The organism is Fannyhessea sp. C0108B2 (assembly GCF_056583915.1).
Window position 1 is genome coordinate 1 of the sequence record NZ_JBWPJQ010000008.1, and the last position, 103,300, is coordinate 103,300.

Genomic DNA, 103,300 nt, shown 5'->3' on the forward strand with positions numbered 1-103,300 from the left:
TAAGTTTAAAAACATAATCGTATTTCATACAAAACCCCTTTCACTGGTTTTGTCCAGTAAAAGGGGTACATATCATCGAGTGAGTCAGCGTGGACTTATTTTTTACTCTATTACAAAAGTTGCATGTTAAAGCATTACTCTTACAACCTGCAAAAAAGTGCATACACTATTTATCTTTAGAACCTTTAAGAGAAGGATAAAATGTTGCGCTGCTAAAGACATCTTTAATGGTCTTTCCATTAATAAAGCCAAGCATAAGAAATTCATCTACGGTTGCAACCAATTCGCTACAATCAACAAAGTGATTTTTTGCATTTCTAAGGCTTGTATCTTGCGCACGCCATGCTTCGTAATTTGCATCGGTCAAATAGTAAACATCGTTATCTACCTTCATATATACCGAATGGTGCGTATGCAGATAATCGGCCAGCTGGTCATAATTGATGTCGAGTACCTCATCAGATTTCTTACCCATGATGCATCCTTTCTCATGGTTTACTAATACTTTTATTGTATCGTGCAACAAGCAAAAAACTATGAGATTTAGGCAAGCGAACATATTCTTGTGGTAAGCGTAAGGATAAGATGTATTTATTTATTTCGTTTGAGTCGAGATGTGCTTGTATATATATGCCCTAAGTTCTTCTACACTTGAACACAAAGGATTTGCTCCCAGTTGTATAAGCTCGTCTTTATCTCTAAAGCCCCAGCTGACGCTTGCACACCTACAATGCGCGTTGCGTGCAGTTTGTATATCAACTTCGGAATCACCTACATACAAACAGCGCTGAGGCGTTGTATTAAGCTTGGCCATCATTGCAAACACATGATCTGCCGCCGGTTTTAACGGGTATGCATCACTAGCTCCTGCGTATGCATCAAAGCAGCTAGCAAAATGAGTATCTACCAGCGCACGCACATCGCAATCAGGCTTATTAGAAAGCACGCCAAGTTTAACATGAGCTTGCTTTAAGTGTCTTAACAGCGAAATTATCCCTTCATATGGAGAAGTTTTTTCTGCATGATGTGTGGCATAATATGCACAAAACGTATCAAATGCTTTTGTATAAAGCTCGGGCTTGGTACCATCACCCACACACTGCTTCATGAGGTTGCGTGCTCCATTGCCTAGATATGCGCGAACTTGACTTGTTGAGCACGGCGTGCATCCGTTGGTAACAAGTGCATAATTAACCGCTGCAGCTAAATCATGAAGTGTATCTAGAATAGTGCCATCCATATCAAAGATAACAGCATTGATTGGGGCGTCATCGCAAGTGGTAGTGTCTCTTTGAAGTGCTGCATCTAAAGCAGATTCTTGTGCATGGCATGTGCTATCAGATGGAAGCGAATTGTTTGTGTGCATTATTGTAGGCGCGTCCGAAAGTGATGAATTGCAAGAATAAGCAAAACGCATACGTAAACTCCTTATGTGCAAAAATTAAGCTGTAAAGAGTATACGTCTACCTGTATGCATGTGACATAAGATGCTTAAATCGTCCATCTTTTATATCTTGATGGGGTATTATTCAACACATCCGCCTTACGCGGAACCCATTGATAATTGCTATAACGGTTTCACCAGAGACTTATGTCACATCAGTCCCACCCGTAGGCGCATAGCCTATTGATAATGCAGCGATTCCACAGGATCAAGCATGGCAGCGCGTCTTGCAGGATAAAAACCAAATATAATACCTATGCATACACAAATTCCCACCGCTAAGGCAACAGATTTTGCATCAATAGCCGCGTTGACATGCATTTGCATAAACATCGAAACCAGTACAGCTAAGCCTTGTGCACATAAAAATCCTAAGAGCATGCCAATAATGCCGCCAGTAACGCACAGGCAAACCGATTCAAGGAGGAATTGTTTGGTGATGTCATGGCGTTTGGCGCCTAAAGCCTTTCTTAAGCCAATTTCGCGAATACGCTCTGACACATTGGTAAGCATCATGTTCATAATACCAATACCACCGACGAGCAAAGATATACCTGCTATACAGCCTACCATCATCTGAAAACCACTCATAAAGCTGTTAAACCCTTTTGTTGCGCCTTCAACCGATTGAACAGCAAAGTTAGGAATTTTGTTAGGTGCATCTTTATCGCTTTTGTAGTTAAAACGAGAAGAAATCCATTCCTTGGTGCGTTTTTCCGTTTCTTCAACTTTATTTTTATCGTCAACAACACCTAAAAGTTCCGTACACGACATCGAGTGACTCATGCGCATCTGAAGCGTTTTAAGCGGTGTAAAGAGTTGGACAGTTTTTCCTGCAAACCCAAGGGATGGCATGTTTGCACTTTCTGCAATTCCAACAATGGTATAGGGACGTCCTTTTAAGCGTATTGTTTTTCCAATTGCCTGTTCACACAATGATTTTTCTTCTTGTGCCGAAAGCGAAGGGGTAGAGGAGTTTCCTTTAGGCTTACTATCTGCTTCCTGTACTTCTTGCTTGGTTGCCGACGCGCTTATTTTTGAGTGAATGATGCCTTCGGAGTTAAGCTCAAAAAGCTCCTTTACACTTGTTTTATCAAGCATAATAACATCTGAGCCTTCCGCATATTGTGAATTAGCAAAGCTACTTCCTGCAATAATCTCAATACCTTGAGCAGACAAGTATCCTTTACTAATGCCAGTAACTTGGGCATTGACGACACCTGAGCTCACAGAAATAGTATCAGATGCCATTGCAACTCCCATAAAATCGCGATATGTGGGAATGTCGCCTTTAATCTTTGCAATATCGGCTTCTGACCAGCTATCCTTATCTTGATACATAGTAACGTAGATTAATTTACTGCGCTCAAGTCCAAGTGAGGACGATAAGGCATTTTGAATACCACCAATAAGGGAAGTCATAGATATAACTGCGGTAATTCCAATTACAATTCCTAAAATGGTAAGAATTGAGCGTCCTTTATTAGCTTTGAGCGCTTCCCAGGTTTCAAAACATAAATCACGTACGTTCATGTTAGGCCTCTTCCGTGGCGTGTACTTTTCAAAACAGCTTGTTTTTCTTCTTCATCGCTTAAAAGATGTCCGTCACGAATGTGAACACAACGATCTGCCCACGTTGCAACTTCGGGATCGTGTGTAATAAGGATAATTGTTTTTCCTTGGTTTTTGAGCTGTTTGAACGTATTAAGCACCATTTCACTTGTTGCGGAGTCAAGGTTGCCCGTTGGTTCATCGGCAAGAATAACAGCTGGATTGTTTACCAATGCTCGTGCGATTGCAACACGTTGCATTTGGCCACCCGATAGCTCATTTGACTTGTGATTGTAATACGTTGCAGGTAATCCAACCGATTCTAAGCACCTGCACGCTCGTTCAAAACGTAAGTGTGCTGGATATTTTGAATAGACTAAGGGCAACGTTACGTTTTTAAGTACCGTGGCACGTGGTAACAAGTTGAATGACTGAAAAACAAAACCCAAGCGCTTTGCTCTAATAGTTACCAGTTCGTCGTCAGAAAGTGTGGCAATATCTATTCCTTCAAGAAAATAGCTTCCTTGAGTAGGTGTATCAAGACAGCCAAGAATATTCATAAGCGTTGATTTACCCGAACCCGAAGGCCCCATAATACATAGAAATTCACCTTGTTCTACACAAAGAGAAACCCCTTTAAGCGCATGAACACTTCCTGCTTTTGATTCATAGACGCGATGAATATTTTTTATATCCACAACAGCACTCATACCTATCCTTCCTAATTTTGTGAGGAGGAGTCGTCTGAGCTTGCATTGCGTTTGAGGCTTGTGCCTTCAGCTACACCTTCGATTGCTGTTTGTGAGCCACTCCGTGCAATTACGTTTACAGCATGCTTGGTAAAACTCTTTGCATTGCCATCGTGATTGTCGTCTAAAACATATACATACGATGTTCCGTCTTCTTCAACGATGCAGGAAGTTGGTACTACAAGAGCGTTTTTTACCTCTTGGGTAACAATTTCTACGTCGGCAGTCATACCGCATTTGATTGATTCATGAGGCTTGTCAATAAGAACATCAACTGCATAATTTGCCATAGTATTGGTTGTGGCACCAATTTGACTTGATGCTACCGCAGCATTTTCCGCTGTACTTGCTATATTTTCTACCACAGCATCACAGGTAACACCAGGCAACGCGCTGAACGTTACTTTTGCTTGCTGTCCAGGTTTTATTGCAGAAATATCAATTTCGCTGACGCTAAGACGAACGCGCATCTTTGAAAGATCGGCAATTTGGATGAGTATGCCATTTTCGGGGTTTTGCCCAATGCTTCCTGCCATACCTGCAGTAAGTGAACCAACCGCCGCTCCTCGTTTTGCGTTCATGGTGATAACGTTACCGTCGCATGGGGCTACAACCGTGCGTTTGTTTGCTTTTTCGCGCGCGTCATCAACGGCTGACTGTGCTTGATCGGCGGCTAATTTTGCCTGATCAATAGCACTTTGAGCAGAGGCTACACTTTCGTAAACGGTATCTGGATCTGGAAGTGCTTTTTGGACTTCTGCACTAGGTGCACTGTTGTATTCATTGAGTGCTTTACGATAGCTAGCGTAAGCTCGTGAATACGCATCTCGTGCACTTTTTACCTGCTTCTTTGCAACATTAAGCTGGTTTTGTGCAGTTTGCACCGCTTTATCAAGTGTATCGTTTTTGATAGTAAATAGTACGTCACCTTTTTTTACGTTGGCTCCTTGGTTTACGCGGACTTCATCAATAATGCCATCGACCTCTGGAGTAACTACGGTATTAGAAACAGGCTCTGCCGTACCCGAAGTTTTTATGGTACTGGTAAAATCGTGCTTTTCTACCGTTGCGAGAGGTGCGTCTTGCGCTGAATTGCGAGACTTTGAAAGAAATGATCCTACAACACCTGCAATAATGAACAAAACACATATACCCAGAATAGACAAACCGATGATTTTATTTTTACGGCGCTTTTTCTTGCGCAACTCCATGATGGCGTTAAGTGCTTGATTGGCATCTGCTTCGTCTTTTTTTAGAGTTGACATATTTTGAACAGGTACTTGGTTATTTTGAGGGAGGGGAGGCACTGTATTGGTGTTTTTCTTAAACATGACTCATCCTTTGTAGGGGTTTGCTTATAGCAGTATTGTACCAAAACATTTGTTTGTCTATGGAGTTCTTTTCTTACATTTTTGTAAGATTTCTTTAAGACATGCAGCTAAAGCATATACGCGATATACAGCCCAAGTTTTTACGTGGATTGTACAGCTCAAGTGTACTTGTGCAACCCTTGGGCACTACAGCGTATCGTGTGAGCCCTTGGGCACTGCAGCGTGTTCTGCAGTCCTTGAGTATCGCCACGCGGCGCGTGCCTAGATAATTTAGATTATTAAAGGAATATGAGCAATAAGCATGTACACTCAAACATTTTGTTATATTCTTTTTAAGTTATACAGCTCAGAGTCATAACTAAAACCATGTTTGCAAGCGTTTTAGTCACAGCTACACTGAGCCATGTAAACACTGGGTTTTCAGTTTGGATTACAAACGTACAAAGAGGTGGGGTATGGCGTTTTCTATGCATACGCATACATGCGGTGAACTTCGTGCACACGATGTTGGCAGCACGGTTACGTTAACTGGTTGGGTATGGCATCGTCGTAATCTTGGCGGCTTAATTTTTATTGATCTTCGAGATCGAAGCGGCTATACACAAATTGCATGTGACCCTAACTTTAAAGACGGCGTTGCTTTTAATACCGCGCAAGACATAAGACCCGAATGGCCTGTTTTGGTTTCGGGAACTGTTCGTCTGCGTCCCGAAGGTCAAGCAAATACTTCTATGCCAACAGGCGAAGTAGAGGTATTGGTTGATACTATTGAAGTTCTTAATACGTCACAAACACCTCCCTTTCAGATCGAAGATAAAATAGACTTATCTGAGGATATGAGTCTTACCTATCGCTACTTGGACATTCGTCGTCCACGTGTGCTCAACAATCTTAAATTACGTAGCAACTTTGCCCATGCGTTGCGTCAGGCGTTTCACGAACATGATTTTATCGAAGTTGAAACACCTGCGCTCTTTAAGTCAACTCCAGAAGGTGCGCGCGATTTTTTGGTTCCTTCACGTGTTCGCGCAGGTCATTTTTATGCATTGCCACAATCTCCTCAGCTGCTTAAAGAATTGCTGATGGTTGGTGGTGTTGAGCGTTACTATCAAATTGTAAAATGCTTTAGAGACGAAGACTTTAGAGCCGATAGACAGCCCGAGTTTACGCAAGTAGACGTAGAGATGAGTTTTGTAACTCAAGAAAATATACTTGATATGGCAGAGGCAATCTTGTCTAAGGCGTTCACGCAGGTAGGCGTAAAATTCCCTCAGCATCTTGAGCGCATGCAATACTGGGATGCTATGGATACCTACGGTTGCGATAAGCCTGATACGCGCTTTGGCATGAAAATGCACAATGTTACCAAACTGGTTGAGCACAGTGCATTTAAAGTATTTTCGCAAGCAGCTCAACATGGTCAACGTGTTGTAGGTATGTGCGCTAAAACCGCTGGTAACTGGGGTAGATCTCGCATTGATAAGTTGGCTGATGTGGCAAAGAAAAACGGCGCTGCAGGCCTTGTGTGGATAGCGTTGCACGACGATGGCTCAATTAAAAGCCCTATTGCTAAGTTTTTACAAGAGGACGAAATTCACGCGCTTTGCGCCGAAATGGAAGCACAACCTGGAGATTTGCTGCTCTTTATTGTTGATAAACGCCTTGTAGCCGACCAAGCAATGGGTGCTTTGCGTCTTCATTTGGCTGATGAGCTGTCTATTAAGCGATGTGGTCACAGCTTCTTATGGGTGGTAAATTTCCCGCTTTTCCATTGGGATCCCGAGCGTAATGCCTATGCATCTGAGCACCAGCCGTTTACACTACCTCGCGCAGAAGATATGGATAAGCTTTCAGTTGATCCATTGTCGGTTGGTTCATACACGTATGACTTTGTTATGGACGGATATGAAGCAGGCGGTGGCGGTATGCGTATTCACGATGCCGAGCTTCAAATGCGCATTCTTAAAATGCTTGGCTTTACCGAGGAACGCGCTCGTGCGCAGTTTGGCTTCTTACTGGATGCTCTTACTTTTGGCGCGCCTCCCATGGGTGGTTTTGCGTTAGGCCTTGATAGAATTTGTATGCTTTTAGCAGGTGCAGATTCAATTAGGGATGTGATTGCTTTTCCAAAATCTACGTCCGCGTCTGATCTTATGAGCGCGGCACCGTCTGTCGTAAGTACGCAACAATTGAGCGATTTACACTTACGTGTAGTGGAAGATGACAAGTAAATATAAACTGTATACATAAATACGGTGTATGCATAATTGTTAACTCTGGCATACTTTACGATGATTTTAACCTCGTAAAGTATGCCTTTTTAGGTATATACATATTGTATATTCAGCTATGATTCAGCGATATAAAAAAATTATATAAGCGCCATTCAAATAAGAAAGTTAACTATGTATCCTATTCTTTTCGGGTAAAATTCTTTCATCTTGGTAAAGGCTTGCCTGTTAGCAGGCATGAGTAGGAGATGAATATGAAACACTTGAAGAGAAAAGCCCTTGTTGCCTCAAACGTAGGTAGAGCTGCTGTTGCAACTGGACTGTCGCTTTCCATGTTGGCAGGTAGCCTTGTTACATTACCTGCGGTTTCTTTTGCTGCCGATGCGCCTCAGAGCGAATTTTCAAAGTATGCTGCACTTGTTAAAAAGTATGCTGCAAGTAAAGACCTGAGTCCCGAGCAACAGAACCAGCTTAAGCGTGAGGTAAACGCCGCGAAAGATGACTATAAAGAATCTCTTAAAAGTCCTTTCAAAAAATATGCTGAAGCAGTTCAAGAGTATGCAAATAGTGGTAAGCTCAATAAAGATCAACAGCAAGCATTAAAAAATCATGTTCAACAGACAAAAAAGTCTTGGGATGTTGCAAAATCAGGGGATAATACACCTGCTAACCCAGGTGATAATACACCTGTAAACCCCTCTGCGAGCGCTGCAAACTCAGGTGATACTACACCTGCAAACCCCTCGGCTATTCAACGCTATGCACAATTGCTTCAAAAGATTAATTCAGGTACGTTATCTGCAGAAGAATTAAAATCAGCCAAGGCAGAGGCTAACGAACTTTACAACGATGTTGTTAAACACTCTCATAAGTTAAGTGCTATTCAACGTTATGCGCAACTGCTTGAAAAGATTAATTCGGGTACGTTATCTGCAGAAGAGTTAAAATCTGCCAAGGCAGAGGCTAACAAACTTTATAAGGAGATTATACAAGGTTCTCACAACGACAAACCAGAAAACGAAGATCATAAAGACACTGATGAACAGCCATCCGACACCAATAAGGATAATGGCAAGCAGGGAGACAAACAAAAGGGAACTCCTAAAACATCTGATCCGTTTGGTATTTCTGGCCTTTTAGGCAGTGTTGCTGGTTTAGCGACACTTGGAGCGGGATTTGTAGCTCGTAAACGCTTTTAAGTAATCTTGCACATTTAGGTATATAGTGCGATTATAAAAGCTCTCCTTTCGTAAAGAAAAGAGAGCTTTTTTGCACAAGCACACGCTTTCAGCATGTATATTCATCGGGTGCTTTCAACACGTATGTTCCAATAATGCTATGCACGCAATTGCTTGAGTTTAGTGCTGCCGTGTTGCATCCAATGTCCTTTATAGTAATACAGCGCAAAGAACGCTGCGGTAGCAACCCACGAGACGGGATATCCAACCAGTATCGTTTCAAGGGTGGGATGGATCGGCATAAGAATCATAATCCATGCAACACGAAGAATACAGGTACCAATGATAGTTATAATCATTGGGCCCATGCTTTCGCCCGAACCACGTATGGTTCCCGAAAAAATATCCATAATGGTGTAAAAAATAGAAAATGGCGTATTAAACATTAAAATCATCAGCGTAATTGCAATTACCGTTTCGTCGCTTACAAATACGCGCGCAAATGGATGCGCAAATATCATAACAATAACAGTAAAGCTACCTATGATAATAAGTGCAAGTACCATGGCAGTATAGAGTCCACGCTGCATGCGTTTGTAATTACGCGCTCCAAAGTTTTGAGCTGCAAATGTAGTAACAGATGATCCAATTGCCTCTGAAAGCATCCATACAAAGCACGTCATACGGCATGAAAGACCCCAAGCGGCAATTGCATGCGGCCCAAACATGTTAACGCTACTTTGTACAATAATATTAGAAAAGCCAAACATAGAGCCTTGTATGGCAAGGGGAAAACCACATTTAAGCATTTTAGTTGCAATGGCAGGATCGATAGTAATATCACGAATTACCAGAGCCCAACACCCATCGGTGTGTGTTAATTTATATAACGTTAAAGCAGAACCCCAGATAAGCGAGATAAGCGTTGCAAAACCACAACCAAGCGTTCCTAGACCAAAACCTGCTACAAAGAGTATATCTAACAGGGCGTTTACAACGCAGGTTGATGCTACGATGATTGACGGAGTTTTTGTATCACCAACTGCACGTTGAAGCGCGCTTCCAATGTTATAAATAATAGAAAAAATCATCGACGCCATAAATATATGCACAAAGTTTAAGGTATCGCCAATAATTTCTTGAGGTGTATCCATCATTTCGAGGATGGTTTGTGCAAATATGGTTCCTATAACCGAAAAAACAATACCGCATACAACGGCAAGACCCATGGCAGTATGTACACCGTCATGGACACGCTTGTAATCTTTTGCACCAAAATATTGGCTTACGATAACACCACAGCCAACTCCTAATCCAAGCGAAAAGCTAATTACAAGGTCACAGAGGGCACCGCACGATTGAAGCGCAGCAAATGCATTAGTCCCTGCAAATTTACCTACAACCCAAGCGTTGCATAGCAGCTGCAATTGCTGAAAAAAGGAGCTTAAAAAAACAGGGTAACATAAGGTGATAAGCTGTTTCCAGATAACGCCTGTGGTTGTATCAAGAGAGCCGTTGTTAGTAAGTTTTTTATCTGATGTATCTTGAGTTGTGCGCAGCGTAGACATATTATCTGCAGCTACTAAGCCTTGTTCTGCCTGCAAAGAAGAAGCGTTTTTATCGTGCGTAGTGCATGCTTGTTTAGATACATCTTTAGTTTGAGGATGAGCGGATATAGTATCAGGGTTGCAGACAGACCGCGCGCTATGAATCATCGTATGCACGCGGGCAATAAAATTGAATTTACAGATATGTTTACCCATCCGATTTTGTAACCGCTTTCCTTTATTTGTTTTGATATTTTAGACATTAAACGTTCAGTATATAACCGCTGTTGGTATGTATATATCAACAGTTTGAGAATAACGTTTATATCACATAATCACGATGGCATATGCATACAAGATGTACATGTTATAGGAATAAACACTATGAAAAAGCTCCCCATGTACATGTGTTTGGTTACAAGCATCAAATACATAGAGAGCTCATTTGTTATAAATTGCTATTTTATACGTAGAATAACATGGAGTTATAGCTTGGAACAGGCCACATGCTGCTATCACAGATGCATTCCATGCTGTCAACGGCATTTCTGAGCGTCTTCATGCGCGGAATGATTTCGTCACGATATGCGTCATCGTGCGCCTTGGGGTCTGTAATGGCATGAGCACGTTTATTTGCCGCTTCGAGATCTTTACATGCCGCGTCAATGCTGGCGATACCATCGGTAAGAACTTGTACCGTTTGTTTAGTTGCAACGTCGGTAATGCCGATGTGCTCTTTTGTTTCAACTCCTTGTGCAAGCTTGCTAGAATATGAATACAGCGCAGGTAGATACATGGTTTTAACCATATAAACCATGGTGTTTACCTCGATATTCATAAGCTTTGCATACTGTTCTGCTTGCGCAACATAGCGAGCGCGCTGCTCTTTTGCTGTTAAAACATTAAATTTCTCAAAGAATTGTAAATTCTTGGGTTCAATCATGCATGGCAGAGCATCAGGCGTTGTCTTGTTGTTGGGAAGTCCACGACGTTTGGCTTCTTGTTCCCAATCGCTCGAATAACCGTTACCTTCAAAGAGAATTCTTTCGTGTGCTTTAAGAGTTTTTGTAACCCATGCCATGGCCGACTCAACAAATTTGTCAGAGCTTACATGTTCAAGATCGTCAGCAAATTTTGAGCATTGCTCGGCAACAGCCGTATTAAGAACTACATTTGAATCAGAAAGGTTTTGTTGCGAGCCACACATACGGAATTCAAATTTATTACCCGTAAAGGCAAAGGGGCTGGTACGGTTACGGTCTGTGTTATCGCGAAGCAAGTTAGGAAGAGCCGGAACTCCTAAGTCTACTTCTTCACCGCCATGAGCGCTTACATGTTTACCATTGATAAGTGCTTGAACAATTGGGGAGAGCTCATCTCCTAAAAAGACCGATACAATTGCAGGTGGAGCTTCGTGGCCACCTAAACGGTGGTCGTTACCACAAGAAGCAACAGACGCGCGCAAAAGATCGGCATGTTCGTCTACTGCTGCAATTAAGCAGGTAAGAAATACCAAAAATTGAAGATTTTCATCGGGTTCATCGCCGGGCTCAAGGAGATTTTCTCCATCCGCGGCAAGTGACCAGTTGTCATGTTTACCAGAGCCATTCACATAATCAAATGGTTTTTCGTGCTCAAGGCAGGCAAGACCATGATGAGTTGCCATAAGCTTAAGTTTTTCCATAGTGAGCAGGTTGTTATCAATTGCTAATGAACCTTGCTCATAAATAGGCGCCATTTCATGCTGGCATGGTGCCACCTCGTTATGTTTGGTGCGCATAGGAATGCCAAGTTTCCAAAGCTCATCATCAACTTGCTTCATAAACGCATTAACGCTGGGGCGAATTGCACCAAAGTAGTGCTCTTCCAACTCTTGGCCTTTAGCTGGCTCACAGCCAAAAAGCGTTCTACCAGTAAGAATTAAATCGGGACGAGCTTTGTAATCTTGTTCGCTCACCAAGAAATATTCTTGTTCTGGTCCACAATTGGTGACAACGCGTTTTGGAGTTCTGCCAAAAAGCTTAAGAACACGTTTTGCTTGTTGTTCTACAACAACTTCTGAACGAAGCAAAGGCGTTTTCTTATCCAATGCTTCACCTGTATACGAGATGAAAGCAGTTGGTATGCAAAGTACCTCATCTTTAATAAAAGCAGGACTCATGGGATCCCATACGGTATATCCGCGTGCTTCAAAGGTTGCACGAAGCCCACCTGACGGAAAAGACGAGCCGTCGGTTTCGCCTTGAACCAGCTCTTTACCCGAAAATGCCATCAAAATAGTGGTATCGCCTTTAGGCGTTAAAAAGCTGTCGTGCTTTTCAGATGTTATACCAGTAAGTGGTTGAAACCAGTGTGTAAAGTGCGTTGCACCCTTTTCAAGAGCCCACTCTTTCATAGCGTGAGCAATATCATTTGCAATATCAAGATCAATGGGTTTACCTTCATCAATTACGCGACGAAGTGCTTTATAGGTTGGCTTGGGGAGCCTATCCTGCATGTCTGCATCGGTAAATACTAAACTTCCGTATTCTTGCGACACTTTATCTTTTGCCATCGTTCACCTTTCTAAACTTTGTGTTTTTCTAGGTATACCATGCGTTAGCCTCTATGTTTTACCTGTGTATACGTTGATATACACAAGGCGTTGGCAACACAACTATTGTGAAACATGTTTTTGGTTATATTGCATGAGAATTTTATTTTACACATTCATGAAAATGAGCTGTCCTTTCGATTTATTATGTTTATAGAAATGAAATATAAACTGTACGCTTGAGTCACGTACAATAGGTACATAAAGTTATAAGGAGTATCTATGAGTAACGTATTACATGCTAATTCAAACGCTGATTCAAATTCTAATTCTTCTGAAAAAAATGGCACTCAACCTGCCGAAAATACGGTTATGCAAGATCTTTCTCAGGCGTTTGACGACCATAATAAAACATCATGTGCGCCCACGTCTGCTCCGAAACCTAGAGAAGGCTTACCCTCGCGTTATACCAAAACGATTGCTGTTATAGATGGTAATTCCCTTATGCATCGTGCTTTTCACGCAATTATGCAGCCTATGAGTGCCCCCGATGGTCGATCAACTAATGCCTTACTTGGTTTTTTTAACATGCTCATTAAGCTTGTCCGCTCGTTTTCGCCCGATGGCATAATCTGCGCGTTTGATAAAGGAAAACCACAGGTTCGCATTGACATGTTGCCTCAATATAAAGCACAACGTCCGCCCATGGATCCGTCTTTGCACGAGCAATTTCCTATGGTAAAAGATTTGCTGCGCGCGCTCCAAATACCTGTAGTTGAACTTCAGGGTTGGGAAGGCGACGATATTTTAGGCACGCTTGCACATCAAGGTGAACTTCAGGGTTACTCGATGCTTTTGTTTACTGGTGATCGTGATATATATCAGCTTGCAACAGAGCACGTAAGTGTGGTGTCTACTAAAAAAGGCGTATCTGACGTTCGTGTTATGACGCCTGAGGATGTAGATGATCTCTATCACGGCATAACGCCTAATTTGGTTCCAGATTTTTACGGCCTTAAAGGCGATACATCAGATAATATACCTGGAGTTCCCGGCATTGGTCCTAAGCGTGCAGCTGCGTTGATTGTCGAATACGGCTCGCTTGAAGGCGTTATTGCTCATGCCGATCAAGTTAGCGGTAAAATGGGCGAAAATCTTCGTAACCATATCGATGATGCGCGTCTTTCCAAGCGCGTTGCTACCATTCGTCGCGACGCCCCTATAACAGTTGATTTGTGTGCTGCCGCGTTTCCAACCTTTGATCCAGCAGAAGTTGCACGTGCATTTTGCGCGCTTGGATTTACCAATCTTGTTCCCAAGCTTTTGAGGTTTTTGCCATCGTTGAACGGCGCGGATATAAAAGGTATTATTCATGACGCAGCAACGGCTGCCAAACGCAATTCTGCAGTGTTACCTGCGAGCGCGCAGCATACGACTGTGTCCGCAGATTCGCTCACGTCGTCTGCGCGGGCGCATTCAACACAAGCTACGCCCTTGGACAGTCTGGTAGATCGCGTGCAAACAGTGCACGCTTCAGAAGAGGAACAAACGCAATCTGAAGTTAATACGTATGCACCTGATTATTCTGCTCTTTTTCCTGCATGTGTGCAAACGCAAGCACACGCATTTATCAAGCGCGTTGTCTCATGCGGTACATGGGTTGCCTGTGCTTATGAGCCTGCCTCTATGAAGAGCGCTCAGACGAACGTCCAGCCTAGTTTTGATACGCTTTTAGACACACACACCTTATGGGTAACTGATGGAACTACGCTTGCACAGTTTAGCGGTACAGATGTATCAAGCGTTTTGAAAACACTTGTGAAGTCAGGTCACGTTATAGCTCTTAACTGTAAAGCGCTTCTTCATGTTCTCTATCCGCCCGTGAGTAGCGAGCCTGCTTCTTTGGAGCTTTCAGATATTTCAATTGCCACGTTGTTTGATGTGGGTTTGGCTGCATACTTGCTAAATTCCGATGCTAACGATTATTCCTGGCAAACTCTATGCAGTGCGTATCTTCCAACATTTGTGTATCCCGATACCACAGACGATACAGACGAACCTAATGAATATGCGCTCGAAGCAATTGCGGTGCGTGCTTTGTACCCTGTATTGCGCGAGCTGCTTCATAAGGATGGCTCTGACGATTTATTCTACGAGCTTGAATTACCACTCATTCCAGTTTTGCTTCATATGGAGCGTAACGGTATTTATTGCGATAAGCACCTGCTTGCCGAGCAATCGCGCGCCCTTTCGCATGAGCTTAATGCAATGTCTTTGGAGCTTCGACGTTTAGCGCAGCAAGACTTTAACATTGATTCTCCCATGCAGCTCAGTCATGTATTATTCGATGTGTGGGGTCTTCCAACTAAAGGGCTTAAAAAAACCAGACGTGGATATTATTCAACCAACGCTCAAACGCTTGCAAGCTTAAGCATGGCCGATGAGCGCGTTCAACTCATCCTTGATTATCGCGAGCGCATGAAGATTAAGAACACCTATTTGGATGCTTTGGTACATGATATTCGCAGTGACGGGCGTATCCATTCAACGTTTAATCAGACAATTGCTGCAACTGGTAGGCTTTCAAGTTCCGATCCTAATCTTCAAAACATTCCAACGCGATCTTCATTGGGTCATCGTGTGCGTAAAGCGTTTGTCCTTCCTGAAAATCATCTGTTTTTAGCATGCGATTACTCGCAAATTGAATTGCGTTTGTTAGCGCACTTGTCCAAGGACGAGCACTTAATTCATGCATTTCAATCGGGTGCAGATTTTCATGCAGCTACTGCCGCACGCATTTTTCATGTGTCGCCCGATGAGGTAACGCCGGCGTTGCGTAGCCGTGCCAAGGCGGTAAATTTTGGTATTGTGTACGGTCAGCAGGCATTTGGTTTGGCAACATCGCTTAAGATTTCGCGTAAAGAAGCGCAAGAAATGATCGATAGATATTTTGAGGCATATCCAGGTGTCAGAAAGTTTTTGGATGAAAGTGTTCAGTTTGCGCGCGAACATTCATATGTTCCAACAATGTATGGCAGAAAGCGCCATATAGCTCAAATTGATTCACGTAATTTTCAGCTGCGTTCGTTTGCCGAGCGTACCGCAATGAATCATCCGATGCAGGGAAGTGCTGCAGATATTATTAAACTCGCTATGATAGAAGTTGAAAAACAGTTTGCACAGCTTGGCCTTGCATCAAAATTGATCTTGCAAATCCACGACGAACTCGATTTTGAGGTTGTGCCCGAAGAGCTCGAGCGTGTGAGTAGTGTTGTTAAACGTGCAATGGAAGGCGTTGTTACCTTACGTGTTCCACTTATTGCAGAAATTTCGTATGCCGATAACTGGGCAGATGCAAAATAGGGGAGATTCGTGGAAAACTCAAGTTCCATAAAGGCAAAAGCTATGGAAGCAGCCCGTGCCAATTCCGCAAAACCGCAGGTCATTATTTGGACCGATGGTTCTTCACGTGGGAATCCAGGTCCTGGCGGCTATGGTGCAGTCATGCTATTTTACGATCGCGCAGGTCGCGAACATAAACGCGAGCTTTCTTGTGGTTATAGACAAACTACCAATAACCGCATGGAGCTCCTTGCTCCCATCACTGCACTCGAAGAACTTAAATTTCCCTGTAAGGTTGAATTGCACAGCGATTCGCAATATGTAATTAATGCCTTTCAGCAGCATTGGATAGATGGTTGGCAAAAGCGTGGATGGAAAACTGCCAACAAGCAGCCTGTCAAAAACGTTGATTTATGGAAACGCCTTCTACATGCTATGCAACCTCATGAAATGAGTTTTGTGTGGGTTAAAGGACATGCAGGTACCGAGCTTAATGAGCGCTGCGACGAACTGGCAACTTCGGCAGCAGATGGCGATATATCGCAATTACAGGTTGACGAAGGCTTTGAAGCTCTATCGTAATTTTTATGTGATAGTTATGCTTAAAGGTGAATTTATTTTTCGCTAAAAAGGCAAGTTTTTCTCTAGTGTGCTTATCTATGAGACGAATCAATTAAAACGGGCAACCGTAGCGGTTGCCCGTTTGTTCATGTAACGTATGTCTTTAAGAAACGCAGTTTACACAAGTTACATCATTTGCGCTTGTACAGCAGTTATTGCAACAACGCCCACGATATCATCAGCGCTGCAGCCGCGAGATAAATCGTTAACAGGGGCGGCAATTCCTTGGAGAAGTGGGCCATATGCTTCGGCTTTTGCAAAACGCTGTACCAGTTTGTATCCAATATTACCCGATGCTAAATCAGGGAAAATCAAAATATTTGCCTGACCAGCAACTTTTGAGTTGGGAGCCTTAGATTGTGCAACACTTGGAACAAGGGCTGCGTCAAGCTGCATCTCACCGTCTACCAGAAGATCTGGTTCTTTTTCTTGAGCAAGTTTTGTTGCTTCTATAACTTTTGCGGCACAATCTCCGCCAGCAGAGCCTTTGGTTGAGTAGCACAGCATTGCTACTTTTGCTTCGTCGTTCATAAAGCTTTTCCATGATTTTGCAGATGAAAGGGCAATTTCAGAAAGCTGATCGGCATCCGGGTTAATATTGAGACCTGAGTCGGCAAACAGAACAACACCGTCCTCACCAAATTCGGGACAAGAAGTACACATCATAAAGAATGCAGAAACAAGTTTGGTTCCAGGAGCGGTTTTTAAAATTTGTAAAGCTGGACGCAGGGTATTTGCGGTTGAATGACAAGCACCTGATACCAGGCCATCCGCGTCGTTACACTTAACCATCATAGTGGCAAAGTAGGTTGGATCGTCCATCTGTTTGCGAGCGTTTTCTATGGTCATACCTTTATTTTTTCTGAGCTCATAAAACGCTTGAGCATATGCTTCGTGCTTTGGTGCGCAATGTGGATCAATAACACTTACACCGTCGAGCTTAATTTCGTCTGGATTTCCCAAAACAATAAGATCTGCAAGATTTTCGGTGACTATCTTCTTTGCGGCCTCTTGGGTACGCGGATCCTCTCCTTCGGGTAATACGATTGTTTTTTTATGAGCCTGTGCTCTTTGCTTAATAGTTTGTAAAAACGAACTCATAGTGCTCCTTTAGTAATCTTCAAGCATGTTATGCTCATATGGTGTGCAGTTTTTGTTTTCCTGTATGTATGCCAGTAAAAGTAAGCTTGCGATTTTTATGTGCAACTCTGACGTACAACGAACACACGGCAGCTACAATCACAAGGTATGTTAGGTGATACACCAAGGATAAACATTACATAATGGCATGCGTAAAATATGGTAAAACATTACACAAATCCATTATGTGATGCTCATTATAAAGCTCCATGCTAAAATGAGATAAGTAAAAAAGAAAATTGTTATTTCGCGTTCTTTAGACGGTTTGGTTTGCGCGCTAAGCGTTATCTGCCGTAGATATATATATGATGAGTATGTTTGGTCGTTATCTTTTTAGCTACGTATGTATGCTGGTTGCATGCACTATGTAGTACGCACTATGTTTGCGCCTGAAGATTGAAAGGATGTTGGCTTATGAATTTACAATCGGGCTTACCTCAAGATTTTGATGCGTCTTCCTATGACGTGTTAATTGTTGGAGCAGGTTTTGCGGGAGCTGTATGCGCCCGTCGTTTTGCAGAAGCTTGTGGTTGGCGCGTGGCCGTTATCGAGCGAAGAGATCATATTGCAGGTAATGCATATGATTGTAAGGACGACGCAGGTATTCTTATCCATAAGTACGGCCCACATATCTATCACACCAATTCTGAGCGTGTGGACAGCTTCTTGTCACGCTTTACCGAATGGACAGCGTACCAGCACAAAGTTCTTGCAAATGTACACGGTAAATTTATGCCTGTACCGTTTAACCATGCATCTCTTAAAGTTGCATTTGGCGATGCGCGCGGTGAGGAACTTTATCAAAAGCTTGTAGCAACATTTGGAAAAGACAAAAAGGTTCCTATTATGGAACTGCGTAAACGCGGTGATGAGGATCTTCACGAAGTTGCAGACTACATCTACGAAAACGTGTTTCTGCATTATACGATGAAGCAGTGGGGCAAAACTCCTGATCAAATTGATCCGTCTGTTATGGGACGTGTACCCGTATTTATTGGTGATGATGATCGCTACTTTCCTTTGGCAGCACATCAGGGTATGCCTGCTCAAGGCTATACGCCTTTGTTTGAGAGTATGCTCGATCACGATCTGATCAATGTGTTTGTAGATGTTGACGCTTTAGATCTTATGCATGTTTGCGATAACGAAATTTATGTTCAAGATAAGCCTTATGCAGGTGAGGTTATTTATACTGGTGCTTTAGACGAGCTGTTTAATTTGGATTTAGGTCCTTTGCCTTATAGAACAGTTGATATGAAGTTTGAAACACTTGATATGGATGAATTCCAGCCTGCAACAACCGTTAATTATACTGTGAGCGAAGACTTTACGCGCATTACCGAGTTTAAGCGCATGACTGGTCAAAAACTTGCAGGTAAAACAACGATTCTTAAAGAGTATCCCAAGGCATATGAACCATTGTCTGGCCAGACACCCTACTATGTAATCAACGAGCCTCAAAATATCGAGCTGTATAAACGTTACCGCGCGCGTGTAGATTCCATCATTAACTTCCATGTTGTGGGTCGTTTAGCTCAGTATCGTTATTTTGATATGGATGGCGTGGTTTCATCTGCGTTAGAGCTTTCTGACAAAATGATTGAACATCGTTCGTAAACGGTGACGAATTCTGTTAGTTAGTGTATGATTTATGACATGTGCGCTAAGGTTGATGCGTACATGAGGTTCATAATCCATTAAACATACTAGGTCTAGGCCAATAAAAGAGAAAGAGCTGTTATCTTATGCAAAAAACGTTAAGCTTTGGTATTCCTTGCTATAACTCTGCAGAATACATGAATCACTGTATATCTTCTATTCTTGAAGGTTCTGATTATGCAGATGATATTCAGGTTATTGTTGTTGATGACGGATCTACTAAAGATAACACCTTTGAAATTGCGTGCGATTGGCAAAAAAAGTACCCCAATCTTGTAAAGGCTGTTCATCAAGAAAATGGTGGCCACGGCATGGCGGTGCTTAAAGGCCTTGAGCAGGCAGATGGTGTGTATTATAAAGTAGTGGATTCTGACGACTGGCTTGATGCTGACGCGTTGAAAAAGCTCTTAAACTTACTTCGTTCATTTATTACCAATAACATTCGTGTTGATTTGGTTATTAGCAATTATGTGTATGAACATGTAGAAGACGACACCTTTAACACTATAAATTATGCAGGTGTTTTACCCAAAGATCGTATTTTCTCGTGGGATGAAATTGGAAGATTTAATCTTACTCAGTACCTTCTTATGCACTCTTTGTGCTATCGTCGCGATGTTTTGCAAGACGGCGGTTTACCTATGCCTGCTCACACCTTCTATGTTGATAACATTTATGCATATGTACCACTTCCACGTTGTAAAACACTGTATTATCTTGACGTTGATTTGTATCGCTATTTTATTGGTCGCGATGATCAATCGGTTAACGAAAAAGTTTTGGCGTCGCGCATTGATCACCAACAACGTGTTGCTGACGTTATGATCCATGCGTATCATTTATACGATGATATTTCTTGTCAGCGTCTTCGTGCGTATATGCTTGATCATCTGACCATTGTTATGGCTGTTTTGTCGGTGTTTTCAAGGATTTCAGATCATCCAGACGCCATGGAAGAGTTGCAGCGCACTTGGCGTGAGTTTAAGGAATTTGACGAGCGTATGTATCGTCATGCACGCCATGGTTTGGTTGGAACATTTACTAATCTTCCAACATCTGCTGGTGGAAAAGTAACGCTTGGTATATATCGTATTGCTCAAAAATTGGTTAAGTTTAACTAAAGAACGTATTTGTTATTAACGCAGCTGTATATGTGTGTATGCATTACTGTTATACACGGCTTGTACAGCTGCTTTTTCACTTTATCCATTTTGCGTTTTAAGGCAGCTTGACACCAAGTTGTCGTAAGCATCTTACAACGCGCGCGAGAGGCAGACCAACAACGGTGTAATAATCACCTTCTATACGTTCAACAAGCGCGGCTCCTAATCCCTGTATTCCATAAGCTCCTGCTTTGTCGCGTGGCTCGCCCGTTTGGATGTATGCGTTTATTTCTTTGTTGCTTAGTGCATAAAACCAAACATGTGTTGTTGATACAAATGCAGTTTCTTTTCCCTGGTATAAAATAGACACGGCAGTTGATACGTTGTGCATACCGCCCGACAGTAAACGCAGCTTATAAGCTGCATCGTTATCGTCATGTGGCTTGCCTAATATCTTACCCGTTTGCGTCCATACAATGGTATCAGCAGCAAGTACACATGTTGAGGTGTCTGTACAAGGACATGCATGTGCCTTCATATGCGCTAAACGCTGTACCAGATCAAGTGGCTGTTCGTTTGGGTATGCATGCTCGTCACAACTTGAGGGAATAATCTTTGGATATATTCCCACTTGATTGAGGAGCTCTTTTCTACGTGGTGACGCGGACGCTAAAATCATTTAAACCTCATTAAGATCAAAAATGTTAATTTCAACATTATTTTACGCTAAACTTTTAAACAAGAGATGACTATAATAATTTTTTGATTGCGTAGATAACTTCGTGAAAGGAAGCAAATTATGACATCTCGTCAATCAAAAAACCCTTGGAATTACAAATTAAATACAGCATGTTTGGTGCTTATTCCTGCAGCTATTGGTATTAATTATGTTGCAAAGCTCTTTGCAAGCGTCTTAAAACTACCGCTTTGGTTAGGAACGCTTGGTACGTGTATTTCGGCATGTCTTGCAGGACCTATTGTAGGTGGTATTGCGGGATTTTTAACAAACATCATTTACGGCTTAACGATTGATCCAGTTTCTACAGTTTATAGTATTACCGCAGCTGCTATTGGCGTAAGCGTAGGCATTGCTGCACATCTTAAATTCCTTGATACCTGGCAGCACATTCTTATTACCAGTCTTATTGTTGCTATGATTGCCGTTATTATTTCTACGCCACTTAATATGATTTATTGGGGTGGAACAACTGGTAATGTTTGGGGAGATGCTGTTTTTGCCGCAATGGGCTCAAAAGGCTTTTTTGCTTCATTTGTAGATGAGCTTGTGGTTGATATTCCTGATAAAATTGTTGTGTTGTTTATAGCGGTAGGAATTTATAAGGTTTTGCCTAAAGGACTTATCGCGTTGTATCAGGTGCATGACGAGCAATTTGATGATTAGTATGAGGTTATCTCTTGTCAAGTAGTCTATACAGTAGTCTACGCTTTACGCCTTGCTTGGAATAGGACGTTATGAAAAGCATTAGTCTGTTTGAAGATAAACACTCGTTTCTTAATGGCTTATGTCCTAAGACTAAGCTTGCGTATGTAGCATGCGCATTGGGCGTACCTTTTTTAGTTGGAGGTATGCCCATGTACCTGCTCTTTATTATCGCAAGTCTTATTTTGCTTGCAACGTCGCACGTGTTGGATAAAACCAAAATTGTTATCAAAGTTACTGGTTTTATAATTCTAACCATTTTTATTGTTCAAACTTTTTTTCGATCGGGCGATTATACTGTGTTGTTTACGCTTGGTCCTTTGGTAGCGCGTAAAGAAGGATTTGAATTTGCACTGGGTATTGTACTGAATATTTTTAATATATCCTGCGCGTTTTGTGTCCTTACGCTTACCACTAAACCTTCTGACATGATGCAAGAGCTGGTTAAAGCAGGCCTCTCACCAAAACTTGGATACGTTTTTGTGTCACTGTTTCAGATAATTCCGCAGATGACCGAGCGAACATCTACGATTATTGATGCACAACGCAGTCGTGGTCTTCAAACGCAAGGATCGCTCGTCACCAGATTTAAGGCGTTTATTCCACTGTTAACACCTATTATCATATCGTCTTTTATGGGTACTGGCGAGCGTACCATAGCGTTAGAAGTGCGCGGTTTTTCGTGCCCAAACAAAAAGACCTTTATCAGTCCATTTGTACCTCATGCATATGACAAGTTTTGTTTGGGTACATGCATTCTTTTGCTGGTTGCGGCAGCCGTATATGCGCTTTTACACAGTATGGGGTATGTAGTATGGTAGCTATTCGTATTCAACATCTTAAATATCGCTATCCTTATACAAAAACGCCAGCACTTAATGACATTTCTTGTGAGATTAACCGTGGTGAATTTATTGGCGTTATTGGTGCTAATGGCGCAGGTAAATCCACGTTTTCTCAGGCACTTTTAGGTTTGGTTCCCAATTTGTATCATGGTGCTTATGCTGGTTCGGTTGAAGTTGAAGGCTTAAATGTTCAAACTACGCCCATTGATGTGTTATGCAAAAAAGTAGGTTTGGTTTTTCAAAATCCATTTAATCAAATTACAGGCTCAAAACTCAGTGTTTATGAGGAAATCGCCTTTGGATTAGAAAACATGGGAGTGCCTCTGGAACAAATGCGGCGCCGTGTTGAACATGTGATGGACTTGCTTGATATTTCCTCGCTTGCCAATCGGTATCCTTATGATCTGTCTGGTGGTCAAATGCAACGCATGGCTTTGGCAGGCGTTTTAGTTATGCAGCCTAACATCATTGTGCTTGACGAGCCAACGTCTCAACTTGATCCAAAAGGTTCCGAAGAAGTATTTAAGGCTGTTGAAGCGCTCAAAGCTCAAGGTAAAACTATTATTATGGTTGAACATACCATAGAAAAAATTGCACAGTATAGCGATCGTGTTATGCTTTTTCACGCGGGTAACCTTATTGCATTTGATTCTCCACGTAAAATTTTTTCGCGCGACGATCTTTCCCAGTATGACGTAGAGGCACCTGTCTACACTCAGATTTGCAAGCAGCTTTCATTGTGCGAATCGGACGGTTTGTATCCCGTAACATTTGAACGCGCATATCAGCTTTTGCAACGCAATCAAAAGGGGAATACGCAATGAGCCAAAATATAACAGATAATGCGCAAGCACAGCCCGTGCTTGAAATGCGTGATGTTTCGTTTTCCCACGTTGCAAAACAAGAAGTGTGCAAGCATTTACACCTGTCATTTGCGCCTGGTGCGTGCGCGCTTATCGGTCAAAATGGCGCTGGTAAAACAACTATTCTAAAGCTGCTACGCGGCCTTTTGGTTCCCCAATCAGGAAGCGTTTGCTATAAAGGCAAAGACATTTCACAACGCAGCGTTGCTAAACTAGCAGGAGATATTGGTTTTGTCTTTCAAAATCCTGATGATCAAATTTTTGAATCAAGCGTCTTGCGCGAAGTTATGTTTGGGCTTATGCGTTTGGGTATTTCTGAGGCTTCTGCACAAACGCAAGCGCGAAAAAGCTTAGAGCTTGTAGGGCTTGCCGATAAAGCTGATGTTAATCCGTATGATTTAGGGCTTTGTGCGCGAAAACTTGTGTGTTTGGCGTCTATTTTAGCCATGGATCCATCGGTTGTTCTTTTAGATGAGCCAACAATTGCGCAGGATAGTAATGGTAAAAAGCGTCTTGTATCAATTATTAAGCAGCTCGTTTTGCAAAATAAAACAGTTATAGCGGTTCTTCACGACATGAATTTTGTTGCGCAGGTGTTTGATCGCGTGGTAGTTATAGACGATGGTCACCCCATTTTTGATGGTTCGCCGCGTGATGTTTTTGCGCGTAAAGACGTGCTTTCTTGGGCAAGTCTTGATCAGCCGCCTGTTGTTAAGTTGTGCGAAGCACTTGGTTATTCAAAAACACTGCTTACTGCAGATGAATTTATAGCAAGCTATTTAAAGATCTAAATTTTAAGATAGGATGTTAAAACATTACTTCATTTCATGCCATGTGTTCGAGCATATACTGAATAAAGGCAGAACTAGAGGATTGTCGCGGTTCCTCTAGTTCTGCACAAGAACAATCTCAAAAAAACTAGGAATTTGCTTCTTCTTGTTTTTGTTTTGTTTGTTCGCGAATACGGAAGAATATCATAAGACCAGCAACTATAAAAGCACCAATAAACATGTCAACCACGTACCAAAGTTTTCCATCTGTTACTGCAGGTAGCGCAGCCAAACCGCCAAATGCAACAATGTTGGTTATATTGTGCATCATTCCTAGTGCGCCCGCCACAGCTGTTCCGATACAAATTGATGGCATAACGTGTTTAAAATCTTTTACTGCAAATGGTATTGCTCCTTCGGTAATTCCTGCCATCGAAAGGAAGAATGCTGATATACCCATTTTGCGTTCTTCTTCGCTAAACAGACGAGCGGCAATAAAAGTTGCAAGTGCAAGTCCTAAAGGTGGTACAGCGCAGCATAAACGGAATGCACCGTTTGGCGCAAAAGAACCTACGTCCATTAACGCAAGGGTAAAACCAGTTGCAGCTTTAGATGCGGGGCCACCCATATCGATTGCAGCCATGATACCAATCGCAATACCAAGAGCACCTGCGCCATAAGCATTCATACCGTTTAAAATAGCTTTAAGCAGTTCGGTAAGTTGGACTAAAGGATAAGCAAGAACATATGCATAAAACGAGCCGATAACCAGTGCTGTAACGGTAGGCATAATCATAAGTGGCATAACAGTCATAACTGGAGCAGGAAGCTTCCATGTTTTCATCCATTTAGTAAAATAGCCTACAATGATACCTACAATCATTGCGCCGATGAAGCCCGTTTGATATTTTGCGTCGCCAATAGGATTGTTAACTACAAAACCTAAGATAAGTCCAGGTGCCAGTGCCGGTTTTCCAGCAATTGCATAGGCAATATAACCACACAACACGGGTACCATCATAGCAAAGCCTGACGTACCGATAGTTAGAACAATTCTAAAAAATTCGTTACTAGCAACTATTCCGTGATCGGTAACTGTTCCTGTACCAATTGCAATAGCAAAGAGGAAACCTCCGCCGATAATAACTGGCAAAAAGTATGAAATGCCAGTGTTGAGAGCTTTAAATAAATCAGCTCCAAATTTTTTTAATGAAAATTGTTTAACCATAAAACACCTCTTTTTTGGCATTAGCTCATTACGTTTTTGATAAAGATATGCGATAAATTAAGTGGTCTATACAGATAACATGCTAATTCACAAGCTTAAGGGCTGCATCAAAAATATCTGTAATATGTGCGATAACGTCATTAGTTCCACATTCATAAGTAGGAATATCATCGAACCTGTCCATATTCTCAACGCCAATATCAGCTGCTACAATAAGTAATTGTGCATCTTCCAGGTCTTCGGATTCAATTTCATTTTCGATGCCCATCATGCCTTGTGTTTCCACTTTAACATCAAAGCCACGACGCTTTGCCTCTTGGATAATAGCGTCTTGTGCCATATATGTATGTGCAACACCTGCTGTACAAGCAGTAATTCCAAGAATTTTCATATGACCTCCTTTACAACAAGATACGGTATATGTATCTTTACATTCTTATATGCTCGAATACAGGATGATTCAGAGCACAGTTTCATTACATCCGAGCCGCAGATAGAAACGTTTAACCTCTTATCGCACGACTGTTATGTAAACCTTATGTACAAAATAATAAGAAGTGATAATTTTTTAAGGTTCGAAAGGCGTACGTTTTTTCGTGAGTGGGAGGGAGTATTCGGTGAGTGGTTTTTTTGAAATAAATTTTAGAAAAATTTTGGAGTTCTATAATGACCCATTTTCTTGTGTGTATTGTTGCTTACTACATATTTCAGTCAGAAGTTATTTTGGCGTGCAGCCAAAAAGCAAGAATGTTCCAGCATACACAGAGATCATAATCGCACATAGGGGAATGATAAGGCAGAATGCAATAAATATACGGTCATTTATAGATGTGGTACTCGTACGTGCATGGGTCCTTTTACGCGAGCTTCCAAATCCTCGTGCTTGCATTGCTTTTGCTAAGGTAACCGATCTTCTGATCGATAGAACAAAAAGTGTAAATGCTTGTGGAAAGAATGCTTTAACAGGACTTTTATCACCAATTCCTCGCGAACGACGGGCTGCACATAAAGTCGTCCAGTCTTCTTGCAGTACGCCCAATAAGCGCATCCCTGCAAGCCCTCCATATACAAAACGATCAGGTAAATGAACAAGTTGCGTTCAAGCATCGGCCAATGCTGTTGCGTTGATACTTATAACCGTAACAATGGATGGAACGCCTATTGCAAGAATACGGATTGCAGTTGCAAATGCAAGCGAACTTGAAAGATCGCTGATATGAATAAAGCCCCAATCAAACCAAATTGCACCTCCACTTTTACCATAAAGCCACACTGCTAATGCAGAACTAGGTGCACCTATCCAAACTGGCCAAGAGAGTTTTATTACTTTACAAGGTTTTATGTTGATACAGGCGCATGCAATAAAGTCAAGTATAAGCGCACAAGTTGCAGATACCCAGTCCAGAGTAAAAAGTAAAGGGATTGCAAAAATGAGCGCACCAAACATGCGAGTTGCAGGATTAAGCGAGGCAAGAAAAGGAGAAACGCTTGAGGTTGGTATTTCTTCGGTGCGTTCGTTGACGTTAGTTACCTGTATGCACTGCGGAATACGCGACTTCTTTTGTGTTAATAGAATTGTGTGTGCATGCAATTTTTTGATTAAGGGTCTGTCGTGTGTTACAACTACAATGCATATTCCTTGTGCTCTGAGTTTCTTAAGCAATTTTACAATTTCTGTCCAGCACTTATAAATATGAACATATTACTTACGTGGCTTTGAGTATTTTTTGAGCCCGCATAAGCTTGTTAAGAAGCCTAATAGCCAATTCATTTGCATTAACACTTGTGCTTTCGTATGCGTAGAAGGAAACGTTAACTTGTGCTTTCGTATGCGTAGATGGAAACGTTAATTTGCGCTTCCGTATGCGTAGATGGAAACGTTACATTTGTAATATCTTTAAACTGTTCAAAACAAATTTAACGTCTAACTTTGGTGCATTCTTGCAGGTCATATGTGTCACAAATGTGTATGGGAGGGGGAACGATTCATACGCGGTAAGCGGTATAAGTTCAGCGGTAAGCGGTATAAAAAATATTTCCAACTCAATTAAGACCTCGACCACGTACACTATAGGTAACACTTTGGAAACGTTTCCAAAATATTAGATGCCCTTGGGCGAGAGGAGTTGTGCGACATGCTCAATCGTAGGAATTTCATTAAAGCTGGCCTTGGTTTAAGCGCTGGTATGCTCGTTCCGTTTGCTGCTGGTTGCCAGGACGACAAAGCTGGTGGCAAAAAAGGTGAAGGAAAAGGTCACGTTTACTACCTTAACTTTAAGCCAGAGTCAGATGAGCAATGGAAAGAAATTGCTGACATTTATAAAGAAGAAACTGGTGTTGAGGTTACCGTTAAAACGGCTGCTGCTGGTCAATATGCTTCTACCTTAAAATCTGAAATGGGTAAAAGCGAAATGCCTACGCTTTTCCAAACTAATGGTCCTGTAGGTTTAGCTGGCTCCATTGATTATTGTGCCGACTTGGACGACTCAGAAATCGTTAAGAACTGCACCAGCGATGCATTCAAGCTTAAAGGTGACGACGGCAAGATTAAGGGTATCGCTTATGTAATTGAGAGCTACGGCATCATTTACAACAAGAAACTTCTTAAGCAGTCTGGTCACAGTGCAGACGAAATTACCGATTTTGCGAGCTTCAAGAAGGTTGTTGAAGATATTACAAAGCGTAAAGGCGAGCTTGGCTTCAGCGCATTTAATGCACCTGGTATGGATAAATCTTCCGATTGGCGTTTTAAGACTCACCTTGCAAACCTTCCTATTTACTATGAATACAAGAAGGACAATATCCAATCTACCAAGGCTATTAAAGGTACCTACCTTGATAACTATCGTAAGATTTGGGATCTCTACATTAATAACTCAACTACCGATCCTACACTTCTTACTACCAAGACCGCTGACGACTGCACCAATGAGTTTGTAACTGGAAAAGCAGTATTTTATCAAAATGGTACTTGGGAATATGAAAAGATCCAAGACCTCGGTGATGAGAACTTGGGCATGCTTCCAATTTACATTGGCGTAGATGGCGAAAAGAATCAAGGTCTTTGCACTGGTTCTGAGAACTACTGGTGTGTTAACAAGAAGGCTAAGCCAGAAGATGTTCAAGCAACTCTTGACTTTATTAATTGGTGCACCAACTCTGATAAGGGTGTTAAGTGCCTTTGCGGTGGTAAGGAAGCTCTTCCTTCTGGTGCTAATGGTTGTGGCTTTACGATTCCATTCAAGAAGAATCTTGAAAGCGCCAACCCACTTGTTAACATTGCTAACAAGTATGTTGCAGATGGTAAAACTCCTGTTGACTGGTGCTTTGCAACAATGCCTTCTGAAGAGTGGAAGAACGGCGTAGGTTCTGCATTGGTAGCATATGCTGCAGATCAAACAGATGCTAAATGGGGCGACGTTGTTAAGGCATTTGTTGAAGGTTGGAAGTCCGAGGCTGAAAAGGCTAAGAAATAAAAAGTCCTTAAAGCTCGCAAATGTGGCATGTATCACAATGTTGTGATAGATATGTAAGGTTTCGCGGAGGACATCTTACTTTGTTCTCCGCGTTTATTACATGTAAGGGAGGTTTGTTAGCATGGAAAAGTCTATAAAGAAGTACTGGCTTATTTTTTTGGTCCCAACCCTTGCTTCTTTTGCTATTGGTTTTGTTTTTCCGTTTATTATGGGTTTGGTTCTTTCCTTTACCCACTTTACAACTGTAACCGATGCAACTTTTAATGGCTTTGAAAACTATATTGACGCTTTTAGTGATAATTTATTTCAACATGCGTTTTGGTATACGGCAGCGTTTGCGGTTGTCTCGGTCATTGTAATTAATGTTGTTGCATTTGCGATTGCTATGGCGTTAACAGGAAAACTTAAAGGAACCAATATTTTCCGTACGTCATTTTTTATGCCTAACCTAATCGGTGGTATCGTTTTGGGTTACATTTGGCAACTTATCTTTAATGGTATTTTGCAGCAATATCAGCAAACAATCAGCCTAAATGAATGGTATGGTTTTGTTGGACTTGTCATTTTGGTTTCTTGGCAACAAATTGGTTATATGATGATCATTTACGTTGCTGGTTTGCAATCGATTCCAACCGATGTTTTGGAAGCTGCACAAATTGACGGCGCCAATGCATGGCAACGTTTATGGAATGTAACTATTCCAATGATGATGCCTTCTATTACCATTTGCTTGTTCTTATCATTAACAGGCGGATTCAAACTCTTTGATCAAAACCTCTCTCTTACTGCAGGTGAACCGGCTCATATGTCCGAGATGCTTGCACTTAACATTTTTGATACGTTCTATGGCAGAACAGGTTGGGAAGGCGTCGGCCAAGCTAAAGCCGTTGTATTCTTCTTCCTTGTTACTATTTTGGGTCTTATTCAGCTCCAAATTACTCGCAAGAGGGAGGTGCAACAATAATGAAAGAAAGAAAAAGACTTTTATCTATTATAGGAACTGTTGTCTTTTCAATTTTCAGTATCGCTTGGCTTATCCCTATCGTAATTATTGTAATGAACTCGTTTAAGAAAAAGAGTTTTATTCAATCCATTCCTTTTGATTGGGTTAATGCTGATACCTTTGCAAAGTTTGCAAATTATACAGCCGCATTAAGGAAGTACCACTTACTTGATGCAGTGGGTTGGACTATCTTGATAACTGTTGGTTCGGTAATTGTTATCCTGGTATGCACCTCTATGTGCGCTTGGTACATTACACGCGTTAAGAGCAAAGTAAGCAAGCTTATCTATTTGCTTTGCGTATTTTCAATGGTTGTACCTTTCCAGATGGTTATGTTTACACTTTCCTTTACTGCAGACCGTCTTCACCTTAATACTCCTTGGGGCATCATTATTGTTTACCTTGGATTTGGTGCTGGACTTGCAGTGTTTATGTTCTGTGGTTTTGTAAAATCTATTCCAGTTGAGATCGAAGAAGCAGCACTTATCGACGGTGCAAGTCCGCTTCGCGCGTTCTTTACTATTGTATTGCCTATTATGAAACCAACCTACATTTCTGTTGGTATTCTTGAAACCATGTGGATTTGGAACGACTTCCTGCTTCCATATTTGGTTTTGGACACCAACAAATACAAGACCATTTCTATTGTTATCCAGTTTATGAAGGGTAGCTATGGTCGTGTAGACATGGGTGCCATTATGGCGGCTCTTGTATTGGCTGTTATTCCTGTTATTGTCTTCTATCTTGCATGCCAGAAGTACATTATCAAAGGTGTTGCAGCTGGTGCTGTTAAGGGTTAGTTTTTATGAATATCAAGGATATTGCGCGAATTTCGGGCTATAGCGTTGGAACAGTTTCGCGTGTACTTAACAGTAGTTCTAATGTGAGTCAAAAGGCTCACGACCAGATCATGGATGTGGTAGAGAAATATCAATTTGAGCCTAATGCTAACGCACGAAGTCTCAAACGCATTGAAACACATTCCATTGCCGTTATGGTTAAAGGTCGCTACAATCCGTTATTCGCCAATATTCTTGAAAAGCTTCATACCTATTTGGATATGCACGGTGAAAATGTATACGTTGCATATTTGGATGAGGACGAAAACGAAGTACAATTTGCGCTTCGTTATCAAACTGCGCATAATCCGCGCGGCATAGTTTTTCTTGGTGGAGAGCTTGAGTACTTTAAGCGTGATTTTTCAAGAATTGTTTGTCCTTGTGTTTTAATCACCAATTCTACGCAGTCTTTGCCTTTTGATAATTTGTCCTGTGTTTTAACTAATGACGGACAAGCGTCTGCTGATATTGTAGATGTCCTCATTAAGGCGCATCATACCAAGATTGCTGTTATTGGGGGTAACCTTTCTCAGGGACAAATTAGTTTAAGGAGGCTCTCGGGAGCTATCAGAAGATGTGCGCAATCACAGATTCCTTTTGATATGAGCCTTCAGTACGAGCCCTGTCATTTTTCAATGCAGGAAGGTTACGATGCTCTTATGCGTCTTTTAAGACGCGTTCCTGATACAACGGCTATTTATGCCTTAGGTGATGTTATAGCTATTGGAGTTATGAGAGCTCTGCGCGATATTGGAAAGTCTGTTCCTGAAGATATTTCGCTTGTTGGTTTTGACGGTATTGAATCTGCTCAATTTTGTATTCCACGCCTTACAACAGTCAGACAGGATACAACACGTTTAGCTGAAAGGGGAGCGTCGATTTTGCTTTCTATGATTGAAGGTACTTCTCGGGGGAATCTGTGCGAGATTGTTGCTCATACTGTGTTAAAAGGTGAAACTGTTAAGGATCTGTCTGAATCACATAACTAGCGTTATCATAGACACTTGTTTTGTTGTTGAGAGTTTGTTTGAAAGGAGAGAAGTCTTTATGCGTTCTGCAGGAATTTTACTTCCTATAACTGCTTTGCCTTCTCCTTATGGTGTGGGTACGATGGGCCAATCTGCTCGTGAGTTTATTGACTTTTTGCATGATTCGTCACAAACGTATTGGCAAGTTCTTCCCATTGGACCTACGAGTTTTGGTGATTCACCTTATCAAAGTTTTTCCACCTTTGCTGGAAATCCTTATCTTATTGATTTAGATACGCTCATTGCTGAAGGACTTTTGTCTCAACGTGATGTGAAGGCTGTAAATTGGGGTAGTGACGCCCAAAAGGTTGATTACGGTCTTTTGTATAAAAATCGTTTCAATGTTTTACGCAAAGCCGTTAATAAATTATGGGAAGACCATACTTTTGAGGTTTCGCAATTTTGTAAGCTTGAACATTCATGGTTAGATGACTATGCACTTTACATGTCCTTAAAGGATGCAAATGGTTCCAAGCCTTGGACTTCATGGCCAAAAGATGTGCGCCTGCGTGAACCCCAAGCTTTAGAGCAAGCGCGCAAAACCTTATCTTCTGATATTAAATTTTGGCAAGGTGTCCAGTATTTCTTCTATAAACAATGGGATGAGCTTCACTCGTATGCTCATGATAATGGTGTACAGATTATTGGAGACTTACCTATCTATGTTGCTGCAGACAGTGTTGATACGTGGTCACATCCCGATCAATTCCAACTTGATGAGCTTCGTCTTCCCACTGAGGTAGCAGGATGTCCACCTGATGGTTTTTCTGCAACTGGTCAGCTTTGGGGTAATCCTTTGTTTAACTGGGATGTTATGAAAAAAGATGGGTATTCATGGTGGCTCACTAGAATATCTGCACAATTTAGACTTTTTGATGTTTTACGTATAGATCATTTTCGTGGATTTGATTCTTATTATGCAATTCCTTATGGTGCTCAGGATGCATCCGGTGGTAGATGGCGTAAAGGACCAGGTATTGCGTTCTTTAATGAGCTTAATAAGAAGCTTGGCAAGCGCAATATTATTGCCGAAGACTTGGGATTTCTTACGCCTTCGGTTATTAAACTCCTTAAAGATTCTACCTATCCTGGCATGAAAGTACTTGAATTTGGCTTTGATAGCCGCGATTCTGGTGGTAGAACGTATCAGCCGCATAATTATCCAAAAAATTGCGTTGCCTACGTTGGAACGCATGATAATAGTACGGCACTTGGTTGGTTTGAAAGTGTGGATAAAAAAGACGCTGATTATGCGCGTAAATATTTGCATATAGCAGACGGCGAAAGTGTTGCATGGGCTGCTATGCGTGGTATTTGGTCATCTGTTGCTAACACCGCAATTGTGCAAATGCAAGATGTTTTGGAGCTTGATGATTCTGCGCGTATTAATGTTCCTTCTACCTTGGGTTCTAACTGGACATGGCGCTATCGTGCTGGAGATCTTTCTGAGAAACTTGCAAAGCGCCTCAAAGATCAAATGTTCTTGTATGAGCGTTTAAGCCAAGTTGATATACAAGCACTCGAAGAAGCCGAGGCTGCTCGTAAGGCTCGTGAGGCTAAGAAAACGTTAAAAGATTCGCCAGTATCTAAATCATCACAAGCTGTTTTAGATACTAGTGATGACTCTAAAAAACAATGTAAGTGTGGATGTAAGGGCAAAAAGTAGGTTATGAACATCGGTTTATACATATGAAGGAGCATAAAGCTAGCTTTGCTCGTGTTTGCATGTTTTATGTCTTTCTAACCAGTGTGTAGTCGATGAAATAATTATAGGAGGTTGTAGTAGATGAACTTTGAAGATAGAGTTCGCGAATTTTTAAGTCAACATAATGTGGCTCCTGAGGCTGCAACTGGCGAACAGCTTATGCAAGCATTGACAAGCGCACTTCGCCAAATGCAGTTTGATGCGCCAAAAACTCAAGGTAAGCGTAAACTTTATTACTTTTCTGCTGAGTTTTTGGTAGGTCGTCTGCTTCGTGCCAATCTTATTAATTTAGGTTTGGTAGATAGAACAGAAGCTCTTCTTCAAAGTTGGGGAACTACCTTGGCTGAGGTTGAGGATTGTGAGCCTGAACCCTCTTTAGGTAACGGTGGTTTGGGTCGTCTTGCGGCTTGTTTTATGGATTCAATTGCTTCTCTTGGATTGCCTGGAGATGGTGTTGGTCTTAATTACCACTATGGATTATTCCGTCAAGATCTTTCTCAAGGCTATCAGCTTGAAGAGCCTAATCCCTGGATTGAACGTGAGTCTTGGCTTTGTTCTACTCCATTTACCTTTGATGTTCCTTTTGCATTTGGTAATTTACGCGCCAAGCTTTTTGACATTGAAGTACCTGGTTATAAAAATGGCGTGGTAAATCGTCTGCATCTGTTTGATGTCGAAAATCCAGCGCCTGCACCCGAGCATGGTATTTCGTTTAACAAGAATGATATTGAGCACTGTCTCACCTCATTTTTGTATCCTGACGACTCTGATGAGGCTGGACGTCTTCTGCGTGTATATCAGGAATATTTCATGGTTTGCGCAGGTGCTCAACTTATTCTTCATGAGATGGACGAGGCAGGTCATCCACTTGATCAGCTTGATAAGTTTGTAGCTGTCCACATTAACGATACGCATCCTTCTATGGTTATCCCCGAGCTTATTCGTCAGCTTGTAGCACGTGGTGTTTCGGTTGATAGGGCTGTGGAGATTGTAGAAAATACTTGCGCATATACCAATCACACTATTTTGGCAGAAGCGCTCGAAACATGGCCAATTGACTTCATTTCTCGTGTGGCACCTCAGCTTGTACCTATTATTCAAGACCTTGATCGTCGTGCGCGTCTTCGTACACAAAACGAAAAGCTTGCTATTTTGGACAAGAATAATGTTGTTCACATGGCTCATATGGATGTTCATTTTTGTTGCAAAGTTAACGGAGTCGCTGCACTTCACACCAAGATTTTGGAAGAGTCAGAAATGCACGGCTTCTACCAGCTTTATCCCGATAAGTTTAACAATAAGACCAATGGTATAACTTTTAGACGTTGGCTTATGGGATGTAACCCCGATCTTGCTAATCTTATTACTCAAACTATTGGTGATGCCTGGATTAAGGATGCTTCACAGTTAGAGCACCTTCTTGATCATGTTAACGATGAAAACCTTCTTAACGCGCTTGATGCTATTAAGACTACAAATAAAAAACGTCTTGCTGCATGGCTTGAGAAAAAAGAAGGCGTTCAAATTGATACCAACGCTGTTTTTGATGTTCAGATTAAACGTCTTCATCAGTACAAGCGTCAGCAAATGAATGCTTTGTATGCTATTTGGAAGTACCTTGATATTAAAAATGGACGCATTCCTTCTCGTCCGTTGGTAATGTTTTTTGCCGCAAAAGCTGCGCCTGCATATATTCTTGCAAAGGATATTATCCATGTGTTGCTTTGCCTTTCAAAACTCATTGCAAATGATCCTGCTGTTTCTCCTTGGCTTAAGATTGTTGTTATCGAAAACTATAATGTAACAGTTGCCGAGCATCTTATTCCCGCAGCTAATATCTCTGAGCAGATTTCGCTTGCTTCTAAAGAGGCCAGTGGTACTGGTAATATGAAGATGATGGCAAATGGTGCGCTTACCTTGGGTACGCAAGATGGAGCCAATGTAGAAATCGTAAATCTTGTTGGCAAAGAGAACGCGTATGAGTTTGGTCGCACCTCAGAAGAGGTTATTAAGCTTTACGCAACAAATGGTTATCATCCTACCGATTTCTGGAAGGGAAGCGATATTGAGCGTTTGATCGACTTTATCGTTTCGCCTGAGATGCTTGCAATTGGTAAGTCGGAGAGCTTAACGCGTGTTTACAAGGATCTTTTGTCGCACGACTGGTTTATGACCTTGCTTGATATCGAGGATTACATCAAGACCAAGGAAAAATGTCTTGCCGACTTTGAAGATCGTCATGCATGGATTAAGAAAACGCTTATTAATATTGCTCATGCAGGGTTCTTCTCATCTGACAGAACTATTGCAGAGTACAATCGTGACATTTGGCATTTAGTTTAGTGTTCACGTACTTCGTGCTACACTTAAATGCAGGTAAATGAGGGGATAATGGCGTAAGCCGAACATGTAAGGTGTGTTGATAGAAAGGATTGATCATGGCAGAGGTAAAGCTTCAGCATATCGAGAAAATTTATCCTAATACCGAGAAACATAAAGGTGCTAAAAAGCAAAAACATAACCTCAAAGTAACAGACGAGGGTGTTGTAGCGGTAGAGGATTTTAATCTTGACATTGCCGATAAAGAATTCATCGTACTGGTAGGACCTTCTGGTTGTGGTAAATCCACTACCTTACGTATGGTTGCTGGTTTGGAAGAAATTACGCGCGGAGATTTGCTCATTGGCGGTAAGCGCATGAATGATATTCCTCCTCGTGAACGTGATATTGCTATGGTTTTCCAAAACTACGCTCTTTATCCTCACATGACTGTACGCGCTAACATGGAATATCCTTTAAAGCTTCGTAAGATGGATCCGGCAAAAATTAAAGAGCGCGTAGATCAAGCTGCCGAGATTTTGGGCATTACCGAGTATCTTGACCGCAAACCAAAAGCCCTTTCTGGTGGTCAGCGTCAACGTGTTGCTATTGGTCGTGCTATTGTTCGTGAGCCTAAAGTTTTGCTGATGGACGAGCCACTGTCAAACTTGGACGCAAAGCTTAGAAACCAAATGCGTGCTGAGATCATTAAATTACGCCAGCGTATCGACACAACCTTTATTTATGTTACGCACGACCAAACCGAGGCTATGACGCTTGGTGACCGTATTGTAATTATGAAAGATGGTATGGTTCAACAAGTTGGTGCTCCTCAAGAGGTATTTGACCATCCTGCAAACCTTTTTGTAGCAGGCTTTATTGGTGTTCCTCAGATGAACTTCTATGATGCTCACTTAGATCTTGATGACGAAGGCAAGTATGTTGTTGACCTTGCTGGTCATAAAGTTGTTTGCTCACCTGATAAGCAAGAAAATCTTAAGAAGCACAACGTTAAGCCTCAAGATATTACACTGGGCGTTCGTCCTGAGCATATCGGTCTCTATGGTGAGGGCAGCGATATGATTGAAGGAAAGATCGAAGTTACTGAGCCTATGGGTTCAACGGTACATCTTCATGTTAAGGCTTGTGGATCTGATACCATTATCATTGCGCAAACTGCAAAGCTTGAAGGCGAGAATCCTGCGAGCTTACCAATTGGTAGCCCCATTCAGTTCACCTTTGGTGGCAACGTTATGCACTTGTTTAGCAAAGAAACCCAAAAGAACTTGGAATTTGGCGCATAATTGTTCTGGAATTAGCGCATAAACCTTTTGAGTTTAGCGCATAATCCTTTTTATGAACACTTGTTTACCCACGGTGTATTTGGTATGCACCGTGGGTTTTAATGTAAAAGCTTTTGTATTTTGCAGCTTTTGCAACAAAAGTTTCAACGAGTTATTTTAGTGTATTCGCTTTCATGTATATAAAATTATATGTTATAAGTTCCAGCGCGCGCTCGCTTTTTGTTTAGTATTTTCTATGTTCTACCATTATATAGAGACTTAAATCACTTTTATTTTTACTTCGCGTGTATCCTAAATTTTGGGTGTACTTTTATTTGTATCATGCTATATTTAATGTATACAATCATTTTAATAAATATTTTTGTAAGAACGCATGAGTAGGCATAGCGAAAAGGGGAGTATGCGATGGAACGTTTAGAATTTTCTGCACGTTGCAACTGTATTGGATTTGACGCATATGTTCTTGCGAAGCAGATGTCACTTTCGGTTGACAAAACGCGCCCCTGGTTTGATATGAATTGGAATGCTGAGGTTCCCGCGACTGCTGTCTTCACGCTTACTAAAGCGGAACAAATTCATTTTCAGGTTATTAAATCTGCGCTTGCCATTATTCACGAAAAAACAAGCGGTCTTGCTGCTGGTAAAACCATTAAGTTGCCGTATTGGGCAAATCAGAGAAAATACGACAACCTACACACTGATAATACCGCCTCTTGTGATTATCGTGTTGCGAATGCTCGTTTGGTTGCACTTGCACAGATTTTATCTCAAGAAGGTTTTAGCATTCAGTGGGTTCAGCCACAAGAGCCAGGTGCATATGTTATTTCGGACGATTCACTGCTTGCTAACCTTGACCTTTAATCATTAATTTCTGGCTTTAGACATATCTTTACCGCGCTCTTTATGTGTTTTACCAGGTATTTTAATAGCTTTCATTGCCAGGCTACATACTCATAGCTCTAGGTGATTCTTTCTCATTCTTCACATGTAGAAATTGTATAGTTTTGTTAATCGGTGAACGGTTGATTTTTTCGGTAAATACATGTGAAAATAGATTTGCATATGGATACTACTATGTTTGCGCTCACAACGCTCTTGGCTTGTGTTATGGGAACAAATATAGACCCTATCTATATGCATATCGTGCTTGTTTCTAAAAAATATTACCTTTATGGTTTGATCTCTATAAAGGCAATGCTTTATGAGCTTTGGGACATCTAGGATTTGTATATTCCTCTATTGAAACAAGCGACACAACAAGGGAAAGGAATTCACTTCGTGATTAGTTTCCAACAATTTCTAGGGATGCTTCAGGTTAACCCCTTTTTAGCAATTGTTGTTGTACTTGTTTTGGGAACAATTTTTGTTAATGGAGCAACGGATGCGGCAAACGCTATCGCAGAGCCTATTGGCACGCGTTCGATTAGCGTTAATGCCGCTATTTTTATGAGCGTCATCTGCAACTTTGTTGGTTTGGTGCTCATGAGTTTTATTTCCACTGCAGTTGCCGATACGATGAGCGGTATGGTTAATTTTGGTGGGGATACTCACGCTGCTTTAATTGCTTTAGCAGCAGCAACTGTTGGTATTGTTGCTTGGGGTGTAGGCGCCTGGGTTTTTGGTATTCCAACGTCTGAATCTCACGCTTTAATTGCTGGTCTTACAGGTGCGGCGCTGGCAGTCTCAGGAGATTTAAGCGGCGTCAATATGGGGGAGTGGATGAAAGTAGTCTACGGCCTCATTTTTTCTTCAATTGCAGGTTATGCTGCTGGTTGGGTTGTTGTAAAGATTATTCGCAATGCGTGTCGCAATGTGGATCGCAGACGTGCTGATGATATATTTGGACGTCTACAGGTTATTGGTGCAGCAGGCGTAGCTCTGATGCATGGTGCACAGGATGGCCAAAAGTTTATGTCTACAGCAATGCTGGCAATTGCGCTATCGGCAGGCATGCAAGCTAGTGATCTCAATGGCTTTCCTTTATGGATTGAAGTATTGTGCGCTTTGACTATGGCTGTAGGTACAGCAGTAGGCGGCAAACGCATTATTAAAAAAGTTGGCATGGAAATGGTACAGATGGAAAAGTACCAAGGTTTTGCCTCTTCGGTGTCTGCTACCGTGTCTTTATTTGTTGCAACGCTTACCGGTCTTCCCGTTTCTACAACGCATGCAAAAACCGCAGCTATTATGGGTGCTGGTGCAGCTAAAGACGTGCGTAGCGTTAATTGGGCTGTTGCAAAAGAAATGGTTTATACCTGGGTATTTACATTCCCTGGTTGCGGTATTATTGGGTTTGTTCTGGCAAAGCTGTTTTTGCTCGTTTTTTAGTATCAAATGGGTAGCTGCTAGTACGGTGATTTGAAGCTACCTGTGTTCAACTTTTAGAAAACACTGTGTATTGTATGCGTGTTATTGCATGCATGAAAGACAATCAAAGGAGTACTCATATGGGACGCATTAAAAAAGAAGACATTTTTTACACGCTTTTTAAAGACTTTGCTAAAGATATTACGAAGGCTGCCGAGGATTATGCAAAACTACTGCATGATTACCCTTCAACAGTTAATTTGATTCCTATTATGAAATTGCACGAGGTTCACTGCGATGAGCATGTAAAAAAGATTATGGAAGAGCTTTATTCTTCGTTTATTACACCTTTTGATCGTAATGATATTTCTGACCTTGCGCTTCGTTTGGACGATATTGTAGACTCAATGGAAGGTGTTGCAATTCGTCTTGAGCTTTTTAATACATCAGGAACAAGAACGGAAGCCACGCAGCTTGCTGATTTAACACTTTGTGCAGCTAAGGAAATCGAAAAGATGATTTCTTGCCTGCCCGACTATAAGAAAGATAAACAAGCTTTAACACATTCTATTGAGGTTGGTCATATAGAAGACGAAGGCGATACGGTGTATGAGAGCGCTTTGTATCGTCTGTTCCACGACGAAGATCTTCCTGATGCGCGCCGTGGACATGTTGTTTCTTGGCTTCGTCTTTTTGATCGTATGGAAAACACACTTAATGCATGTGATAGAGCTGCTGGTGTGGTAAGAAACGTTATTATGAAGAGCGCGTAATTGCATGTAAGCATCTGTGCTTTTTAGAGCATATAAAGAATCCTAATAATCGTTTAGAATTTACACCTACATAAGTTCCATAAAGCTCTTATGCTTTATGGAACTTTTTGTCCTAGCGCCCCATATGCTGGTGTTTAGACACTTGTGTACGGGCGTAGATGCTAACGTCTATGCAGGTGTCTTAGCAGACGCAGATGTCACGCGCGTTTGCGCGGGCGCAGGAGTACCAGCGCGACATTGCTTCAAGGTTACTTTCTTATTAATTATCTCGAACAATCTCGGATTGTTGTTCATAGATGATACAATACCCATCAAGTTTTATAGAGCTTCAAGCGTGTAAACCGTTCCAAGCGTGCAAAGCTTTTTGGTTGAAATGTAAGAAAAGCTTTCCATGCACGCAATGTTTTCACGTACGACCGCCGTTTGTACCAAGCTCATTCATAGCGTATAGTTCCTGTAGACTTTTGGAGACGAGGTAGACTATGAACTCACTCATTGCACTTACCGATGCTATAGATTCGTACATGTACTCGTATCTTTTAGTATTTCTTTTGATTTTGTCTGGGGTGTATTTTTCGATTCGTACGCGTTTTGTACAGTTTAGATTGCTTGGCGATATGTTTTCTGTGCTGCTGGAAAAGCGCCACGTCGACGGTCAAGAGGCGGTATCATCCTTTCAAGCGCTTATGGTCTCCACAGCGTCTCGCGTGGGTACGGGAAATATTGCAGGCGTTGCTACAGCCATTGCCACAGGTGGTCCAGGCGCTGTATTTTGGATGTGGATCATGTCGTGCATTGGCGCTGCGTCTGCGTTCATCGAGTCTACGTTAGCGCAGGTATGGAAAGTGCGCGGAGACGAAGGAGAGTTTCGCGGAGGTCCTGCGTACTACATTAGTCAAGGGCTTGGAATTCACTGGCTTGGCGTTATTTTTGCAATTTCGCTTATCCTTTGTTTTGCCGTAGGGTTTAACGGGCTTCAGGCATACAATTTGAGCTCGTCTTTTGAGTACTTCATTCCCCAATTTAGGGAATCCCACGCTGATTTTGCTATCGCAACATTACTTACGGTTACGACAGCGATGATTATTTTTGGTGGAGGCAGACGCATTGGTATGTTGTCTTCCATTATTGTGCCACTTATGGCGCTTGTGTACCTGGGCTTTGCCGTTGTCTTGACGGTGCTTCGTTTTAGCGATTTGCCGCGCGTCTTTTCGCTTATTTTTGCGTCGGCGTTCGATTGGCAATCGATTTTTGGTGGGTTCATGGGGTCAACCGTTGTTATTGGCATTAAGCGTGGTCTTTTTTCGAACGAAGCGGGTATGGGGTCAGCGCCAAATGCTGCAGCAGCGGCTTCGGTATCGCATCCCGCAAAGCAAGGTCTCGCGCAAACCCTTTCGGTTTTTATCGATACAATTGCAATTTGTACCTGCAGTGCTATGATCATTCTTCTCTTTTATGTCAGCGGATCGCCAGAGAAACTCAATGGTATGCCGCTTGTGCAGGCAGCCGTCAAAGCAGCAGTAGGAGAAGTAGGCATTTATGTGATAACCTTCGCGATTGTCGCGTTTGCCTTCTCGAGTATAATTGGTAATTATTTCTACGCGGAAAGCAACATCAAGTTCATCAAAAACAATAGAGTTGTGCTCTTTCTCTTCCGCATTCTTTGTTGTATTGCTGTGTTTATGGGTGCACAGTCGAGTTTTGATCTCGCGTGGAACGTCTCGGACATTCTCATGGGCATCGAAGCTATGATCAATATCATCGCAATTCTCCTTTTGGGTAAATGGGCTATAGCGGTACTTGTGGACTACCAAGAGCAAAAGAAAAAAGGACTCGATCCGGTATTTGTGGCGAGTGATATTCCTGGTTTGCCTGCATGTGAGTGTTGGAATGCACCGCGCGAAAAACTTGAGTATATGGAGCATGCTCAAGCAAAAGAAGCATACAAACAGCTTTCCGATGAATTGCTTCGCGATTAACAAAGGTCTCGTGCAAAACATTGTGCGCATGTGCCCGCTTGCAGTAACAGACGGCAAGCATAAAATCGTGAAAAATAAGCCCACGGTGTCTCGGATGAGTCGGCGTGGGCATTATTAATTTTTACGGTACTGTCGCTTGTGCTGCAGTCCACACAAATGGTTTGGACTACCTATGCAAGCTCTGTTGGCCATACACAATCGTCGGGCATAGTAGCAGATCCGTCGGCAATATCAGAGGGAATTGAGCTATCCGATTTCATGAGCTCTTGGATACTTACGATTTTAAAGCCATCCGCAATAAGTTTATCCAAAATTTGAGGAAGTGCCTCTAAATCTTGGTCGCGCTTTCCGCCACCGTCGTGCATTAAGACCACGCTACCAGGAGTAACATGTTTTAACGCGCCATCAATAATTTTATTAACTCCAGGTTGTTTCCAGTCAAGGGTATCTTGGGTCCATAAGATCTCAGATGACACAATTCCTTGACTATCAAGCCATGTTTGCGTGGTGAAGTCACCGTATGGTGGTCTAAACATCGTAGTTTTGATGCCAGTTGCCTCTGAGAGCGAATCTTTAACCTTACTGAGCTCCTCGCGCAACTGATCGGGCTTTTTCTTTGACAGTTGTGGATGCGTATAGCTGTGGCCTGCAATATAGTGACCTTCGTCCAGTACCTTCTTAGGTTGCTCTTTCATGTTGTCAACGTTTTGACCGATGTTAAAGAAGGTAGTTTTAATGCCCCTATCAGACAAAATCTTAAGGTATCGATCGGTATAAATACTTGGGCCGTCATCAAACGTAACAGAAATGAGCTTTTCTCCGTTATCGGGTTTAATATTTTGACCGTGGATGACGCAATTTTGTACTTCTTGAATAACATCACCATCTGCCGTGATGCCAGATTCTTTACCAGTTCGGATTTCTTTTTTACCAACTTTGCCCCACTGAGCAACATAGCGCACCGTTGCCCACGCTACACCTGTTGTTGCAAGCTTAGGTTGAGTTTCTTGAATTTGAACGTCGTAGTCTTCCATGCGATTGTTACCGTTGGCAAAGTTTACATGCTCACCACCAGCAGCGCGCCAATTGGCAAATTCTTTTTCGTCAAGATCGTTGTCATCGATAGAAACACTGTAGGGATAGCCCTGCGCATCTTGCAAAACACTACCGTCAACTGCAATGTAATTACCCGGATCAACTGATAGGCCTGCTTGCTTATAGAGATCGTCAAGCGTTGCACCTGGTCGAACAGATATCTTTTGGTCATTAACATAGACGTCAACTTTACGTTGCAACCAGGCAAATAAGCCAGCTCCAACAGCAGCAGTACCAATACATCCCCAGATAAAGCGCCTTCTGGTTACGGGAGTTTTTTTGTATGCCTGTGCGGCATAAGCAGCACTTGGTTCTACCAGCTCGGTAAGTACACCGCGATCGCTGTCAACAGAGCTTCTTTTGTAGTGACTCATTACATCGAGCGGCGCTTCAACATGATTAGAAAAAGAGCCAAAGGTGGTCTGTGTATCCTGACCACTATAAGATGCTGGTTCACTGCTATTATCTCCTACATCTGTAGGCTTTTCATGAATTACATCTTGTTGATTAGCTTGCTGCTGCAACTCTTTTTGTTCTTCTTGTTTGACAAAAGATGCTGCATGACGAGGGTGTGAATGTTTACTCTGCATACGTTTTCCAATGGACATTTTTACACACTTCTTACAATATTGTTCCAAACACTATAGTATCTAAAAGGTACTATAGTAAGTTAGATAGAGGTTATTTACCTCTTATATAACTATCTGTAAGTTTACCCTGTATTGATATATGGAATAGGAGTTTATATAAAATGCATAAGAAAAATTTGGATTGGTCGGCGCTTACATTTTCATACAAACCCTGCGATTATAGTTATGTATCAAACTATAAAGACGGAGCATGGGACGAGGGTTGTCTTACAACTCAGCACAGTCTTACTATCTCGGAATGTGCTGGTATTTTTCATTATTGTCAAGAGGTTTTTGAAGGGCTTAAAGCATATTCAACAAAGGATGGTCGCGTTGTTTGCTTTAGACCCGATCAAAATGCACAACGCATGAGTGATTCCGCAAAGCGTCTGTGCATGCCTTCATTTCCCCAGGAGCGTTTTGTAGCTGCAGTTGAAGAAGTTGTTCGTGCAAATGCTGATTGGATTCCACCTTTTGGATCGGGAGCTACGCTTTATATTCGTCCATTTATGATTGCAACCGGTGACGTTATAGGTGTTAAGCCTGCAGATGAATATCAATTCCGTATTTTAGTAACGCCAGTAGGCCCCTACTATCAAGGTGGTGTTAAGCCAGTTCGCGTACGCGTGCCAAAATATGATCGTGCAGCACCGCATGGTACCGGAAACATTAAAGCAGGTCTTAACTATGCTATGAGCATGTATCCATCAGTTGAGGCTCATAGCTTAGGTTTTGCCGATAACATGTACCTTGATCCTCAAACACATACCTTTGTAGAGGAGTCAGGTGGCGCAAACTTCCTGTTTGTTGATGCACAAGGGCATCTTATTGTTCCTCAATCGGCAACTGACTCTATTTTGCCTTCTATTACACGTAGATCGTTGGTTGATGTTGCAGAAAAACTTCTTAACATTACTGTTGAGGAGCGTCCGGTGCGTTTTGACGAAGTTCACAATTTTGTTGAGTGCGGTATGTGTGGTACAGCAGCTGTTATATCACCTGTTGGTGAAGTGCAAAATGGTGACGAAACCATCGTATTTGGCGCAGGCATGAAAGAAGTTGGACCTGTTATGAAGCTTCTTCGTAAAACGCTTACCGACATTCAGTCATCAGAGCGTGAAGATACCTTTGGTTGGGTTCACGAAATTACTCTTGAGGTATAATAAGGAACGTTATAGTTAGTCCATATACTGATGGTAAAAGGATGATGATTGTGGCACAAAGGATTCAAGGAACAGAGGATTTGTACGGCGACAACATGCGTGCATGGAACTTTGCACTTACCTGTGCGGCTGAGCTTTTTAATACACATGCATTTGACATGATAGAAACTCCTGCGCTTGAGCAAGTTGATACATTTGTTCATGGTATTGGCGAATCTTCAGACGTTGTGCGTAAAGAAATGTTCAGAGTTTTTTCTGGCGCTTTGTTAGAAAACCTTTTAAGCTCTCAATCTGAACAACATCTTAAACCTAAGCAGCGTATGGCACTTCGTCCCGAAGGAACCGCAGGCGTTGTGCGTGCTGTGGTTGAACACAATCTTATTCCACAAGGTGCTTCTCCGCTTAAAGTTTGGTATGGTGAAGCAATGTTTCGTGGCGAGCGTCCTCAAAAAGGCCGTCTTCGTCAGTTTCATCAAATAGGTTGCGAATGGTTGGGCGCCGATGATCCATGTGCTGATGCCGAGTGCATTATGATGCTTATGGAATTTTACACGCGCATGGGTTTTGAGCCCAACCAGCTTGTTTTACATATCAACTCTATGGGCGATCAAGCTTGTAGACCAGCTTACCGTGAATCTGTTCGTGCTTTTATTAATGATCACCAAGACCAGATGTGCCCAGATTGTCTTGAGCGCGCAACTATCAATCCATTGCGTGCGTTTGATTGTAAAAATGAGCATTGTCATGAAATTATGTCTGATGCTCCTCTTGCAAAAGATAATCTATGCGCTGAGTGTAAAACTCATTATGAACGTGTTAAAGCGTTTCTTGATGAGGCACATGTTGCCTACGTTGAAGATCCCACACTTGTCCGTGGACTTGACTATTACACACGCACTGTTTTTGAAATTGAATGTCCGCAAGCACATGTTGGTTCCATTGGTGGCGGCGGTCGCTATGATGGACTTGTTGAGCTCGAAGGAGGCCGTCCTACCTGCGGTTTGGGTTGGGCGCTTGGCTTTGAGCGCATGATTTTGGCACTACAAACATTTGGCACACAGCCATGGAAAACTGCCCCTGCTTGTGTGTATGTTGCCTTTACTTCTGACGCCGAGCGCATGTATGCGTTTAACGTTTGTGCGCAACTGCGAAAAGCAGGCATTCGTACCGAATCCAATTATCAAGGGCGTTCTCTTAAGAGTCAGTTTAAGCAAGCCGATAAATTAGGTGCTCGTTTATGTGTAGTCATCGGTGAGCATGAAACTCAAAATCAATCGGTTACGGTGCGCGATATGCAAACGCATGAGCAAACAGAAATTCAATTAACTAATCTTGTTTCCCAGCTTACGGCAAAACTCTAACGAGTGCGCTTGCTGCAATATGTGCGTGTTGAATGGCTATGCATTACCTAATGCATAGCCTAAGTAAGCTACCATAAATATTGCCACGACTGTTATGAGCGCCGAGTAGACAAGCGCCATAACTGTTATTGCAAAGTATATGGTCTTCCATACGATAGTTAAGATGCGCTGTCGTGCATTCACTGGTTTATGAGCTTGTGTATCGTCTTTTTGAGCTAGGTTTTGATAAACTTTGATTCCTATCGAAATTGCAAGCAAGATATACGCAACACAGTTAACGCCAATAATAACATAGAGTACGTCGAATGTTGGTAGAGCTAGTGAAAACGGTAAAAATTTAAAAGAGATTACTGCAAGCATAAAGATAAGAGATAGAGCATGTGAGACTTGCGATACGCGTGTAAGATTTTTCATCTCTGACCTTTCTATGTCTTTTGATACACATACAGTATACTATAGCTAAATTGTTACATGAGAGGAGCGGCTATGAGACACCATAGTGCCTGTACCACCATTTTAGTAGGGAAGAAAGCTTCTATTGACGGTTCAACCATGATCGCGCGTAACGATGATACATTTAGACCCATTACGCCGCAAAAGTTTATTATTGAACCCGCGCGCACAAACGACAAAGGAAAAATCTTAAAGTCTTGGCTTAATAAATTTAGCATGGAGCTTCCTGCTGATGCCGATAGAGTTCCTGCAGTTCCTAATGTTGATTATAAAAAGTGCGGTTATTACGATGAAAGCGGAATCAACCAGCATAATGTTTGCATGTCATGTACCGAGTCTACCTATGGCAATTCTCTAACGCTTGCATTTGATCCTCTTGTTCGTGATGGTTTAGATGAAGACTGCATGCAAACCGCCGTGCTTCCCTATATCACATCGGCTCGTCACGGTGTTGAATATTTAGGTTCGCTCATAAAAAGGTATGGTAGTCCTGCAGGTAATTCTGTGTTATTCAGCGATAAAGATGATATCTGGTACATGGAAATTGTAACTGGTCATCATTGGGTTGCGCAGCGTATTCCCGATGATTGCTATGCTGTTGCTCCTAACTGTGTTTCTATTGAATGCGTTGATTTTGACGACCCTGACAACTTTATGTACAGCGAAGGTATTCGCGAATTTGTGGATACGCACCGTCTTAATCCTGACCGTAGCTTTTGGAACGTCCGTCATATTTTTGGTACCGCAACCGATGAGGACAGGCATTACAATACCTCTCGTTCGTGGTATGTTCAAAAATATTTCAATCCCGAGCGTGCCCAAGATCCTGAAGATTTTAATCTTCCGTTTATTTCTCGCGCGCAAAAGCTTATTACGCGTGAGGACATTCAATTTTTGCTGGGATCGCATTATCAAAACACTCCCTACGATCCACTAGGTCATGGCGCTGATGCTGATAAACATAAGTTTCGTCCCATTGGCCTTAACAGAACTCAAAATGCTCATATCTTGCAGATTAGAAACGACGTTGCAGGGGACAGAGCAGCAATTATGTGGCTTTGTATTGGAGGACCTACCTTTACACCGTTTATTCCATTTTTCACTAATATGAATGATACTGACGCTTCGTATAAAAACACGAGCATGACGTATAATGCGCGTGACGCATGGTGGTATTACAAATCGCTTGCCGCGCTTGTAGAGAGTCACTATGCTCACTTTGCGTTGCCAAATGCCGCGTATCTTGATGAGCTTAATCGTTGGTACCGTGCGCGTGTTGAAGAAATTATTGAGCAAAGCCGTGATCTTACGGGTGACGAGTTAACAGCGTTTTTGACAAAAGAGAATCAAAAGACTGTTGCGCATACGCGAAAAGAATCCGAAAAGCACATGGGCGAGTTGTACACTCAGGCCATTTTGCTGTCGAAGCTTACATTTAAGATGGATGCTAATTTATAGTTTGGCGTTACAAAAGGCATAACGACCATAGGGGAGTAAGGTTACTCTTGTATGGAGTGTTCAGTAGGGGATTAAAGGGAAACAGCCTGAAAACCTTTACGCGAGAATATAAGAAAGCCTACCTGGTGCACATTGCATTAAGTAGGCTTTCCTTGTTTTTGGTAATTACAGTGGTGCTTGCTAAGCACCCTACTTAAGACATTTTTATTTAAAACTTCTCAGATAACGGCACCCAGTGCTCGTCTGCCATATCTTCAGCAAACACCGTATTGTTAATGTAAAGGTCTCCATCTTTATCGCGTACAAAGCCCCAGTTTATGTCCTTATCATCTGCATACTGCTTGAACGCATTAAACTTATTTTCAATCTGTCGGTCAATATTTTTATCTTGACCACGTGCCTCACCACCCTTAGTTTCTATGACCCACACACTGCCGTCTTTCTTTTTAACAATGTAGTCGGCATAAAAGAGCCACTGATGTTGCAAGCCGTCAATATAGACAATGGAAAAATACTGCTGTCCCGCATCACCGTTTTTGTATACCCATTCAACATCTGCACGCGTCTCACAATATTTTTCAAACAGCATTTCAGAAGTAGAACGCACCAAACTTGTTGCATATCCTGACGTGTAGTCGTGATAGCTATTTTTGAGATATTCAACTTCGTGTTTAACACCTGCATCGTATTTGAAAAAGTCTTGCTCGGGAATATGAAATGTTGAGGTTTTTGGCTGTAGAACAAGCTCTCGCTGGACCATCATATCTGCCGTTACTTCTCTAAAATCTTCTTTGAGCTTATGAGTGTTGTTAATAACAAAGGCATAAAAATCAGTTGTAGGAAGACCAATTAGCTTCATATTCGTATTTCTTCCCTTACGGAACAAACGTTCCAATATAACCTTTGTTTTGGGCGTTGACATCGATATAGAGTTTTTTATGGCATCTACGCTATGTAAAAGCTCGATGCCGGGTTTATGAGTGTCTATACGCTTTCTGGTTGTATAAAATGACGTGGCATCTACTACCATATCTGTAAGAACATATCTACCATGCATCACATTTTTTACCAGCTCATGCGTAAAAATATAGCCGCCTGCCTCTAAACGTTCCTCATTTTCTTGCTTATTGTTGGTAAGCTTGTACTTTTTAATTAAGTGCTCAGCAATCTTGTGAAAAACTTCGCGCTCGCCTAATCCGTTAAAGTCCAGGTTGCGCATCTGTTTTTCTAGCGTGAATGTTTTGCACTCATTTTTGAGGAACAGGCGACGCGTCTCATACGCTTTATCCATTGTGGACAAAAGTCCTGCCTTGTACTTCTCATCAAAGGTGTAGACGTAGCAAAAATCAAGCAGGTCGTCGTCGTAGTGATGCGCTTCAGGCATACGGCGAATGCGTCCAATAGTTTGAATCTCGAACGACTCGCTCATGCCTTCGCGCAGCTTTACCAAAATCTTGGCGCGTGGACAATCCCATCCCGTAGATATTGCCTGTTTCATAAGTAAAAAGACAGGTATTCCCGTATTTGCAGTAAGATCGTCTGGAAGATCTTTTTTGTTTTCACTCATCCATTTGCTGACCATACCATTGTCATAGGTATAGCCCATCTCTTGTAGCTTTTCTTCTACTGCTTCTACGGTTTCGGGTTTTCCATTGGGAAACTGTATTAACACAAGGGGGCGAATGATTTTTCCTCGTTCCTTGTAGCGTGCCCATATTTCTTTACGTTTGGTGTCAGCTAATTCAAGCAGCGTTTCGTAGTCTTCACCGATGAGCAAATTGCTTGTGATACCCTCATTTACATAAAGGGCTTTTGTGATAAGTCCCGCTTCAATAACATCGAGCTCGTCAATTTCAAAAAACTCATATCGTTTGTTTTCAACAGCCGTTGCACTTACACGAACGATATGCTGTGCTGCAAACGCATCGATAATTGTCTTAGCTTTCGCCGTATTATTCGAATGTTCCTCGTCGATAATAACAATAAACTCTATGCCTGTACGGTGCGCCTCGGCAATACAATCAAAGAGGTTTTTACGCTCGCTATCGCGAATTGCGGTATTGCCATTTTTGGTTACAAGCTCCCAATTGATAAACGTAGTGCTCTCTTCTGAAAAACCGCTGGTAAGTGCATCAAAAAGGTTCTGCGTTTTCCTACTCGGAGAAAGTTTCCTCATTTTCTCGCGACTTTGCTCTTCAAGGTTGCCTTTACCGGGACATAACCAAATAAATGCAGTGTGCTTATCTACGTTGCTCAAATAGTTATCAATGTAGTCAATAAGGATAATCGTTTTACCCGAGCCGGTAGGCGCCTTCATAAGAATAGTTTGTTTAGCATCATCACGAGCGGTTAAGTCAATAAGCTTTGTAACCGCCTTTTCCTGAAACGCAAAAAGATTTATCGTAAGTCCTGGATTTACCATGCCTCGCCTACCTCCTTTAGTTCATATTCAAAGTAGTAGTCGGGGATAACGTGGATTTCTGCGCCTGCAAAGCGCACTTGTTGTTCGGTTGTAAGAAGCACCTCGCGCGATACATACATTGCGCGTACGCCCTCATAGCTTGACCAGTTTTTAGCTAGCGCGTCTGCCTCTTCGTCGCTAAGCACAATAAGATAGTGTTTGTTATCCAGCGTAATACCGTTTTCAAGCTCTACCATTTCTTTGATGTGAGAAAGGAGTTCTTCACTCACATCATCTGTATCTTTGGGAATAAAGTCAGTCTTGAAATATTTGAGGTTTGCAGGAATGCCTTCTACATTAACAAGCTCATTGCCATTTTTCTTCTCCTTTACATAACTGTAACCATGAATAACACGTTTGATACGTTCATAGGTAACATCTTCACATATGTTGTTCTCATTATTAGTGCAGAGAATAAACTTACGATTACCACCATCTTCCATGTTAAGTTCAAGAACAGCTTGAGCAGTAGTACCACTGCCTGCGAAGAAGTCGAGGATGGTAGGATTCTTGCCTACATAGATAGATAGCAGGTATTCTATCATGCTCAAGTTCTTAGGATTGCTAAAAGTAGCATCTCTTCCCATCACAGCTGAAAGAGTATTCGTGCCATCGTTTGTAGAGTATTCGATAATACTTCTTGAATTTCTTTCTGCAATAGAGGAATAGAACAAGCTTCCAGAAATGTTTTCAACAGATTCTTCAGGAACGAAAGTTCGTTTTTTTACTGTATAACGACCTGCTTTTCCTGTTATTACAATATTGTCAGATTCTGCATTAAATTTTTCTAAAGACCACGTCCAGCATCCCAATTTACCACGCACTTTTGGAGGTATAATGGCAACATAACCATCATTCAGTAAGTCGGAGCTGTGTTTGTATATTATGTTTTCATCATTAGATTCTTTAACAAGAGAAATGTCGTAGTCAGATACTGCTTTTTTAACCCCAGTAGATGGATTAAAATACACAGTGTATCCAAGGTTTGGACGAGCACTTAATACGCCACCCTCACCACGTGTAGTTATAGAATCATTGACATAGTAGTATCTGCCATTTTCCTCGTATACTGGTCGTAACTTTTTTTCCTTTCGTACTAATGTTGGCAACACTTTGGTTCCGTTTATAAATCTAGACTTCTTCCTATATGTGACTATGTACTCATGATTCTTTTGTATGTCCAACGTATCATTTTTTGCATTAAGTTTATTTTGAATAATAATACCTAAAAAGTTATCCATACCAAAAATTTCATCACATAACAACTTAAGCTGTGCAATTTCATTATCATCAATCGAAATGAAAAGAACGCCCTCATCAGAAAGCAGTCGCTTTGCTATCTCTAGTCGCTCATTCATAAAAGATAGCCATTTACTATGCCGGTAGGCATCGTCTTCACCAATTCTATAATCATCATAGATAAATTCCTTGCTTTTAGTATTGTATGGTGGGTCGATATAGATTACATCAATCTTTTCTGCATGTGTTTTCTCAAGCAACTTCAAGCTGTGCAGGTTGTCACCTTCAAGCAAAAAGTTATAGGCGTTTTCGTCAGTCGCTTTAATTTCACGCTCTTGTACTTCGCTAAACACAGGAATATTGTCCTGCATCATTATGTCAACTTGTTCTTCGTGCTTTTCCCACACAAGACCGTATTTTTTTGAGTTAAGCTCAGTTTCAATCTCATCAAGCGCCTGGAGCGTTTCATCATTGTCTTGATGTTCAGCTTTGATTTTATTTAAGAATGCCAGCATACGCTCGCGCTTTTGTTGTGATAAGTTTGCCATTACTTTTCATCCTCCGCAACAAATTCCAAAATATCGTCGTGCGTGCAGTGTAGAACCTTGCAGATACTTTCAACTTTTTCTAGTGATATATATTGTCCCGTGCGTAGTTTTGTAATAATGTTGGCGGAAATATTGCTCATTCTCATTAAATCCTGATTGGAAATATCTTCTTCAATCATACGATGTAAGAGTTTTTTATAACTAACAGCCATAGTTTCCTCCTTATTTCTTAATTAATAGTATCACGATTCTGTGAATATCTCGACGATATAAATAACCAATTGCACCAGAATATAAAAATTTCCTTTGCCATTTATTCAGATTAAATTCCTAAAGAGGTGCTTTATGGTCAAAAAGTTTTCTGAATCCTAATGCAAGTCGTCCAAGTGGCAACCTTTTTGCAGACACCACGATAAACCCCGTACATAGTATTTATGTTTCTGATGCGTTACTAATTGTATTTCATGTACACCTTTGTAAAAATACATGGTATTACTGTAATAACAAATTTCGAATTCCTTCGCCTCAAGGGTGGGGCGTTTTCAAAGTGTTAGTGATTTCGGATTTGTGGCGAAGCGTTTCGCAATACCTTTTAAGGTATTGCGTAACATGTTCGCAAATGTGTATGATAGTACAAGTTCTTAAAAACTTGGTGCTGCACTATAACCTAAAGGAGGTTGCCATGCTTGCTCAAACTGCGCTTACGTGTGTTGCGTCTGCTTCTAACAATTCTTCTGTACAGGCATGGTGGTGGCAATCTTTAGCTATGTGTTAATTACTCTGAAGTATTGCTAATTTTTGTTTAAGGCTTTCGGAGTAATTCTGAAAGTCTTTTTTATTTACATTTCTTTATACGTTTTTTATCAAATATATCTATGCTCTAAGCATGTTGATATCCACGAAAGGACTTATTATGTCATACGAACAAGCTCAAGAATTAAACACTCAAAACACTCAAAACACTCAAAACACTGTCAATCCTTTTGAAGAAATTACGAGCGATGTGTCACAAAACGCAACACCTCATCACGCACTTTCAATTTCGTCGCTTATTTTAACCGCTGTGCTTTTAGCTGCGGGTTGTATTTTGGATTTAACGGTAGCAAAGTCTTTGGCAATTACGGGAATTCAGCCCGAATTTGTTATTGCCTCGTTTTGCTTAAGTATTTTATTGCTTAAACCTAATGTAGTTCAGGGCATTATTATTGGCGCACTTGCTGCAACGCTTATTCAGCTCAATACGTCAATTCCTGGTCTTGAGTATGCATGCGATATTCCTGCCTCTGCTTGCATGACGCTTATGACACTTGCCTATACCCATATGTTCAACCATATTAGTGCTTCAAAGCTCGATCCATTTCCCTTTATTTTAACGTTTGTCACCACACTTATTTCTGGCGGTATCTTTGCAACCGTTGCAACCCTTGTATTCTTGCACCTCGAACTTGGTGCCGCTTTGGTAATGGCTCCTATTGTGGTGGGAACTGCTTTTGCAAATGGACTTGTGGTTGCCTTGCTGTATCAGCCTCTTAAATTGGTTTTGCACAAATAACGTCCAAGCTAAGTTCCTATGCGCAACAATCATGCGTGAGTATCTTGGTAAAAATTGCTATACTGACAAAATAGCAGCAAACACAAGCGCCTACGGTGAAGTATGCTTGGAATACAAGTTAAACTGCCTAAACGTTTTCATGGACTATAAGGGAAAGGGCATATGCGCGAAGATAAATCTATACCACGTGATGATGTTAAGCAAGATTTGCCTCATGCTTCACAGCTTATGCCACTTATCTCTTTTAAGCATGTAAGCTTTGCGTATGCAACGCAGCAGCAACCTCAAGCCGATTTTGCGCGCGCAGATGCTCATACAAAATCACATGGAAGCGTTTCCGCGGCTCGCTTGTCTCAGAGCCAAGTTTGTGCGCTTAAAGACATAAATACTTCTATTTATGAAGGTGAATTTGTAGGAATTATCGGCTCTACTGGAGCTGGTAAAACAACATTGGCTTCACTGATGACAGGAGCTATACCTCATCATTTTGCTGGAACATTAAGCGGTAGCGTTACGATTTACGCAAAAGAATCTCGAACACTATCGCTTACTCAAATTGCACGATATATTGCCTCGGTTATCCAAGATATTGATGCTCAAATGGTTGCTGGCAATGTTGAAGATGAGCTTTTGTTTGGCCTCGAAAATTTTGGTATTGCGCACGATGAAATTTATCCACGGATGGATGAGGCTTTGCGAGCGGTAGGCATTTTAGACTTAAAATATCGTGATATAGACACGCTTTCGGGCGGACAAAAACAAAAAGTTGCTATTGCTGCAATTTTGGCTCTGCGTCCGCGCGTTATGATTTTAGATGAGCCAACGTGTGCGCTTGACCCAGTTTCTTCCGAAATGATTTTTTCAATTCTTTGTGACTTAAATGCAACATACGGAATTACCATAGTGGTCATTGAGCAAAAAGTTGCACTTTTGTGCACGTATTGCCGTCGTCTGCTGGTATTGTCGCAAGGGGAGCTCTGCTTAGATGCGCCTATTGATGAGGCACTCAAGCAACGCGAACTTTTGGATTCGGTAGGAATTAACTATCCGCGTACTACGCGCTTAATTCAAACGCTTCGCGCGCGCGGTTTGAATGATTCAAGCACGTCGCACCAAATAATGCCGGTAAGCGTTGCCGATACCGTGCAGGTACTAGACGATATGCTTTCGTATGCGCCTTTGCACTCATTTGTGCACGATATGCATCAACCGCTTTCAGACGATATTATTGCGCGTGTACATGCATCTTCTTCACAACCCACATGTCCATCGCAGCAGGAACAAGATCGCCCAAAGACCTTGGCTTTTGAACATGTTTCGTTTTCGTACGCTGGTGCTCAAGAAACGCTAAGTGATATCTCGTTTTCACTATATCCTGGAGAGCTTGTTGCGCTTGTGGGACAAAATGGAGCAGGTAAGACAACTATTACCAAGCTCATAAATGGTCTATTGCGTCCGCGTGCTGGAACAATTTCTTTGTGCGGTACCTCCACACAAAACATGCCCGTGAGCACGCGCGCACGTTTTGTTTCTACGCTTTTTCAAAACCCCGATTATCAGCTTTCAAAACCCAGTGTTCGAGAAGAAGTTGCGTTTAGCTGTTTGTTAGTAGGAATCGATAAAGATAAAGCTTACGCTCGTGCCGATAAGGTAATTGATGAGTTAAATCTTGATCCTTCTGCCAGCCCTTTTATGCTTTCGCGCGGTCAGCGTCAGATGGTGGCGCTTGCAGCAACTATGGTAACCCGTCCGCAATTATTGCTTTTGGACGAACCAACTTGTGGTCTTGATTTTGTTGAGTGCCAGCGTGTAATGGAACATGTTATACGTTTGCAGCAAACGGGCTGTGCCGTTCTTATGGTATGTCATGACATGGAAGTTGTAGCCGATTACGCTACACGTCTTATGGTTATAAGCAAGGGGAAACTTCTTGCAACAGGGGATATGCAAAGTATCTTTTCTCAAGAGTCTCTTTGTGCCCAAGCTGCAATTTCTCCTTCTCAGCTGGCAAGTGTGGCACATGGCTTAGTAAACAAGTCATGGACGGTTTGCACCAACTGTTATACGCAAGAGTCGCTGTTAGAAGCATGTGCTCTCAAACACACGCGCGCTTAAGGAGTGTAGTATGAATACGATTCTTTCTTATCACGAAGGTAAAACGCTTCTTCATCGTGCAAATCCACTTTCAAAACTTGTTTTAGCAATGAGTGTAGTTATAGCCGCGTTTATTACTTCGGATTGTCGCGCACTTGTGGTGCTTGCACTTCTTATTGTGCTTACGATGTATTCAGCGCATATTTTATCAGCACTGCGCTCGTTGCTCAAAGCTATTTTGATTTTATCCTGTGTTATGTTTTGCCTTCAAAGCATGCTGAATCAAGGGGGGACACATCTGTTTTTATGGATAACAGATGCAGGACTTATAAGTGCATTGCGCGCGGCGCTTAGGCTCTTTTGTTTTGCATTGCCGCTGGTAAGTATGCTTTCGGTTACCAAATTAAATGATCTTGCTAATGCCTGTGTTGCTTATCTGCATATTCCTTATTGCTATGCATTTACTATTACAACTGCTATTCGTTTTGTTCCTATCTTTGCATACGAAATGACGCAAATTAGCGAAGCTCAAATGGCGCGTGGCGTTCAATTTGATACACCCAATCCGTATAAGAAACTCAAGCTTATGATGCCGCTTATTATTCCGCTTTTGGTTTCATCGGTTCGTAAGGCCGATATGTGTGCGTTAGCGGCAGAACAGAGGGGTTTTTATCTTCGCACAGCACAGAGTTCATATAAAACATATCCGTTCTTACCTCAAGATGGTGTACTTTTTCTCGTTTCTTTTATGTTAATTGCCGCTGCCTGCGCTTTTTCGTTACTATAAAAAGGATGTTACTTTTTAAGGAGGGCGTATGGCAACCAATACTTTTACCGATTTGTGCCACATCTTTGTTAAAGGCGGAGATGGCGGCGCAGGTTGTATGTCGTTTCGTAGAGAAGCATACGTCCCTAAAGGCGGCCCCGATGGTGGTGATGGAGGAGAGGGCGGAAGCATTATACTTCGTGCAAAGACGTCGGTTTCTTCTTTAGTTGCCTTTAGGTTTAAACATCATTTTAGAGCCGAGCGTGGAACACACGGTCAAGGCGCTCGTAAACATGGAAAAGATGGAGAGTCTCTTATTTTAGATGTGCCAGTTGGTACCGTGGTAAGAGAGCTTGATTCAAAAACTATGAAGCCACTCTATACGCTGGCAGATCTTACCGTTGACGGACAAGAGGTTGTTGTTGCACAAGGAGGACATGGGGGCCGCGGTAATATTCACTTTGTGACATCTGTTCGACGTTCTCCTGCTTTTGCCGAGAAAGGCGAGCCTGCACAAGAACATTGGATTGAACTCGAAATGAAAGTTATGGCCGATGCTGCGCTGGTTGGTATGCCCTCGGTTGGAAAAAGTTCGCTCATTGCGCGCCTAAGTGCGGCGCGTCCTAAAATTGCTGATTATCCGTTTACTACGCTTGTTCCAAATTTAGGAATGGTTCGCGCTGCTTCAGGCTATTCTTTTGTTGTGGCCGATGTTCCCGGTTTAATCGAAGGCGCAAGTGAAGGAAAAGGCCTTGGTCATCAGTTTTTACGTCATATAGAACGCAGCGCGCTCATTTTGCACGTTGTGGATATAACTGGCGGTCTTGAGGGTCGCGATCCCGTTATGGATTATCACACCATTAATCACGAACTAGAAGCTTATGCTCCCGAGCTAAGCCAGCGCCCACAAATTGTGCTTGCAAATAAATGCGACATGCCCTACAACGCTCAAGCTCTTGAAGAACTTAAACGTCTCGCTCTTGCCGCAGGCCATAGCTTTATCGAAGTTTCAGCTCTTACAGGAAAAGGTATCGAAACACTTAAAAATGTTTGCGCTTCGCAGGTGTATGAATTACGAAAAGAGCTTCATGCTCAAACATTAAAAGACGCCGAACGCACACAAATTGAAACTCAAAAGGTTCGCTACGAGCTTACACGACGTGAGAATATGGTTCATATAACGCAAGAATCAACAGGTATTTGGCGTGTGAGCGGAACTCGTGTTGAGCGTATGGTTGTTCAAACTGATTGGGAAAATGATGAAGCTGTTGTGTACCTACAACATCGTTTTGATCGAATTGGTCTTGAAGAACGTCTGATGAAACATGGTGCAAAGCCTGGCGATGAAATACGTATCCTTGGGTATTCATTTACCTTTGAAGGAGCAGATACACTCACAGGTGAGGTAGATGATATGTCTGGTGATGCTACCTCTCTAGATACGACGTTGGTTGTTGAAGAAGATGATTCAAGTTTGGATGATGCATCTGCCTCAACTGCAGCTGATACGTCTGTCGTTTCGCCTGATGTACCCTCTGCATAATTTTAGTATGTTGCACGTACGTAATAAGGATATCTCATAAAGGAGCGTTGATTTTGCAGGATATCTTTGAAGTCTCAGATATTTATGTCATAAAAATAGGTTCATCTACCTTGGTCGATGCAACAGGCGAGGTGGATACTGCATATATCCAAAAACTTGCCGATGATATCGCGGCGTTTAAGGCGGCAGGTAATCATGTAATTGTGGTTTCATCTGGTGCAGTTGCTGCAGGTATGAAGCGTTTGCATATGTCGGTGCGCCCAAGCGATATCCCTTCCCTTCAAGCTTGCGCAGCGGCTGGTCAGGCACTCTTAACCGAGGCATATGCACAAGCACTTGGTGCTCATGACATAAGTGTTGGACAAGTTTTACTTACCCGTCATGATGTGTGTAGTAGAGAAACGTATCTTAACGCTCGAACTACCATAGGAACGCTGTTGCATTTAGGCGCAGTGCCTGTGGTAAACGAAAACGACACCGTTTCGGTTGCCGAATTTACGTTTGGAGATAATGACACCCTTGGTGCAATTGTTGCTACGTTGGTTCATGCTGATGCCTATATTATTTATACCGATGTCGATGGTTTATACACCGCAAATCCTGCAACTGATTCTCAAGCGCGCCATATAGATACGGTTCATAAAATAACTCCCGAGCTTATGGCTTGCGCTACGGGTTCGGTGTCAGGCGTTGGTACCGGTGGAATGTCTACTAAGCTTTATGCCGCACGCGCAGCTCTGGCGGCAGGTATTACTACCATTATTTGCAACGGTCATCACACCTATTCACTTGACGATATCGTTCAAAATCGTGTTTCTCAAACGCGCTTTGTTCCTGAATCTACGCATACCCCCGAAAATGCTCGTAAGCTCTGGATAGGCATTGCTGAAATTCCGCAAGGAAGCGTTACGGTTGATGCAGGAGCAAAACAAGCGCTCATCAAAGAGGGTGCATCGCTTTTGCCAGTTGGTATACGCGAAGTTAAAGGCACATTTCATGCAGGCGATGTTATTAGCGTGCGTGATGAACATTCTTCGTTGATTGCTCGCGGCATAAGCAAGTATTCTTCCGACGATCTTTGTGTTTCAAAAGGCTTAAAACTTGATGTTATTGCACGTTTTATGCCCCAAAAAGCAAATATTCCTGTAATACATAAAGATGAGCTCTTGCTGTTTTAATTCTACTCGTGTAAAACATCTATAAACTAATGATAAACCTGCTTAAAGTTGGAAATGAGGTCACCATGTCAGAGGCACTTGATAAAGCTCGTTTGGCGCATACTGCGTCCATGAGCATGCGACAAGCTTCTTTGAGCCAAAGAAATCATGCACTTACTATGTGCGCAAAGCTCATTGGAAGTTCTTCCGATGAAATTTTACGTGCTAATTCTAAAGATCTTGAGCGCGCACACGACTGCAATCTTCCTCAACCTTTGATAGATCGTTTGCTTTTAACGCCCGAGCGCTTAGAAGCAATGCAAAGTTCGCTTCTTCAAATTGCGGCTCAAAGTGATCCACTTGGTCAAATTCGTAGTGGTCATACCCTTGAAAACGGAATACAAATGCAACAGATAACGGTTCCTTTAGGGGTAGTTGCCATCATTTATGAAGCGCGTCCAAATGTAACGGTTGATGCTTTTGCGCTTTGTTTAAAAAGCGGAAATGCATGTATTCTCAAAGGCGGATCTGCCGCTCGCGAATCGTGCAGTATACTCGCGCGCCTATGTCAACAAGCGCTTGCTCAAGCAGGGCTTCCTCAAGATGCAGTTCAATATATAGAAAGTACCGATCACAGCGAAACAGAAAAACTTATGGGCGCACGCGGGCTTATTGATGTTCTTATTCCTCGTGGAAGCGCGCGCCTTATACAATCTGTGGTTCGTCATGCACAAGTTCCAACCATAGAAACTGGGGTAGGGAATTGTCATGTATATCTTCATAAGTCACTTTCTAGCAAAGAAGACATTTCAAAAGCTGTTTCGGTGGTTGTTAATGCAAAAACTTCACGTCCTGGTGTTTGTAATGCAGCAGAATCGCTTTTGGTTGATACATGTGCTGCGCCCGAGCTTTTACCGCCAGTGTTGCGTGCGCTTGACGCGCGCGGCGTAGAGCTTGTAGGAGATGCATGTGCCATGCACATTGCACATGAATGTAACATAGCTATGCAGCTTGCAGATGAGCAAGATTGGGCAACGGAATATCTTGATCTTAAAATGAGTGTACATTGTGTTGCCGATATTGATGAAGCAATTGAGCACATTAACCGTTATGGAACTGGTCATTCTGAAGCGATTCTTGCACAAGATTACAAAGCTTGTCAAAAATTCTTAACGTTGGTTGATGCGGCTGCGGTCTATGCAAATGCGTCTACGCGCTTTACCGATGGTGGCGAGTTTGGATTAGGCGGAGAAATTGGCATTTCTACGCAAAAGTTGCATGCACGAGGCCCCTTTGCTGCAGCTGCACTTACCACTACCAAATATATTTTACGCGGACAAGGACAAATTCGATGAATTCTGCAGAAGAAAGCTCAGCTCAACATTCTATGCCGCCTGATGATAAGAGCGTTCGTTCTCTGCATGAACAACGTGTTGCAGCTCGTTGTAGCTATCCTGCTTCTTTAGATAAACTCACGCCCTCAGAAATTGCCTATCTTAATGCCGAGCACGCAGTGTGCGATTTACCTGAGCTTGGGCAAGATAGAGATAAAACGTATCGATTAGGCATTATGGGCGGTACGTTTGATCCCATTCACCATGGCCATCTTGTTGCAGCCGAAACGGCATATGATGAGCTGAATTTGGATCTTGTCCTTTTTATGCCTTGTGGGTCTCCAGCGTTTAAGCAAAACCGTCATGTTGCAACGGCAGAAGATCGCTATGCCATGGCAATTCTTGCCACTGCTGATAATCCTCATTTTTTGGTTTCTCGCTTTGAGATCAATCGTGCAGGTATTACCTATACCGCCGATACGCTGCGTTTGCTTCGCGCTTTTTACCCTGATAATGTAGAATTCTTTTTCATTACGGGTGCAGATGCTATTGCAAATATTATTTATTGGCATGATGCGCATAAAATTTCTTCATCATGTCACTTTGTTGCTGCAACGCGCCCTGGTTACGATCTACGCAGCGCACAGCGTCGCATAGAGGCATCAAATCTTCACTTAGACATACGCTATTTAGAAGTTCCGGCGCTCTCAATTTCATCAAGCTACCTGCGCGAACGCGTGCAACATCAACGCTCACTGAGGTATCTTACGCCTGATACAGTTACGGGTTATATTCATAAACATCTTTTGTACGGGGCGAATATTCGCGTGTATAAGCATATGGATTCTGATAAAGATTTATAAACTTTAGATTACGTTATAACTTTTATCTTCTTTATGTTGGCGTACATGCTATCATGTACATAAGGCGATGATAAGGACGCGTCTTTTGCTCACTTGCCTTTTAGAGAGTAACGGTAGCTGGAATGTTATAGGCAACGCAATAAGATATCACCTTTGAGCTGTGGTTCAAACAAAACTTTAAACGCATATATCAAGTTTAAAGTTTTTAGTAGATGCCACCGTACATGACAGACGACACATGTCAACCGAGTAAAGCGGAGTAAGATTTCTGCTCGCTGGGTGGTTTAAGCGAAGTGCTTGTAACGCTTACAATGCGTGTTATCTACGCTTCGTCCCAGCAAGGAGGGACGGGCGTTTTTTTTATGCCGTGTGTACGGTTAAAACGTTCGATACGACATGAAAGGATTTTCACGTGGCTAACGAATATAAGAGCTCTATGAATTTACCAAAGACCTCTTTTGCTATGCGTGCGGGCCTTGCACAAAACGAGCCAAAACGTCTTAAAATGTGGGAAGAAAATCATGTATACGAGCTTTTGCAAGCTCAAAATGAAGGTCATGATAAGTTTGTGCTTCATGATGGACCTCCCTATGCAAATGGTCCTATTCATTTGGGTCATGCACTTAATAAAATCTCAAAGGATATTATCAATCGTTACTGGTCGATGCGCGGATATCAAACGCCGTTTATTCCTGGTTGGGATTGCCATGGTCAACCTATTGAGCATAAAGTTGAACAAATGCTTGGAACGCAAAAGTTTAACCAACTCTCAACTGCTAAAATTCGTGAGCTTTGTCGTAAAATGGCCGTTGAACAAGTTGATACCCAGCGTCAGGGATTTAAGCGTTTGGGCGTTTTGGCAAAGTGGAATGATCCTTATTTAACCTATACGCACGACTACGACGCCACCGATATTGAGATTTTCAAAAAAATCTACGACAAAGGATCAATTTATCGCGGTAGAAAGCCTGTTCACTGGTGTATGTATTGTCACACCGCATTGTCAGAAGCCGAAATTGAATATGGTGATGAGATTTCACCTGCTATCTTTGTTCGTTTTGCAATGACGAGCGTTCCGGCAGGCCTTGAAGCTTATGCCGATAATCTATGGGTAGATATTTGGACAACCACTCCGTGGACGCTTCCAGCAGATGACTGTGTTATCTTGCATCCCGAAGCCACCTATGTTGGTGTTTTGGTTGACGGTCGCTGTGAGCTTATGGCTGAGGCTCTTGTCAAAAAATGTTGCGATAAATTTGGTTATGATTCCTATGAGTTGGCACGTGATGCCCAAGGAAATACCTGGCGTGCAACGGGTACTCAATTGCAGGGTAATACCTATCTTTTGCCAATTTTTGGCGAGCAAGGTGAAACTGGTGTATTTATTTACGCAGACTATGTAACCCTTGATGATGGTACCGGTGTTGTTCACTCGGCTCCTGGACACGGTGTGGACGACTATATTGCAGGTTGTAAGTTTGGCGTGCCCGTTGTTATGCCAGTAGATGATAACGGCTGCTTTTATGAAGGAACTGGATTGGGTACGGGAGGTCCTTTCTCGGGCATGAACGTAAACGATGCTAATCCTTGTGTTATTGATTGGCTTACTAAGCGTCATACCCTTATTCTTCACGAAGATATATCACACTCGTATCCTCACTGTTGGCGTTGTAAAAAGCCCGTTATCTTTAGGGCAACTGATCAGTGGTTTGTTTCAATGGACCAAACTAACTTACGTAACCAAGCAACTCAAGAACTTGCCCATGTTACCTTTTATCCTGCTCATGCCGCTCGTCGTATTGGTACCATGGTTGAAGGTCGACCCGATTGGTGTATTTCTCGTCAGCGCAACTGGGGTGTTCCAATTCCTGCATTTACCTGCAAGGATTGTGGTGAGCTTGTACTTAATGACGCTACGCTTGATAAAACAATCGAACTCTTTAAAAACTGTGGCTCAGATGCCTGGTTTACGCAAGAACCGCAAGACTACTTAGGTGATGCGTGCGTATGTCCCGCGTGTGAATCTCACAACCTTCAAGCAAATAAAGACATTTTGGACGTATGGTGGGATTCAGGAGTTTCTCATACGGCCGTTTGTAAACATCGCCCAGAGCTGCAATTCCCAGCAGATATGTATTTGGAGGGCTCAGATCAGCACCGTGGTTGGTTTATGAGCTCACTTATGACTTCTGTTGGTGCCTATGGAATAGCTCCTTATAAATCTGTTGTTTCTCAAGGATTTACCTTAGATGGACAGGGTAGAAAGATGTCCAAGAGCTTGGGTAATGTTATTGATCCAAACAAAGTGTGTGCTACGCAAGGTGCTGATATCATTCGTTTGTGGGTTGCCTCTGTTGATACTTCTGTTGATGTGTCGTGCGACGAAGAGATATTAAGCCATGTTGGCAATGCTTATCGTCATTTCCGCAATACCTTTAGATTCTTGTTAGGTGAGCTTGAGGATCAGTTTGATCTTGCAACAGATGGCTTGGCATTTGATGATCTTTGTGATTATGATAAATGCGTGCTCACGCGTATGTGCGAAGTTCACAATCAAGTTACCCAAGCGTATCAAGATTATAAGTTTAATCAGGTGTATCGTACGCTTTATGATTACGTAGTAACCGAGTTGTCTCAGGGCTATCTCAACGCTACAAAAGATCGTGTGTATTGTGGTGCAACTACTGGTCTTGAGCGCAGAAGTGCGCTTACAACATGGTCGTATCTTCTTGCCATGCTTGTTCGTGATTTGCAACCTATTTTGGTATTTACCTGCGATGAAGTTCTTGAGCATATGCCCCAATCGCTTCGCGAAGGAAAGACCTTTGCAGCACTTCTTTCGTGGTTTAGCGTTCCTGTTGATGAAAAACATATGGCAACATATCTTCCTGCATACAAAGCACTTGTTCAAATCCGTAACTCATTTACCAAGGCATACGAGCGTGCGCGTGAGGATACATCGTTTGACGAAAACACAACGCAAGCAACACTTGCTCGTATTTCGCTTACGTCTGAGATGAAAAAAGCGCTCGAAGTAGTGCCTCATTTGGATGTTGCAGAGGCTTTGGTGTGCTCTGCAGTTGAGCTTTCTGATGGCGAAGATTTGAGCTGTAGCGTTGTTCAGGCAACGGGTTCAAAATGTCCGCGTTGTTGGAATTGGCGTCATCTTGAATCTGATGGCTTGTGTTCTCGTTGTAGTGAGGTTATGGGTAACTTATAAACGCCTTGTGCAATCTGCGATTTTTGAGGTAATTTGTAAAATATATGCGCTCAATTTGTACGTTTAAGTTGAGCGCAGCGTGTTTTTGATGATAAAGAGAGGATTCGTGTATGACAAAACAGAGCTCAAAACAACAGGGCCTGAGTTTGCCTTGTTTGCTAACTCTGTTTATATGTGCATGTGTGCTTGTGGGCATTGATCAACTAAGTAAATGTATCGTAAGAGATCGGTTACCTCTTTTTGCAAAGCGTCCTTTCCTAGAAGGAATTATTGAGTTCTATCACGTAGAAAATAGTGGCGCCGCCTTTAGTTTTGCCGAAGGCGCGCTTCCGTTTTTTGTTATATGTGCGCTTGTGGCGCTGTGTGCTATTTTTTACTATCTTATACGTAAATGCACCAATCTTTTTCTTGGGTGTACGTTAATGCTTATCGCTTCGGGTGCTTTAGGTAATTTAATAGACAGGCTCATATATCACACCGTATGCGATTTTTTTGCAACACAGTTTATCTCGTTTCCTATTTTTAATATTGCCGACATATATGTAACGCTTGGTGCATGTGGCGTCTTTGTTTATTCTTATGTTGTCTCTCGAAATCAGGCGCAAGATGAGTGAAACGCATATTCAACTTTTAGTTACACCTCAATACGATCGCATGCGGCTTGATGCTTTTTTGTCAACGTGTTCAGAATTAGGCGCACGTAATGCGTGTGCACACCTTATTGAACAGGGAAAAGTTGAAATTAATGATACACTTGCGTTGTCTAAATCCGAGCGTGTGCGCTTAGGTGATCGCATCTGTGTAGCTCAAGAAGTAGAAAATACCTTGTCATCTCATATCATGCCTAATGCATCCATCCCTTTGGATATTCGTTATGAAGATGATTATCTGTTAGTTATTTCAAAGCAAACGGGTTTGGTATGTCATCCTTCTCCTGGTCACGTTGATGACACGCTCTCTAATGCCTTAGTAGCGCATTGTGGATACGAGCATTTAGGATTATTGCAAGGAGACGATCGCCCAGGTATTGTGCATCGCCTTGATATGGATACAACTGGTTTAATGGTTGCTGCAAAAGACAACGCAACCCAGCAAGCGCTTCAAGATTTAATCCGTTTGCGTGTCTTTGATCGTCGCTATATTGTGCTGGTGCAAGGTTATGTTACGCCTGATGAAGGTACTATCACAACTGGTATTGCGCGTTCCAAAAAAAATCGCCTTAAAATGTGCATAAGCAAAGATCCTGCGTCACGCGAAGCTATTACAACGTTTAAAACGCTTGAACGATTTGAGGCAGGTTCAAAAGACGATGGGTATTCGCTGCTTGAGTGCCATCTTTATACAGGTAGAACGCATCAAATTCGCGTACATATGCGCTACGTTGGTCATAGTGTTGTGGGAGATCCGCTCTATGGAAGAAAAGGCGATGCACTTAATCAGGGATTACAACGGCAATTTTTACATTCGTGGCGCATGTCATTTGATCATCCTATAACGCATGAACATCTCCAATTTTGCGATACGCTTCCGTCCGATTTATCCGAGGTTTTAGCGCGGCTTCAACCTCAATCAATGGGTAGAACTGCAGACGGCGAGCGCATATGCGCTGAGCTCAAACTTTAAGCAGCTTTTGTATCTCGTGCAGATTTAGGTCTTTTTCCTTCTTTTGCAATTATTTTAAAGACTCGTAACTTTTGTCTTTTTGAGATGTATAGCTCATTATTTACGCTACTATAGATGTACAAACTCATTCGGTCATGGGATCCATTACCTATGGGTCTACATAAGGATTTGGGAGTTAGACTATATGAATTTAACTGCGCTTGGAATAACGCCTATCGTTATTTTTAACGGTGTTGTATGGTTCTTCTTTACGTTTGCTTATTTTTATCAGATCGTGTACTTAATTCGCGTTATGTTCAAAGGCAATGTTGTTTTGCCTCAAGCAAAAAAGCACCATCGGTATGCATTTGTAATTCCTGCTCACAATGAGGAGTCTGTGGTAGGCAATTTAGTTACTTCAATCCTTTCTCAAAAATATGAAGGCACCATTGATTGCTATGTAATTGCAGATGCGTGTACCGATAAAACGTTTGAACGTGCGCAAGCTGCAGGTGCTATTACCTGGGCACGTAATGACCTTGTTCGTAAGGGTAAAAGTTGGGTGCTTGATTATGCATTTAACCGAATTTTAGACGAAAAACCCGACGCGTATGATGCGTTCTTTATTATGGATGCAGATAATATTTTGTCGCCTAATTACGTTGAGATTATGAATCGGGCCTATGACGCAGGCTATCTTGTATGTACCAGTTATAGGAATTCAAAGAATTTTGATTCGAGCTGGATTAGCTCCGCATATGCACTTTGGTTTTTGCGCGAAGCCAAGTTTTTAAATAATGCTCGTATGATGCTTGGAACAAGTTGCGCAATTTCGGGCTCGGGCTGGATGGTTGCAGTTCCTATTATTCGTGGTATGCATGGGTGGCGTTTTCATACGCTTACTGAAGACATTCAATTTTCTACCTTTTGTTGTGCTCATGATATTCAAATTGGTTATGCGCCTGCAGAGTTTTTTGACGAACAACCCATCACCTTTAAAGCGTCATGGACACAACGTATGCGCTGGACAAAGGGTTTTTATCAGGTATTTTTCTCGTATTTCAAGAATTTGGTACACGGTATTTCGCATAAACGTTTTTCTTCGTATGACATGCTTATGACCGTTGCGCCAGGAATGATACTTACGCTTCTTTCGTTTTTCGTAAATGCAGCTTATCTTATTGTTGGAAGCTTAAGTCATGGTTTTATAGCAACTACTGCCGAGCTTGCAATGTGTATCGCATCACTTTTTGTTACGTTTTTGTCTATGTACATTACGTTTTTTATTTTGGGTCTTATTACAACTATTTCCGAAAGAAAGCATATCCATTCACGTAAGAAGTGGCGTGTACTTGCGAATATCTTTACGTTCCCGCTCTTTATGATGACCTATATTCCAATTACGGTAGCCGCCTTGTTTAAAAAAGTTGAATGGGTTCCTACTAAACACGACATAGCTGTTAATTTTGATCAAGTTATGAGTGAAGGAACACAGAACATATAAATTGCAAAGGTGCTACAATCTATACAATTTAAGGTATAAGCGGATGCGTTGTTGACTTTAGCAACAACACAAATCGCAAAGCGCAACACATGTATCGTTTTAAGCGATATGTATTACTGTACAGGATGTCGAGCCAAAGGAGATTGGGATGGCTAAATTTTTTGAGGAAGAATCGCATACATTTTCGGAGTATTTGCTGGTACCAGGATATTCCTCAAGTAAAAACATTCCGTCTAATGTTTCGCTCGAGACGCCTCTTGTACGCTATGCAAAAGGTGAAAAGCCTTCTATTACCATGCATATTCCTATGGTTTCAGCTATAATGCAGGCCGTTTCTGGCCCTCGTCTTGCTATTGCACTTGCGCAAGAAGGGGGCATTTCTTTTATTTACGGTTCTCAAAGTCCCGAAAATGAAGCACAAATGGTACGTGAGGTTAAAAGCTATAAAGCTGGTTTTGTCATTTCTGATTCTACGCTAACTCCTGATATGACGCTCGCTGATGTTTTGGAGCTTAAAGAACGTACTGGTCATACCACCATGCCTGTTACCGAAGACGGTACTCCTACTGGTAAATTCTGCGGTATTGTCACATCTCGTGATTATCGTGTGTCTCGTGATGAACCGCAAAAGCCTGTGCGTGAATTTATGACCACAGCATCTGAGTGCATAACCGCAAACGCGCGCACGTCGCTTAAAGAGTGTAATGATATTATTTGGGAGCAAAAAGTTAATCAGCTTCCTATTGTTGACGATGACGGTAATCTTGTTTCTTTGGTATTTCGTAAGGATTATGATTCTCATAAATCTCGTCCAGATGAACTGCTTGACGAGCACAAACGTTATATCGTTGGTGCAGGTATTAATACACGCGACTATGCACAGCGTGTACCTTTGCTTATAGACGCTGGGGCAGATGTATTGTGCATTGACTCATCTGAAGGTTTCTCTGAATGGCAAAAGCTCACTATTGATTGGATTCGCGAGCACTATGGTACCAGTGTAAAAGTTGGTGCTGGAAATGTTGTTGACGCTGCTGGATTTAGATATCTTGCTGATTGTGGCGCCGATTTTGTTAAAGTTGGAATCGGCGGCGGTTCAATTTGCATTACACGCGAGCAAAAAGGTATTGGCCGTGGTCAAGCTTCTGCCTTGATCGATGTATGCCGTGCTCGCGATGAGTATTACGAGCAAACAGGTGTGTATGTTCCTGTATGTTCTGACGGTGGTATTGTTTACGATTATCATATGACACTTGCTCTTGCGATGGGTGCTGACTTCCTTATGTTGGGCCGTTATTTTGCACGTTTTGATGAGAGCCCAACACGTCGTCTTAACGTAAACGGATCCTATGTTAAAGAGTATTGGGGCGAAGGCTCTGCTCGTGCACGCAACTGGGCGCGTTACGATTTAGGCGGTAAAAAGAAAGCTCTGTCATTTGTTGAAGGCGTTGATTCTTACGTTCCTTATGCTGGACCACTTAAAGATAACGTTGAAGGATCGCTTACAAAAGTACGTTCTACCATGTGTAACTGTGGTGCGCTCACGCTTGCTGAACTTCGCGATAAAGCACGTATTACGCGCGTTTCTGCTACGTCTTTGGTAGAAGGCGGCGCGCACGATGTTATGTTAAAAGAATCAAATTCCGATATGAACTTTAGGTAGGGAGAGCCTCTATGTCACAAAATTCTCAAACTGCGCACGAGATACCTGTTTACGACGCAGCACAGATCGAAACAAAATGGCAAAAGGTTTGGGAGCAAAACAATAGCTTTGCTACAGATTCAAAAAAAGATTGCCCTAAGAAATATGTGCTTGAGATGTTCCCTTATCCTTCTGGTGATCTTCACATGGGGCACGCACGCAATTACACCATAGGCGATGTAATGGCTCGACAAGCGCGTATGCGTGGATTTGATGTTTTGCATCCTATGGGTTTTGATGCGTTTGGTCTACCTGCAGAAAACGCTGCTATCAAGCATCATACCGAGCCGTCTACATGGACATATTCTAATATCAATCAGGCAATTTCTACCATGAAGCGTATGGGATTTTCGTATGATTACCAACGCATGTTTAACACTTGCGACCCAACTTATTACACCTGGGGTCAGTGGATGTTTATTAAAATGTGGGAAAAGGGATTAGTCTATCGTGGAAATTCCTTAGTAAATTGGTGCCCTGTTTGTAAAACCGTTCTTGCTAATGAGCAGGTTATCAACGGAAGATGCTGGCGCTGCGATACAATCAACCAAAAAAAGAAGCTTTCACAATGGTATTTTAAAATTACCGCTTATGCTCAAGAGCTTCTTGATGACCTTGATACGCTTACCGGCTGGCCAGAAAACGTTATTTCTCAACAAAGAAATTGGATTGGCCGCTCTGTTGGTACCGAGATTGATTTTTCTGTTCTTGCCGCCTGCGATAGCGACAAGCTTGTGAGCAAAGAGACGGAATTTATCACCGATGAACAGCGTTCTTCTTTGGGTGAGCTCGAAAAACTTACGGTATTTACCACGCGTGCAGATACGATTTATGGTGTATCATTTTTGGTGCTTCCTCCCGAAAGTGAAGTTGCAGCAAAATTAGTCCAAGGAACTGCTCACGAAGAGGAATTTCTAAAACTTAAAGCTGCTACCGAAAAAATTTCTGCTGTTGATCGTCAAGGTTCTCATCGCGAAAAGAATGGTGTATTTACCGGTCGATATGCCCTTAATCCTGTTAATAATCGTCTGGTACCTATTTGGATTGCTGATTATGTCTTAAGTGATTATGGAACTGGTGCTGTTATGGGTGTTCCATGCGGCGACCAGCGCGATTTTGATTTTGCTCAAAAATATAATCTTGAGATCGCGCCTATCATTTGCTCTCAAGATGACGACCTCTACAACGAGCTGTGTAATGAAAAAGAGCTTAAAGTGCGCCATGTCATGTGGGATCAAGCAATGGAAGCTCAGGGTTATCTTGTGCAATCGGGTCCCTTTACGGGAATGAAAGGTGGTAAGCATTCTCAAGCCGAGCAAGCTATTACCGAGTATCTTACCAACAAGGGTTGTGCTCGTAAGACTGTTCAATATCGCCTGCGTGACTGGCTTATTTCTCGTCAGCGTTATTGGGGAAATCCAATTCCTATGATTCACTGTGACGCATGTGGTGATGTTGCGGTTCCGCTTAAAGATTTGCCTGTTTTATTGCCTAAACACTTAAATCTTGAGAATGGCCAAACGCTTGCTGATTCAAAAGAATTCTATGAAACTACGTGTCCAAAATGCGGAAAGCCTGCTCGACGCATTACCGATACGATGGATACGTTTACCTGTTCAAGCTGGTATTTCTTAAGGTATTGTGATCCTCATAATACTGAGCTTCCTTTCTCAAAAGAAGCCGTTGAGCGTTTTATGCCGGTAGATAACTATATTGGCGGTATCGAGCACGCTATTTTGCATCTTTTGTATTCACGTTTTTGGACAAAAGTTATGCGCGATTTAGGCTTGTGTTCAATCGACGAGCCGTTTACCAATCTTTTGTGTCAAGGTATGGTTCGCGATGAACATGGCGATACGATGAGCAAATCTAAGGGTAACGTTGTGCCACCTTCAAGTGTTATTGAACCATTTGGTGCCGATACCTTGCGTTTGGCAATTTTGTTTATTGCGCCGCCCGAGAAAGATTTCGATTGGGATACCGAAGTTGTTCAAGGCACTAATCGTTTTCTCAAGCGTGCATGGCGTCTTGCTTGGCAATTTATTTTTGCTGCACGCGATGCAGGTCTTAGCACAACCATAGTTCCTAACGATTCTGCTTTAGAGCACGCAAATCTTACTCACGCCGAGCAAGAGCTTGTTCGCGCGCTTCATACGCTTGGTCTTAAATGCACGCGTGACTTTGATAAAAATCAATTTAATACTGCTATTTCTGCAGTTATGGAGTTGGTTAACGCTGCGTCTAAGTGTTATGTAGATCAACACGAAACACTTAATCCTCATCTTGCGCTGCGTTTGGCGCATGACATTGTTTTGCTGCTTGCTCCTGTGTGTCCACACTGGGCTGAAGAAATTTACCAGCAGGCATTTGTTGATACTTCAAAGCCCTTTGATTCGATTTATGACGCGTCTTGGCCTGAGTTTGATGAAGCACGTACAAAACAATCTCGCATCGAAATTGTTGTTCAAATCCAAGGTAAAGTGCGTGGCCATGTAGAAGTTGATGCTGATGCTTCTTCTGAGGTTATCCAACAAGCAGCTCTTGAAAGTGTCGCCGCTCAGCTTGAAGGAAAAACGGTGAAAAAAGTAATTGTGATTCCTCATAAATTGGTAAACATTGTTGCTTGCTAGTTTTTCCATGGTTGAACTCATCTTGCGTTTAATGTCCGACGCTTTTGTGCGGCGTTTGCGTACGCGCTGTATGTAAACGTGCATATGTTGTGGTGATACGTTTGTTGTGCTACACTGAACGTAAGTTATTTTGACTTTTGTAAGGAAGTAAGGTTTTTCGACCTTGCTTCCTTTTAATATGAATCGGTTATATGCTGTGTGGTGAGGAGTGCACGTGAGCTTAGAAGATATTCAGACAACCTTGCTCAAGGCTTTGGAAGAAGCAGCTACGCCAAGAGGCATTGATATTGTTGATGTTGAACTAGCTGGAACGCGAACAGCTCCGGTTATTCGCCTGCGTATCGACCATCTTGATGAGACTTTGCCTACCATTACCTTAGACGAAGTAGCCGCTCAAAGTGAATGGATTAATGAAGTTCTTGATAGTCTTGATCCAATTGATTCCTCTTACACGCTGGAGGTTTCATCTCCTGGTCTTGCACGCCCTCTTCGTCGCATTCACGATTTTGAGCGTTTCTGTGGTCAAGAGGTAGAACTTGTCACGCGCGCACAACAGGGCCGCAAACGGTTTACTGGCAAGCTTTCATCTGTTGCAGACAATACATTTACCCTCATCGTTGACGGCCAAGATATGACGTTTACGATAGATGACGTAAAGTCGTGCAAAATTAAACCTACATTTTAGTTTTATCTCGTACAAGCAAGCAGATTACAAAAAGTAAAAAGGCGGGTTTTGCCTTTGTTGAAAGGATTTATATATGGCATCGAACATGGTAGAAGCACTCATTGATATTTGCCAAAAAACGCATTTAGACGAGCTCTATATTGTTGATCGACTTGAACAAACACTTGCTAAAAATTATGCTGACATTTTACATCTTGAGCATGGAGCACGTGTTACTATCGACCGTGTTACTGGAAAAGTTTATGTGTATGAGCTTATTCCCAAAGGCGAGCCCGATCCCGAAACAGGGGAGTACCAAGACTTTGATGAGCGCGATGTAACACCAAAAGAAGCAAGCCGTTTAGTTGTACAGCATACTAAGCAAGAACTTGCCGAAATTATCCGCAGTGCTGGTCGTCAGCAGATTTTTGAAGAGTTTTCAAAGCGCGTTGGTGATCTTATCACCGGTACTGTTTTACAGACTACCTCCGACTTTGCCATTATTAAAATACGTGATGGAGTAGAGGCAGAGCTTCCTTATTTTGATCCTCATCGTTATCCTGACGAAAGAAATGAGCGTCCTGCTAATGAGCACTATGCCCACAATCAGCGTCTTCGTGCGTTAATTGTTGAGGTTCGCGATCCTCACGCTAATCAGCAGCAAATAAGAGGTGAGCGTCAGCGTCCATCCATTGTTGTGTCGCGTACGCATCCCGATCTTATTTCGCGTTTGTTTGAGCTCGAAGTGCCTGAGATTTTTGATGGTGTTGTTTCAATTGCGTCTGTTGCGCGCGAACCTGGTATTCGTTCAAAAATTGCGGTAAGCTCTACAGATCCTCATCTCGACCCCGTTGGTGCTTGTGTTGGCCCTAAAGGCTCGCGTGTTCGCACGGTGGTTTCAGAGCTTCGCGGTGAACGCGTTGATGTTGTTATGTGGAGCGATGACCCTGCAATCAATGTTGCTAATGCACTTTCACCTGCTAAAGTTTCACGTGTTTTAGTTGATAGGGAAAACAATTATGCTACCGTGATTGTTCCTGACGATCAGCTTTCCTTAGCTATTGGTAAAGAGGGTCAAAATGCTCGTTTGGCTGCGCGTCTTACGGGCATGCATATTGACATCAAAAACGAAACGCTTGCAGCCGACATTTTACGCGATCTTAAGAAAACCCCTCAGCCCGTTGACAAAGACGGCGACTATCGCTGCGAATTTGTAAGCGCCGATAAAGGTCAATGTCGCAATGTTGCTCGTCCGGGTTCTAGGTATTGTCGTCTTCACGAACAACTTGCCTCGGGTGCTCAAAGCGATTTTTCCGATGATCCAGATTCACTCATTTAGTGCGCGGCTTTCCTCGAAATCCGACACAGCCCCCAACGAAAGGTGTTTATATGGCAAAAACCCGCGTACATAACCTTGCTAAAGATTACGGAATGTCAAGCAAAGAGATGCTTGATCATTTAGCTCAACTTAAGATTCCTGTTAAAAGTGCTTCTTCTACGATTGAGGATGCATATATCTCTATTATTAAAAAAAGCTTGCAACCTATTTTAGAAGCACGTGCTGCTGAGATTGAAGCCAAGAAGCTTAAAGCCGAGCAAGAGCGCGCTGAAGAAGAAAAGAAGGCCGAGCAAGCTGCAGAAAAACAACGTCTCGAAGCTGAAGCTCGTCGCGAAGCTGAGCGCAAAGAAGAAGAGAAGAAACGTAAAGCTGCCGAAGCGGCTCGTAAGCGTGCAGAAGAAGAAGCTGCAGCAGCTAAGGCGCGCCTTGAAGCAGAGCAAGAGCGCACACGTGTTAAAGACACCGCTCCTCGTGCAACTTCTGGTTTTTCCAGTCTTTTAGATCAGATTGCTCAGCAAGAAGTAGTTTTACAAGAAAATCTTGAGCAAAAAAAGAAAAAGGCGGAGCATAAAAATGCTAAAAATGCCAAAAGTGCTCACAAAACTTCTGTAGTGGCTGCGCCTTCGTCTTCACACGAAAAAGCACATAACACGTCTGTGGCTTCTCACATTTCATCAGCTGAGGCACCAACTCGTGGAGACTCTGCCGATACGCCTCATAATAAGCGTCGTCGTAATTCATCTCATATGTCTCGTGATGACATGGATTATAACGATTCAGAGCAGGGGCGCTCTCGTAAGCAAAAACGCGGACGTCGTCAGGAGTCAAACGAAGAAGATCGCTATTCTCGCATGGCGCGTGAAGCTGCGGCCTATAGTCATGCACGCGTGTTCGAAGAAGCGCGTGAAGCTGTTGAAGAGGCAAATCGTGCTTCTACTGGTCGTCGTAAAAAGCGTAAGGAACGCAGACAACAGCAGGCAGAGCAGGCTGCAGAGCAGCAGAAGATTCAAGAAGCTCTTGCTAACGATCAAGACATATCTCAACTTGATACTATTAAAGTTCCGCAAGGTTCTACCGTTTCTCACTTGGCAAAGTTGTTAAACGTTAATGCTAACGATATTATTAAACGCTTATTCTTGCTTGGTTCTCCTTTAACGCTTACCGAGTCTATGTCTGATGATCTTATTGAACTTGTTGCTGATGATATGCATCGCGATATTAAGATTATGACTAAAGAAGAAGAAAATACCTTCTCATTCTACGATGATCCTAAAGATCTTAAACCTCGTCCGCCCGTGGTTACCGTTATGGGTCACGTTGACCATGGTAAAACGTCGCTTTTGGATGCTATTAGACACACAGGCGTTGCATCTGGCGAAGCAGGTGGTATTACACAGGCAATTGGTGCATCTCAGGTTCGCATCAACGGCCGTACGATTACCTTTATTGATACACCAGGTCACGCTACATTTACGGCAATGCGTGCGCGTGGTGCTAAAGTTACCGATATTGTTATCCTTATCGTTGCTGCCGATGATGGTGTTATGCCTCAAACGATTGAGTCTATTAACCATGCAAAAGCTGCAAATGTACCTATTATCGTTGCGGTTAACAAGATAGATAAACCTGGTGCCGACCCCAATCGTGTTCGTCAAGAACTTACCGAGCATGGTGTTATTCCTGAGGACTGGGGCGGAGACAACATGTTTGTTGACATCTCGGCTAAAAAACACATAGGCATTGATACGCTGCTTGAGTCTGTTTTGCTTGAGGCCGATGTATTAGAGCTTAAAGCCAATCCTGACACGTTTGCTTCGGGTAATGTTTTGGAAGCAAAACTTGATCGCGGTCGTGGTTCTGTTGCAACGCTTTTGGTTAACCGAGGAACCCTCCATGTTGGTGACGCCATTGTTGCAGGTCTTACCTTTGGTAAAATCCGCGCTATGATTGACCCGCGTGGAAATAATGTAGAAGTTGCTCGTCCATCCGATCCTGTTGAGGTACTTGGTTTGCAAAGCGTACCTGGTGCAGGTGATGAGTTCCGTGTCTTTTCTGATGAGCGCGATGCTCGTGCATTGGCTGAACAACGCCAGCTTAAGGCACGTATCGAGGAGCAAAATCGTGTTCGCCACGTTACCCTTGAAAACCTCTTTGATACCATGGCTGCATCCGATGTTAAAGAGCTCAATCTCATTATTAAAGCCGATGTTCAAGGTTCTATTGAGGCGCTTCAAGATTCGCTCGACAAGATGGATCAGTCTGAGGTTCGACTTAATACTATTCACTCGGCTGTTGGTGCAATTTCAGAAACCGACGTTGTCTTAGCAGACGCTTCAAACGCAATTATTATTGGATTTGGTGTTCGTCCCGAAGCTAAAGCACGCGCAGCGGCTGAACGTCAAGGTGTTGAGATTAGAACGTATAGCGTTATTTACAAAGCTATCGAAGACATTGATGCTGCACGTATTGGTATGCTTAAGCCAACCGAACAAGAGGTTCAAAGCGCAACCATTGAGGTTCGAAGCACCTTTAAGGTTCCAAAAGTTGGTATCGCTGCTGGTTGTATGGTCGAAGAAGGCGAAGTTCACCGTGATGACTTATGCCGTTTGGTTCGTGACGGTATTGTTGTTTACGAAGGTAAGCTTGCATCCTTGCGCCGCTTCAAAGACGATGTTAAATCTGTAAAAGCAGGATACGAATGCGGTATTGGATTAGACGGATTCCAAGATATTCACCCTGGTGACACTATTGAATCTTATCGTATTGAACAAGTTGCTCGTACAGAGTAGGTAGGTATGAAACAAAATCAGCAATCACGCCATATTAACCATATTGCGCGTGAGAAACTTGCACATATATTGCTTTTTGATATAGCAGATCCCAACTTATCACTTGTGGTAGTGAGTGATGTTGAGGTGTCAGTTGATAAGTCACTCATGGTTGTATATGTAAGTTGCGAGAGTTCTCGCTATGAAGAAGTACAGCGTGGTTTTGCGCGTGCAAAAAGCAGGATTAGGCGCCTGCTTGGTCACGCGCTTGACTGGCGCGTAACTCCTGCGCTTGTGTTTAAGATTGATACCACAGCCGATCAAGCCGAGCGTATTAGTCAGGCTTTGCAGGATGTACCCAAAACGATCCACGTTTCTAAGGATGAGTTTGGCTATCCCATAGAAGAATAGCCGAGCTTGGAGATCGCTGCTTATGTATGCGGCGTTAATCTGAGCTTGTGGTTTATAACATAGATTCTTAAGGAACGTAAGGAGTTCATCTGTCATGAGTGACAAAGAACTATCTCATAAAATGCAAGCATTTGCTGCATTAAAAGAATTAGTGCAAAAGAGCCAAACAATTGCAATTTGTGGCCATACATCACCTGATGGCGATGCATTAGGTTCTGCTTTGGGATTAGCTTTAGGTCTTAGATCGCTTTTTCCTGATAAACATATTGTTAATCTTTTAGCTGATTCAGTTGATCCTGGTCATATTTATAGCTTTTTACCAGGTATTACTCAAATGATACACGCAGGTGATTATGCCGAAACGCCCGATCTTATGATTGTGGTAGACCTAAGTGTTTCGCATCGTCTTAATGACGCACAGGCTGTGCTCAAGCGTGCACACGCAACAGCTATTCTTGACCATCATCCCTGTGAGCACCCGTTTGGTGATGTTTCCTACATTAAGCCTGATGCCGCTGCTGCGGGTGTTGTTATCTTTGATTTCTTGCGTTATTTGGGCGCATCTATTACACCCGATATTGCTCAGAATCTCTTTTGCGCGCTTATGACTGATACGGGAAGGTTTCAATATCAAAATGCTAATCCCGAGGCGTTTGAAGTTGCGTCTCAGTTGGTCAATTTTGGTGCCGATCCATCAGTTGTTTCGCTGAATATATATCAAAACGCTTCATTAGGCTATCTCCATCTCAAAGCGCTTGTTATGGGGCGGATCAGCTGTTTTTGTAATGGAAAAATTGCATATAGTTACGCTACGCGTGCCGACTATGTCCGTTTTGGTGTGTCTTTGGAAGAAAGCGAAGGTCTTGTTGATGCTGTTCGCTGCACGTCAGGTGCCGAAATCGTGCTTTTCTTAAAAGAAGTCTGCGACGCTACTATTCGTGGAAATCTTCGCTCTAAATCAGAGATCGATATATCTGGTGTTGCTGCGTCTTTTGGCGGAGGAGGCCATAAAGCAGCTGCTGGATTTACCATTGACGCATCTTTGGATGAAGCATTTTCGCTTGTTCTTCCTAAGTTACAAGAACTCATAATTCAGAAAGAATCCTTATGAAGCGAGGCCAAAGCGGTATCAATTGTTTAATTGCGCTCCATAAGCCCAAAGGCATAACATCTCATGACTGTATCAATGCTTTGCGTAACATTTTGCACGAACGCCGTATTGGTCATGCAGGGACGCTTGATCCTTTAGCTGATGGAGTTTTGCTTATAGGTATTGGACAGGCAACTCGTCTTTTATCTTATATTGTTGGTCACGACAAAAGCTATGAAGCATCTATTACCTTTGGGCAGCAAACTACCACTGATGATACCGAAGGCGATATTTGTGCCTCTTCCTTGGTTCCTGCTTGTGTTGAAGATGCTTCGTATGCACAGCGCGTCCTTCATCACTTCACAGGGCAGATCCAACAAGTGCCACCTGCGTATAGTGCCATATCGCTTGGAGGTATTCGTGCCTATAATGCGGTTCGACAAGGCGCGCCGCTTGATCTTGACCCGCGTTGTGTATATGTACATAAGGCAGAGCTGAGCGATATCACGTTTAACCCCTCTACGCATGCACCTATCTGGCATGTTCATTTTTGCGTATCAAAAGGCACGTATATTCGTTCTCTTGCGCGCGATATTGGCTTGTATGCACAAACACACGCGCATCTATCGGCGCTTAAACGATCTTCTTCGGGTAGTATTACCATAGCTGATTGCATTACCTTAGATGAACTTAAAAAAGAATCCTTGTCGTCACTTACCAATAAGATACTTAATCCCTTTGATGTTATTGATGCCGCACGTTATATGCTCGATGATACCGATTTAGTTGATATGTCCTATGGCAGGTCATTGACAATTAGAAAAAACAGTCTGAGTGATTGCGCAAATTCTCCACTTGTGGGCTGTGTGTACCAACATAAACTTTATGGTATCTATGAGCGCAAAGATGATAAGCTAATATGCAGAACAAACATGTTGAATGGCGTTACGGGTGTAACATGGTAGTGTCTTCTCCGCGCAACATAAGCTGTGATAGCAATCGTGTGCTTGCGCATGCAAATTTTACTTCTCATGATGTGTCATTAGCAAGCATATGTGAAAGCAGCTCTATATATCCGCAGGTACTTTCAACATACCAGCGGCTGGAACAAGATGGAATTACGCTTTATGTTTCTCCTCATGTTGCATACACTTCGCATACGCCAGCTTGTGTTGCCTTTGGTGTTTTTGACGGTTTTCATGTAGGGCATCAAGAACTTCTTCACAAAACTCTTGAAAGCGCGCGTGAACACAATCTTGCATCTGCGGTTGTTACCTTTGACCCCGATCCATCGTTTGTACTTCACTCGCAAGCACCTGCGTCCTGTGCTCTTGATTTGGATGCTTGCCTGTTAACTACCGAACAACGTTTAGAACTCATTGCACGCACCCATGTTGACCTTATTGTTGTGGTGGCTTTTACGCCAGCGCTTGCAAAGCTTGAGTGTCAAAAATTTTTGACTGACATTGTTATGAAACATCTTGCACCTCGTATTATTCATGTAGGTTCCGACTTTAAAATGGGGTATCGTGGGCAAGGCGACATTTCTGCATTACGCGCTTTTGGTTTGTTACATGATATTGATGTTTTTGGTCATACGCTTGCTGCCGACAACGAAGTGGTTATTTCTGCAACATTAATTCGTACGCTTTTGCAAAACGGCCATATAGATCTTGCAACAAGGTATCTCACACGCTTTTATTCCTTATCGGGAAAAGTTGTTCATGGAAGAGGAAAGGGTAGTGGCTTTGGTTTTGCAACGGCAAATATTCTATGCCAAGCAAATCATTGTGTTCCTCAATCTGGTGTATATATGGCATGTGTTGTTTGTCAAAACCATATCTATCCAGCTGCAGTAAATGTGGGGATTTCTCCAACATTCTCTTCCGAAATTTATGAGAACAGCCAAGGCAAGGCTCAAGATAATCTTCAAAATGCTGCCCAAAATAACGCCCACCATAACTCCCAAGACAGCTTCGAAAAGAATGCCCAAGACAACACCCAAAAGACTGTCTGCGATTCAAAGAGGCGCCTTTTATCACGACAGGGATTTTTAGAAGCACATTTGTTAGGATTTACAGGCGATATATACGGCCAAACCGTCGATGTTATCTTTATTAAACGCATGCGTGATGCGCGTAAATTTGAGTCGGTGTCTGCGCTTATCAAAGCAGTCCATGATAATATTAAAGAAGTGAAAAACTGTTTAGGAGAAACTGGAATCGAGGTGTACAGGTATGGAAACAGACGATAAAGAACGTGTGCGCGCTGCGGTAAATTTTGAGCAGCTTGTAGCAGAAACCGTACCTTTACGACCTCGCGGTGCAGATTTGTGGGGCTGTTGTCCTTTTCACCACGAGAAAAGCCCTTCATTTCATATCAATCCTTCAACTGGTTTATGGAAATGCTTTGGTTGCGGACTTGGTGGCGATGTCTTTGCCTACATTATGCAGCGCGAACACCTCGAATTTCCTGACGCACTCAAATTTTTAGCAGATAAATATGGCGTTGAGTTAACGCAAACCTCTCATCGTTCATCTCATACTCCTAAGCGTGTTCGCCTTTATGCGTGCATGCAGGCGGCTCAAGAATTTTACGAGCGTACCCTTCTTTGTTCACGCTCAACAAAAGCGCAAGAAGCACGTATGTACTTACAAGGTCGCTCATTTGGAAGTGCTGTTTCTAAACGTTGGCATCTAGGATTTGCACTTGGCTCAAACGAGTTGTTAGCAGAATTGACAAAACAAGGATTTACCCGTCAAGAACTTTTAGCTTGTGATTTAGCGCGTCTTACTCCTCAGGGTTTGCGTGAGCGTTTTTTTGATAGGGTTATGTTTCCTATTCATGATGAACAAGGAAAATGTATTGCTTTTGGAGGACGTGTCATAGGGGATGGCAAGCCCAAATACCTTAATACTAAAGATACAGTTCTGTTTTCTAAGGGTAAACACTTGTTCGCATTTGACGAAGCAAAAAATTCTCTTGTGGTAACGGGAACCGCTATTGTGTGTGAAGGCTATACTGACGTTATTTCTATGCATCGTGCTGGTTTTACCAATTGTGTGGCGGCTCTTGGAACGGCGCTCACGCTTGATCATATTAAACTTATCGAACGTTTTGCAACGCGTAAGATTATCTGCATGTTTGACGGTGACGCTGCGGGTCAAAAAGCTGCCGAGCGAGCCGTTCAATTTCTTGATCAAACTCGTCTTGAAATGTTATGTGTTGTGTTGCCACAAAATTTGGATCCTGCAGAATTTTTAAGCGCTCATTCTAAAGAGGAACTCGCCGAAATTCTTTCGCATGCGCGGCCGCTCTTAGATTTTGTGCTTGCAAAAAGACTTGAGCATTTTGATACACGTATTGAAGGTCAACGTGTTCAGGCGCTCCAATCTACCAGTCAGCTTTTAGCACCTCTTAAGCATTCATTATTTTTAGACGATTACGCTTCTCAAGTAGCTGATTTGCTTGATATGGATGTAAACCATGTAAAAGCATCAATTAAAGCCGCGAAAGAGGCAGCGCGTGTGTATACTCCCGCAAATAGTGCTTCTGTAGGTTTGCAGACACCTATTCAAAACAATACCTTAAACACCAATTCATCGAACCACGCTTTAACACCACAACATTTGTTGTCTGCTGATGCGCGTATGCAAAAAAGTTCTGAGTTAGAATTACTTTCCTTAATGGCTGCAAAACCACAGCTTATGCACCAATATCAAGATCGTATTGCGCATTTTAATTGGCTTGATGCCACGCATGAACAACTTGCATGGGCTATGCTTGCAACTCCTGAAGGGGCAACACCTGCAGAAGTAGTAGGAGCTGCTACGCGCGTTGTGCAATCGGCACCTAACCTTTTAGCATCAGGACGGGTAGTTAGTTTTTCTAATTTAGCGCCAGAAATGCAATTTCAGTTTTTGGTAACAAGTGTTGATTTGTGGTCATCTATTCGCGAAGTTAAAAAGATAAAAACACAGCTTAAACTTGCGCGTACCTCGCTTACCTTTGACGAAAGCCAAAAACTCCTTGAAAAAGCCACGCAATTACAGAAACATATTAGCGAACTAAAGAGTATAATTTCTAATGTTATCTAAAATTAGGTTTGGGTATATAACAAGTAGTTTCTCAAATCGCATAAGCATGTGTCGAAAGGATATCTGTGGCATCGCAAGAATCAAACCAAGATGTACAGCTTTCTGAAGAGCTTCAAATAATTGTCGATAAACTAAGTTCGCAAGCAAATGCATCGGGTAATACCTTATCCGAAGACGAAATTCAAATCGCTTTATCAGATTATGACACCGATGCAGATGAACTTTCTGATGTATACCAGGTTTTGCGTGCTCAACATATCACTATTACTGCTGACGCGGTTAATTTGGACGACGACGATGATCTGTTAGATGATGACGATTTAAAAGTTGATGATGAAGACGATCCCGATTTAGCTGCTGCTCGCGCAGAAACGCGTGTTGCAACCGAGATATTACGTTCTTCGCCTAAAAAACGTAGTAATAAACGCTCTTCCCGTGCGCGTACACGCAGAATTGATAGTTCTGCAGTTATGCTCACAGGCGATCCTGTTCGCATGTACCTCAAAGAAATTGGAAAAGTTGATTTGCTTAATGCTTCAGAAGAAGTTCATTTGGCAATGAAGATCCAAGCAGGAACAGATGCGTCCAAAAAGTTGGAAGCTGCAGAAAATGGCGAGATTGAATTAACGCGTGCCGAGCAAAGACGTCTTATGCGTATCGAGCAAGTAGGTCTTGACGCAAAGCAGGCGCTTACCTCGGCAAACCTACGCTTAACTGTTTCGATTGCTAAGCGCTATGTTGGACGTGGCATGTTATTTCTCGACCTTATTCAAGAGGGAAATCTTGGTCTTATTCGCGCTGTCGAAAAATTTGACTATACAAAAGGCTTTAAATTTTCCACCTATGCTACTTGGTGGATTCGTCAAGCCATCACGCGTGCTATTGCCGATCAAGCGCGCACCATTCGTATTCCGGTACACATGGTAGAAACCATCAATAAACTTGTTCGTGTTCAAAAAGAGCTTTTGCAAGATTTAGGACGAGAACCAACGCCCGAGGAAATTGGCGAACAGATGAAAATGTCTGCCGATCGCGTGCGTGAGATCCAAAAAATCAGCCAAGAGCCTGTGTCACTTGAAACTCCTATTGGAGAAGAAGAGGATTCTTCTTTGGGCGACTTCATCGAAGATTCAACAGCTGTAGCTCCTCCCGATGCTGCAAGTGACTCTATGTTGCGCGAGCAGCTTAATCAGGTGCTCGATGGCTTAGCCGATCGTGAGCGTAAAGTTATCAAGTTCCGTTTTGGTTTAGAAGACGGACATCCCCGTACGCTTGAAGAGGTTGGCCGAGAGTTTGGCGTTACGCGTGAGCGTATTCGTCAGATAGAAAGCAAAACGCTTGCCAAGCTGCGTCATCCTTCGCGTTCAGGTAGGTTAAAAGACTACATTGGCGATTAGTTTTGTGCTCTTAGCTTTATAATTTGATAAAATTTTGGTACCCAATTGGTTTGTGTTATAGGACACTTCCAAATTGGGTACAACTTTATTGTTATCTTTTATTGAGTAGATGGAGGAGAGTATGAAACACATCGCTGTTTTGGTGGGAAGCTTACGTAAAGGTTCCTATGCTCGCAAGATTGCAAATAATGTTCTTGATATGTTTCCTAAGGATTATGAAGCAAAGATTGTTGAGATTCGTGATTTGCCACTCTATGATGCCGATTACGACAACCCCGAGGAAACTGACAAGCCGCTTCCAGAGAGCTATACAGAGTTTAGAAACACCATTAAAGCCGCTGACGGCGTTTTGTTTGTAACTCCCGAAAACAATCGTTGCATTCCTGCATGTCTTAAAAATGCTGTGGATGTTGCCTCTAAACCAGCAGGTGACGTGGCATGGAAAGGTACACCTTGTGGTATGATGAGTCATTCTGTTGGTGCTATGGGTGGCTACAGCGCTCAAAAAAATCTTCGCCTTGCACTTTCTTATTTTGATATGCCACTTATGGGTCAGCCTGAGGTATTTTTAGGCAAGTCTCCTTCGTTGCTCGACGAAAATGGTCGCATTGCTGTTGAGTCTACGTATAAGTTTTTACAAAGTTATGTAGATAAATTTGTAGCATTAGTGGAAGCAAATCCTCGCCACTAAACGCGAGTATATTTTTAGCGCACGTGCAATAGCTCTACCAGCTGTTTTTCTACTTTTTTGAAATTTTACGTAGAAATTTTAATTTAGCACTTGTCTTTATGAGTGAGTTTGGTATAGTAGTTATCCGTGCTTGCGCACGATTATTCCCCGATGGCGCAGCGGTAGCGCAGCTGACTGTTAATCAGCGTGTCGTAGGTTCGAATCCTACTCGGGGAGCCAGAACATGTTATAACCGAGTATCTTTGATACTCGGTTTTTTTTTCTTATCTTTTGATCTTTCTCGTTTCCTTTAACTTCGTATATGCATCCATATTTTAATTAATGTCCGACCCCTCAGTTATAGTACAGCTAACGTATTAATTCATGGATACATCTGTATTCATGTACGAAAGGGGAGCGTCATGGGTGTAGCCGCGCGAGCTGAAATAAAAAAGCTTCAAACGCTTAAAAATAATTTGGTTGGAGAAGTTGAAGCACTTTATGCTCATCAACAAGAAATTAAACATACCATAGCTACTAAGAAAACAAGTATTCAAATACTTAGCACCAAGATAGATAAGCTTATGTTGCAAAATAAAAAATTAACCGTCTCCGAACATGCTATTATTCGCTACGTTGAGCGTGTTCTTGGCATAAATATAGAAGATATCGAGAACAAGATACTCAACCAGACAACATGTCATCTGGTAGAAGAGCTTGGTAATGGTCGGTATCCATGTAACAATGGTCAATTTATGATTGTAGTAAAAGATGGATGTGTAGTTACCGTTATTGGCGACGATAAACAGTAGGATTGGTTTCTATTTGTTTATATGCGTAATCTGTCATTACGTGACTTCAATATGCGTGATCTGTCATTACGTGACTTCAATATGCGTGATCTGTCATTACGTGACTTCATTCATATAGGTTCTAGGTTTCTTTGTAACTTCAGCAAGTCTTTTGCTTTATTATTGGTAAGCTACATTTGTCCTATAGCCCGATTTCTCGGCTATAGCCCTCCATTTTTCAACAAATAATGAGTATAATAGTAGTATTAAAAAGTTTTTGTGCAACGCAAGCTACCCTGTGTTGGCTCCAAGTGCACACGTAGGCTGCGGGAAAGAGACATTATGAACAGCGGAACTGCTGCAGACAATCAGCCTTCACCAAACAGAACTACTTTACAGTCGTATGCGATAAAACTGCTCATGTATGAGCACAATTATCCCAAGAAATATAACGTATGGCGAATTGCAGCAAACACCTTAGTAAAACCGCTTCCTCTTTTTATATTGTTTTTATTGAGCCAGCCATTTAGCGAGTTGGATGCTTTTTTCCGCCTGCCTCTGCTTATCATGATGTACATGTATATTGTGATGTTGTATGTAGTGGTACTTTGTGGGATAAAAATTGTAAAAGTACTGTTTTATCCAAATAAGCACCTCATTACGCACGTAGACATTCTCGATGTGTTTGTACATGTTGGCATGCGCGCTATTCCGCCATCAGATTTCAGCAGGTATTATCTTTTAAAGCACGACAACAAACTCCTTGACGTTCAAGAAAAAATACTTGATGACTTAAAATGGAAGCAGTACGGCCAATCGGAAGCTGCCTATGATTTGTACGACAAGACGCATATCAGCTTGTTTGCTCCGTTTTATAAAATGCTTGGATATAACGAGAAATTATCTAATGAAGTCTCTGCGCTTGAAAAAACTGGCAGCGCGTATCATGCGCAGTACATGCGCGTACAGCGTTTTAGAGAACGGTGTAAGGCCGATTATGCGGCAGGTGGAACTGAAGATATCGAGAACAATATGCTTAACCAAACACCGTCTCTTTCGGTAGATGAGCTTGGTAATGGTCGGTATCTATGTAACCATGGCGAATCTACTATTCTAGTAAAAGATGGACGTGTAGTTACCGTTGGTCGCAACGATAAACGGTAGAGCTGATATCTCTTTGTTTATATGCGTAATCTGTCATTACGTGGCTTCATTCATATAGGTTCTAGGTTTCTTTGTAACTTCAGCAAGTCTTTTGCTTTATTATTGGTAAGCTACGTTACAATAAGGTGGTTATCTCTACTCAGTGAAAGTGAAGTCAGCGTTTATGCGTATAACCAATGCATCATATGATGTATGCCAACTATGTCCACGTATGTGTCATGCAAAGCGTAACCTTGGTCATGCAGGCTTTTGTGGTGCTTCTAATTCTCTTTATATTGCGCGCGCGGCACTTCATTTTTGGGAAGAGCCGCCCATTTCGGGAACAAAAGGTTCCGGAGCAATCTTTTTTACTGGGTGTCCGCTTCGTTGTGCATTTTGTCAAAACTTTAAGATTTCTCAAGAAGGTTTTGGATTAAAAATTACCACGGCGCGCCTTGCTGAGATTATGCTTGAGCTTCAAGAGCAAGGTGCACTCAACATTAACCTGGTTACGCCGCTTCATTATGCGCCTCACGTGCGTGAAGCGCTGTTTATGGCAAAAGATGCAGGGTTACATTTGCCTATTGTGTGTAATACTTCAGGATATGAGCGTCCCGAAACTATAGAAGCAATGTCTGATGTTATTGATATTTGGCTTCCTGATTTTAAATTTGCATCGTCAAAATTGGCAAAAATGCTTACCTCTGCAGCTGATTATCCGCAGATGGCAGCAGCGTCTCTTGAACAGATGCTTATAAGCTTACGTCAGCATGGTGGTCGTCTTATTGATGAGTCAACTGGTAAAATGCTTCGTGGCATTATTGTTCGTCATTTAGTTATGCCTGGTCACAGCGATGATTCGTGTAAGGTTTTAGATAAATTGTGGAAGATAGGTCATAACGAGATTGATATTTCGGTTATGAACCAATATACGCCTAATAAGCGTTGCCGCAAAGCTGGGGGTAACTTAGCACATGCCCTAACAAACGAAGAATATGAAGCCGTGCTCGATCATGCCGATGACCTTGGCTTTGAGCGTATGTGGTGGCAACAAGGCGGTACCGTTTCGGAAAGCTTCATTCCAGAGTTTGACGCAACTGGTGTTCAAGGACCAGAACTTTCTTCATTTACGGCTCATGTCAGACGTGCATCAGTTGCATAAGCGCCTGCATTACAATTTATCTGCGAATATGATGGAAAGGGAAAACATGACAGACGAAGTACATCAACAAAGAGAAGAACAAACACATAACGATGATTCTCTATCTCGCGCCGAGCGTGCAGAGTTATTAGAGCTTAGAAAAGAAAAAGCCGAACGAATGCGTCAGCAACAACGGGTACAAGCAGCTCAAAAACAGCAAGCCGCAGCTGCTCGTGCGCGGGATGAGCACATTAAATATATTCAAGAGAAGAACAGAAAAATCATGGAACCTGATGATGATTTGCGTATGCCGCTTGGCCAAAAAATTGTCCTTATATGCTTAGCAGTGCTTGCGGCTGCCATCCTTATTATTATGCGTTTTTCAGCTTAACTTAGACGCAAGACTTATGCATGTTTAGTGGTACAATTAACGCGTTCACTTTTCATTGTAAAGGAAGATAATACTATGGCTCTTACCGATGCAACGTCTGCTCATGACGTGTCTCTTAATACCGATTTATATGAATTTACCATGGCTCAAGGGTATTGGGACGCAGGGCTTGTGGATATGCAATCGTGCTTTACGGTTTTTTTTCGTTCTAATCCATTTGATGGCGGTTATGCTATTGCGTGCGGCATGGCTCAGATTGCCGAGTTAGTTGAGAATTTTTCTTTTGATGATACGATCATCGATTACCTTGCCTCGCTTAAAGCACCTGCTGGTGGTGCTATGTTCAAACCAGGATTTCTAGACTATCTGCGTACATTTCGTATGCATGTTGATATATGGGCAGTGCCCGAAGGCGATGTTGTTTTTCCTCGTGAGCCCATCGTACGTGTTCAAGGCCCTCTTATCGATTGTCAACTTTTAGAAACAGCTTTACTAAATACAGTTAATTTTCAAACTTTACTTGCAACTAAAACTGCACGTGTTGTCAGTGCTGCACAAGGACGTCCCGTTTTTGAATTTGGGCTTAGACGTGCGCAGGGATACGATGGCGGTTTGAGTGTAGCGCGCGCTTCCTATATTGGTGGTGCTGGTGCAACTTCAAACTTGCTTGCTGGTAAAATTTATAACATTCCTGTTTTTGGTACGCATGCTCATTCATGGGTAATGTCGTTTCCTTCGCAACTTGACGCATTTAGAGCTTATGCTCAATCAAGCCCTCATAATTGCGTGCTGCTGCTCGATACCTATGATGTTAACCTTGGTATTCAAGATGCAATTACCGTTGCGCACGAGATGGAAGCACGAGGAGAGCATCTCTTGGGTGTTCGTCTTGATAGTGGTGACTTGGCAAAGCTTTCAAAGCGTGTACGACAGGCTTTTGACCAAGAAAATCTTTCATACGTTAAAATCTCAGTTTCCAACGACTTGGATGAGTTTACTATTCAATCTTTGTTAGCGCAGCATGCGCCAATTGATTCATTTGGTGTTGGTACTAAGCTTGCTACCTGCGATCCTCAGCCGGCTTTGGGAGGCGTCTATAAACTTTCAGCTATTAGAAATAATTCAGCCGATGCATGGACACCTACTATTAAGTTATCTGAGATGGCGTATAAGCGTACCATTCCAGGAATTCAGCGTATCTTACGTTTTGTTGATAGTAATAACAACCTGGTAGGAGATATGATCGCTACAGAGTGCAACGCATCAAATGCTCCTTCGCATATGGTAGATGTGTTGGACGATTTAGTAAGTTACAAATTGCACGATGCAACTTGTTATGAGCTCCTTGAACAAATTGTTAAGCAAGGTATGCGTACTAAAGATCCCGATAGTTTGGAAGTTGCGCGTGCACGCTCGCTTGATGCTCAGGCGCATCTTGATCCAGCCATAAGAAGATTTTTAAATCCGCAAGTGTATCCTGTTGGTCTTGAACCTTGTCTATCCGAGCTTACACGCGAGCTTGTTCAAAGTCATGCAGCGTTTCAGTCTTCTTGCGACCAAACACGACGACGATAACGGTATATTTTTGTGTGAGCACACGCGCTACCGCTTGAGTGCTTAAGTGTTGCGCGCTCTTTGTGCTCGTGAAATTTTGAATGCTTTTATCCTTCTAATTATGCAAGACATTATTTTTGGTTAATTTTTATTTTTTCCAATGTATTTTGTTTATTTTATACGTATGATTAAAAGGTATACAGATTTTTGTGTGTTGTATTGGTATGAAATAGTATACGTCCAGCATGTATATGATTAAAGGAGTTATATATGCCCGAAGCAATTAATGACCTTGTTCTTTGTGCTCTTAAGGATGCTCAAGCATCTTCAGATCTTCCTGAGTTCAAAATTGAAGACGCCTGTATTGAGCGTCCAGCTGATGCCGATCATGGTGATTGGTCTTCAACCGTAGCGCTGCGAACCGCTCGTCTTGCGCATATGGCTCCTGCAAAAATCGCGCAGATTATTGTTGATCATCTTCCTGAGAACAAGGAAGTTGAAAAAGTTGAAATTGCAGGCCCTGGTTTTATTAATTTTTATCTCAAGGCCGCTGCCAGTAACGATGTTATTAATGATGTTCGTGCACAGGGCAGTAAATGGGGCTCATGCAACGATGGTCATGGTTTTAAGATAAATTACGAGTTCATTTCTGCCAATCCAACCGGCCCATTACATGTTGGCCACGGTCGTTGGGCTGCTTTAGGTGACTCCATCTGCAATGTTTTGGATTTTTGTGGATATGACGTCTTCCGTGAGTATTACATTAATGATCACGGCTCGCAAATGGATGTTTTTGGCGGTTCAGTTGCTATGCGCTATGTGCAACTTTGCCAAATTATGCAAGAGAAATCCTGTGATAGCAATAAAGCATACGAGCTTCTTTTGCAAGACCGCGAAGAATACGTTTTAGACGAGGATGACTCTCACCCCGAAAAACACCCCTTTATGGACGCTTTTAACGAGCACCTTGGTGGCAACTCGTATGGTGGCGATTATATTATCGAGATTGCAAAAGAGTTTTATGATGCCGATGGTGATGCTTGGTATAAGGTTGACGAAGAAAAGCGTTGTGATGCCTTCCGTGAGCGCGCATATCAGGCCATGCTTTCTCGTATCAAAAAAACCTGTCACAACGTTCGCTGCGATTTTGACCTTTGGTTTTCAGAGCGTTCGCTCTATGACAAAAACGAACAGGGCGTTTCTTTGGTTGATAAAGCTTTTGCTCGTCTTGATGAAATGGGATATCTTTATAAAACGGATGACGGTGCACTTTGGTTTAAGTCTACCGCGTTTGGCGACGATAAAGACCGCGTATTAATTAAGTCTAACGGTGATTACACCTATTTTGCCTCCGATGTTGCTTACCACTGGAATAAGTTTGACCGTGGCGCGCAGCTCTCGATTGATTTATGGGGTTCTGACCACCATGGATACATTGCGCGTGTTACTAATGTATGCGATGCACTTGGGTTTAAGGGACAATTTAAGGTTGACTTAGGCCAGTTTGTAAACTTGCTGCGTAACGGTGAACCTGTTCGTATGTCAAAACGTCGCGGTACTATGGTTCCCTTTGACGAGCTGATTAAAGAAGTTGGGGTAGACGCTACACGCTATACTTTGGTAAGCAAGTCATCTAATCAAACAATCGATTTTGATATCGAAGCTGTAAAAGAAAAATCAAATGCAAATCCAGTATTTTATGTTCAATATGCTCATGCTCGTATTTGCTCGATCTTGCGTCACGCAGCTGGTGTAAGCGAAGAAGAAGCTAAATCTTTAGGCATGGATGCTGTTGCACAAAAAGCAATTGGCGATGCATGTGATTTGTCACTTTTGGTTCATCCTATGGAAGCTGCACTTACACGTAAACTTTCTGAGTTCCCTGAGCTTATTTCAGGTTGTGCACGCGATCGTGCACCCTTTAGAATCACGCATTTCTGCGAAGAGCTTGCAGGTGCTTTCCACGGCTTTTATGCAAATTGTCAAGTACTTTCAAGTGAAGGTAGACAAATTGATCCAGAGCTCTCTCGTGCTCGTCTTGCAGCCTGTGATGCAGTTCGCATTAATCTCGAAGTTGCTTTAAAGCTTATTGGCGTATCCGCTCCCGATGTAATGTAATTACTTTATTAATTTGCGTGCATGACGTCGTAGGTCTTTTGATCAACAACACGACGTTATGCACGCTACGCGAGCACGTTTTTAATGCGTTGTAGTTTCTTTTTAATCACATAGGTTCTTACTCATTGCTTCTTGCAAAATCTATTGAGCTTTGTGTGAATTTTGTTAGTTCTCCCCATATACCATATGTTTTAATACACCATCACCTCGTTTTTTATTAAATGTGTTAACATACATTTGCTTGTATTTTAACCGTTGTGTTATCCAAATCCCTTAAGTGATTCTAATTAGAACATGTTAATCAGATTTTTTCTGAATCAGATGTCTTATGCATGATGGTTAATTTATTATTTCACCTGGAGTACAGTTACAAGAAAGGCATATTGCAGTTATGATCCAATCAGGTGCAGATTCATCTTTTCCTCAAAAACGTCGTCGCGGTCGTCCGCGTAAAAATCAAAATTTACTGGAGTCTTCGCCAGACGCATCTTCTCAGTCTGTAGATGAAAAATCTCAGAGCGAACAAGTGCCCGAACATGAACTTATAAAAAATATTGAGGATGGCTCACTTCCTTTAATTAATCTTCCAAAACGTCGTCGCGGTCGTCCCCGTAAATCAGATATAATTGCACGTCAAAAAGCCATTGAAGCTGCACTGTTAGCTCAACAGCAATCGATTGAATCTCATGACATAATGTTAAAAGCTCAAGAAGCACATTCTCCAATTGTTCAATCTACGTTTGATAAGAATATATCTGCTCAAGCAAATGCTGTTTTATCGCAGGATAACTCGCAAAAGTCCGAAACGTCTGATAAGCAAAATAGTCATCGTGGTGCGTCTGATATGGCGCTTAAGCAGACTCAACCGCAAACACAAACGCTGGCACAAAAATCAACTTCTGAAGCAGCACAAAACAGTACCTTATATCATGAAACAAGAGCTATTACTCCAAAGGCCGAGCATGAATCAGAACAACAAATAAATTCTGAAGCAAAAACATCGTTTACTGCTACGCCAACGGTAGAGCTACGTCGTCATCGTCGTCACAATAATGCAGCTCAGCTTGGTATTAACCAGCCAGCACCTCATAGTGCTCATGAAAATTCCCTTCCACAAGCATCTGCTCTTCCTCAAAGCGCCCCCGTACCTGCTCAGGTATCTGCAAATGCAACTTCCTCTAATCAAACTAGTTCGCCTTTAGTGCACCAACCTCAAACAGCTGTTAAGGTTCCACAGGTGAATGTTCGTTTTACCAAGCAGCAACGCAGACGGGGTAGAAAAGGAGAAAATCTTTCGCCAAGCGAGCCTTCGCTCTCTCAAGAGGAACTTTCTTCAATGAAAGTTGCCGAGCTACGCGCTAAAGCTCAAGAACTTGGTCTTGAAACCGCAGGAGTTCGCAAAAAAGTTCTTATAGAGCAAATTTATAAGGCTGCAGCTGCTTCTGAGGGCTTTGCAACTATTCAAGGTATTTTAGATATTCAGCCCGACGGGTATGGATTTATCCGTACAGGAAATTATATGAGTGGCGATAATGATGCCTTTGTCCATCAGCAACTTATTCGCCAATATGGGCTGCGTCCTGGCGATTTAATTGATGGCCGTGTTTCCCCAAGTAGGAATAATAAATTCCCACCGCTTCATAAAATTGTTCAAATCAATGGTAAAACGCCAGAAGAGATTCGCCAGCGTCCACGTTTTCGTGATTTAACTCCTGTGTATCCTGACGAGCGCCTTACCATGGAAAACGGACAGCAATCTATAACGGGTCGTGCTATCGATTTAGTTGCACCTATTGGAAAGGGTCAGCGTGGATTAATTGTTTCACCTCCAAAAGCTGGTAAAACAACAATTCTTAAAAAAATCTGCCAGTCTATTACGGCAAATAATCCTGAGGTACATCTTTTCTGTTTGTTGGTTGACGAACGCCCCGAAGAAGTTACCGATATGCAGCGTTCCATTAAAGGCACCGTTGTTGCCTCTACCTTTGATATGCCAGCCGAAAATCACACCTCAGTTTCTGAGCTGGTTATTGAACACGCAAAACGCCTTGTTGAACTTGGACAAGATGTGGTAGTTGTGCTTGACTCAATTACGCGTCTTGCACGTGCATACAACCTTGCTCAACCTGCTAGTGGCCGAGTTTTGTCTGGTGGTGTAGATTCTGCGGCCTTATATCCGCCTAAGAAATTCTTAGGTGCTGCACGCAATATTGAACATGGGGGATCTCTCACAATTTTAGCTTCTGCTCTTATTGACACTGGTTCAAAAATGGACGAAGTTATCTTTGAGGAGTTCAAAGGAACGGGTAATATGGAGCTTAAACTCGATCGTGAATTGGCTGATCGTCGTATTTTCCCAGCTATCGATCCTGTTTCTTCGGGTACGCGTAATGAAGACCTGCTTATTTCTAAAGAGCTTCAACCATTTGTTTGGGGTCTTCGCCGTGTTCTGGCAAATATGAACAATACTGAGCGTGCAGCTTCGGCACTTGTTAAAGGTCTCAAAGAAACAAAGGATAACGAGGACTTTTTAATTCGATCTGCTCGAAAAGCGCAGGCGATTGATTATGTTGACTCTCCGTCTAAGCTTTAGGTACAGACTTACTAAATAGAGCTGGATAAGCCGCGCAGGATGTATGCCTGTGCGGTTTTTCTTTGGTGAGTGCTATATCTTTCCCAATTCGAACAAGGTCACGGGCTCATTTCGCAAATCTCGTTAAAAAATATTATCCTTTTATATTTAAGCTTGAATTTTTTACAGTTTTGCGTACCATTAAAGATACATATTTTATATAAATACGATAAACGGTATACGCAGATTAAACATACAACGCCGTTTAATGTACGCGCTAGCAGCGTTTTTGTTTACTTGCGTATCTAAAGCTTTCTAGAAAGGTTTAGATATGAGAAGCATCAGAAGTAATCAAGCTATAGTAGCGGGTCTTCTTTCTTGTGATTGTTTATTAGCTCCTCATTATGCCCTTGCTGCTTCATCGTCTACAAATGGTTATCTAACACCTGATTTTGGTTTTGGATTGCTCGCTGGTGTTGGAATTTCGGGACTTATTGCAACTCTTTCGTATTTTATTATCCTTTTTCGTAATAAAACCACTGATATTTCCACACAAGCCACCCATTCACGCAATAAGCTTTCTTATAACAAGGTGGATGAAGCGCACAATTTAGATGAAGATGATGAGCTTGATCAGCTTGAACCTGACACTAAATCTTCTCTTACAAACTCTGATCTGAGGTCTTCAGATAGCACATTTGCTTATCCACAAAGTGCTATGGCGCATGCAAGTAATGATTATGCAGATATTGCAACCAATTATGTTCAGCATCAGTCTTTCAAAGAACGTATGGCCGCGCGCGCACAAGGTGTCGCAAAAATTCTTTCGGAGCGCCTGTCTTCTGATCGTTTTGACGATGTTCCTGTTATACAGCGTGCCGATGGCTCGGTAGGTGATGTGGGAACAAGTTGGTGGGAAGCTCGTTTAGGCGATAGCGTTCGTCATGTAGGCGATGCCGATTCTTATCGTAGCATTACTCCTGTAGATTTCTCGCAAGATCCTACCTGGCTTGATGAAGAAGCAACGCCTCACTCTTCTGAGATACAAACAGACTCACATACAGCTGAGTTTAATTCTAATTCCGCTCGTGCTGATTATATTCGCAGCTCCATTGCTGAAGTTAATGAAGGCGCGTATCCTGCTCGGCGCAGCGCAAACGAACTTGATCATAAGGACTTATGGGAAGTTGCCTTACATAATATGAACGAGAAGATTTCTCATGCAGATTCCGTGTCTCCTTTTGATGTTGACTTTGATGATTTTACCTCGGTAGATGAAGTTGATGACATGTCTGGCGTTACAGCATTTATTCCGTTTAAAGCGCCTGGTAATCATCCCGAGGTTGTGGATAGAGATTCCTATGTTGATTACTTATTAGAGGACGAATTTTCGCGCAACGAATCCAAAGTTGCCCGTAAAAGCTCACATAATTACTTAAAGGTACTTGAGGGTGGAAGCCAAACATTGCCTTTGCGTGTTAATTCCTCGACGGCATCGCTCAATACTAAATCTTCTATTCAACGACCAAAGCATATGTCTACATCGCCTGCAAAATCGTGCGTGTTTTCACCAAAACATTTTGTTGAGCCCAACATTAAAGAAGCTTAATTTTGAATATACGTAAACGGTTTTGGTCGAACCTTTCTCCTTCACGTGCGTCTTTTTTCTTATGGATTGCAACGCTTTTATGGATCTTGAGCATGTGGCATCATTCTGCCACTCCTGGCTTTGTATCTTCCGCGCAAAGTGATGCCGTTGTTTATAGATTTTGGAATATATTTGTGGGATTTGGTATCTACAACGTTCATCTTATGGTTTTTATTGTTCGCAAAAGCGCCCATCTGCTTGAATATGCTGTTTTTGGAACGCTGCTTGCCCTGTTGTTTGCATGTCTTCGAACGTTAATGGCTCTTCAACCTTTTTGCATGGGAAATGCGCGGGTACTTCGGATAAAAACATCTCAGTTACTTCTTCTTTTTGTATTGACTGCAGCTGTTGTACCTGCTTGCGATGAAACAATTCAACTTTTTGTTCCTGGTCGAAGTGGCGAACTTGTTGATTGCGCGATTGATTTATGTGGGGTTTGTTTGGGTGTATGCATAGTATGGGGTAGTTATATACGCCGGATAAACAAGACCCAACGAAGAACTTTTTAGTCCTTTTTTGTTACGTATAACACCTTTTACCTTTACTATTTTAAAAACTTAATCTATGAGCTTTCCTCACAAAGGGTATAATTTATTATATAAATATTTGTATATAAATATAATTCTATCCAATAAACGAGTAATTTTCCTCGGTTAACTTATCAATTTACTTATACAATTTAAAAATTATGTTGACAATTTCTACGCTTAAAATGAGTAAAAATTCGCGAATTTACATAAGTTTTGAATACTTTCGTTAACAAATGATGACAAGATTTGATTTTGGACAAAAAATTTCTAAAAAGGCTTTACAGTATGTATCGATAGTTGTTATCACATACGTAAACGATATGAAGGGGGATATGATGATGACTAATCTCACACGACGTCAATTCGTCAAAATGAGTGCGCAAGCCGCTACACTGATGGGGGGTTTGTCTATTATTGCTGGCTGTAATAATAACATGTCCTCAGATTCAAACAGCTCATTAAAAGTTGGTGTTATGGGACCGTATACGGGCGATGTTGCTCAATACGGTCTTGCTATTAGAAACGGTGTTCAACTTTTTGTTAAAGAGTTCAATGCCAATGGTGGTGTTAACGGTAAAACCGTTGAGCTTATGATCGAAGACGAAAAAGGTGACTCTACCGAGGCAAAGAACGTTTACGAAAAAATGCTCGATGCCAAGGTATTAGGTATCATCGGTGACGTAACCTCAACACCTTCTATTGCAGTGGCGCAGGTTTCTGCAAATGATAATATGCCACTTATTAGTGCGTCTGCTACCGCTCCAGCCTTTACTTCATTTGGTCATAATGCATTTAGAGCTACTATGACTGATGACTTCCAAGGTAAAGTTATGGCTCAGTTTGCACAAAAGCAGGGATATAAAACCGTGGGCACTATCTATAACTCCGGCGGTGATTACGAGAGCGGTATTAACAAGATTTTTGTTGAAGAATGTCAGCAACTTGGTATTAATGTTACCTCGCAACAGGCATATGCAGCCGGTGACGTAGACTTTAACGCTCAACTTACTGCAATCTTTGCAACTTCGCCCGATGCAGTATTTTGTCCTAACTATTATCAAGACAGCGGCAAAATTGTTACCCAAGCACGTCAGCTTGGCTACAAAGGAGTGTTCCTTGGTGCCGATGGTTGGGCTAACATGGTTGACGGTGATGATAAGTATGCTTCACCAGAAGATTTGGAAGGTTGCTATTATAACTGCCCGTTCATCGTTGAAAATGATAATGAGAAGGTTAAAGAATTTGTTAAAGCCTATCACGATGAATACGGCAAGAATCCTTCTAACTTCTGCGCGCTTGGTTATGACGCTGCTATGATGATGTGCACAGCGTTGAAAACAGTTGATGATAAGGGCGACGTAAAACCTGGAACCGAAGAATATAAGCAAGCACTTATCGATGCTATTGCGCAAGACAAAGTAGATGGGGTAACCGGATCCATTAAATTTAATGGCAGCGGCGATCCTCTTAAATCAACCCTTGTTGTTACATTTGATAAGGGTAAACAAAAAGTATTCCAGGTTATTGAAGCAAAATAAGTAATATACATTTTTGGTAAACCCTTATGCAAGATGTTTAAAGGCATAAGGGTTTTGCCATATAAATTGACCGTAATTGGCTTGTTTTATTTCGTGTATTTTCAACGCATCGTCAGTTGTTATCGTGATAAGGAGGTTTGAGATGATAGGAATGCAAATTCTTAACGGGTTGCAAGTTGGTAGTATTTATGCGCTCGTTGCTTTGGGCTACACTATGGTGTACGGAATTATCCTGCTTCTCAACTTTGCGCATGGAGATATTATTATGGTAGGTGCCTATATCTCCTGGCTTTGTTTAGTTCAGTTAGGAATTGGTCCTATACCAGCTATTATAGCAACGATTGTTGTCTGTACGCTTTTGGGTATTGTTATCGAAAAGCTCGCGTATGCTCCGTTAAGAAATGCTCCTCGTTTGTCTTTGCTTATTACTGCAATTGGCGTTTCGTATTTTCTTGAGAACTGCGCCCAATTAATTTTTGGTGCTGATGCAAAAGTTCTTCCAAATTTCTTTGAAGTGTCATCATCCGAGTTTATGGGGCTGCCCATTTCTACGGTTGCTGTTATTACCATTGTAGTTACCGGAATATCGTGCGCGGTTCTTACGCTTTTGGTTAAAAAGACCAAGCTCGGTGCTGCCATGCGTGCCGTTTCCGAAGATATGGGTGCTGCTCGTTTAATGGGTATTAACGTTAACACGGTTATTTCGTTTACCTTTGCACTTGGTTGTGTACTTGCTGGTATTGGTTCGGTTCTTTATAGCATGGCTTATGCGCAAGCAAGTCCAACAATGGGTGTTATGCTTGGAACTAAGGCTTTTGTTGCTGCCGTTTTAGGCGGAATTGGTTCTATTCCTGGTGCGGTGATTGGTGGTTTGGTAGTAGGCTTTGCTGAGGTGCTGGTTTCTGCATGTGGTCTCTCTGTTTGGAAAGACGCTATTGTCTTTTTGCTTCTAATTATTGTTTTGGTCGTCAAGCCTACAGGTATTTTAGGCAAACCGATTAATGAGAAAGTTTAGGAGAAGAACATGCGTTTATTTCATTCGTCTCAGAAAAAACCAAGCAACAGTGTTCAAGCTGCTCAAGCTGCTCAAACATTTGATGGCACTCCTCATCTTTCAACACCTGTGAGCTATCTTGTTAACACGCTTCTTATTGTGATTGTTATTGCGCTTGGTCAGTTTTTGATTGCATCTGCATTTATCACTCGATATCAAATTTCGGTTCTCGAGCAAATTGGTATTTATATCATCATGGCTGTTTCCCTTAACCTGGTAACGGGATATCTTGGACAGTTGCCGCTCGGCCATGCTGGGTTTATGTCGGTTGGAGGTTATGCTGGCGCTATCTTTATTATGAAGTGCGCAGAAGCTCTTCACCTGGCGCCGCGCGCTTTTGTTCTTTTATCTCCTGTTGCCGTAGCTGTTTTTATAGGTGGCGTTCTTATTGGCGGTCTGGCGGCGGCTCTGTGTGGCTTAATCATTGGTATTCCAGCGCTTCGTCTTAAAGGCGACTATTTGGCTATTATTACCCTTGGTTTTGCCGAAATCATTCGTGTGGTTATGCAAAATTTTGACGCTACGTTTAACGTGACGCTTACCGGAGGTGCTAAAGGCTTAACTGGTATACCTTCGTTTACTAACTTTATTAATACGTCGGTTTTAGTTGTTATTACCATTTTTGTTATCCATACACTTATGAAGTCCAGGTGGGGTAGAGCAATTTATGCTATTCGTGATAACGAGATTGCGGCCGAAGCAAGTGGAATTTCAATTACTACCTATAAAACCACAGCTTTTGTTCTTTCAGCCTTTTTTGCAGGTGTTGCAGGTGTTTTGTATGCTGGTTGTATTGGTGTTCTTGCCCCGGCAAAATTTGGATTCATGAAATCGGTTGAGATTTTGGTAATGGTTGTATTAGGTGGTATGGGCTCTATGTTAGGCTCGGTATTATCTGCTACAACGCTTACCATTCTTCCAGAATTGTTACGCGGATTTTCTGATTATCGTATGATTGCGTACTCTATTGTTCTTGTACTCGTTATGATCTTTAGGCCAAAAGGTCTTCTTGGATCCTATGATTTTTCGCTTTCACGCATTCTTGGAAAACTTGTATCTTTAGTTCGCGGTACATCACATAACAAAGAGGTGAGCGCTCATGAGTAATGACAAGACAAAAGTTGAAGCTGAAGGTATAAAACCCACCAATTCCGTTGGATCAAAGACTACGTTACAAGATAAGCTGTCCTCTTCACTCTCGTTAGGGAAAAGGCTGCGCTCCATTCTTGTTCCTATTGAGTCACCTAATTTATTGCCCGAGCGTGATCTTGGAAAAATTCCTGTTTTACAAGCAGAACATTTAGGAATTGATTTTGGTGGTCTTACTGCCGTTGATAACTTTAATATTGCCATTGGTAAAACTGAAATTGCTGGTTTAATAGGTCCTAATGGTGCAGGTAAAACTACTATTTTTAACCTACTCACCAATGTGTATAAGCCTACGCGCGGCACCGTTTTAGTAGACGGCTATGATACCGCTGGAAAAACCATCACTCAAGTTAATAAGATGGGTGTAGCACGAACGTTTCAAAATATTAGACTTTTTAATCAGATGAGCGTTCTTGATAACATTTTGGTTGGTTTTAACTCTTCTATGTCAACAGGACTTGTGAGCGATGTTTTTCGTCTTCCTAAGCACTGGAGGCAAGAACAAGAATTTAAAGACAAAGCATATGAGCTTTTAGGCTTGTTTGACATGCAAAAAACTGCCGATACCTCTGCAGGAAATTTGGCATATGGACAGCAGCGTTGCTTGGAAATTCTTCGCGCGCTTGCAACGCAACCAAAGGTCTTATTACTCGACGAACCTGCTGCAGGTATGAATCCTTCCGAAACTGCAGCTCTTACCGAGCATATCGAAATTATTCGTGATACGTTTAAGATTGCAATATTGCTTATTGAGCATGATATGAACCTCGTTTGCGGTGTATGCGAATCTGTTGGTGTACTTGATTACGGAAAAATTATTGCTAAGGGAACGCCTGAGGACATTCAACATGACCCACGTGTTATAGAAGCCTACCTTGGTAAACAGGAGGTGGCGTAAATGGCGCTTTTAAAAGTTTCCGATTTACATGTGTCTTACGGAATGATTAAGGCCGTTCGTGGCATCAGTTTTGAAATTAACGAGGGCGAGATTGTTTCTTTAATTGGTGCCAATGGCGCAGGAAAGTCCACAACGCTTAACACCCTTGCAGGTTTGTTGAAGCCTCAATCTGGAGAAATTTTATTTGAGGAAACATCACTTGTTGGAATGCCTGCACATAAAATTGTCCGTCGTGGTCTTGCCCTTTGCCCCGAAGGACGCCATGTTTTTACCAATATGCGTGTTGAAGAAAACCTTATGATGGGTGGATACACGCAAAAAGATGCGCAGAATAAACAAACGCTCGAACGCATTTACGAGCATTTTCCCCGTTTAAAAGAGCGTCTAAAGCAATCTGCAGGTACCATGAGCGGTGGCGAGCAGCAAATGCTTGCTATGGGTAGAGCTTTAATGAGTAAACCTCGCTTGCTTATGCTCGACGAGCCTTCTATGGGTTTAGCGCCTATTTTGGTTAAAGAAATCTTTTCGATCATTAAAGAGCTTAATGAGCAGGGGACTACTATTTTATTGGTAGAACAAAATGCTTCAATGGCACTTTCAATTGCCGATCGTGGCTATGTTTTAGAAACAGGTACACTTACCAAAACTGGTACGGGTCAAGAGTTGCTGCACGACGACGATGTTCGCAAGGCTTACTTGGGTGGTTCGGCTAAGTCCTAAGCGGATGGAACAAACAACTGCTTGTTAACATATGTGATGCATTTATAAAAGTTTTTAAAAGCTCTAGCTGCTGTTAGAGCTTTTTCTTTTGTGAAGCTTTGTGTTTTTTTTGCTTGACCTATCGCCATAAATGTGGTGTGAAACGCGGATACATTAATTTCAACATCCATGAGAGATAAAACGACTTACGCTTTTAAAAATAGAGCTTGCATCAAGCTTGTGGGGGGGGGGGTACAATCCTCATATGTATCATACCTATAAAGGAGGCTTTATGGTCAATAACAATAAGCACCAAGGTATACGCGTATCCTTGTTACTTCCTTTAAGCTGTGTTCTTGGCTTGGGTATTGCATGCTCTCTGTCTCAACCAACTACTGCATTAGCACAAAACCCTGGTTGGGTTCATAAAGATAATGCATGGACGTATGTAAAAGACGACGGAAATCTTGCAACAGGCTGGCTGCAGACTCCTAACAAGAAATGGTGGTACTTTAATCAAGACAACCATAAGATGGTAACAGGCAAAGTTACCGATGATAATAAAGACTACTGGCTTGATGAAAACGCAGGTCTTCTGTATAACGGCTGGGCAAAAGATACACAAGGCAGCTGGATACGTACCAACGATAAGGGTATTTTAGTAAAAAACTGGTATAAAATTCCCAATGGCAATTGGTTCTACTTTAATAAAGACAATTCCAAGATGGTAACAGGCAAAGTATCCTATAAGGGTGATGACTACTGGCTTGATGAGAATGTAGGCCTTCTGTGTAACGGTTGGGCAAAAGACGAACAAGGCAGCTGGATACGCACCAACGATAAGGGTATTTTGGTAACAGGCTGGTACTATGCACCTAACGGTAGGTGGTGGTACTTTAACCAAGATCACAAGATGGTAACAGGCAAAGTATCCTATAAGGGTGATGACTACTGG

The 103,300-nt window shown here is 42.2% G+C and carries 78 protein-coding genes, 1 tRNA gene and 2 pseudogenes; 63 read left to right on the forward strand and 18 right to left on the reverse strand.

Annotated features, from left to right (window positions below; translation table 11 throughout):
* Positions 1–166: 166 nt before the first annotated feature.
* The 5 genes from AC1DBT_RS04775 to AC1DBT_RS04795 all read right to left on the reverse strand — a co-directional run bounded on the left by AC1DBT_RS04775 (position 167) and on the right by AC1DBT_RS04795 (position 5,075).
* The gene (locus AC1DBT_RS04775) at positions 167–475 is read right to left on the reverse strand and encodes a hypothetical protein (RefSeq protein WP_010240935.1); all 309 of its coding nucleotides are present in this window, start codon (positions 473–475) and stop codon (positions 167–169) included.
* Positions 476–595: 120 nt separating this feature from the next.
* Positions 596–1,417 (reverse strand): HAD family hydrolase, encoded by an 822-nt coding sequence (locus AC1DBT_RS04780; RefSeq protein WP_480018811.1) that lies wholly within the window; start codon positions 1,415–1,417, stop codon positions 596–598.
* Positions 1,418–1,624: 207 nt separating this feature from the next.
* The gene (locus AC1DBT_RS04785; RefSeq protein WP_480018812.1) at positions 1,625–2,977 is read right to left on the reverse strand and encodes an ABC transporter permease; all 1,353 of its coding nucleotides are present in this window, start codon (positions 2,975–2,977) and stop codon (positions 1,625–1,627) included.
* A complete protein-coding gene (locus tag AC1DBT_RS04790) occupies positions 2,974–3,705 on the reverse strand; it encodes an ABC transporter ATP-binding protein (RefSeq protein ID WP_480018813.1) in 732 nt (243 codons plus the stop codon). The genes AC1DBT_RS04785 and AC1DBT_RS04790 overlap by 4 nt, the downstream gene beginning before the upstream one ends.
* 11 nt (positions 3,706–3,716) lie before the next feature.
* Entirely contained in the window at positions 3,717–5,075 is a 1,359-nt protein-coding gene (locus tag AC1DBT_RS04795; protein ID WP_480018814.1) for an efflux RND transporter periplasmic adaptor subunit, read from the reverse strand.
* A 455-nt stretch (positions 5,076–5,530) separates the two neighbouring features.
* Between AC1DBT_RS04795 and aspS the strand changes: the two genes are divergently transcribed.
* On the forward strand, positions 5,531–7,306 hold the full coding sequence (gene aspS / locus AC1DBT_RS04800; protein WP_480018815.1) for an aspartate--tRNA ligase: 1,776 nt from the start codon (positions 5,531–5,533) through the stop codon (positions 7,304–7,306).
* Between the two features lie 254 nt (positions 7,307–7,560).
* Positions 7,561–8,505: a hypothetical protein gene (locus AC1DBT_RS04805; protein WP_416432029.1), complete on the forward strand. Its 945-nt coding sequence runs from the start codon at positions 7,561–7,563 to the stop codon at positions 8,503–8,505.
* Between the two features lie 137 nt (positions 8,506–8,642).
* On the opposite strand, the gene AC1DBT_RS04810 is transcribed toward AC1DBT_RS04805, so the two are convergent.
* Both AC1DBT_RS04810 and AC1DBT_RS04815 read right to left on the reverse strand, forming a co-directional pair.
* Complete coding sequence (locus tag AC1DBT_RS04810; RefSeq protein WP_480018816.1) at positions 8,643–10,247, reverse strand: MATE family efflux transporter; 1,605 nt, start codon at positions 10,245–10,247, stop codon at positions 8,643–8,645.
* Between the two features lie 247 nt (positions 10,248–10,494).
* Positions 10,495–12,585 (reverse strand): glutamine synthetase III family protein, encoded by a 2,091-nt coding sequence (locus tag AC1DBT_RS04815; protein ID WP_480018817.1) that lies wholly within the window; start codon positions 12,583–12,585, stop codon positions 10,495–10,497.
* A gap of 261 nt (positions 12,586–12,846) precedes the next feature.
* Here AC1DBT_RS04815 and polA point away from each other — a divergent pair, with 261 nt between their 5' ends.
* Positions 12,847–15,927: a DNA polymerase I gene (gene polA, locus AC1DBT_RS04820; RefSeq protein ID WP_480018818.1), complete on the forward strand. Its 3,081-nt coding sequence runs from the start codon at positions 12,847–12,849 to the stop codon at positions 15,925–15,927.
* A 42-nt stretch (positions 15,928–15,969) separates the two neighbouring features.
* Entirely contained in the window at positions 15,970–16,488 is a 519-nt protein-coding gene (rnhA, locus tag AC1DBT_RS04825; protein ID WP_480018875.1) for a ribonuclease HI, read from the forward strand.
* Between the two features lie 165 nt (positions 16,489–16,653).
* On the opposite strand, the gene pta is transcribed toward rnhA, so the two are convergent.
* Positions 16,654–17,628, reverse strand: coding sequence for a phosphate acetyltransferase (pta, locus tag AC1DBT_RS04830; RefSeq protein ID WP_480018819.1), 975 nt, complete (start codon positions 17,626–17,628; stop codon positions 16,654–16,656).
* 453 nt (positions 17,629–18,081) lie between these two features.
* On the opposite strand from pta, the gene glf reads away from it, so the two are divergent.
* Both glf and AC1DBT_RS04840 read left to right on the forward strand, forming a co-directional pair.
* A complete protein-coding gene (glf, locus tag AC1DBT_RS04835; protein ID WP_480018820.1) occupies positions 18,082–19,284 on the forward strand; it encodes a UDP-galactopyranose mutase in 1,203 nt (400 codons plus the stop codon).
* A 128-nt stretch (positions 19,285–19,412) separates the two neighbouring features.
* Positions 19,413–20,447 carry a glycosyltransferase family 2 protein gene (locus AC1DBT_RS04840; RefSeq protein WP_480018821.1) on the forward strand — a complete coding sequence of 345 codons (1,035 nt, stop codon included), beginning with the start codon at positions 19,413–19,415 and terminating at the stop codon, positions 20,445–20,447.
* A 97-nt stretch (positions 20,448–20,544) separates the two neighbouring features.
* Here AC1DBT_RS04840 and AC1DBT_RS04845 read toward each other — a convergent pair whose 3' ends face one another.
* A complete protein-coding gene (locus AC1DBT_RS04845; RefSeq protein ID WP_480018822.1) occupies positions 20,545–21,108 on the reverse strand; it encodes a Maf family protein in 564 nt (187 codons plus the stop codon).
* 120 nt (positions 21,109–21,228) lie between these two features.
* On the opposite strand from AC1DBT_RS04845, the gene AC1DBT_RS04850 reads away from it, so the two are divergent.
* The 4 genes from AC1DBT_RS04850 to AC1DBT_RS04865 all read left to right on the forward strand — a co-directional run bounded on the left by AC1DBT_RS04850 (position 21,229) and on the right by AC1DBT_RS04865 (position 24,369).
* Positions 21,229–21,831: an ECF transporter S component gene (locus AC1DBT_RS04850; RefSeq protein WP_276777505.1), complete on the forward strand. Its 603-nt coding sequence runs from the start codon at positions 21,229–21,231 to the stop codon at positions 21,829–21,831.
* 71 nt (positions 21,832–21,902) lie between these two features.
* Positions 21,903–22,691, forward strand: coding sequence for an energy-coupling factor transporter transmembrane component T family protein (locus AC1DBT_RS04855; RefSeq protein WP_480018823.1), 789 nt, complete (start codon positions 21,903–21,905; stop codon positions 22,689–22,691).
* Positions 22,685–23,539, forward strand: coding sequence for an energy-coupling factor ABC transporter ATP-binding protein (locus AC1DBT_RS04860; protein WP_480018824.1), 855 nt, complete (start codon positions 22,685–22,687; stop codon positions 23,537–23,539). Before AC1DBT_RS04855 ends, AC1DBT_RS04860 begins: the two co-directional genes overlap by 7 nt.
* Complete coding sequence (locus AC1DBT_RS04865) at positions 23,536–24,369, forward strand: energy-coupling factor ABC transporter ATP-binding protein (protein WP_480018825.1); 834 nt, start codon at positions 23,536–23,538, stop codon at positions 24,367–24,369. The genes AC1DBT_RS04860 and AC1DBT_RS04865 overlap by 4 nt, the downstream gene beginning before the upstream one ends.
* Positions 24,370–24,496: 127 nt before the next feature.
* Here AC1DBT_RS04865 and AC1DBT_RS04870 read toward each other — a convergent pair whose 3' ends face one another.
* The 4 genes and pseudogenes from AC1DBT_RS04870 to AC1DBT_RS04885 form a co-directional block, all read right to left on the reverse strand.
* Entirely contained in the window at positions 24,497–25,576 is a 1,080-nt protein-coding gene (locus AC1DBT_RS04870) for a PTS fructose transporter subunit IIC (protein ID WP_480018826.1), read from the reverse strand.
* A gap of 82 nt (positions 25,577–25,658) precedes the next feature.
* Positions 25,659–25,967, reverse strand: a complete 309-nt coding sequence (locus AC1DBT_RS04875; protein ID WP_480018827.1) for a PTS fructose transporter subunit IIB — start codon at positions 25,965–25,967, stop codon at positions 25,659–25,661.
* A 327-nt stretch (positions 25,968–26,294) separates the two neighbouring features.
* A pseudogene (locus tag AC1DBT_RS04880) lies at positions 26,295–26,651 on the reverse strand (energy-coupling factor transporter transmembrane component T family protein); the annotation flags it as partial.
* A 24-nt stretch (positions 26,652–26,675) separates the two neighbouring features.
* Positions 26,676–27,239, reverse strand: coding sequence for an energy-coupling factor transporter transmembrane component T family protein (locus AC1DBT_RS04885; protein ID WP_480018828.1), 564 nt, complete (start codon positions 27,237–27,239; stop codon positions 26,676–26,678).
* A gap of 472 nt (positions 27,240–27,711) precedes the next feature.
* Between AC1DBT_RS04885 and AC1DBT_RS04890 the strand changes: the two genes are divergently transcribed.
* The 11 genes from AC1DBT_RS04890 (at position 27,712) to AC1DBT_RS04940 (ending at position 42,309) form a co-directional block, all read left to right on the forward strand.
* Positions 27,712–29,052, forward strand: a complete 1,341-nt coding sequence (locus AC1DBT_RS04890; protein ID WP_480018829.1) for an extracellular solute-binding protein — start codon at positions 27,712–27,714, stop codon at positions 29,050–29,052.
* A 121-nt stretch (positions 29,053–29,173) separates the two neighbouring features.
* Positions 29,174–30,016 (forward strand): carbohydrate ABC transporter permease, encoded by an 843-nt coding sequence (locus tag AC1DBT_RS04895; RefSeq protein WP_480018830.1) that lies wholly within the window; start codon positions 29,174–29,176, stop codon positions 30,014–30,016.
* A complete protein-coding gene (locus AC1DBT_RS04900; protein ID WP_480018831.1) occupies positions 30,016–30,855 on the forward strand; it encodes a carbohydrate ABC transporter permease in 840 nt (279 codons plus the stop codon). The genes AC1DBT_RS04895 and AC1DBT_RS04900 overlap by 1 nt, the downstream gene beginning before the upstream one ends.
* A 5-nt stretch (positions 30,856–30,860) precedes the next feature.
* Positions 30,861–31,883, forward strand: coding sequence for a LacI family DNA-binding transcriptional regulator (locus tag AC1DBT_RS04905; protein ID WP_480018832.1), 1,023 nt, complete (start codon positions 30,861–30,863; stop codon positions 31,881–31,883).
* 58 nt (positions 31,884–31,941) lie between these two features.
* Complete coding sequence (gene malQ, locus AC1DBT_RS04910; RefSeq protein ID WP_480018833.1) at positions 31,942–33,588, forward strand: 4-alpha-glucanotransferase; 1,647 nt, start codon at positions 31,942–31,944, stop codon at positions 33,586–33,588.
* Positions 33,589–33,708: 120 nt separating this feature from the next.
* Positions 33,709–35,970: a glycogen/starch/alpha-glucan phosphorylase gene (locus AC1DBT_RS04915; protein WP_480018834.1), complete on the forward strand. Its 2,262-nt coding sequence runs from the start codon at positions 33,709–33,711 to the stop codon at positions 35,968–35,970.
* 95 nt (positions 35,971–36,065) lie between these two features.
* Positions 36,066–37,250: an ABC transporter ATP-binding protein gene (locus tag AC1DBT_RS04920; RefSeq protein ID WP_480018835.1), complete on the forward strand. Its 1,185-nt coding sequence runs from the start codon at positions 36,066–36,068 to the stop codon at positions 37,248–37,250.
* Positions 37,251–37,655: 405 nt separating this feature from the next.
* On the forward strand, positions 37,656–38,111 hold the full coding sequence (locus tag AC1DBT_RS04925) for a hypothetical protein (RefSeq protein ID WP_480018836.1): 456 nt from the start codon (positions 37,656–37,658) through the stop codon (positions 38,109–38,111).
* Positions 38,112–38,528: 417 nt separating this feature from the next.
* Entirely contained in the window at positions 38,529–39,578 is a 1,050-nt protein-coding gene (locus tag AC1DBT_RS04930; protein WP_480018837.1) for an inorganic phosphate transporter, read from the forward strand.
* A gap of 119 nt (positions 39,579–39,697) precedes the next feature.
* On the forward strand, positions 39,698–40,330 hold the full coding sequence (locus AC1DBT_RS04935; RefSeq protein WP_480018838.1) for a DUF47 domain-containing protein: 633 nt from the start codon (positions 39,698–39,700) through the stop codon (positions 40,328–40,330).
* Between the two features lie 482 nt (positions 40,331–40,812).
* Entirely contained in the window at positions 40,813–42,309 is a 1,497-nt protein-coding gene (locus AC1DBT_RS04940) for an alanine/glycine:cation symporter family protein (RefSeq protein WP_473225454.1), read from the forward strand.
* Between the two features lie 170 nt (positions 42,310–42,479).
* Here AC1DBT_RS04940 and AC1DBT_RS04945 read toward each other — a convergent pair whose 3' ends face one another.
* Positions 42,480–43,994, reverse strand: coding sequence for a polysaccharide deacetylase family protein (locus AC1DBT_RS04945; protein WP_480018839.1), 1,515 nt, complete (start codon positions 43,992–43,994; stop codon positions 42,480–42,482).
* Between the two features lie 161 nt (positions 43,995–44,155).
* On the opposite strand from AC1DBT_RS04945, the gene AC1DBT_RS04950 reads away from it, so the two are divergent.
* On the forward strand, positions 44,156–45,196 hold the full coding sequence (locus AC1DBT_RS04950) for a branched-chain amino acid aminotransferase (RefSeq protein ID WP_480018840.1): 1,041 nt from the start codon (positions 44,156–44,158) through the stop codon (positions 45,194–45,196).
* A gap of 50 nt (positions 45,197–45,246) precedes the next feature.
* A complete protein-coding gene (gene hisS, locus AC1DBT_RS04955) occupies positions 45,247–46,557 on the forward strand; it encodes a histidine--tRNA ligase (RefSeq protein WP_480018841.1) in 1,311 nt (436 codons plus the stop codon).
* Between the two features lie 36 nt (positions 46,558–46,593).
* Here the strand turns inward: hisS and AC1DBT_RS04960 are convergent, their stop codons facing one another.
* Positions 46,594–46,971: a hypothetical protein gene (locus AC1DBT_RS04960; RefSeq protein ID WP_480018842.1), complete on the reverse strand. Its 378-nt coding sequence runs from the start codon at positions 46,969–46,971 to the stop codon at positions 46,594–46,596.
* 72 nt (positions 46,972–47,043) lie between these two features.
* Between AC1DBT_RS04960 and AC1DBT_RS04965 the strand changes: the two genes are divergently transcribed.
* Entirely contained in the window at positions 47,044–48,468 is a 1,425-nt protein-coding gene (locus tag AC1DBT_RS04965) for a C69 family dipeptidase (RefSeq protein ID WP_480018843.1), read from the forward strand.
* A gap of 208 nt (positions 48,469–48,676) precedes the next feature.
* On the opposite strand, the gene AC1DBT_RS04970 is transcribed toward AC1DBT_RS04965, so the two are convergent.
* From AC1DBT_RS04970 to AC1DBT_RS04980, 3 genes are read right to left on the reverse strand one after another with little or no spacing between them, the layout of a single operon-like run.
* Positions 48,677–50,890 (reverse strand): DEAD/DEAH box helicase, encoded by a 2,214-nt coding sequence (locus AC1DBT_RS04970; protein WP_480018844.1) that lies wholly within the window; start codon positions 50,888–50,890, stop codon positions 48,677–48,679.
* Positions 50,884–52,716, reverse strand: coding sequence for a site-specific DNA-methyltransferase (locus AC1DBT_RS04975; RefSeq protein ID WP_480018845.1), 1,833 nt, complete (start codon positions 52,714–52,716; stop codon positions 50,884–50,886). The genes AC1DBT_RS04970 and AC1DBT_RS04975 overlap by 7 nt, the downstream gene beginning before the upstream one ends.
* Positions 52,716–52,928, reverse strand: coding sequence for a helix-turn-helix domain-containing protein (locus AC1DBT_RS04980; RefSeq protein WP_480018846.1), 213 nt, complete (start codon positions 52,926–52,928; stop codon positions 52,716–52,718). The genes AC1DBT_RS04975 and AC1DBT_RS04980 overlap by 1 nt, the downstream gene beginning before the upstream one ends.
* 701 nt (positions 52,929–53,629) lie before the next feature.
* On the opposite strand from AC1DBT_RS04980, the gene AC1DBT_RS04985 reads away from it, so the two are divergent.
* The 39 genes and pseudogenes from AC1DBT_RS04985 to AC1DBT_RS05175 form a co-directional block, all read left to right on the forward strand.
* Positions 53,630–54,268: a tryptophan transporter gene (locus AC1DBT_RS04985; RefSeq protein ID WP_480018847.1), complete on the forward strand. Its 639-nt coding sequence runs from the start codon at positions 53,630–53,632 to the stop codon at positions 54,266–54,268.
* Positions 54,269–54,430: 162 nt separating this feature from the next.
* Positions 54,431–56,383, forward strand: coding sequence for an ABC transporter ATP-binding protein (locus AC1DBT_RS04990; protein ID WP_480018848.1), 1,953 nt, complete (start codon positions 54,431–54,433; stop codon positions 56,381–56,383).
* A gap of 10 nt (positions 56,384–56,393) precedes the next feature.
* Positions 56,394–57,149 carry an energy-coupling factor transporter transmembrane component T family protein gene (locus AC1DBT_RS04995; protein ID WP_311430938.1) on the forward strand — a complete coding sequence of 252 codons (756 nt, stop codon included), beginning with the start codon at positions 56,394–56,396 and terminating at the stop codon, positions 57,147–57,149.
* 28 nt (positions 57,150–57,177) lie between these two features.
* Entirely contained in the window at positions 57,178–58,671 is a 1,494-nt protein-coding gene (gene obgE / locus AC1DBT_RS05000) for a GTPase ObgE (RefSeq protein ID WP_480018849.1), read from the forward strand.
* Positions 58,672–58,724: 53 nt separating this feature from the next.
* Entirely contained in the window at positions 58,725–59,849 is a 1,125-nt protein-coding gene (gene proB / locus AC1DBT_RS05005) for a glutamate 5-kinase (RefSeq protein WP_464361974.1), read from the forward strand.
* Between the two features lie 65 nt (positions 59,850–59,914).
* Entirely contained in the window at positions 59,915–61,183 is a 1,269-nt protein-coding gene (locus AC1DBT_RS05010) for a glutamate-5-semialdehyde dehydrogenase (protein ID WP_416432013.1), read from the forward strand.
* Entirely contained in the window at positions 61,180–62,025 is an 846-nt protein-coding gene (gene nadD, locus AC1DBT_RS05015) for a nicotinate-nucleotide adenylyltransferase (protein WP_480018850.1), read from the forward strand. The genes AC1DBT_RS05010 and nadD overlap by 4 nt, the downstream gene beginning before the upstream one ends.
* Positions 62,026–62,437: 412 nt before the next feature.
* Positions 62,438–65,245 carry an isoleucine--tRNA ligase gene (gene ileS / locus AC1DBT_RS05020; RefSeq protein ID WP_480018851.1) on the forward strand — a complete coding sequence of 936 codons (2,808 nt, stop codon included), beginning with the start codon at positions 62,438–62,440 and terminating at the stop codon, positions 65,243–65,245.
* A gap of 110 nt (positions 65,246–65,355) precedes the next feature.
* Positions 65,356–65,859, forward strand: coding sequence for a signal peptidase II (gene lspA / locus AC1DBT_RS05025; protein ID WP_480018852.1), 504 nt, complete (start codon positions 65,356–65,358; stop codon positions 65,857–65,859).
* Positions 65,852–66,868: an RluA family pseudouridine synthase gene (locus tag AC1DBT_RS05030; protein WP_480018853.1), complete on the forward strand. Its 1,017-nt coding sequence runs from the start codon at positions 65,852–65,854 to the stop codon at positions 66,866–66,868. Before lspA ends, AC1DBT_RS05030 begins: the two co-directional genes overlap by 8 nt.
* Before the next feature lie 184 nt (positions 66,869–67,052).
* The gene (locus tag AC1DBT_RS05035) at positions 67,053–68,351 is read left to right on the forward strand and encodes a glycosyltransferase family 2 protein (protein ID WP_480018854.1); all 1,299 of its coding nucleotides are present in this window, start codon (positions 67,053–67,055) and stop codon (positions 68,349–68,351) included.
* A gap of 148 nt (positions 68,352–68,499) precedes the next feature.
* A complete protein-coding gene (locus tag AC1DBT_RS05040; protein WP_480018855.1) occupies positions 68,500–70,014 on the forward strand; it encodes an IMP dehydrogenase in 1,515 nt (504 codons plus the stop codon).
* 11 nt (positions 70,015–70,025) lie between these two features.
* Complete coding sequence (gene leuS / locus AC1DBT_RS05045) at positions 70,026–72,683, forward strand: leucine--tRNA ligase (RefSeq protein ID WP_480018856.1); 2,658 nt, start codon at positions 70,026–70,028, stop codon at positions 72,681–72,683.
* 214 nt (positions 72,684–72,897) lie between these two features.
* Positions 72,898–73,368: a ribosome maturation factor RimP gene (locus tag AC1DBT_RS05050; protein ID WP_416428335.1), complete on the forward strand. Its 471-nt coding sequence runs from the start codon at positions 72,898–72,900 to the stop codon at positions 73,366–73,368.
* Positions 73,369–73,441: 73 nt separating this feature from the next.
* Complete coding sequence (nusA, locus tag AC1DBT_RS05055) at positions 73,442–74,686, forward strand: transcription termination factor NusA (RefSeq protein WP_480018857.1); 1,245 nt, start codon at positions 73,442–73,444, stop codon at positions 74,684–74,686.
* A gap of 50 nt (positions 74,687–74,736) precedes the next feature.
* Entirely contained in the window at positions 74,737–77,475 is a 2,739-nt protein-coding gene (gene infB, locus AC1DBT_RS05060; protein WP_480018858.1) for a translation initiation factor IF-2, read from the forward strand.
* 6 nt (positions 77,476–77,481) lie between these two features.
* The gene (rbfA, locus tag AC1DBT_RS05065; RefSeq protein ID WP_006302830.1) at positions 77,482–77,865 is read left to right on the forward strand and encodes a 30S ribosome-binding factor RbfA; all 384 of its coding nucleotides are present in this window, start codon (positions 77,482–77,484) and stop codon (positions 77,863–77,865) included.
* A 94-nt stretch (positions 77,866–77,959) separates the two neighbouring features.
* Positions 77,960–78,976 (forward strand): DHH family phosphoesterase, encoded by a 1,017-nt coding sequence (locus AC1DBT_RS05070; RefSeq protein WP_480018859.1) that lies wholly within the window; start codon positions 77,960–77,962, stop codon positions 78,974–78,976.
* Entirely contained in the window at positions 78,973–79,920 is a 948-nt protein-coding gene (gene truB, locus AC1DBT_RS05075; protein ID WP_480018860.1) for a tRNA pseudouridine(55) synthase TruB, read from the forward strand. Before AC1DBT_RS05070 ends, truB begins: the two co-directional genes overlap by 4 nt.
* Positions 79,914–81,209: a bifunctional riboflavin kinase/FMN adenylyltransferase gene (gene ribF / locus AC1DBT_RS05080; RefSeq protein ID WP_480018861.1), complete on the forward strand. Its 1,296-nt coding sequence runs from the start codon at positions 79,914–79,916 to the stop codon at positions 81,207–81,209. Before truB ends, ribF begins: the two co-directional genes overlap by 7 nt.
* Positions 81,193–83,052 carry a DNA primase gene (gene dnaG, locus AC1DBT_RS05085; protein ID WP_480018862.1) on the forward strand — a complete coding sequence of 620 codons (1,860 nt, stop codon included), beginning with the start codon at positions 81,193–81,195 and terminating at the stop codon, positions 83,050–83,052. Before ribF ends, dnaG begins: the two co-directional genes overlap by 17 nt.
* 65 nt (positions 83,053–83,117) lie before the next feature.
* A complete protein-coding gene (rpoD, locus tag AC1DBT_RS05090; RefSeq protein WP_480018863.1) occupies positions 83,118–84,449 on the forward strand; it encodes an RNA polymerase sigma factor RpoD in 1,332 nt (443 codons plus the stop codon).
* 121 nt (positions 84,450–84,570) lie between these two features.
* Positions 84,571–85,140 (forward strand): NADPH-dependent FMN reductase, encoded by a 570-nt coding sequence (locus tag AC1DBT_RS05095; RefSeq protein WP_048596516.1) that lies wholly within the window; start codon positions 84,571–84,573, stop codon positions 85,138–85,140.
* A gap of 144 nt (positions 85,141–85,284) precedes the next feature.
* A tRNA-Asn gene (locus tag AC1DBT_RS05100) sits at positions 85,285–85,359 on the forward strand.
* A 182-nt stretch (positions 85,360–85,541) separates the two neighbouring features.
* Positions 85,542–85,931 carry a hypothetical protein gene (locus AC1DBT_RS05105; RefSeq protein WP_236681484.1) on the forward strand — a complete coding sequence of 130 codons (390 nt, stop codon included), beginning with the start codon at positions 85,542–85,544 and terminating at the stop codon, positions 85,929–85,931.
* A gap of 321 nt (positions 85,932–86,252) precedes the next feature.
* Complete coding sequence (locus tag AC1DBT_RS05110) at positions 86,253–87,074, forward strand: hypothetical protein (protein ID WP_480018864.1); 822 nt, start codon at positions 86,253–86,255, stop codon at positions 87,072–87,074.
* Between the two features lie 163 nt (positions 87,075–87,237).
* The gene (locus tag AC1DBT_RS05115) at positions 87,238–88,215 is read left to right on the forward strand and encodes a radical SAM protein (RefSeq protein WP_416447527.1); all 978 of its coding nucleotides are present in this window, start codon (positions 87,238–87,240) and stop codon (positions 88,213–88,215) included.
* 46 nt (positions 88,216–88,261) lie between these two features.
* Positions 88,262–88,585 (forward strand): membrane nuclease, encoded by a 324-nt coding sequence (locus AC1DBT_RS05120; protein ID WP_480018865.1) that lies wholly within the window; start codon positions 88,262–88,264, stop codon positions 88,583–88,585.
* Between the two features lie 75 nt (positions 88,586–88,660).
* A complete protein-coding gene (locus AC1DBT_RS05125) occupies positions 88,661–90,160 on the forward strand; it encodes a nicotinate phosphoribosyltransferase (protein ID WP_480018866.1) in 1,500 nt (499 codons plus the stop codon).
* Between the two features lie 249 nt (positions 90,161–90,409).
* The gene (gene argS / locus AC1DBT_RS05130; RefSeq protein ID WP_480018867.1) at positions 90,410–92,257 is read left to right on the forward strand and encodes an arginine--tRNA ligase; all 1,848 of its coding nucleotides are present in this window, start codon (positions 90,410–90,412) and stop codon (positions 92,255–92,257) included.
* Between the two features lie 391 nt (positions 92,258–92,648).
* Positions 92,649–94,850, forward strand: coding sequence for a transcription termination factor Rho (rho, locus tag AC1DBT_RS05135; protein ID WP_480018868.1), 2,202 nt, complete (start codon positions 92,649–92,651; stop codon positions 94,848–94,850).
* A gap of 310 nt (positions 94,851–95,160) precedes the next feature.
* Positions 95,161–96,438: a hypothetical protein gene (locus AC1DBT_RS05140; RefSeq protein WP_480018869.1), complete on the forward strand. Its 1,278-nt coding sequence runs from the start codon at positions 95,161–95,163 to the stop codon at positions 96,436–96,438.
* Between the two features lie 2 nt (positions 96,439–96,440).
* Positions 96,441–96,986: a VanZ family protein gene (locus AC1DBT_RS05145; protein ID WP_480018870.1), complete on the forward strand. Its 546-nt coding sequence runs from the start codon at positions 96,441–96,443 to the stop codon at positions 96,984–96,986.
* Positions 96,987–97,342: 356 nt separating this feature from the next.
* Positions 97,343–98,545, forward strand: coding sequence for an ABC transporter substrate-binding protein (locus AC1DBT_RS05150; protein WP_480018876.1), 1,203 nt, complete (start codon positions 97,343–97,345; stop codon positions 98,543–98,545).
* A gap of 142 nt (positions 98,546–98,687) precedes the next feature.
* Positions 98,688–99,560: a branched-chain amino acid ABC transporter permease gene (locus tag AC1DBT_RS05155; RefSeq protein ID WP_480018871.1), complete on the forward strand. Its 873-nt coding sequence runs from the start codon at positions 98,688–98,690 to the stop codon at positions 99,558–99,560.
* 9 nt (positions 99,561–99,569) lie between these two features.
* Positions 99,570–100,706, forward strand: a complete 1,137-nt coding sequence (locus AC1DBT_RS05160) for a branched-chain amino acid ABC transporter permease (protein WP_480018872.1) — start codon at positions 99,570–99,572, stop codon at positions 100,704–100,706.
* On the forward strand, positions 100,699–101,646 hold the full coding sequence (locus tag AC1DBT_RS05165; RefSeq protein WP_480018873.1) for an ABC transporter ATP-binding protein: 948 nt from the start codon (positions 100,699–100,701) through the stop codon (positions 101,644–101,646). The genes AC1DBT_RS05160 and AC1DBT_RS05165 overlap by 8 nt, the downstream gene beginning before the upstream one ends.
* Positions 101,647–102,366, forward strand: a complete 720-nt coding sequence (locus AC1DBT_RS05170) for an ABC transporter ATP-binding protein (RefSeq protein ID WP_480018874.1) — start codon at positions 101,647–101,649, stop codon at positions 102,364–102,366.
* A 271-nt stretch (positions 102,367–102,637) separates the two neighbouring features.
* Positions 102,638–103,300: pseudogene (locus AC1DBT_RS05175) on the forward strand (hypothetical protein); the annotation flags it as partial.

Bases quoted from the DNA above. Each gene is read 5' to 3' on its own strand.
- AC1DBT_RS04940 (WP_473225454.1), top strand. From the start codon at position 40,813: ATGAACTCACTCATTGCACTTACCGATGCTATAGATTCGTACATGTAC.
- leuS (WP_480018856.1), top strand. From the start codon at position 70,026: ATGTCACAAAATTCTCAAACTGCGCACGAGATACCTGTTTACGACGCA.
- AC1DBT_RS04890 (WP_480018829.1), top strand. From the start codon at position 27,712: ATGCTCAATCGTAGGAATTTCATTAAAGCTGGCCTTGGTTTAAGCGCT.
- lspA (WP_480018852.1), top strand. From the start codon at position 65,356: ATGACAAAACAGAGCTCAAAACAACAGGGCCTGAGTTTGCCTTGTTTG.
- AC1DBT_RS05165 (WP_480018873.1), top strand. From the start codon at position 100,699: ATGAGTAATGACAAGACAAAAGTTGAAGCTGAAGGTATAAAACCCACC.
- AC1DBT_RS05150 (WP_480018876.1), top strand. From the start codon at position 97,343: ATGATGACTAATCTCACACGACGTCAATTCGTCAAAATGAGTGCGCAA.
- AC1DBT_RS04845 (WP_480018822.1), bottom strand. From the start codon at position 21,108: ATGATTTTAGCGTCCGCGTCACCACGTAGAAAAGAGCTCCTCAATCAA.
- AC1DBT_RS04790 (WP_480018813.1), bottom strand. From the start codon at position 3,705: ATGAGTGCTGTTGTGGATATAAAAAATATTCATCGCGTCTATGAATCA.
- AC1DBT_RS04915 (WP_480018834.1), top strand. From the start codon at position 33,709: ATGAACTTTGAAGATAGAGTTCGCGAATTTTTAAGTCAACATAATGTG.
- AC1DBT_RS05140 (WP_480018869.1), top strand. From the start codon at position 95,161: ATGAGAAGCATCAGAAGTAATCAAGCTATAGTAGCGGGTCTTCTTTCT.
- AC1DBT_RS05155 (WP_480018871.1), top strand. From the start codon at position 98,688: ATGATAGGAATGCAAATTCTTAACGGGTTGCAAGTTGGTAGTATTTAT.
- AC1DBT_RS04865 (WP_480018825.1), top strand. From the start codon at position 23,536: ATGAGCCAAAATATAACAGATAATGCGCAAGCACAGCCCGTGCTTGAA.
- AC1DBT_RS04975 (WP_480018845.1), bottom strand. From the start codon at position 52,716: ATGGCAAACTTATCACAACAAAAGCGCGAGCGTATGCTGGCATTCTTA.
- AC1DBT_RS04795 (WP_480018814.1), bottom strand. From the start codon at position 5,075: ATGTTTAAGAAAAACACCAATACAGTGCCTCCCCTCCCTCAAAATAAC.
- AC1DBT_RS05035 (WP_480018854.1), top strand. From the start codon at position 67,053: ATGAATTTAACTGCGCTTGGAATAACGCCTATCGTTATTTTTAACGGT.
- AC1DBT_RS04935 (WP_480018838.1), top strand. From the start codon at position 39,698: ATGGGACGCATTAAAAAAGAAGACATTTTTTACACGCTTTTTAAAGAC.
- AC1DBT_RS04870 (WP_480018826.1), bottom strand. From the start codon at position 25,576: ATGGTTAAACAATTTTCATTAAAAAAATTTGGAGCTGATTTATTTAAA.
- AC1DBT_RS05070 (WP_480018859.1), top strand. From the start codon at position 77,960: ATGAGTGACAAAGAACTATCTCATAAAATGCAAGCATTTGCTGCATTA.
- AC1DBT_RS05170 (WP_480018874.1), top strand. From the start codon at position 101,647: ATGGCGCTTTTAAAAGTTTCCGATTTACATGTGTCTTACGGAATGATT.
- AC1DBT_RS05040 (WP_480018855.1), top strand. From the start codon at position 68,500: ATGGCTAAATTTTTTGAGGAAGAATCGCATACATTTTCGGAGTATTTG.
- AC1DBT_RS04970 (WP_480018844.1), bottom strand. From the start codon at position 50,890: ATGGTAAATCCAGGACTTACGATAAATCTTTTTGCGTTTCAGGAAAAG.
- truB (WP_480018860.1), top strand. From the start codon at position 78,973: ATGAAGCGAGGCCAAAGCGGTATCAATTGTTTAATTGCGCTCCATAAG.
- AC1DBT_RS04780 (WP_480018811.1), bottom strand. From the start codon at position 1,417: ATGCGTTTTGCTTATTCTTGCAATTCATCACTTTCGGACGCGCCTACA.
- AC1DBT_RS04900 (WP_480018831.1), top strand. From the start codon at position 30,016: ATGAAAGAAAGAAAAAGACTTTTATCTATTATAGGAACTGTTGTCTTT.
- AC1DBT_RS05105 (WP_236681484.1), top strand. From the start codon at position 85,542: ATGGGTGTAGCCGCGCGAGCTGAAATAAAAAAGCTTCAAACGCTTAAA.
- infB (WP_480018858.1), top strand. From the start codon at position 74,737: ATGGCAAAAACCCGCGTACATAACCTTGCTAAAGATTACGGAATGTCA.
- AC1DBT_RS04785 (WP_480018812.1), bottom strand. From the start codon at position 2,977: ATGAACGTACGTGATTTATGTTTTGAAACCTGGGAAGCGCTCAAAGCT.
- obgE (WP_480018849.1), top strand. From the start codon at position 57,178: ATGGCAACCAATACTTTTACCGATTTGTGCCACATCTTTGTTAAAGGC.
- AC1DBT_RS05115 (WP_416447527.1), top strand. From the start codon at position 87,238: ATGCGTATAACCAATGCATCATATGATGTATGCCAACTATGTCCACGT.
- AC1DBT_RS04960 (WP_480018842.1), bottom strand. From the start codon at position 46,971: ATGAAAAATCTTACACGCGTATCGCAAGTCTCACATGCTCTATCTCTT.
- AC1DBT_RS04860 (WP_480018824.1), top strand. From the start codon at position 22,685: ATGGTAGCTATTCGTATTCAACATCTTAAATATCGCTATCCTTATACA.
- glf (WP_480018820.1), top strand. From the start codon at position 18,082: ATGAATTTACAATCGGGCTTACCTCAAGATTTTGATGCGTCTTCCTAT.
- AC1DBT_RS04895 (WP_480018830.1), top strand. From the start codon at position 29,174: ATGGAAAAGTCTATAAAGAAGTACTGGCTTATTTTTTTGGTCCCAACC.
- polA (WP_480018818.1), top strand. From the start codon at position 12,847: ATGAGTAACGTATTACATGCTAATTCAAACGCTGATTCAAATTCTAAT.
- AC1DBT_RS05160 (WP_480018872.1), top strand. From the start codon at position 99,570: ATGCGTTTATTTCATTCGTCTCAGAAAAAACCAAGCAACAGTGTTCAA.
- AC1DBT_RS05120 (WP_480018865.1), top strand. From the start codon at position 88,262: ATGACAGACGAAGTACATCAACAAAGAGAAGAACAAACACATAACGAT.
- AC1DBT_RS05010 (WP_416432013.1), top strand. From the start codon at position 59,915: ATGTCAGAGGCACTTGATAAAGCTCGTTTGGCGCATACTGCGTCCATG.
- AC1DBT_RS04840 (WP_480018821.1), top strand. From the start codon at position 19,413: ATGCAAAAAACGTTAAGCTTTGGTATTCCTTGCTATAACTCTGCAGAA.
- AC1DBT_RS04945 (WP_480018839.1), bottom strand. From the start codon at position 43,994: ATGCAGAGTAAACATTCACACCCTCGTCATGCAGCATCTTTTGTCAAA.
- AC1DBT_RS04980 (WP_480018846.1), bottom strand. From the start codon at position 52,928: ATGGCTGTTAGTTATAAAAAACTCTTACATCGTATGATTGAAGAAGAT.
- AC1DBT_RS04775 (WP_010240935.1), bottom strand. From the start codon at position 475: ATGGGTAAGAAATCTGATGAGGTACTCGACATCAATTATGACCAGCTG.
- nadD (WP_480018850.1), top strand. From the start codon at position 61,180: ATGAATTCTGCAGAAGAAAGCTCAGCTCAACATTCTATGCCGCCTGAT.
- nusA (WP_480018857.1), top strand. From the start codon at position 73,442: ATGGCATCGAACATGGTAGAAGCACTCATTGATATTTGCCAAAAAACG.
- rho (WP_480018868.1), top strand. From the start codon at position 92,649: ATGATCCAATCAGGTGCAGATTCATCTTTTCCTCAAAAACGTCGTCGC.
- AC1DBT_RS04805 (WP_416432029.1), top strand. From the start codon at position 7,561: ATGAAACACTTGAAGAGAAAAGCCCTTGTTGCCTCAAACGTAGGTAGA.
- AC1DBT_RS05125 (WP_480018866.1), top strand. From the start codon at position 88,661: ATGGCTCTTACCGATGCAACGTCTGCTCATGACGTGTCTCTTAATACC.
- malQ (WP_480018833.1), top strand. From the start codon at position 31,942: ATGCGTTCTGCAGGAATTTTACTTCCTATAACTGCTTTGCCTTCTCCT.
- AC1DBT_RS05095 (WP_048596516.1), top strand. From the start codon at position 84,571: ATGAAACACATCGCTGTTTTGGTGGGAAGCTTACGTAAAGGTTCCTAT.
- AC1DBT_RS05030 (WP_480018853.1), top strand. From the start codon at position 65,852: ATGAGTGAAACGCATATTCAACTTTTAGTTACACCTCAATACGATCGC.
- AC1DBT_RS04925 (WP_480018836.1), top strand. From the start codon at position 37,656: ATGGAACGTTTAGAATTTTCTGCACGTTGCAACTGTATTGGATTTGAC.
- AC1DBT_RS04965 (WP_480018843.1), top strand. From the start codon at position 47,044: ATGAGACACCATAGTGCCTGTACCACCATTTTAGTAGGGAAGAAAGCT.
- AC1DBT_RS04950 (WP_480018840.1), top strand. From the start codon at position 44,156: ATGCATAAGAAAAATTTGGATTGGTCGGCGCTTACATTTTCATACAAA.
- AC1DBT_RS04855 (WP_480018823.1), top strand. From the start codon at position 21,903: ATGAAAAGCATTAGTCTGTTTGAAGATAAACACTCGTTTCTTAATGGC.
- AC1DBT_RS04810 (WP_480018816.1), bottom strand. From the start codon at position 10,247: ATGGGTAAACATATCTGTAAATTCAATTTTATTGCCCGCGTGCATACG.
- dnaG (WP_480018862.1), top strand. From the start codon at position 81,193: ATGGAAACAGACGATAAAGAACGTGTGCGCGCTGCGGTAAATTTTGAG.
- AC1DBT_RS05110 (WP_480018864.1), top strand. From the start codon at position 86,253: ATGAACAGCGGAACTGCTGCAGACAATCAGCCTTCACCAAACAGAACT.
- ribF (WP_480018861.1), top strand. From the start codon at position 79,914: ATGGTAGTGTCTTCTCCGCGCAACATAAGCTGTGATAGCAATCGTGTG.
- AC1DBT_RS04985 (WP_480018847.1), top strand. From the start codon at position 53,630: ATGTCATACGAACAAGCTCAAGAATTAAACACTCAAAACACTCAAAAC.
- AC1DBT_RS04905 (WP_480018832.1), top strand. From the start codon at position 30,861: ATGAATATCAAGGATATTGCGCGAATTTCGGGCTATAGCGTTGGAACA.
- argS (WP_480018867.1), top strand. From the start codon at position 90,410: ATGCCCGAAGCAATTAATGACCTTGTTCTTTGTGCTCTTAAGGATGCT.
- rnhA (WP_480018875.1), top strand. From the start codon at position 15,970: ATGGAAGCAGCCCGTGCCAATTCCGCAAAACCGCAGGTCATTATTTGG.
- AC1DBT_RS04815 (WP_480018817.1), bottom strand. From the start codon at position 12,585: ATGGCAAAAGATAAAGTGTCGCAAGAATACGGAAGTTTAGTATTTACC.
- rbfA (WP_006302830.1), top strand. From the start codon at position 77,482: ATGAAACAAAATCAGCAATCACGCCATATTAACCATATTGCGCGTGAG.
- aspS (WP_480018815.1), top strand. From the start codon at position 5,531: ATGGCGTTTTCTATGCATACGCATACATGCGGTGAACTTCGTGCACAC.
- AC1DBT_RS04995 (WP_311430938.1), top strand. From the start codon at position 56,394: ATGAATACGATTCTTTCTTATCACGAAGGTAAAACGCTTCTTCATCGT.
- AC1DBT_RS04920 (WP_480018835.1), top strand. From the start codon at position 36,066: ATGGCAGAGGTAAAGCTTCAGCATATCGAGAAAATTTATCCTAATACC.
- AC1DBT_RS04990 (WP_480018848.1), top strand. From the start codon at position 54,431: ATGCGCGAAGATAAATCTATACCACGTGATGATGTTAAGCAAGATTTG.
- AC1DBT_RS04875 (WP_480018827.1), bottom strand. From the start codon at position 25,967: ATGAAAATTCTTGGAATTACTGCTTGTACAGCAGGTGTTGCACATACA.
- pta (WP_480018819.1), bottom strand. From the start codon at position 17,628: ATGAGTTCGTTTTTACAAACTATTAAGCAAAGAGCACAGGCTCATAAA.
- AC1DBT_RS04850 (WP_276777505.1), top strand. From the start codon at position 21,229: ATGACATCTCGTCAATCAAAAAACCCTTGGAATTACAAATTAAATACA.